At 54.4% G+C, this 115,343-nt stretch carries 98 protein-coding genes, 1 other RNA gene, 2 pseudogenes and 1 other annotated feature (1 of these 102 only partly in view); of the genes and pseudogenes, 21 read left to right on the top strand and 80 right to left on the bottom strand.

Features of this window, described 5'->3' with window-relative positions; translation table 11 throughout:
• The 4 genes from RUM_RS04450 to RUM_RS04435 all read left to right on the top strand — a co-directional run.
• Positions 1-332, top strand: the 3' portion of a protein-coding gene (locus RUM_RS04450; RefSeq protein ID WP_015558004.1) for a hypothetical protein. 166 nt of this gene lie to the left of the window's left edge; 332 of the gene's 498 nt are visible here — the last part of the coding sequence; the start codon falls outside the window, past its left edge; the stop codon is at positions 330-332.
• Between the two features lie 78 nt (positions 333-410).
• Positions 411-1,091: an ABC transporter ATP-binding protein gene (locus tag RUM_RS04445; RefSeq protein WP_041326591.1), complete on the top strand. Its 681-nt coding sequence runs from the start codon at positions 411-413 to the stop codon at positions 1,089-1,091.
• Positions 1,075-2,259 carry an ABC transporter permease family protein gene (locus RUM_RS04440; protein WP_015558002.1) on the top strand — a complete coding sequence of 395 codons (1,185 nt, stop codon included), beginning with the start codon at positions 1,075-1,077 and terminating at the stop codon, positions 2,257-2,259. Before RUM_RS04445 ends, RUM_RS04440 begins: the two co-directional genes overlap by 17 nt.
• Positions 2,260-2,271: 12 nt before the next feature.
• Positions 2,272-3,651: an FtsX-like permease family protein gene (locus tag RUM_RS04435; protein ID WP_015558001.1), complete on the top strand. Its 1,380-nt coding sequence runs from the start codon at positions 2,272-2,274 to the stop codon at positions 3,649-3,651.
• A 322-nt stretch (positions 3,652-3,973) separates the two neighbouring features.
• On the opposite strand, the gene RUM_RS12580 is transcribed toward RUM_RS04435, so the two are convergent.
• Positions 3,974-4,225 carry a hypothetical protein gene (locus RUM_RS12580; protein ID WP_015557999.1) on the bottom strand — a complete coding sequence of 84 codons (252 nt, stop codon included), beginning with the start codon at positions 4,223-4,225 and terminating at the stop codon, positions 3,974-3,976.
• 60 nt (positions 4,226-4,285) lie between these two features.
• On the opposite strand from RUM_RS12580, the gene RUM_RS04425 reads away from it, so the two are divergent.
• Positions 4,286-4,726, top strand: a complete 441-nt coding sequence (locus tag RUM_RS04425; protein ID WP_147645563.1) for a hypothetical protein — start codon at positions 4,286-4,288, stop codon at positions 4,724-4,726.
• Positions 4,727-4,872: 146 nt separating this feature from the next.
• Here the strand turns inward: RUM_RS04425 and RUM_RS04420 are convergent, their stop codons facing one another.
• The 3 genes from RUM_RS04420 to RUM_RS04410 all read right to left on the bottom strand — a co-directional run bounded on the left by RUM_RS04420 (position 4,873) and on the right by RUM_RS04410 (position 8,201).
• Positions 4,873-5,832, bottom strand: coding sequence for a hypothetical protein (locus RUM_RS04420; RefSeq protein ID WP_015557998.1), 960 nt, complete (start codon positions 5,830-5,832; stop codon positions 4,873-4,875).
• 98 nt (positions 5,833-5,930) lie between these two features.
• Positions 5,931-7,808, bottom strand: coding sequence for a heavy metal translocating P-type ATPase (locus RUM_RS04415; protein ID WP_015557997.1), 1,878 nt, complete (start codon positions 7,806-7,808; stop codon positions 5,931-5,933).
• Positions 7,809-7,925: 117 nt separating this feature from the next.
• Positions 7,926-8,201, bottom strand: a complete 276-nt coding sequence (locus tag RUM_RS04410) for a metal-sensing transcriptional repressor (protein ID WP_015557996.1) — start codon at positions 8,199-8,201, stop codon at positions 7,926-7,928.
• A 151-nt stretch (positions 8,202-8,352) separates the two neighbouring features.
• Here RUM_RS04410 and RUM_RS12575 point away from each other — a divergent pair, with 151 nt between their 5' ends.
• From RUM_RS12575 to RUM_RS04390, 6 genes are all read left to right on the top strand, one after another.
• Entirely contained in the window at positions 8,353-9,249 is an 897-nt protein-coding gene (locus RUM_RS12575; protein ID WP_015557995.1) for an HAD-IC family P-type ATPase, read from the top strand.
• A gap of 158 nt (positions 9,250-9,407) precedes the next feature.
• Positions 9,408-10,538: an HAD-IC family P-type ATPase gene (locus RUM_RS12570; protein WP_147645562.1), complete on the top strand. Its 1,131-nt coding sequence runs from the start codon at positions 9,408-9,410 to the stop codon at positions 10,536-10,538.
• Between the two features lie 13 nt (positions 10,539-10,551).
• Positions 10,552-11,331, top strand: coding sequence for a glycosyltransferase family 2 protein (locus tag RUM_RS13065; RefSeq protein WP_015557994.1), 780 nt, complete (start codon positions 10,552-10,554; stop codon positions 11,329-11,331).
• 30 nt (positions 11,332-11,361) lie between these two features.
• Positions 11,362-11,802 carry a hypothetical protein gene (locus RUM_RS13060; RefSeq protein ID WP_207642214.1) on the top strand — a complete coding sequence of 147 codons (441 nt, stop codon included), beginning with the start codon at positions 11,362-11,364 and terminating at the stop codon, positions 11,800-11,802.
• Complete coding sequence (locus tag RUM_RS12000) at positions 11,803-12,429, top strand: zinc dependent phospholipase C family protein (protein ID WP_015557993.1); 627 nt, start codon at positions 11,803-11,805, stop codon at positions 12,427-12,429.
• The gene (locus RUM_RS04390) at positions 12,417-12,959 is read left to right on the top strand and encodes a phosphatase PAP2 family protein (RefSeq protein WP_015557992.1); all 543 of its coding nucleotides are present in this window, start codon (positions 12,417-12,419) and stop codon (positions 12,957-12,959) included. The genes RUM_RS12000 and RUM_RS04390 overlap by 13 nt, the downstream gene beginning before the upstream one ends.
• Positions 12,960-12,999: 40 nt before the next feature.
• On the opposite strand, the gene trpA is transcribed toward RUM_RS04390, so the two are convergent.
• The 7 genes and pseudogenes from trpA to trpE form a co-directional block, all read right to left on the bottom strand.
• Positions 13,000-13,776 carry a tryptophan synthase subunit alpha gene (trpA, locus tag RUM_RS04385; protein ID WP_015557991.1) on the bottom strand — a complete coding sequence of 259 codons (777 nt, stop codon included), beginning with the start codon at positions 13,774-13,776 and terminating at the stop codon, positions 13,000-13,002.
• On the bottom strand, positions 13,769-14,953 hold the full coding sequence (gene trpB, locus RUM_RS04380; protein ID WP_015557990.1) for a tryptophan synthase subunit beta: 1,185 nt from the start codon (positions 14,951-14,953) through the stop codon (positions 13,769-13,771). Before trpB ends, trpA begins: the two co-directional genes overlap by 8 nt.
• Positions 14,954-14,957: 4 nt before the next feature.
• The gene (locus tag RUM_RS04375; protein ID WP_015557989.1) at positions 14,958-15,557 is read right to left on the bottom strand and encodes a phosphoribosylanthranilate isomerase; all 600 of its coding nucleotides are present in this window, start codon (positions 15,555-15,557) and stop codon (positions 14,958-14,960) included.
• Positions 15,554-16,333 carry an indole-3-glycerol phosphate synthase TrpC gene (gene trpC / locus RUM_RS04370; protein WP_015557988.1) on the bottom strand — a complete coding sequence of 260 codons (780 nt, stop codon included), beginning with the start codon at positions 16,331-16,333 and terminating at the stop codon, positions 15,554-15,556. Before trpC ends, RUM_RS04375 begins: the two co-directional genes overlap by 4 nt.
• Before the next feature lie 8 nt (positions 16,334-16,341).
• Positions 16,342-17,358 (bottom strand): anthranilate phosphoribosyltransferase, encoded by a 1,017-nt coding sequence (gene trpD, locus RUM_RS04365; protein ID WP_015557987.1) that lies wholly within the window; start codon positions 17,356-17,358, stop codon positions 16,342-16,344.
• A pseudogene (locus RUM_RS04360) lies at positions 17,351-17,931 on the bottom strand (anthranilate synthase component II). Before RUM_RS04360 ends, trpD begins: the two are co-directional and overlap by 8 nt.
• Positions 17,928-19,394: an anthranilate synthase component I gene (trpE, locus tag RUM_RS04355; protein ID WP_015557984.1), complete on the bottom strand. Its 1,467-nt coding sequence runs from the start codon at positions 19,392-19,394 to the stop codon at positions 17,928-17,930. Before trpE ends, RUM_RS04360 begins: the two are co-directional and overlap by 4 nt.
• A 518-nt stretch (positions 19,395-19,912) precedes the next feature.
• Here trpE and RUM_RS04350 point away from each other — a divergent pair.
• Complete coding sequence (locus RUM_RS04350) at positions 19,913-20,848, top strand: uridine kinase family protein (RefSeq protein ID WP_015557983.1); 936 nt, start codon at positions 19,913-19,915, stop codon at positions 20,846-20,848.
• Positions 20,849-20,871: 23 nt separating this feature from the next.
• On the opposite strand, the gene RUM_RS04345 is transcribed toward RUM_RS04350, so the two are convergent.
• The 19 genes and pseudogenes from RUM_RS04345 to miaB all read right to left on the bottom strand — a co-directional run bounded on the left by RUM_RS04345 (position 20,872) and on the right by miaB (position 40,563).
• Positions 20,872-21,345: a GNAT family N-acetyltransferase gene (locus tag RUM_RS04345; RefSeq protein WP_041326267.1), complete on the bottom strand. Its 474-nt coding sequence runs from the start codon at positions 21,343-21,345 to the stop codon at positions 20,872-20,874.
• A gap of 116 nt (positions 21,346-21,461) precedes the next feature.
• A complete protein-coding gene (locus RUM_RS04340; protein ID WP_147645561.1) occupies positions 21,462-21,758 on the bottom strand; it encodes a hypothetical protein in 297 nt (98 codons plus the stop codon).
• A 50-nt stretch (positions 21,759-21,808) separates the two neighbouring features.
• Positions 21,809-22,762, bottom strand: a complete 954-nt coding sequence (locus tag RUM_RS04335; protein ID WP_015557981.1) for a transketolase family protein — start codon at positions 22,760-22,762, stop codon at positions 21,809-21,811.
• A gap of 3 nt (positions 22,763-22,765) precedes the next feature.
• Complete coding sequence (locus RUM_RS04330) at positions 22,766-23,605, bottom strand: transketolase (RefSeq protein WP_015557980.1); 840 nt, start codon at positions 23,603-23,605, stop codon at positions 22,766-22,768.
• Positions 23,606-23,637: 32 nt separating this feature from the next.
• Positions 23,638-24,453, bottom strand: a complete 816-nt coding sequence (locus tag RUM_RS04325) for a Cof-type HAD-IIB family hydrolase (RefSeq protein WP_015557979.1) — start codon at positions 24,451-24,453, stop codon at positions 23,638-23,640.
• Positions 24,446-25,360 carry an RluA family pseudouridine synthase gene (locus RUM_RS04320; RefSeq protein WP_015557978.1) on the bottom strand — a complete coding sequence of 305 codons (915 nt, stop codon included), beginning with the start codon at positions 25,358-25,360 and terminating at the stop codon, positions 24,446-24,448. The genes RUM_RS04325 and RUM_RS04320 overlap by 8 nt, the downstream gene beginning before the upstream one ends.
• On the bottom strand, positions 25,353-25,844 hold the full coding sequence (lspA, locus tag RUM_RS04315) for a signal peptidase II (protein ID WP_015557977.1): 492 nt from the start codon (positions 25,842-25,844) through the stop codon (positions 25,353-25,355). Before lspA ends, RUM_RS04320 begins: the two co-directional genes overlap by 8 nt.
• Positions 25,845-25,912: 68 nt before the next feature.
• Positions 25,913-28,702, bottom strand: a complete 2,790-nt coding sequence (ileS, locus tag RUM_RS04310) for an isoleucine--tRNA ligase (protein ID WP_015557976.1) — start codon at positions 28,700-28,702, stop codon at positions 25,913-25,915.
• Entirely contained in the window at positions 28,699-29,391 is a 693-nt protein-coding gene (locus RUM_RS04305; protein ID WP_015557975.1) for a DivIVA domain-containing protein, read from the bottom strand. Before RUM_RS04305 ends, ileS begins: the two co-directional genes overlap by 4 nt.
• Positions 29,392-29,443: 52 nt before the next feature.
• The gene (locus tag RUM_RS04300) at positions 29,444-30,190 is read right to left on the bottom strand and encodes a YlmH family RNA-binding protein (RefSeq protein WP_015557974.1); all 747 of its coding nucleotides are present in this window, start codon (positions 30,188-30,190) and stop codon (positions 29,444-29,446) included.
• Positions 30,190-30,681 (bottom strand): cell division protein SepF, encoded by a 492-nt coding sequence (locus RUM_RS04295; protein ID WP_015557973.1) that lies wholly within the window; start codon positions 30,679-30,681, stop codon positions 30,190-30,192. The genes RUM_RS04300 and RUM_RS04295 overlap by 1 nt, the downstream gene beginning before the upstream one ends.
• Before the next feature lie 171 nt (positions 30,682-30,852).
• Positions 30,853-31,542, bottom strand: a complete 690-nt coding sequence (locus tag RUM_RS04290; protein WP_015557972.1) for a YggS family pyridoxal phosphate-dependent enzyme — start codon at positions 31,540-31,542, stop codon at positions 30,853-30,855.
• The gene (locus RUM_RS04285) at positions 31,532-32,785 is read right to left on the bottom strand and encodes a biotin/lipoyl attachment domain-containing protein (RefSeq protein ID WP_041326266.1); all 1,254 of its coding nucleotides are present in this window, start codon (positions 32,783-32,785) and stop codon (positions 31,532-31,534) included. The genes RUM_RS04290 and RUM_RS04285 overlap by 11 nt, the downstream gene beginning before the upstream one ends.
• A gap of 3 nt (positions 32,786-32,788) precedes the next feature.
• The gene (gene hfq / locus RUM_RS04280) at positions 32,789-33,028 is read right to left on the bottom strand and encodes an RNA chaperone Hfq (protein ID WP_015557970.1); all 240 of its coding nucleotides are present in this window, start codon (positions 33,026-33,028) and stop codon (positions 32,789-32,791) included.
• A 77-nt stretch (positions 33,029-33,105) separates the two neighbouring features.
• Positions 33,106-34,053 (bottom strand): tRNA (adenosine(37)-N6)-dimethylallyltransferase MiaA, encoded by a 948-nt coding sequence (gene miaA, locus RUM_RS04275; protein WP_015557969.1) that lies wholly within the window; start codon positions 34,051-34,053, stop codon positions 33,106-33,108.
• Between the two features lie 10 nt (positions 34,054-34,063).
• The gene (gene mutL / locus RUM_RS04270) at positions 34,064-36,037 is read right to left on the bottom strand and encodes a DNA mismatch repair endonuclease MutL (RefSeq protein WP_015557968.1); all 1,974 of its coding nucleotides are present in this window, start codon (positions 36,035-36,037) and stop codon (positions 34,064-34,066) included.
• Positions 36,038-36,056: 19 nt separating this feature from the next.
• Positions 36,057-38,667 (bottom strand): annotated as a pseudogene (gene mutS / locus RUM_RS04265) (DNA mismatch repair protein MutS).
• A gap of 85 nt (positions 38,668-38,752) precedes the next feature.
• The gene (locus RUM_RS04260; RefSeq protein ID WP_015557965.1) at positions 38,753-39,172 is read right to left on the bottom strand and encodes a YlbF/YmcA family competence regulator; all 420 of its coding nucleotides are present in this window, start codon (positions 39,170-39,172) and stop codon (positions 38,753-38,755) included.
• 23 nt (positions 39,173-39,195) lie between these two features.
• Complete coding sequence (miaB, locus tag RUM_RS04255; RefSeq protein ID WP_015557964.1) at positions 39,196-40,563, bottom strand: tRNA (N6-isopentenyl adenosine(37)-C2)-methylthiotransferase MiaB; 1,368 nt, start codon at positions 40,561-40,563, stop codon at positions 39,196-39,198.
• 443 nt (positions 40,564-41,006) lie between these two features.
• Here miaB and RUM_RS04245 point away from each other — a divergent pair, with 443 nt between their 5' ends.
• On the top strand, positions 41,007-43,697 hold the full coding sequence (locus tag RUM_RS04245) for a DUF6055 domain-containing protein (protein WP_015557962.1): 2,691 nt from the start codon (positions 41,007-41,009) through the stop codon (positions 43,695-43,697).
• 71 nt (positions 43,698-43,768) lie between these two features.
• Positions 43,769-43,994 (top strand) — a binding site (T-box leader).
• A gap of 44 nt (positions 43,995-44,038) precedes the next feature.
• Positions 44,039-45,256, top strand: coding sequence for a tyrosine--tRNA ligase (gene tyrS / locus RUM_RS04240; RefSeq protein ID WP_015557961.1), 1,218 nt, complete (start codon positions 44,039-44,041; stop codon positions 45,254-45,256).
• A 115-nt stretch (positions 45,257-45,371) separates the two neighbouring features.
• On the opposite strand, the gene hemW is transcribed toward tyrS, so the two are convergent.
• The 5 genes from hemW to RUM_RS04215 all read right to left on the bottom strand — a co-directional run bounded on the left by hemW (position 45,372) and on the right by RUM_RS04215 (position 50,538).
• The gene (gene hemW, locus RUM_RS04235; protein WP_015557960.1) at positions 45,372-46,469 is read right to left on the bottom strand and encodes a radical SAM family heme chaperone HemW; all 1,098 of its coding nucleotides are present in this window, start codon (positions 46,467-46,469) and stop codon (positions 45,372-45,374) included.
• Positions 46,466-46,786, bottom strand: coding sequence for a hypothetical protein (locus RUM_RS04230; RefSeq protein ID WP_015557959.1), 321 nt, complete (start codon positions 46,784-46,786; stop codon positions 46,466-46,468). The genes hemW and RUM_RS04230 overlap by 4 nt, the downstream gene beginning before the upstream one ends.
• A 19-nt stretch (positions 46,787-46,805) precedes the next feature.
• Positions 46,806-48,608, bottom strand: coding sequence for a translation elongation factor 4 (gene lepA / locus RUM_RS04225; RefSeq protein WP_041326263.1), 1,803 nt, complete (start codon positions 48,606-48,608; stop codon positions 46,806-46,808).
• Positions 48,609-48,628: 20 nt separating this feature from the next.
• Complete coding sequence (locus tag RUM_RS04220; protein ID WP_015557958.1) at positions 48,629-49,561, bottom strand: hypothetical protein; 933 nt, start codon at positions 49,559-49,561, stop codon at positions 48,629-48,631.
• Between the two features lie 716 nt (positions 49,562-50,277).
• Positions 50,278-50,538, bottom strand: coding sequence for a hypothetical protein (locus RUM_RS04215; RefSeq protein ID WP_041326262.1), 261 nt, complete (start codon positions 50,536-50,538; stop codon positions 50,278-50,280).
• 172 nt (positions 50,539-50,710) lie between these two features.
• On the opposite strand from RUM_RS04215, the gene RUM_RS04210 reads away from it, so the two are divergent.
• Positions 50,711-51,064, top strand: a complete 354-nt coding sequence (locus RUM_RS04210; protein ID WP_015557957.1) for a DUF1292 domain-containing protein — start codon at positions 50,711-50,713, stop codon at positions 51,062-51,064.
• A 66-nt stretch (positions 51,065-51,130) separates the two neighbouring features.
• Positions 51,131-51,318, top strand: a non-coding RNA gene (gene ssrS, locus RUM_RS12370) — 6S RNA.
• 110 nt (positions 51,319-51,428) lie between these two features.
• Here ssrS and RUM_RS12565 read toward each other — a convergent pair.
• The 40 genes from RUM_RS12565 to cysK all read right to left on the bottom strand — a co-directional run bounded on the left by RUM_RS12565 (position 51,429) and on the right by cysK (position 103,954).
• A complete protein-coding gene (locus tag RUM_RS12565) occupies positions 51,429-55,898 on the bottom strand; it encodes a leucine-rich repeat domain-containing protein (RefSeq protein WP_015557956.1) in 4,470 nt (1,489 codons plus the stop codon).
• A complete protein-coding gene (locus RUM_RS04200) occupies positions 55,891-64,413 on the bottom strand; it encodes a fibronectin type III domain-containing protein (RefSeq protein ID WP_015557955.1) in 8,523 nt (2,840 codons plus the stop codon). The genes RUM_RS12565 and RUM_RS04200 overlap by 8 nt, the downstream gene beginning before the upstream one ends.
• 252 nt (positions 64,414-64,665) lie before the next feature.
• Complete coding sequence (locus RUM_RS11995) at positions 64,666-67,311, bottom strand: glycoside hydrolase family 9 protein (RefSeq protein WP_015557954.1); 2,646 nt, start codon at positions 67,309-67,311, stop codon at positions 64,666-64,668.
• A gap of 28 nt (positions 67,312-67,339) precedes the next feature.
• A complete protein-coding gene (locus tag RUM_RS04190) occupies positions 67,340-68,551 on the bottom strand; it encodes an AGE family epimerase/isomerase (RefSeq protein WP_242821749.1) in 1,212 nt (403 codons plus the stop codon).
• Positions 68,530-71,271, bottom strand: a complete 2,742-nt coding sequence (secA, locus tag RUM_RS04185) for a preprotein translocase subunit SecA (protein ID WP_015557952.1) — start codon at positions 71,269-71,271, stop codon at positions 68,530-68,532. Before secA ends, RUM_RS04190 begins: the two co-directional genes overlap by 22 nt.
• A 128-nt stretch (positions 71,272-71,399) precedes the next feature.
• On the bottom strand, positions 71,400-72,059 hold the full coding sequence (gene nth, locus RUM_RS04180) for an endonuclease III (protein ID WP_015557951.1): 660 nt from the start codon (positions 72,057-72,059) through the stop codon (positions 71,400-71,402).
• Between the two features lie 252 nt (positions 72,060-72,311).
• Positions 72,312-72,734 (bottom strand): HEAT repeat domain-containing protein, encoded by a 423-nt coding sequence (locus RUM_RS12560; protein ID WP_147645558.1) that lies wholly within the window; start codon positions 72,732-72,734, stop codon positions 72,312-72,314.
• A gap of 82 nt (positions 72,735-72,816) precedes the next feature.
• The gene (gene yihA / locus RUM_RS04175) at positions 72,817-73,407 is read right to left on the bottom strand and encodes a ribosome biogenesis GTP-binding protein YihA/YsxC (protein ID WP_015557949.1); all 591 of its coding nucleotides are present in this window, start codon (positions 73,405-73,407) and stop codon (positions 72,817-72,819) included.
• 10 nt (positions 73,408-73,417) lie between these two features.
• On the bottom strand, positions 73,418-75,844 hold the full coding sequence (gene lon / locus RUM_RS04170) for an endopeptidase La (protein ID WP_015557948.1): 2,427 nt from the start codon (positions 75,842-75,844) through the stop codon (positions 73,418-73,420).
• A 339-nt stretch (positions 75,845-76,183) separates the two neighbouring features.
• Complete coding sequence (clpX, locus tag RUM_RS04165) at positions 76,184-77,449, bottom strand: ATP-dependent Clp protease ATP-binding subunit ClpX (RefSeq protein WP_015557947.1); 1,266 nt, start codon at positions 77,447-77,449, stop codon at positions 76,184-76,186.
• Between the two features lie 5 nt (positions 77,450-77,454).
• Positions 77,455-78,045: an ATP-dependent Clp endopeptidase proteolytic subunit ClpP gene (clpP, locus tag RUM_RS04160; RefSeq protein WP_015557946.1), complete on the bottom strand. Its 591-nt coding sequence runs from the start codon at positions 78,043-78,045 to the stop codon at positions 77,455-77,457.
• Positions 78,046-78,158: 113 nt separating this feature from the next.
• A complete protein-coding gene (tig, locus tag RUM_RS04155; RefSeq protein WP_015557945.1) occupies positions 78,159-79,481 on the bottom strand; it encodes a trigger factor in 1,323 nt (440 codons plus the stop codon).
• A 130-nt stretch (positions 79,482-79,611) separates the two neighbouring features.
• Positions 79,612-80,304, bottom strand: a complete 693-nt coding sequence (locus RUM_RS04150; protein ID WP_015557944.1) for a metallophosphoesterase — start codon at positions 80,302-80,304, stop codon at positions 79,612-79,614.
• A 3-nt stretch (positions 80,305-80,307) separates the two neighbouring features.
• Positions 80,308-81,801 carry a threonine synthase gene (thrC, locus tag RUM_RS04145; protein WP_041326261.1) on the bottom strand — a complete coding sequence of 498 codons (1,494 nt, stop codon included), beginning with the start codon at positions 81,799-81,801 and terminating at the stop codon, positions 80,308-80,310.
• A 35-nt stretch (positions 81,802-81,836) separates the two neighbouring features.
• Positions 81,837-82,217, bottom strand: a complete 381-nt coding sequence (locus tag RUM_RS04140; protein ID WP_015557943.1) for a YraN family protein — start codon at positions 82,215-82,217, stop codon at positions 81,837-81,839.
• Positions 82,214-82,831, bottom strand: a complete 618-nt coding sequence (gene rnhB, locus RUM_RS04135) for a ribonuclease HII (protein WP_015557942.1) — start codon at positions 82,829-82,831, stop codon at positions 82,214-82,216. The genes RUM_RS04140 and rnhB overlap by 4 nt, the downstream gene beginning before the upstream one ends.
• A complete protein-coding gene (ylqF, locus tag RUM_RS04130; protein WP_015557941.1) occupies positions 82,831-83,703 on the bottom strand; it encodes a ribosome biogenesis GTPase YlqF in 873 nt (290 codons plus the stop codon). Before ylqF ends, rnhB begins: the two co-directional genes overlap by 1 nt.
• Before the next feature lie 47 nt (positions 83,704-83,750).
• Complete coding sequence (lepB, locus tag RUM_RS04125; RefSeq protein ID WP_015557940.1) at positions 83,751-84,362, bottom strand: signal peptidase I; 612 nt, start codon at positions 84,360-84,362, stop codon at positions 83,751-83,753.
• Positions 84,363-84,394: 32 nt separating this feature from the next.
• The gene (gene lepB / locus RUM_RS04120; RefSeq protein WP_015557939.1) at positions 84,395-85,099 is read right to left on the bottom strand and encodes a signal peptidase I; all 705 of its coding nucleotides are present in this window, start codon (positions 85,097-85,099) and stop codon (positions 84,395-84,397) included.
• Between the two features lie 139 nt (positions 85,100-85,238).
• Complete coding sequence (gene rplS, locus RUM_RS04115; protein ID WP_015557938.1) at positions 85,239-85,583, bottom strand: 50S ribosomal protein L19; 345 nt, start codon at positions 85,581-85,583, stop codon at positions 85,239-85,241.
• Positions 85,584-85,808: 225 nt separating this feature from the next.
• Positions 85,809-86,462 (bottom strand): TIGR03936 family radical SAM-associated protein, encoded by a 654-nt coding sequence (locus RUM_RS04110; protein WP_041326260.1) that lies wholly within the window; start codon positions 86,460-86,462, stop codon positions 85,809-85,811.
• A complete protein-coding gene (locus RUM_RS04105; protein WP_041326582.1) occupies positions 86,437-88,296 on the bottom strand; it encodes a TIGR03960 family B12-binding radical SAM protein in 1,860 nt (619 codons plus the stop codon). Before RUM_RS04105 ends, RUM_RS04110 begins: the two co-directional genes overlap by 26 nt.
• 37 nt (positions 88,297-88,333) lie before the next feature.
• Positions 88,334-88,903 carry a zinc metalloprotease gene (locus RUM_RS11990; RefSeq protein ID WP_015557936.1) on the bottom strand — a complete coding sequence of 190 codons (570 nt, stop codon included), beginning with the start codon at positions 88,901-88,903 and terminating at the stop codon, positions 88,334-88,336.
• The gene (locus tag RUM_RS04095) at positions 88,896-89,210 is read right to left on the bottom strand and encodes a hypothetical protein (RefSeq protein ID WP_015557935.1); all 315 of its coding nucleotides are present in this window, start codon (positions 89,208-89,210) and stop codon (positions 88,896-88,898) included. Before RUM_RS04095 ends, RUM_RS11990 begins: the two co-directional genes overlap by 8 nt.
• An 84-nt stretch (positions 89,211-89,294) precedes the next feature.
• Positions 89,295-89,387: a stage V sporulation protein SpoVM gene (gene spoVM / locus RUM_RS12555; RefSeq protein WP_015557934.1), complete on the bottom strand. Its 93-nt coding sequence runs from the start codon at positions 89,385-89,387 to the stop codon at positions 89,295-89,297.
• A gap of 48 nt (positions 89,388-89,435) precedes the next feature.
• A complete protein-coding gene (locus tag RUM_RS04090) occupies positions 89,436-90,098 on the bottom strand; it encodes a thiamine diphosphokinase (protein ID WP_015557933.1) in 663 nt (220 codons plus the stop codon).
• Positions 90,077-90,985, bottom strand: a complete 909-nt coding sequence (gene rsgA, locus RUM_RS04085) for a ribosome small subunit-dependent GTPase A (RefSeq protein ID WP_015557932.1) — start codon at positions 90,983-90,985, stop codon at positions 90,077-90,079. Before rsgA ends, RUM_RS04090 begins: the two co-directional genes overlap by 22 nt.
• Positions 90,969-93,179: a Stk1 family PASTA domain-containing Ser/Thr kinase gene (pknB, locus tag RUM_RS04080; RefSeq protein WP_015557931.1), complete on the bottom strand. Its 2,211-nt coding sequence runs from the start codon at positions 93,177-93,179 to the stop codon at positions 90,969-90,971. The genes rsgA and pknB overlap by 17 nt, the downstream gene beginning before the upstream one ends.
• Before the next feature lie 15 nt (positions 93,180-93,194).
• Positions 93,195-93,893: a Stp1/IreP family PP2C-type Ser/Thr phosphatase gene (locus RUM_RS04075; protein ID WP_015557930.1), complete on the bottom strand. Its 699-nt coding sequence runs from the start codon at positions 93,891-93,893 to the stop codon at positions 93,195-93,197.
• The gene (rlmN, locus tag RUM_RS04070; protein ID WP_041326258.1) at positions 93,880-94,965 is read right to left on the bottom strand and encodes a dual-specificity RNA methyltransferase RlmN; all 1,086 of its coding nucleotides are present in this window, start codon (positions 94,963-94,965) and stop codon (positions 93,880-93,882) included. The genes RUM_RS04075 and rlmN overlap by 14 nt, the downstream gene beginning before the upstream one ends.
• A 4-nt stretch (positions 94,966-94,969) precedes the next feature.
• Positions 94,970-96,274 carry a 16S rRNA (cytosine(967)-C(5))-methyltransferase RsmB gene (rsmB, locus tag RUM_RS04065; RefSeq protein WP_015557929.1) on the bottom strand — a complete coding sequence of 435 codons (1,305 nt, stop codon included), beginning with the start codon at positions 96,272-96,274 and terminating at the stop codon, positions 94,970-94,972.
• A complete protein-coding gene (locus tag RUM_RS04060) occupies positions 96,274-96,954 on the bottom strand; it encodes a zinc metallopeptidase (protein WP_015557928.1) in 681 nt (226 codons plus the stop codon). Before RUM_RS04060 ends, rsmB begins: the two co-directional genes overlap by 1 nt.
• A 1-nt stretch (position 96,955) precedes the next feature.
• On the bottom strand, positions 96,956-97,909 hold the full coding sequence (fmt, locus tag RUM_RS04055; RefSeq protein WP_015557927.1) for a methionyl-tRNA formyltransferase: 954 nt from the start codon (positions 97,907-97,909) through the stop codon (positions 96,956-96,958).
• Positions 97,910-97,935: 26 nt separating this feature from the next.
• The gene (gene def, locus RUM_RS04050) at positions 97,936-98,397 is read right to left on the bottom strand and encodes a peptide deformylase (RefSeq protein ID WP_015557926.1); all 462 of its coding nucleotides are present in this window, start codon (positions 98,395-98,397) and stop codon (positions 97,936-97,938) included.
• Positions 98,398-98,411: 14 nt separating this feature from the next.
• The gene (gene priA / locus RUM_RS04045) at positions 98,412-100,874 is read right to left on the bottom strand and encodes a replication restart helicase PriA (protein WP_041326257.1); all 2,463 of its coding nucleotides are present in this window, start codon (positions 100,872-100,874) and stop codon (positions 98,412-98,414) included.
• Positions 100,875-100,877: 3 nt separating this feature from the next.
• Entirely contained in the window at positions 100,878-101,084 is a 207-nt protein-coding gene (rpoZ, locus tag RUM_RS04040; protein WP_015557925.1) for a DNA-directed RNA polymerase subunit omega, read from the bottom strand.
• Positions 101,077-101,682 carry a guanylate kinase gene (gmk, locus tag RUM_RS04035; RefSeq protein WP_015557924.1) on the bottom strand — a complete coding sequence of 202 codons (606 nt, stop codon included), beginning with the start codon at positions 101,680-101,682 and terminating at the stop codon, positions 101,077-101,079. Before gmk ends, rpoZ begins: the two co-directional genes overlap by 8 nt.
• Positions 101,672-101,935 carry an extracellular matrix/biofilm regulator RemA gene (gene remA, locus RUM_RS04030; RefSeq protein WP_015557923.1) on the bottom strand — a complete coding sequence of 88 codons (264 nt, stop codon included), beginning with the start codon at positions 101,933-101,935 and terminating at the stop codon, positions 101,672-101,674. Before remA ends, gmk begins: the two co-directional genes overlap by 11 nt.
• Before the next feature lie 15 nt (positions 101,936-101,950).
• Positions 101,951-102,829, bottom strand: a complete 879-nt coding sequence (locus RUM_RS04025; RefSeq protein WP_041326256.1) for a YicC/YloC family endoribonuclease — start codon at positions 102,827-102,829, stop codon at positions 101,951-101,953.
• Between the two features lie 195 nt (positions 102,830-103,024).
• Positions 103,025-103,954 carry a cysteine synthase A gene (gene cysK / locus RUM_RS04020; protein WP_015557921.1) on the bottom strand — a complete coding sequence of 310 codons (930 nt, stop codon included), beginning with the start codon at positions 103,952-103,954 and terminating at the stop codon, positions 103,025-103,027.
• Between the two features lie 267 nt (positions 103,955-104,221).
• Here cysK and nadA point away from each other — a divergent pair, with 267 nt between their 5' ends.
• Positions 104,222-105,133 carry a quinolinate synthase NadA gene (nadA, locus tag RUM_RS04015; protein WP_172618253.1) on the top strand — a complete coding sequence of 304 codons (912 nt, stop codon included), beginning with the start codon at positions 104,222-104,224 and terminating at the stop codon, positions 105,131-105,133.
• Between the two features lie 169 nt (positions 105,134-105,302).
• On the opposite strand, the gene RUM_RS04010 is transcribed toward nadA, so the two are convergent.
• A complete protein-coding gene (locus RUM_RS04010; RefSeq protein WP_147645556.1) occupies positions 105,303-106,664 on the bottom strand; it encodes an MATE family efflux transporter in 1,362 nt (453 codons plus the stop codon).
• Positions 106,665-106,782: 118 nt separating this feature from the next.
• Here RUM_RS04010 and RUM_RS04005 point away from each other — a divergent pair, with 118 nt between their 5' ends.
• Genes RUM_RS04005 through RUM_RS03995 form a run of 3 tightly spaced genes read left to right on the top strand, consistent with a single transcriptional unit; the run spans position 106,783 to position 108,932 of the window.
• Complete coding sequence (locus RUM_RS04005; protein WP_015557920.1) at positions 106,783-107,661, top strand: LysR family transcriptional regulator; 879 nt, start codon at positions 106,783-106,785, stop codon at positions 107,659-107,661.
• 43 nt (positions 107,662-107,704) lie between these two features.
• Positions 107,705-108,349: a DNA-3-methyladenine glycosylase family protein gene (locus RUM_RS04000; RefSeq protein WP_015557919.1), complete on the top strand. Its 645-nt coding sequence runs from the start codon at positions 107,705-107,707 to the stop codon at positions 108,347-108,349.
• Positions 108,350-108,389: 40 nt separating this feature from the next.
• Positions 108,390-108,932, top strand: coding sequence for a methylated-DNA--[protein]-cysteine S-methyltransferase (locus tag RUM_RS03995; RefSeq protein WP_015557918.1), 543 nt, complete (start codon positions 108,390-108,392; stop codon positions 108,930-108,932).
• 50 nt (positions 108,933-108,982) lie between these two features.
• Here RUM_RS03995 and pdxR read toward each other — a convergent pair whose 3' ends face one another.
• The gene (gene pdxR / locus RUM_RS03990) at positions 108,983-110,074 is read right to left on the bottom strand and encodes a MocR-like pyridoxine biosynthesis transcription factor PdxR (protein ID WP_015557917.1); all 1,092 of its coding nucleotides are present in this window, start codon (positions 110,072-110,074) and stop codon (positions 108,983-108,985) included.
• A gap of 92 nt (positions 110,075-110,166) precedes the next feature.
• Here pdxR and RUM_RS03985 point away from each other — a divergent pair, with 92 nt between their 5' ends.
• Positions 110,167-110,712, top strand: a complete 546-nt coding sequence (locus RUM_RS03985; RefSeq protein WP_015557916.1) for an ECF transporter S component — start codon at positions 110,167-110,169, stop codon at positions 110,710-110,712.
• A 77-nt stretch (positions 110,713-110,789) separates the two neighbouring features.
• Here the strand turns inward: RUM_RS03985 and RUM_RS03980 are convergent, their stop codons facing one another.
• The 3 genes from RUM_RS03980 to RUM_RS03970 all read right to left on the bottom strand — a co-directional run bounded on the left by RUM_RS03980 (position 110,790) and on the right by RUM_RS03970 (position 115,297).
• The gene (locus tag RUM_RS03980) at positions 110,790-112,214 is read right to left on the bottom strand and encodes a glycosyl hydrolase family 8 (RefSeq protein WP_015557915.1); all 1,425 of its coding nucleotides are present in this window, start codon (positions 112,212-112,214) and stop codon (positions 110,790-110,792) included.
• Between the two features lie 104 nt (positions 112,215-112,318).
• Positions 112,319-112,834, bottom strand: coding sequence for a hypothetical protein (locus tag RUM_RS03975; protein ID WP_015557914.1), 516 nt, complete (start codon positions 112,832-112,834; stop codon positions 112,319-112,321).
• Between the two features lie 156 nt (positions 112,835-112,990).
• Positions 112,991-115,297, bottom strand: coding sequence for a hypothetical protein (locus tag RUM_RS03970; protein WP_015557913.1), 2,307 nt, complete (start codon positions 115,295-115,297; stop codon positions 112,991-112,993).
• Between the last annotated feature and the right edge of the window lie 46 nt (positions 115,298-115,343).

Below are 115,343 nucleotides of genomic sequence, written 5' to 3'. Positions count from 1 at the left end.
ACACCTTCCGGATCCAGAATGGAGACTATTCTTATTGTGCACAGATTGCTGCCGGTCGGCGGTTATTTGCCGCTTTGGGCGAGCAGCACAAAGAAGGCTATTCGCTGTCGGATGAAGAAAAAAATAAGATTGTTGAAGAAGCCAACAGTTTTGACTATGCAGCATATGACGAGACTTCAGTGCCGTATTATCTAGAAAGGATGGAGGAACCGGATGTAAATCTGATTGCAGAAAACGAGAACGGGGAACCCATCTGGGGATTGCAGCTTACCTATTACGGGGACGATCGAACCATCGGCTTCGGAGATGGGTACTATGTACTGCAAGAGTAATCAAACATAAAACTGGCAGCATCCTCCGGGGCGTGCTTGGAGGTGCTGCCTTTTTATATGACGGAACAGGAGGACAGTATGCCTTGGATCACATGTAAGGATCTGCAAAAGGAGTATCGCAGCGGTACGCAGAGTCAGATGGCACTGAATCATGTAGATTTTAGCCTGGAGCAGGGAGAGTACGTTGCCATTGTAGGAAAATCCGGCAGCGGCAAGTCCACCCTGATGAATATGCTGGGGCTGATCGATACCCCCACCGGCGGCAGCATGATCTGGAACGGGGAACAGGTGCTTCGTTATCCGGAGCGCAAAAAGACGCAGCTGCGGAACCAGATGATCGGCTATGTATTCCAGGCGTTTTATCTGGAGCCCAGCTATACGGTGTACCAGAATATCGAGATTCCCCTGCTGATTGCCGGATATGGAACGGCGGAACGGCGCAGTCGGATCCTGTCTGCGCTGGAGGAAGTGGGATTATCCGGAAAGGTGCGGCAGCGGGCGGATTCTCTGTCCGGCGGCGAAAAGCAGCGGGTCAGCATTGCAAGAGCGCTGGTGAATCAGCCCAAGCTGCTCCTTGCAGATGAACCCTGCGGAAATCTGGATTCCGAGAATACTGCCATTATCATGGAGCTGTTTGACCGGCTGCATGGGACGGGGAAAACCATTGTTCTGATTACTCACAGCGAAGAGGACGCCAACCGGGCAGAACGGAAACTTACAATGAAGGATGGTCGTGTGCTGCATGAAACGCTGTTGTAAGGTTGGCATCCTCGCCTGGTATGAATTACGCACCCAGTGGAAGGGATTTGTTTTCTTCGGGGTGATCTCCGCCATTTTATTGTCCGCTGTGATCTCCATCTTTACATTGGCAAGGCGTGTGCCCGGGGAGATCACAGAGTATATGCAAGCCACCGGGGAGGGCAACATCGTGATTCAGCGACTGCCCCTGGATCAGCTTTCCGTTGTGGATGCGATGCCGGTGAAGGTGATGGACTATCATATTTCCTTTCTGGAGGCAACGGCCATCGGATTACCCTCCAACTGGAGCCCCCAGAAGGTACTGGAGAATGGCGACGCATGCAGCCTCCCCTTTCAAGGAGGCGTGATCCGCTGGCTGCCGGAGGAGCACTCGTTCCACGCCGTACAGATGGAGCAGCAGTTGATTGCCGGCAGAGCACCGGCACGGCAGGACGATGCAGATGCTGCCATTTGGCTGTCAGAGGATGCAGCGGCACAGCTGGGTGCAGTATGCGGAGATACCGTGTCCTTTTGTGCAGACAGTACGGCGGCGCAGAGCATTTCCTGTCAGATTGCAGGGATCTATCAACAGAACATCTATTTGTATACCTATTATGTCAGCCTGCCCTTGTACCTGCAATCCCTGGATACAGTGGAGAGCATGCAGGTGATCCTTACACCGCTGAATCTGAAGGATTATCAGAATGTTCTGGCGGAACTCCGGGCAAACCGGATCTTTCCGGATGAAGCCCAGGAATTTATGGACAGTGTGATGCTTCTGGTCTACGCTTTATATGTAGTTTGTGTATTTTTGTGCATTTTGGAAGTCGGCATGGTGTTCACCATTTCACGAAGCTATTTTCACAGACGAACTGCTTTTTTCGCCGTGTGCAAAGCACTGGGCATGCAAAACCGGAGCATGCTTCTGACGGTGTGCATGCTCATGCAGGCGCTGCTGAGTGTGGCTTTTCTTGCAGCCATGCTGCTTGCACCCTATCTGAACCGATATGTAGGCAATCTGCTGAATGAACTGTTTACGGATGTGAAAATCTCTGAACGTGTGTGGAATCCCTTTTCCCTGCTGATCCTTCTGATCACCTCCGGATTGCTGTGGCTGACCTGTATTTTCTCTCAAAAGACATACGCTGCGCCGGAGTTGGTGGAATTGATCCGGCAGGAAGACCAATAGGGGGGGGACTGTATGCGTATAACACATTGCGCCAGAATTGCGGCGTATACGATGCTGGGAAAAAAGCGGCATACTCTGCGGGTCTTTATCAATATGCTGCTGATCTCCTGTGCGCTGGTGGTGTGGCTGGTACTGACCACCGCATTGCGCAGTGCACACGATGCATATATTTACGGCACACTTTCCTCCAATTATGAAACGGTAATGTTGAGCCTGGATGCATCCGGTCAGCCAATAGAAAGCCGGGCGTTGCAGCAAGCCGTCCAGTGGGATGAGATCGCCCAGCCGGTGGTTGCTGCCCAGCCGGATCTGGTACAGGTGCTGGGGCGGCAGGAGGAGTGGATCTTTGTAAACAATCGGCTCGTGACCCTGATGCTGGACGGGACAGCCCATCCGGGCATCAATGATTATTCCTACGATTTCTTCGAGGCGGGACGGGAGGCTGAACCGACTACGGTGCCCTTTCGTATATGGGCGGTCTATTCGGAGCAGATTGTTTCTCAAAATGATCTGACAGAGTTCGCATACCGGTATCCGGATGCCCAGTGGCTTTTGTGCGGTACGGCGCAGCTCGGGCAAGGAGATCTCCTCATCAGCGATTATATGTTGGAGAAGTTCGGCCTTACGGGGGATCCGGCACAGTATCTGGGAGCGAAACTCTCCATACTTGTAGATGGAGAGCCCCTGTTGGAATCCTACCGGCTGACAGGAGTCATCAACCGGGATCTGTTCCGGTGTACAGGACTTGCGGAGATGCCCCAGATTTTCGTACAGGGCAACGAGCACACAACCAGGCTGTTTCAGCTGGATTCTGCCGTAGTAAAGCTGCCCATCAAAAGCTACGATCACATTACGGATGTGCTGTCCCGGCTGGAGGATCAGGGCATTTTCATCAACCATTTCTCCTGGCTCCGTGCCAAGTACTATTATAATATCAATGCGATCCATCTGATCATAGAGCGGCTGCTGTCTGTGTTTGGCTGCTTGGTGCTGCTGGCAATTTTGCTGAATCTGTACCGGATTCTTGCGGAGGAGGCGAATCACAAGTGCCGTCAATACGGTATGCTCCGGGCAGTTGGCATGCCCATTCCCGGTCTGCTGCTGGTTTCCTATCTGGAACTGCTGTTTGGCTTGCTGATATCCACCGTTCTATCCTTGTTTGTGTCCTTTGGGGCGCTCGCAGTGATTGACCGCATTACATATGCTTTGATCCATATGCATCTTGCCCTGCCGCTGCGGGGATATCTGCAAATCGGCGGATGGACGCTGGGAGCATTGCTTCTGGTGTTTCTGGCAATGGATACGGTAATCCTGTGGCACTATGTGCGATGCAGACCGATTGCGCTGCTGCGTGGAAGAACAAATGATGCCATGCGTGGAGGATTGCTATAAACAGGATGGCAATACAGGTTACTTAAAATCTAAAAGCATTACAGCTGGTAAAAAAGAAACAACGACCATACAAGAGTAGCAATGCTCCTGTATGGTCGTTTTCTTCTGCTCAAATGCCGAAGCTGCTCCAGCATACAAAGCTCCATGTCCGTCAGATTGATCATTTTAAAATCCTCCTATTAATTATATTTTGATAAAAACTCATCGACAGAATAGTCCCTGGTTATATCAAACTCATGTGCTAGATACCATTCTGCATTCAGATCGTATTTAACATAACCTGTATGATATACCGTGGGTCCCCACTTATAACCATTAGAGCTCAAAAGATAAAATCCTGTGCTCCACCTGTCCGGACTTCCATATATCCCCCTCCTTTCCTTGCCCATATGGCTTCATCTTCGGGAAACTCCCTGAGGACTTCTATCCTATGTCTTCCCAATAGCTCGTGGTCATACAAGAACTGTGCATATTCGACCGCAAATTCCTCCAGATTGTCAACACTACACAATTCCTCCAGCAGAAAAATACGATTGCTTGCGCCGTACTTCCACTGAAACTTGCCGTCTTCCATTTCTGACATCTTGACATCGCAAGCCAACGGGGACACAAAATACTTGTATGAATCGCCGAAGTGCTCTGTCAGGAATTCGTTCGTCAGATCCTCCGCCAGATCCTCCACACTGAAATCGAAAGAGAAAAGAGCAATGACAACAGCCTCGACCTGCAAGTGCGGATTGCCGAAATTGACGCAGAGTTCAGAAAAATGCTTGATCGAGTATCCACAGAAACAGTGGAAGCCTTTGACGAGGAAACTGCAACTCGGCTCATGAACGAAAAAAGCCGTCTGCAACAGCAGCTCGACAACATAGCCGACGCTGAGCAACGGCGTGAAAACACAAAATCCCGACTCGATGATATCTATACTATACTGGACGGCATAAAAAACCATCCGATGGAATACGATGACCAAATCGTCCGCCAACTGCTCGAATGCATAGTGGTCGACTCAAAAGAACAGGTCACCGTAATATTCAAAGGCGGTCTCAAATCGGTGCAGCCGCTGACCGAATGACAGCGACTCACCTCCGCCCTTAACCTTGAAAGTTCAAGATTTTTTGTAAGGGTACAAATACCAACCTAAAAAGGCTAAAAAATCTTTTTTATAGTCCTCTCACATGATACAAAAGCCCCGATCAAATCGGGGCTTTTTATTTTGCCTTAACCAATCTTGATGAGTCCGTTCCGCTCCAGATTATGCAGGAACAAGAACCGTGCCTCATCCCGGCACTCCGGCTTCATGAGATAGTACATATAATTCTCCAGCAAAAACAGCTTGCTGGCGGTACGCCCTTCGATCTTGAACTGATGATACCCCATAGGCAGGTACTTCTCCCGGATGGCATCCGGGCTGATGTGATGGGAGCACTTCATACTGTCAAAAATGTTATTGCCCCTGGAGGGACATTTGATATTCTTCTTCACCGTATCCACTGAATAATCAGACATATTAAAGGGCTTATCCGGATGCTTCTTCATATGCTCGTTGTAGGCGATCTGCTGCAAGCCCACCAGCCGATATTCCTCGCTCCGGAAAGGGCACTTGGGCGCACAGCAGGAATTAATTAACAGCTCGCACTTTTCCTTGTGGGGCAGCTGCTCCAGAATATCAAAGTGATTGTTCAGATCATAATCCAGCACCACCACATGGTAGTCCTTCTCCAACTCCTGGCGCACCAGCTCCGGATCCGTCAGTCGCTTACAGGTGGAACTGGTGATCTTATATTTCGGATACTTTTCCCGAATGTAAGCCTCCAGCAAGGGGGACGCCACAATTACCTCGTTGAGTCCATTATTGGCAAGGCGCATGATCATATTGCAGTATTCGTCCTTCAGATGTTCCTCCTTCAGCACAGGGTTCGTGAAGGTGAACCGCAGTGGCATGCCCAGGTCGTTGAATGCCGCCAGAATATTGCGAATGGTAGCCTCGTCACAGCTGTACCCACCGATGGTTCGGCCGCCGTTCCACACTGCTGGAGAGAATGCATCGTAAAAAGAGGCAATCTCCGCTTCTTCCCGGAAAAACTGCGGCATATTCCGATACATATTGAGGAACACCAGATTGAACTGTGCATTGATCGTGAACCCAGGCATATGGAATCTTGCTCTTTTCTGCTCCATAATGAACGTCCCTTCCTGTGTAAAAATGATAATCATCTTGTTTTTATTTTAGCACAGGCCAATTGAAAAGTCAACCGGATGCATCTGTGGAACGAATATTACTTCCTGCTCCGTTTCAGCAGAAATGCAGAATTTGTGATGACCAGCACAGACCCGGCATTATGCACCAGCGCCCCCACCACCGGATTCAGCGTACCAATCACAGCAAGAGTAATGGCAAGGAAGTTCAGCGTCATGGAAAAGGTCATATTCAGCTTGATGGTTTGCATCATCCGCTTGGACAGAGCGATCAAATGCGGAAGCTCCCGGATCTCATCGTCAACCAGTACGATATCCGCTGCATCCACAGCAATATCGCTGCCCACGCCTCCCATGGCAATGCCTACATCTGCCGCCTTCAGAGCCGGGGCATCGTTGATCCCGTCCCCGATCATGCAGACCTGCCGGTGCTCCTGCTGGTATGCCTTGATATAGTTCAGTTTGTCCTCCGGCAGACAATTGGCATGCACCTCCTGTATATGCAGCTGCTGTGCAATGGCAGCGGCGGCTGTTTCACGGTCTCCGGTCAGAAGAACCGGCTCTGCCCCCAGATCATGCAGGCATCGGATCATCGGAGCGCTCTCCTGCCGCAAAGTATCCGACAAAGCCAGAAAGCCGGCAGGCACCCCGTCCACTGCCACATAAATCACCGTACAGCCCCGGGACAAAAAATACTCCGTCTCCTGAATGATTTCAGCATCCGGCATTGCTCCCTGCTCCCGCAGCAGCTCCAGATTTCCTGCGAGGATGTGCTTTTCATCCACAACGGCACTCACGCCACGCCCGGGAATCATCTGAAATGCCTCAGCATTCGGCAAGTCACCATGCTTCTCCCGGAAGCAAGCAACCACAGCTTTACCCAGCGGATGCTCTGAAAATTGCTCCGCTGCACCGCAAAGGCGGTACAGGTCTGTGTCCGACAGCTGGGGCAGCATGCTTTGTACCCGGACGACTCTGGGTTTTCCGCAGGTGAGAGTTCCGGTTTTGTCAAAGGTGATCCGGGATACGCCGGCAAGTCGCTCCAGGGCATCCCCCTGCCGCACAAGGAATCCGTGCTTGGTGGCATTACCGATGGCAGCCATAATGGCAGTGGGCGTAGCCAGTACCAGGGCGCAAGGGCAAAATACCACCAGGATCGTCACAGCCCGGATGATCTGACCAGTCACCAGCCAGGTCAGGGCTGCCGCAGTCAACGCAATGACCACAATCCATGTTGCCCACCGATCTGCAAGCCCCACAATTTTGGCTTTGCCGGCATCTGCGGACTGCACCAGCCGAATCATTCGCTGAATGGAGCTGTCCTCCCCCACTCTTGCCGTCCGCATCTCAAATCCGCCAAATTGGTTAACCGTACCGGAGGAGACTGCATCTCCCGGTTCCTTATCCACAGGAAGGGATTCTCCCGTCATGACCGCCTGGTTGACGGAGGTCTGCCCGGAAAGGATCACCCCATCCACCGGGATCACCTCGCCGGGCAGTACCCGCAGCAGATCCCCCACCTGCACCTGTTCTGCCGGCACAATGACCTCCGTGCCGTTTTTCAGTATCCTGGCTGTCCGGGGTGTCAAATGCACCAATTTTTCAATGCCGTCTCTGGCACGTGCCACAGTCAGCTCCTCCAGCAAAGCCCCCAGCTGCATGATCACTGCCACCTCTCCGGCGGCAAAGTCCTCTCCGATGCACACCGAAGCGATCAGCGCCAGGGAAACCAGCACATCTGCTTTGATGTCAAAACGGGTCACCAGTCCGATCAGCGCCTCCAGAATGATGGGCACACCGCATAGCACAATGGCGATCCATGCCATATCAAAGGGCAGAGGCTGCACCTTGAGCAGACTGCAAATGACGGCTGCGCCGGAAATCACAAGCAGAATGATATCCTTTTTGATTCCGCCTTTCTCCAGCAGTCCCTCCAGTTTTTCCAATGCATGCTTCATACACAATGCTCCTTTCTATACCTGTAGGGGTATATGTATATTATACATATGGGGGTATAGGTTGTCAAAAGGACAATAAAAAATCAGCCCCACTGGACTGATTTTTTTCGGCAGCACCTACTGCATATTCGCAAAGCGCTCCACCGCTTTGGTAAAGCTTTCAATGGTCTTTTCCGCATCGCCATGCTCGATCCCGTCCCGGACGCAATGCTTGATATGCCCTTCCAGAACCACCTTTCCACAGCCGTTCAGCGCCGACTTTGCAGCATTCAGCTGTGACAGGATCTCCTCACAAGGCACATCCTCATCGATCATACGATCGATCGCCTGCACCTGTCCGATGATTTTTTTCAGTCTTCTGTGCAGGTTATCCCCATCCATACACTGTCTCATGCACACGCCTCCTTACCATTGGGGGTATATGTATTATATCCCATCCGCAGTATTCTGTCAAGACGACCCGGATGGATCTTATCCTTTTCTCCAACCTTTCCACTGATGCAGCGTGTAAGAAAATGAAAAGAAAAGGTCAGGAGAAGTTTTCATGAACAATTCGACAAAAACGATCCCACAGATTCTGCGGGACAATATCTGCACGGTATTCAATCTGCTGAATCTGCTGATTGCAGTTTCCCTGGCTGCGGTCGGTGCGTGGAAAAACATTCTCTTTATTGCGATCATTCTCATCAACACCGTTGTGGGCATCATACAGGAGATCAAAGCCAAGCGGCAGATCGAACGGCTGACCCTGCTGGCACAACCCACTGTCACCATTCTGCAGGAGGGCACGGAACGGAACATCCGGTCGGAGGAGATCCGCAAGGGAGATCTGCTGGTACTGACTGCCGGCAGTGCCATCTGCACCGACTGCATCCTGCAAGAAGGGCAGCTGGAGGTCAACGAGTCCATTCTCACCGGGGAATCAGAGGCGGTGATCAAGCAGACTGGTGACAAGCTGCTTTCCGGCAGCAGCGTCATCGCCGGAAAGTGCCTTGCAGAAGCAATCTGCGGAACAGAGGCATGCTTTACTGCAAAAATGGTGGATCAGGTCAGAAAAACCAAAAGCGGCAGCTCCGAGCTGCTGGCATCCATGAAAAAGGTCACCCGGTTCACAAGTTTTCTCATCGTACCCCTGGGAGTGCTGCTGTTCGTACAGGCATTTTTCTTCCGGGGCGCCGCTGTGGACGCTGCGGTGGTCGCCACATCTGCCGGGCTGTTGGGCATGCTGCCGAAGGGTCTGGTTCTGCTGATCAGCATCGGGCTGGCAGTGGGCGTCATCCGGCTTTCCAAGAAGAATGTTCTGGTGCGGGAGCTGCATTCTTTGGAAAATCTCGCCCACTGTGATGTGGTTTGCCTGGATAAGACCGGCACCCTCACAGAGGGCAGCCTGATGGTGGAAAGCATCCATCCGCAAACGGACAAGGGGAGTTCAAAAAGCTGATTGCCTCCTATCTGGCTGGCACGGATGACAACAATTCCACCTTCCAGGCGCTGAAAAACTACTTTCCCGCCGGGGATGCATATAATGTCAGAAGCACTGTCCCCTTCTCCTCCGAACGCAAATGGTCCTCCGTCACCCTGGAGGACGGACGCACCCAGGTGCTGGGCGCTCCGGAAAAGCTGTGTCCGCAGATTCCCCGGGACATGGAGGAGCAAATGGCGCAGGGCAAGCGGATCCTGTTTGTAGGTCTGTGCAGCGGAACCGTCACCCCCGACCAGATCCAGCCCATGGGCACCATTGTCATTGCGGACAAACTGCGAAAGAATGCTGTCCCCACCATCCGGTATTTCTACAGGCAGGGCGTGGATGTCAAGGTGATTTCCGGCGACAATCCCCTGGCAGTCTCTGCGGTTGCAAAGCGTTCCGGCATCCGGGGCGCAGAACGCTTTGTGGACGCAAGCCGGCTGACGGATGCAGAACTGGAGCATGCCGCAGAACGTTACACCGTCTTCGGCAGAGTCACGCCGGAACAAAAACGTGCCCTGATCGCCGCCCTGCAAAGGCAGGGACATAAGGTAGCCATGACTGGTGATGGAGTCAACGATCTGCTCGCCATGGGGAACGGCAGCGATGCCGCCAAGCAGACGGCACAGCTTGTGTTGCTGGATTCGGACTTTGCCGTGCTGCGGGATGTGATCTCCGAAGGGCGCCGGGTCATCAACAATCTGACGAAATCCGCAGGAGTGTTCTTCATCAAAACCATTTACTCTGTCCTGCTGTGCGTTCTGTGCCTGCTGCTGAATACGGATTTCCCCTTTATCCCCATTCAGATTACCCTCATCGACGCAGTAATCGAAGCCTTTCCGGCATTCTTCATGTCCTTTGAGCGGAATGACCGGAAGGTGGAGGGAACCTTCCTGGGCAGTGCGATCCGTTCCGCCCTGCCAAACAGCATTGCCATTTTCCTCTGCTGCACTGTCATTTTCCTCATTGCTCCCGGCATAGGCATGGATCGGGCACAGGCAAGCCTGCTGATGTATCTGACTGTCGGTTGCATCAGCCTGGCAGGGGTGGTCAAGGCAAGTCTGCCGTTCAACCTGCTGCACGGCATTCTGAGCACTGCGTTCGTACTTGGATTCTTCTGCGCAGTGTTCCTGTTTGCGCCGCTGCTCCAGCTGCCCCATCTGGCAACGGGAGGCGCTATGCTTCTGCCCTTTGTTGCCATTCCCGGCATTCTGATCGCTGTGTTGCTGAAGATCCCTCGCCAGCAAAGGAAAGCTGCACTTTAAAGGAGGCATCACCATGGAAGCCATCAAGATTATTAACTATGTAATTATGGTACTGTTTTTCGCCTGCTACGCCTATCAGTTTCTCTACATACCCATTGCGCTTCTGAAAAAGAAAAAGCCCCTGCCGAAGGGGAAACGGCACCGCTTTGGGGTTCTGATCGCTGCAAGAAATGAGGAATCCGTCCTCGGGGATCTCCTGGACAGCCTGAACACACAGACTTATCCTGCGGAACTGATCGATATTTATGTGGTCGCCGACAACTGCACGGATCGCACCGCCGCAGTGGCAAACGCCCACGGAGCCGCCGTTTTTGAGCGGTTCGACCAGACGCACACAGGCAAGGGCTATGCTCTGGATTTTCTGCTGCGAAAGATACGCAAAAAATATGATGCCTACCTGGTGTTCGATGCGGACAACCTGGTAGCTCCTGATTACATCCAGGAAATCAACAAGACTTTTTCCACCGGGTATGATATTGTGACCAGTTACCGAAACACTAAAAATTACGGAGACAACTGGATCAGTGCCGGGTATGGGCTGTGGTTTCTGCGGGAAGCCCAGTATCTGAACCGTCCCCGTGCTTCCATCGGCGCAAGCTGCGGTGTATCCGGAACCGGATTTCTCTTTTCTGCCCGGATTCTTCAGAAATGCGGCGGCTGGCACTTTTTCTCCCTGACTGAGGACATTGAATTTACCGCCCACAACATCGTAAACGGCGAAAAAATCGGCTATTGCCCCAGTGCCGTCTTTTATGATGAGCAGCCCACCGGCTTCCGGCAGTCCATCCGGTAGAGAACCCGGTGGGTACAGGGATATTTACAGGTGCTGCACCGGTACGGCGGCAAGGTGATCAAGGGCAGTTTCCAGGGGAACTTCTCCTGTTTTGATATGCTGATGAACATTGCGCCGGCGGCGATTCTCGCCTGGGTCAGCATTCTGATTAATCTGACCTTCGCTGTGCTGTGCATGGTCAACGGAATGGACGTTATGACCGTTTTGCTCTCCATCACCCAGAGTCTTGTCAATCTGTGCTGCACCATGTTTGCGCTGGGACTCCTCACCACCATCACGGAATGGAAGCAGATCAATTGCAGCCCCCACAGAAAGCTCCTGTTCACCCTTACCTTCCCGGTATTTATGCTGACCTATCTGCCGGTCACTGTGGCTGCGCTGACATGCAAACCGGACTGGAAACCCATCGCCCACAGCAGACATATATCCATGGGAGAGCTGGCAGACAGCCGGACAGAAAGGAGCGCTTGAATGCAAACGAAAGATCATAGACTGCTGGGCAGCTTTCTGCTCCGACAGCAGGACATTTTCCTGGATCCCATGCGCAAAAGCCTGTTTCTGCTGGGCTGTGTGGAGCCGGATCTGAATCCAGTCACCTATACAAGAGGTTCCCTGCACCATCGGTTTCTGCATGGACACAACGCGGAAAACGCCGGCAAGCACCTTGCCCGGCTGACGCAAAAGCTGCATAAAAGCGATGTGCAGTCGCCGCTGCAATGGTTCCGGTTCGGTGCCGCCCTCCATTATCTGGCGGACAGTTTTACCTTTGTTCACAACAGAATCTTTTCCGGCAATCTGAAGCAGCACCGCAGCTATGAGCATCGGCTCCACCGGGTATTTACCCGATATCTGCAAGCGTGCACACCGAACCGTACAGACGCCATATTCCCGGCAGGAACCCGGGAGCTATCCCGATTCCACCGGCGGTATCTGTCCGAAGTCCCTTCCTGTCAAACGGACTGCCGCTATATCACAGAAGCATGCTTCAGCCTGTGCAGAAGTCTCCGCATACAGGTTGTTTCGTCTGCCCCATCATGCCAAAGCGCACACAGAGCGCATGGGGATAAACCCAGAAAGGAACCATTATGCTGCAACTGATTCAAGAACTGGACTGGACGATCCTCCACGGGATCCGGGATACCCTGCAATGCGACCCGCTGGACGTGCTGATGCCAAAGATCACAATGCTTGGAGATGGCGGAGCTGTCTGGCTTGCCGCATCCTTCGGACTGATGCTCTCAAAGAAATACCGGAAGTACGGATGCATGATGCTGGGAGCACTGGCAGCCGGTGTCCTGGTAGGCAATGTGTGCCTGAAGCTTCTGGTGGCAAGACCCCGCCCCTGCTGGCAGGAGGAGGTCAGCCTGCTGATCCGGAATCCAGCGGATTACTCCTTCCCTTCCGGGCATACCCTTTGCTCCGTGATCGGTGCGTATATGCTGACCGCAGCAAACCGAAAATTCGGTCTGGCAGCCATCCCCCTGGCGGCACTCATCGCCTTTTCACGGCTGTATCTGTATGTGCATTTCCCGTCGGATGTACTGGCTTCCCTGAGCATCGGCATGCTGATCGGCAAGCTGACCACCACTGCTGCCGACTCCATGTCACGGCGTACCCGGCAGGCATAAAACGCAGCCCCTCACGAATCCTGTGAGGGGCTGTTTTCTGTCAGAGATCCATGATCCCCTGCTTCATTTCTTTGACGTATGCGCCCACTACCGGGGCAGCCTGTGTGCCGTGCTGCTGAAGCAGCTTGATGATCGCTGATCCGACAATGACCCCGTCTGCAAGCTCCGCCATCTGTCTTGCCTGCGCCGGAGTGGATATGCCGAAGCCGATGGCGCAGGGTACATCTGTATTTTCCCGCACCACCTGTATGATGGATGCCAGATCCGTTGTGATCTCACTGCGTGTACCCGTCACGCCAAGACTGGATACAATGTACAGAAAGCCCTCCGCCTCCCTGGCGATCATAGCGATCCGCTGGTGAGAGGTGGGAGCGATCAGAGAGATCAGATCCACCCCATACTTCCGGCTTACGGACTGGAATTCATCCTTTTCCTCAAAGGGCAGATCCGGCAGAATGATGCCGTCAATCCCCACCTTTGCGCAGTTGGCAAAAAGGGCGTCCGCCCCGTAGGAAAACACCACGTTGGCGTAGGTCATGAATACCAAAGGGATGGTCACATCCTGCCGCAGGTTCTCCACCAGTGCAAATGCACGATCCGTGGTCATGCCCCCTGCCAGCGCACGAATGTTTGCCCCCTGGATCACCGGGCCCTCTGCGGTGGGATCGGAAAAGGGGATGCCCAGTTCCACCAGATCCGCCCCATTCCGGACAGCCTCTCGGACAACCGCTGCTGTGGTTTCCAGATCCGGATCCCCACAGGTAATAAAGGGAATGAACGCCTTTCCCTTTTCAAATGCCGCTCTAATCTTAGTCATACAGATCCTCCCCTCTGTATCTGGCAATGGCTGCACAATCCTTGTCCCCACGACCGGAAACAGTAATTACAATGATCTGATCCCGGCGCATGGTGGGAGCCAGCTTCATGGCATAGGCAACCGCATGGGCGGATTCAATGGCAGGAATGATACCCTCCGTCCTGGATAAATACTCAAAGGCTTCTACCGCTTCTTCATCCGTCACCGGCACATATTCCGCTCTGCCAATGTCATGCAGGTACGCATGCTCCGGTCCGACGCCCGGGTAATCCAGCCCGGCGGAAATGGAATACACCGGGGCAATCTGACCGTACTGATCCTGACAGAAGTAGGATTTCATCCCGTGGAAAATGCCAAGCTTGCCGGTGTTGATCGTTGCAGCGGTTTCAAAGGTATCGATGCCCCTGCCTGCCGCTTCACAGCCAATGAGCCGCACGGTGGGATCGTCAATGAAATGATAAAAGCTGCCCATGGCATTGGAACCGCCGCCTACACAGGCAATCACTGCATCCGGCAGCCTGCCCTCCTTCTCCAGGAGCTGCGCTTTGGTCTCCCGGGAGATCACCGCCTGGAAATCCCGGACAATGGTAGGAAAGGGATGAGGCCCCATAACGGAACCCAGACAGTAATGGGTGTCATCGATCCGGGATGTCCATTCCCGCATGGCCTCGGAGACCGCATCCTTCAGCGTCGCCGTGCCGCTGGTCACCGGCACCACCTGTGCACCCAGCAGCTTCATTCTGTACACATTCAGCGCCTGCCGCCGGGTATCCTCCTCCCCCATGAATACCACGCACTCCATGTTCATCAGGGCAGCAGCTGTAGCAGTTGCCACACCATGCTGTCCGGCACCGGTCTCGGCGATGAGCCGGGTCTTTCCCATCTTCTTTGCCAGCAGAGCCTGCCCCAGCACATTGTTGATCTTGTGGGAGCCGGTATGGTTCAGATCCTCCCGCTTCAAATAGATCTTTGCGCCACCCAGGGCATTGGTCAGTTGCCCTGCATAGTACAGCCGGGAGGGACGGTTTGCATACTCATTCATCAGCTCCGTCAGTTCCCGGTTGAATGCGGGGTCATCCTTGTAATGCAGATATGCCTGCTCCAGTTCTATGGCAGCGTTCATCAGGGTCTCCGGAATGTACTGTCCGCCGTGAACGCCGAATCTTCCCTTTTTCATATACTCATTCCTTTCGGACAGCTCCTACAAAGACTGTCATTTTTTGTTCATCCTTCACCCCGTCTGTTTCCAGAGCGGAGCTTACATCCACCCCAAAGGGATGCAGCCTGCGGATCGCCTGTGCCACCGTTTCCACAGTCAGTCCCCCTGCAAGAAAGTAGGGCCTTGTAATGCCCTCCAGCAGCCCATGGTCAAATGCTCTGCCGGTGCCGCCTCCGGAATCCAGCAGAATCAGATCCGCCGGAGATCGGTTGGCACGGCGGATATCCGCCAACGTCCGGATGCAGAACGCCTGGATCACCGGACAGTTGGTCAGCTGCCGCAAACGGGCAATGTACGCTGCATCCTCATGGCCGTGCAGCTGTACTGCCCGGATGGTGCCGGCATGCACCAGAGCAGCAATCCGTTCCGGCGCTTCATCCACAAACACGCCCACCGGGGTGATCCGGCTGTCCAGCTGTGCTGCAAGGACTGCCGCCTGCTCCGGGGACAGATACCGGCTGCTCTTTTGCGCAAACACAAAGCCGATGTACTCCGGCAGCAGGGCGTTGGCGTATGCAATATCACAGGGTCGGGTCAGACCGCACAGCTTGATCCGGGTCATGCGCCACGCAGCTCAGAAAGCCGGGCTTTCTTGTCCGGAGCACGCATCAGCGCTTCCCCGATCAGTACTGCATCCGCTCCCGTCTGCTGGAGCTTTTCCACATCCGCCGCTGACTGCACACCGCTTTCCGATACAAACAGAACCTCCTTGGGCACCAGCTTCCGCAACGCGCAGCTATTGTCCGTATGCACGGAAAAATCCTTCAGATTCCGGTTGTTGACCCCGATGATCCTTGCCCCGGCGGTCAGCCCCATGGAAATCTCCGCTGCATCGTGGGCTTCCACCAGTGCGGACAGTCCCAGTTCATCACAGAGCTGAATATACGTCCGAAGCTGCTCCGGGGACAGGATGCTGCAAATCAGCAGCACCGCCTGTGCCCCCAACAGCTTTGCCTCATAGATCTGATAGTCGCTGATGGTGAAATCCTTTCGCAGACAGGGAATGGACACAGCGGCAGCGATTTCTTGCAGATAGGCATCCGACCCCAGGAACCATTTCGGCTCCGTCAGCACAGAAATGCAGTCCGCTCCTGCATCTTCATACGCTCTGGCAATGTACAGATAGGGAAAATCCTCTGCAAGGATCCCCTTGGAGGGGGATGCCTTTTTGCATTCGCAGATAAAGGAAATACCCGGCTTTTGGAGGGCATGCTCAAAGGCAAACCTCCCCTTTGGCAGAGCCAGCGCCTGACGCCTGAGCTCCCTAAGGGACAGCCGCTGCTGTGCGGCGGCAACACGCTCTGCTGCATGCTGCGCCAACTGATCCAGGCTCGTCATACTGCACCTCACTGATTGGATGCGACGATCAGCTTGTCCAGCAATGCCGCCGCCTTGCCGCTGTCAATGGTTTCTGCTGCAAGCCGGATCCCATCCACCATGGAATCCGCCAGCTCCCCGATGTACAGGGCAGCCCCTGCGTTCATCAGCACCGCATTCCGCCGATGCCCCTGCTCCCCTGCCAGAATGGCACGGGTGATGGCTGCATTCTCCGCCGGCGTACCTCCCTGCAGATCCTGCCGGGTACACCGGGCAAAACCGAACTGCTCCGGGGTGATCTCATAGTTCTTGAACCAGCCGTCCCGGAACTCGGAAACCGTGGTTGGGGCACACAGGGAGATCTCGTCCAGTTTGTCCTGTCCGTATACCACCATACCCTTTTCCACTCCCAGCTTCATCAGCACCTGCGCCAGGGGATTCACCAGAGAGGCATCATATACCCCCAGCAGCTGCCGCTTGGGGCTTGCAGGATTGGTCAGCGGGCCGAGAATGTTGAATACGGTGCGGATGCCCAGTTCCTTACGGATGCCCCCCACATACTTCATGGAGGTGTGGTATTTCTGGGCAAAGAAGAAGCAGAAATTCACCTGCTCCAGCAGCTTCAGACAGGTTTCCGGCTCCAGGTTAATGTTGACCCCCAGCGCCTCCAGGCAATCCGCCGTGCCGCAGTCAGAGGATGCAGCCCGGTTGCCGTGTTTTGCGATCTTCTGCCCGGCAGCAGCGCATACCAAAGCGGCAGTGGTGGAAATATTGAAGCTGTGGGCGCCGTCTCCGCCAGTGCCGACAATTTCCGTCAGATCCAGGTTATGATGCAGCCGGGTCGCCTTGTCCCGCATAGCCGCCGCACAGCCGGTGATCTCCTCAATGGTCTCCGCCTTGGTGCTCTTGGTGGACAGGGCGGCAAGAAAGGCTGCATTCTGGGTGGGGGAGGTTTCCCCTCCCATAATCTCACTGATGACTGCATACGCCTCGTCATAGGTCAGATCCTGCTTGTCCACGATTTTTACAATAGCTTCCTTAATCATGATCGTTTCCTCCCTGAATAAAGTTTTTCAGCATCTGTTTGCCGTCCGGGGTCATGATGGACTCCGGATGAAACTGCACCCCGTAAATGGGGTTTCCCTGTGCCGGATCCCCATGATCTCCCCGTCCTCCGTCACTGCTGTGATTGTCAGGCAATCCGGCAGGCTGTCCGGATCCACCGCCAGAGAATGGTACCGTGCCACCGGTGCGGTTTGCGGCAAACCCCGGAACAGAGGACAATCCCCCAGAAACTGCACCATGGACTGCTTTCCGTGCATCAGCTGCTTTGCGTAGGTGATCCTGGCTCCGTATGCGGCACAGATTGCCTGATGCCCCAGGCACACTCCCAAAGTGGGGATGCGCCGGGACAATGTTCCGGCTGCCTCCACAATGACCCCGGCATCCTCCGGCCGCCCGGGACCAGGGGAAAGAATGATCCGATCCGGTGACAGCTCCCGGATCTGGTCAACGGTCAGCGCATCGTTCCGGATCACCCGGATGTCCGGCTCCAATTCTCCCACCAGCTGAAACAGGTTATAGGAAAAGCTGTCGTAGTTATCAATCAGAAGTATCATACATCCGCCTCCTCTGCCGCTTTCAGGGCATTGACCACTGCCGCCGCCTTATTGATGCATTCCTGGTATTCCTTTTCCGGCACGGAATCTGCTACGATGCCTGCGCCGCTGCGGATAAACACCTTGCCGTTTTTCTTGTATGCGATCCGGATGGCAATGCAGGTATCCAGATTCCCGGTAAAATCGATATACCCGATGGCGCCTCCGTAAATGCCCCGCTTATTCTGTTCCAGTCTGGCAATCAGCTGACATGCCCGGATCTTAGGCGCCCCTGACAGGGTGCCTGCGGGTAAAACGGCGCTGACTGCATCCAGTGCGTCGCAGTCCTGCCGGATCTGCCCCCGGATGGTAGAGCCGATGTGCATCACATGGGAGTATCGCTCAATGCTGTGCAGCTTTTCCACCTGCACAGTGCCGAATTGGCTGATCTTCCCCAGGTCATTCCGCCCCAGATCCACCAGCATGTTGTGCTCCGCCAGTTCCTTATCATCCGCCAGCAGCTCCGCCTCCAGCGCCTTGTCTTCCCCTTCGGTCTTTCCCCGGGGACGGGTTCCTGCCAGGGGGAAGGTGTGCAGCACCCCATCCTCCAGCTTCACCAATGTTTCCGGAGAAGCACCGGCGATCTCCACGTCCATGCCGGAAAAGTAAAACATATAGGGGGAGGGATTCAACGTCCGCAGGATCCGGTAGGTGTTCAGCAAGCTGCCTGTATAAGGAGCAGCCAGCCGATTGGACAGAACAATCTGAAAAATATCCCCCTCCCGGATGTGATGCTTTGCCTGCTCCACCATGTCACAGTAGCTTTCCCGGTCAAACAGGGGCGTAAAGTCTCCCAGCAGATGCCCGGGCTGTTCCTGCTTGGGGATGTCGGTTTTCAGCAGCGCCGCCATGCTCTCCAGTTCCATCACTGCCTTGTTGTACCCGGTTTCCGGATCCTCCAAAGACATATTGGCAATGAGGATGATCTTCTGCCGGAAGTGGTCAAAGGCGATCACCTTATCGAACAGCATCAGATCCACGTCCTTGAAATTCTCCGTGTCCCGGGTCTCCAGATCCACGGACGGCTCTGCATACTTCAAAAAGTCGTAGGAGAAGTATCCCACCAATCCGCCGGTAAAGGGCGGCAGCTCCGGCAGTCGGGGGCTTTTATACTCTGCAAGGATCTGTCGCAGCTGCTGTGCCGGATGCTCCGTTTTGATCCGCACATCTCCGATCTTCATGTCCCTGCCGGAACAGGTAATGTCCAGCTTCGGATCAAACCCCAGAAAGGTGTATCTCCCCCACTTCTCCCGCTCTGCCACCGACTCCAGCAGATAGCAATGGGTGGATACCTGCTTGAGCCTGCGCAGGGCCTCAATGGGCGTACACAGATCTGCCAGCAGTTCACAGCTGACCGGCAGGATCTTATATGCGCCGCTTTCCGCATAGGCTTTGATGGTTTCCAGGCTTGGTGAATACTTCATATGGCACCTCCGACAAACAAAAAACGCTTCCCCGATCCTGTCGAAGAAGCGTTTGTGCAGCAAAAAAGCCCCTGACAGAATCCAACGATCTGTCAAGGACGAATACTTTTCTATCCGCGGTGCCACCTTGATTCACGGCATATGCCGTGCGCTTAGCAGGATACCAACATATCCCCGGCAACTGACGTATGCCCACACGTCGCAGAATACTCAACACAGAAATGCTGTATTTTTGACTGCGCCCTCAGCGGTCCATTTGATAATCTGGGGTTTGCCCGGCTTCCACCTGCCCGGACTCTCTGTGAAATCATGATTACCGTTATCTCCGCTTCAACGGTTTGCAACCTATTTAATTTTCTACAGTATAGCACAGCGTCTGCGGCTTGTCAAGAGGTTTTTTCAAACTTCCGTCTGCCATACAAATGCCGCCCAGTGTCTATTGTCATTTTCTCCGGAACATGCTATACTGTAAGATGAACCGATAACGCATGCTACCTGCGTGCAGAAAGGGACATCTTATGAGAAAACTGGAAATTTCCATGCTGAATCAGCAAATGCATACAGACCTGATCTATGCCATTGCCGAATCCGAGCAGCGCTACACCCAGCAGCTGACCCGGATCGCTCTGGATATTCTGAAGCACCGGAAGGAAAAGCCCATTTTGCTGCTGTCCGGTCCATCCGGCTCCGGCAAAACCACCTCCGCCCTGCGGATCGAACAGCTGCTGGAGGGCTGGGGATGCGCTGCTATGGTACTGTCCATGGACAATTACTACCTGCCGGAATCCCAGACTCCTCAAGCACTGAACGAGCACGGAGTCGTCGACTACGAATCCCCCTACCGGCTGGATATCCCCCTGCTGAATGAACATCTGGAAAGGCTCTCCCGATGTGAGCCCATCCATCTGCCGGTATTCAATTTTGCAAAGCAGTGCCGGGAACCAGGCAAGACCATTCAGCGCAGACCCAATGAACTGGTGATCCTGGAAGGGATCCATGCGCTGAATCCGCAGGTCACCGGCAATGCAGGTGCCTTTGCCTCCTGCATTTATGTCAGCGTCCGCACACGGCTCCAGGCAGAAGACGGCGCTCTGCTGCATCCCTCCAAGATCCGGCTCATGCGCCGTCTGATACGGGATCGGTTTTTCCGGGGCAGGGAGCCGGTGGACACCTTCCGGCTGTTTGAAAGCGTCAGCCGGGGAGAGCATCAGTACATCATGCCCTTTAAGCATCGGGCAGCCTATCAGATCGACACCTTTATCGATTACGAGCCAAGCGTATACCGTTCCATCCTCCTGCCGGATCTGCTAAATATCGCAGACACCTACCCGGACTACGCCCAGTATGCGGACATCGCCGCATTTCTCCAGGCGCTGGAGCCGGTGCCCCAGGATCTGGTGCCGGGGATCTCCCTGGTGCGGGAGTTTATCGGCGGAAGTACCTTCCACTATTGATATCTATAGCCCTATAGGAACCATTACAACCTACAGACCATAATATATTCTTCCTCATTTTCATCAACAATTTGAAATCCCACTTTTTTATACATCCTCACTGCATAATTTTGTTTTTGAACGGCTAACGAGGATTGTTTATAACCGCAGTCTCTCAATTCATGCAACATCGTTTTCATTAGTTCTGTGCCAATCCCATAATTACGATACTCTTTCAAAAGAGAGATTGCAAAGGATGGAGTTTCATCATCTATATGCCCGTAATCATTCATAATACGAACCCATACAGCTCCGATTACAATCCCATTCGATTCCGCAACAAAGGCAATATCACCTGCTCTGCTTCCGAAGCCATCAACATACACACGCAATTCCGGCTGGTTGATTATTTCCCTGGGCGGAGCTTCTACTCCTTCCGGAATAAAAATTGCCTCATATAAAAAAGTATCCAACACTTTGGTTTCTTCCTGCTTTATTTTTCTGATTACGTATTCCACAAAACCCTCCCGTTTCAGATCAACGCTTTTCTTAAGACATACAACAATCGCCCGGAACGCATCCTGTCCCGGGTGATTTTTTAGGCAGAATCTCGCAAGATTTGCGGAATGTTGCCCTAATTATGAGGCTCCTCTTTGTCTGAGGATGCCTGCCTGCTCCGGCGTTTGTTCCGAATCGCCTCCCGGATCAGAACAAAGGGCAGCATCCATATGCCGTAATCCAGCAGGCATACTACCGAAAGCCACCGGATCGGCGAAAGAAAAAATGCAAGAAACAGCAGAATACCGCCGATCAGAGGAAATCCGGAGATAAATCTGCCTGTTTTTTTGCTTTGAAACATGGCAATATAGTTCATCGCCACAAAGAACATGCCGATGGTGCCGATGCAGATGCACCAGATCCAGTCTCCCATATGTACCCCCATGCAAAAGGGCAGCATCTTAACGGTGCCGCCCTTTTCTCTTACTTCTGCTTTCTTGTCATGGCTGCCTTGGTAACAGCCACAATGTTGGATGCGCACAAGCCGAATTTCTTCAGCAGTTCCACCGCCGGGCCGCTGTATCCGAACTCGTCATTGACACCGATCCGTACCACCGGTACCGGACAGCAGCCGGTGACTGCCTCTGCCACCGCAGAGCCAAGACCGCCGATGATGCTGTGCTCCTCCACGGTTACCAGCAGACCGGTCTGCTGTGCCGCCTTGCAGATCAACTCCGTATCCAGAGGCTTGATGGTGTGAATGTTGATGACCCCTGCGTCAATTCCTTCATTTGCCAAGGTCGCAGCAGCCTCCAGTGCTTCGGAAACCATCAGTCCCGTGGCAACAATGGTCACGTCCTTGCCCTGCCGGAGGGTGATACCCTTGCCCATTTCAAAGTGATAGGTTGCCGGATCGTTGAAGATGGGAGCAGCCAGTCTGCCGAACCGCAGGTACACCGGGCCTTGATACTTTACCGCAGCCTCCACCGCTGCCCGGGCTTCCACATCGTCCGCCGGGTTGAGGATGGTCATGCCGGGGATGGTGCGCATCAGGGCAATATCCTCGTTGCACTGGTGGGTAGCACCGTCCTCTCCCACGGAAATGCCCGCATGGGTGGCACCGATCTTCACGTTCAGGTGGGGATAGCCGATGGAATTGCGCACGATTTCAAAGGCACGGCCTGCCGCAAACATGGCAAAGGTGCTTGCAAAGGGGATCATGCCGGTGGTGGCCAGACCCGCTGCCACGCCCATCATATTAGCCTCGGCAATGCCGCAGTCAAAAAAACGCTCCGGATACTTCTTCTTGAAAATGCCGGTCTTGGTTGCCGCCGCCAGATCTGCATCCAGAACCACCAGGTTTTCATAGGTTTCGCCCAGTGCTGCCAGCGCCTCGCCGTAGCTTTCTCTGGTCGCCTTCTTTTTTACATCAGCCATTGCTTAACCCTCCAGTCCGGACAGCTGCGTCCGCAATTCAGTCATTGCCTGTTCATACTGCTCCTGATTCGGGGCAGTGCCGTGCCAGCTGCACTGGTTTTCCATAAAGGAAACCCCCTTGCCCTTGACGCTCTTCTGCACGATCACAACGGGCTTGCCGCTGATCTTTTCTGCCTCATCAAAAGCACGCTCTATATCCTGGAAGTCATGTGCATCCATGGTAATTACATGCCAGCCAAATGCAGCAAATTTATCCGGAATGGGCTCCGGAGAGCTGACCTCTGTGATGGGGCCATCGATCTGTAAGCCGTTATTGTCCACGATGGCAGTCAGATTGTCCAGTCCGTAGTGGGCTGCGAACATGGCAGCCTCCCAGACCTGTCCCTCCTCGATCTCACCGTCTCCCAGAACGGTATAGACCCGATAATCCTTCTGGTTATACTTTGCAGACAGTGCCATGCCGCATGCCGCAGAAATACCCTGTCCCAGGGAGCCGCTGGACATATCGATGCCGGGAATGTGGATGCAGGGATGACCCTGAAGCATTGCTCCGATGTGCCGCAGGGATCTCAGTTCAGACTCCGGGAAGAAGCCACGCTGTGCCAGGGTCGCATACAAAGCCGGTGCCGTATGCCCCTTGGACAGCACAAAGCGGTCACGCTCCGGCATGTCCGGATGCTTTGGATCCACATTCAGCTTTACAAAATACAGGTAAGTCAGCAGATCTGCAATGGATAATGATCCGCCGGGATGACCGGATTTTGCGCAGTAGGTGCCCTCGATGATGCCCATCCGCACCTTGCAGGCAGTGGCCTGCAGCCGTTTTTCAATCGTTGCGTCCATGAATATACCTCCATTATTTCCATGAGCCATGCTCAAGTTCGTTCCATCAATTGTTGCATGAGCCTTGGCAGCCCATGCTGGTCACAGGTATCCGGCAGTACAAGATCCGCCGCCGCCTTCACATTGGGCTGGGCGTTGGCAGGTGCGATGCCCACATCCGCATGCTGCAGCATGGTCAGATCATTGTCGTAATCCCCGGCTGCGGCAATCTGGGTGTCCCTGTCCGCCAGCCGATCCCGAAACCGGGCAATGGCTGTACCCTTGGATACCCCTGCCGGCAGGATCTCCAGGAACACATCCGCCGACCGGACATATTCCACTTCCGTATCCTGCCGGGACGCAGCATACGCCGCCAGCCGATCCACCTCCGGCGGCTCCAGGGCAAACAGCACCTTGAGCCACCCGTCCTCCGGTGCATGCGCCAGATCCGTGAACACCGGGGACACGCCGCAGGTGGCAATATGCTGTCGCTCCACCGCATTAAGCCGGATCACATAGATCCCATCCGCCGTCAGGATCTCCGCACCCATGTCCGGGTTCCAGTCCAGCAGCTCCCGGACAATCTGCCGGACAGAGAATGCCAGGGGCAGAGTAGCAATGGGCTGCTTCTTCACCGGGTCAAACAGCATTGCACCGTTGTAGAGAATCACCGGCGCATTGGGCTGCACCTGCTCCAGGTAAACGGACGCTGCCTCATAAGTTCTGCCGGTGGCAATGGTGAACCGTCCTCCCGCAGCCTGAAACTGCCGGATGATCTCCAGATCCTCCGGAGGAATCCGCTTGTCGGAGGGCAGCAGAGTGCCGTCCAGATCCGATATCAGCAGCAAATGCTTCAAATCTTTAAACATGTATATGCTCCACCTTTTTCAGTGCCTGGACAAAGTAATCCGGCAGCGCACTGTCAAACTCCATGTATGCGCCGGAAACCGGATGCACAAACCCGATCTTTTTGGCATGCAGGCACTGTCCCTCCAGACCGGGGACAGCCGTGCCGTACACATCGTCTCCGTAAATGGGATGCCCGATGTAGCGCATATGTACCCGGATCTGATGGGTGCGCCCGGTTTCCAGCCGACACCGGATATGAGCATGCTTTGCAAACTGGGTCAGCACTGCATAATGGGTCACCGCATGCCGGGCATTTTTCTCCGTCACGCACATTTTCTGCCGATCCGCTGTGCTTCTGCCGATGGGAGCATCCACCGTGCCAGAAGGCTCCCGGAACCGTCCGCAGGCAATGGCTTCATATTCCCGGGTAAAGCTGTGGCCTTTGATCTGCTCCGCCAGATGCTGATGGGCAAAATCCGTTTTCGCCACCATCAGCAGACCGCTGGTGTTTTTGTCGATCCGGTGCACGATACCGGGACGGATCACCCCGTTGATGGTGGACAGTCTACCCTGGCAGTGATACAGCAGGGCATTCACCAATGTGCCGTCCGGATGCCCTGCCGCCGGATGCACCACCATGCCCTTGGGCTTGTTCACCACCAGCAGGGCTTCATCCTCGTATACGATCTCCAGCGGCAGGTTCTGGGGCTGTACATCCTCCAGTGGGGCAGGATCCGGGATCTGCACCAACAGGCCGTCCCCTTCCCGGAGCTTCAGATTCTTTGCCGCCGGTTTCCCGTTGCAAAGCACTGCGCCCTGCTCGATCAGATGCTGCACCCCGGAACGACTCAACTCCGGCAACTGCTCTGTAAGCCATTTGTCCAACCGCATGCCGCTGCCGTCAGCCGTCAGCATGACCTCACGCATGGGGTTGCTCCTTGGGGGATTCCTTGCCGCTCTTGTCAAAAAGCATGTACAGCAAGATCAGAAATACCCCGATGCAGATACAGCAGTCGGCAAAGTTAAAAACTGCAAAGTGGAACAGCCGGATATCCAGATAGTCCACCACATCTCCGCCCCGGAAGATCCGGTCGATGAGATTCCCGATCCCCCCAGCCATGACCAATGTCAGATTCCACTTGAGGAACGGACTGTTGCGGCCGTATTTCCACATGGCCCAGACGCAGATGCCCAGCAGAATCACCGGCAGACCGATCAGGATCGCCCGCTGTCCACTCATGCTGCTGAATGCAGCTCCGTTGTTGCGCACATAGGTCAGGTTCATCAGCTCCGTATCGCCGAAATGGAGGAAACGCCTGGATTCTCCCAGGGCAAAGTCCCGAACCACCAGATATTTGATCAGCTGATCCACAGCCACCAGCAGCGCCATGGCTGCAACCGCAAGGATCATGCACATGCCTCCCAACAAAGACAGCCTGCCGCCCTTTGGATCCAGAGTGACAAGCTGTCATCAAGTTCTTATTTTACAACACCTGCACACCGCGCGCACAGGGTCGGATGCTCCGGAACGGTACCCACTGTTTCGGAGTATGCCCAGCAGCGTTCGCACTTGTCGCCCACTGCCTTCTCCACTGTCACCGCAAAGGGTGTATCCGTAGGCAGGCTCTCATCCTTGATTACATGCAGGTCGGACACGATGCAGATATCACGCAGCGCCTCCGGCATGCCGGACAGCATATTGTAATCCTCATCGAACCGGCAGGCAACCGTCAGCTTTGCTTCCAGAGACTTGCCGATCAGCTTCTCGTTGCGCTTTTCCTCCAGTGCCTTGTTGGCAACCAGACGCAGCTCATAGATCCGGCTCCACTTCTGGACAAAATCCGCCGCAAAGGTCAGACCGCTCTTCTGGGGCATATCGTTGAGGAACACGCTTTCCGCCTGGTCAGAGGACGCATGGGGCAGGTAGCTCCAGATCTCCTCTGCGGTAAAGCTCATGATGGGAGCGACCAGTCTTGCCAGACCGGAAAGTACCCGATACATGGTGGTCTGTGCAGCACGGCGCAGCACGGAATCCTCCCCCTCGCAGTACAGGCGATCCTTGATAATATCCAGGTAGAAGCTAGACATATCCACCACGCAGAAGTTGTGGATGGCATGGAATACAATGTGGAAATCAAAGGCATCATAGCCTGCATTTGCCTTGTCGATCAGCTGATCCAGCCGCATCAGTGCCCACCGATCCAGCTCTGTCAGCTGGTCATCGGATACGCTGTCCGCATCCGGGTTGAAGCCCTTGCCGTTGCTCAGGTTGCCCAGAATAAACCGGGCAGTGTTCCGGATTTTCTTGTACGCATCGGACAGCTGCCCCAGAATTTCCTTGGAGATCCGGATGTCGGAGTGATAATCCGAGGAAGCCACCCACAGCCGGAGAATGTCTGCTCCGTACTTGTCGGTGATCTCACTGGGATCAATGCCGTTGCCCAGGGACTTGTGCATGGTTTTGCCCTGACCGTCTACCACCCAGCCGTGGGTGCAGACATTCTTGTAAGGCGCACAGCCCTTGTATACCACGGAGGTCAGTAGACTGGACTGGAACCATCCCCGGTACTGATCCGCACCTTCCAGGTATAGGTCACAGGGCGCATACAGCTCGTCATATTCATCCAGTACGGCAGTGTGGGATACACCGCTGTCGAACCACACGTCCATAATGTCATGTTCTTTTTCAAATTCCTTGCAGCCGCATGCACAGGCAACGGATGCAGGAATGAAATCGCTGAGGGGACGGGTGTACCATGCATCAGAGCCTTCCTTCCGGAACATCTCGGAAATAGCTTCAATGGTTTCGTCCGTGATAATGGGCTTACCGCAGTCCTTGCAGTAGATCACCGGGATGGGCACGCCCCAGGTACGCTGACGGGAAATACACCAGTCGCTCCGGTCACGCACCATGCCCTTGATACGCTCCTCACCCCATGCAGGGATCCAGTTCACGCTTTCAATAGCCTTGATGGCTTCATCCTTAAAGCCATTCACCGAGCAGAACCACTGCTCCGTTGCCCGGTAGATAATGGCGCTGTGGCAACGCCAGCAGTGGGGGTACTGGTGCACGATGTCCGCACTGGCAAACATCGCACCGGTCTCTACCAGCCGTGCCGCAATGGCTTTGTTTGCTTCTGCGGTATCCAGTCCGGCAAATTCACCAGCTTCTGCGGTCTGACGACCCTTGTCGTCCACGCAGACCAGAATGCCGATCTCGTCATAATTCTTGCAGACCTCAAAGTCCTCCACGCCGTAGCCAGGTGCCGTGTGGACGCATCCGGTACCGCTTTCCAGTGTCACATGATCCCCCACGATGACCATGGAATTCCGGTCATACAGCGGGTGCTTGGTCTGCATATATTCCAGCTCGCTGCCCTTGAAGGCGCCGATGGTTTCATATTCCGCAATGCCCGCAGCCTTCATGGTCTCCGCCACAAGCTCCTGCGCCATTACATAATATTCGTTGTTGGCATGCACCAGGGTATAAGTATACTCCGGTCCCACGCAGATCGCCAGGTTGCCCGGGATCGTCCAGGTGGTGGTGGTCCAGATCACGAAATAGATGTCCCCGGTAATGCCGGCTGCCGCAAACACGCCCTTGTCATCCGTAACACGGAACTTCACATAAATAGACTTGCAAGGATCGTTCTCGTACTCGATCTCCGCCTCTGCCAGCGCCGTATTGCAATCCGGGCACCAATATACAGGCTTAAGGCCCTTGTACATGTACCCGTCCTTCGCCATCTTGCCGAACACCTTCACCTGCCGTGCCTCATACTCCGGGCGCAGGGTCAGATAGGGATGATCGTAATCTCCAAGACTGCCCAGACGCTTGAACTGCGCCATCTGGTTGCGCACATGCTTCATGGCATAGTCCGCACAGTGCTTCCGCAGCTCCACCGGTTCAATGGCACCGCTTTCCACGCCGATCGCCTTCATAGCCTTCAGCTCGATGGGCAGACCGTGGGTGTCCCAGCCGGGCACATAGGGGGCGCAGAAGCCGCTCATATTCTTGTACTTAACGATAAAATCCTTGAGCACCTTGTTGAGCGCCGTGCCCAGATGGATCTCGCCGTTGGCATAGGGCGGACCGTCATGCAGCACGTACTTGGGCTTGCCTTCGTTGCGTGCAACCATTTTCCGATAGAGATTTTCTTCCTCCCAGTGCGCCAGGGTCTCCGGCTCACGCTTGGGCAGGTTTCCCCGCATCGGGAAATCGGTTTTGGGCAAATTCAATGTCTGGTTATAATCCTGTGGCACGGTCATTCATCCTTTGCATTGTTATTTTTCTGTCCGAAATGAAGATCTCCGAACCGGGAATCATACTCTCCCCGGATGGTCTTTGCAGAAAACTGAGAGGTAGCAAACGGATCCCGCTTGGGTGTATCCTCCAGAATCGGTTCCTCATCAGTCTGTACAGGCGCCTCCGGCTGCTCCGGCTCACTGGGCGCTTCCGGCTCTGCTGATGCATCGTAATCCGGTTCCGGCATCTGGGAAATCAGTTCCAGATGTGCCTTGTACATATCGAACAGGTTCTTCTTGAAATCAGCGACCTGATTCTGCGCAACAATCAGTGCCTGCTTCTCCCGGTCGATCTCCGCCCGGTTTGCCGCCATTGCCTGCTCATGCTGACGGGTAGCCTCGTCGTTGAGCTGTTCTGCTCTTGCCTGTGCTTCCTGCAGGATCTCTGCCGCCTTTTCGTTGGCTTCGGCGATCACATGCTTGCCCTGCTTCTGCGCACCGAGCAGAGCGTCCTTGAGGGCATCCTCATCCGCACGATACTCCCGAACCTTGTCCGCAAGCAGCTGGATCTTTGCGTTGGCATCCTCCAGGTCATGCTCCATGGCTCTGAAATCCGCCTCGAGCTGCTGCATGTATTCGTCAATTTCCTCTTGCTTATAGCCGAATGCAGCCTTCTCAAATCTCTTGTTCTTAATGTCCTTTGCTGTAATCATAACAAGACCGATCTCCGTGCTGTGACGAAGATCCACTCCTTTCTGAAATTGTCTACTTGAATTTCTCAATGGTTATATGCAGTCTGCCCTTTTTTGTGATGCCGGATACCTGTGCGAGGCGGAATTTTCCGAAACCTCGTGCAGAAAATACCGCATCCTGTCCGATCAGGGCAGAAGGTGTCAGTACCGGCAGTCCGCCCACTGTGACCTGTCCGCCGTGGATGAGAACCGCCGACTTTTCCCGGCTGATCCGGGCTGCCAGACTCACCACTGCATCCAGACGCAGGGAGGGAACCGTCCCTTCGATGGGTTCAAACTCCTGCACAAAGCTGCCTGTGTAGGCGGCAAGCTCTGCCCGAACCCCTACTCTGCCGATTTTGCGCAGCTCATCGCAGACTAGCTGTGCCACCGGCTTATGCAGGAACACCTGGGTCAATCCCTCCTGGGGCAGAATATCCCCAATCGCATCCCGGCGCAGCCGCAGATGCATGAGAGCACCCAGCACATCCCGATGGGTCAGATGATCCGCCCGGCGATAGGTCAGATGTACGCAGGCAATGGGATACGCCTGCTCCTCCGGGGCATACTCCGGTGGATGCACACATAATATGCGCCGCTGTGCCTGTGCATACCCGCCAAAGAACGCAAAGCTTCCGTGCAGGCGCTCCAGAGTCTGCTGCGCCAGTGCGCACTCCCCCTCTGTGAGAAATGCGGTAAACCTGGGCGCATTGCTGCGGTCACAGGCTTTCAGCAGATCCGCTGCCCGGGCAGAGATCAGTTCCCCATCCTCCCGGTTCATCAGATGATAACGCCGTTGTTTTCCAGTTCGCCTACCAGATCCTCACCGATAAAGCCTACGTTATAGGGGGTGATGATATAGGTCAGATTCGCAACCGGCTTCAGACTGCCGCCATTTGCATAGGCAACGCCCACCAGAAAGTCAATGATTCTTCTCTTGTTCTCGGCAGAAGCCGTTTCCAGATTCAGAACCACGGTCTTCTTTGCAATCAGATGGTCTGCGATCTGCTTTGCGTCGGTAAATACCTCCGGCTTCACCAGAACCACCTGCAGCTGTGCAGTGGCAGAAATATTCACAACCTTATTTCTCTTTTCCTCCGGATCCTCATCGTAATCCCGACCCCGGTCACGGCTGTGCTCCCGGTCTCTGTCCCGGTCGTGGTCATACTCCCGCTCACGGCGTACAGGCTTCTCTCTGACAGTCTCTCCCTCGTCATAGCCTTCATCCTCTGGCGGAAGGAAAAAATTCTTAATGTCATCTAACAGCTTCATAAGTATCACCATTGCTCCTTTTCTCCGCATGAATTCTTGCGGCAACAACGTGCCATATTCTGTACGATATTGCCTTGAGACACGCTCCTGCATCCCGTGTACCGGAACGCCAAGCCCGTCTCTCTCCGGCTGCCTGATGCTCAGCGGAAACGGCAGCACGGAACCATACATCTATCCTCTTGCACCGAACAGCGCACTGCCGATCCGTACCAGTGTGGAACCATACTTGATTGCTTCGACATAATCCCCCGACATTCCCATGGATAGTACATGCATATCTATATTATCCATGTTTTCTGCCGAAATGTCAATAAAAAGTTTCTGCATCCGGAAAAAATATTTTTCAACGTCGGTTTTGGGCGGAATGGTCATCAGTCCGCACACATGCAGATGGGGCTTCCGGGCAGCCTCCTCCAGCAGACCATGCAGCTCCTCCGCCGGAATGCCTCCCTTGCTTTCCTCCCCGCCGATGTTGACCTCCAGCAGAATATCCTGCACCTTGTCTGCCCGGGCGGCGATCCGCTCCACCTCGTTTGCCAGATGCAGGGAATCCACAGACTGGATCATGGAGATCTCCGGAATCAGGTACTTGACCTTGTTGGTCTGCAGTTGTCCGATGAACTGAACCTGTGCCCTGGGGTCATACTGTGCCTTTTTGGATTCATATTCCTGCACCCGGTTTTCCCCCAGCAGACGCACGCCGCATTCCACTGCCACGTTTACCAGCGCCGGATCCACAGTCTTGGTCACTGCCATCAGCTGAACCTGTTCCTCCGGCTTCCGGTACTTTGCCATCGCCTCACCGATCCGGTCCGTAATGCGTTTGTAATTCTCCCGCACCTGCTCTGCACTACGTTCCATCTGCGCTCACTCCATTCACAATAATATCATCATACAGGGACACATAGCCCTCGCCTGCGTTCAGACTCGTAAGCAGATAATCACTGCCCTCATAGATCACGTCCAGCCGGCGGAAGGCAGGCTGTTCACCCAGCAGGATATACACACCCCGAGCCTCCACTGTCTGGGTCTGCTCCTCACCGGTTTCCGGATCCTTTACGGTTTCCTCCACCTGTGCAAACCGGACAGCCTCCCGGTTGACCTTGATGCCTTCGTACTGCCCCTTGATCATTTCCACCCGCTCCGTCCGGTGCTGCACCAGGTCATGGGTCAACTGGTCGCAGCGCACTGCAACGATGCTTTCGTTGGGGTTGTCCGTAGCACGGATGGAATCGATCACGCCGGTAACGGTTTCCGCTGTGGATTCAAACTTGAAGGTGACCTTCATATCTGTTTCAAACAGGGACTTGGCGTTGTCGATCACACCGACAATGTACCACTCGTACCCGTCAATCAGCTTGCCGATGACCCGGTTGTCCGACTGACTGGTATCGTCCGTCACCGCCCGGATTTCCTCCACCGTCAGATCGTCAATGGATTCCTTGGTGAGGGTATCCTCATACCCATCCACATAGCTGACGAAATAGGCGGAACGGTCGGAATAGATCGTATCCATCGGTGCCTTCTGGCTTGCCTGCAAAGCGGTTAGCTGGGCGTTGATGGTATTGATCCGGGGGGTAAAATCCATTCCCACATTGGTAATCAGCTGGTAGGTACTCATCAGGATCAGCATCTGTTCCTTTTCGGATTCCAGCGCCGTCAGCTGATTCCGTTCCCGGTGGAGAATCAAACTCTTGTAATGCTCCTGGATCAGTCCGGACAGATTGGCAGGCTGCGCCGACTCGCTGGTGCCCGGGTTCTGGATCTTTTCCAGAAGCGCCAGTTCATTCTGCAGTGCGCTGATCTGCTGCAGCAGGTCGATCTGGGATTCGTCCCCATAGATATGGGCGATCACGGAGTCCACGCCCAGCTTTCCCCCATCGGAAACCTGGTAACAGACCGCCCCCTGACCGGAATAGGTGCAGGGTGTTTCATCCCGCACATACACCCCCTGGAACGCCACGGACTCATCCGCCGTGGCATAGATGGCGGTTTCGGTCTCGTACTGCTGGTTGTATAAATGGTACACCACACTGAACACACAGACAATGGACATTACGGCAAGGAGCCAGCGCACAATGCGCAACATCCACGAACTGCTCATGGTTTAGTTTTCCTTTTCCGCAGCATCCAGAATGGAAATGGGCTTCATAGGAATGATGGTGGAAATGGCGTGCTTGTATACAAGCTGCTGCTTGCCGTCGCTGTCCAAAATCACGGTAAAACCGTCAAAGCCCTTGATGACCCCCTTGAACTGAAATCCGTTTGTCAGATAAAAGGTCACAACCATACGCTCTTTCCGTGCCTGATTGAGAAAAACGTCCTGTAAATTCAACGATTTGTTCATTTCGCTTATCCCTTCTCCGCTCTTGCGGCTTGGTTTTGGCTGCAAAGAATTGTCCTAAGCTACCACACTAAATTATATCACAAAAAAGCCGCCTTGGCTATCTTTTTCTTGCAGATAGCCAAAATTTCTTCTGCTTCGTCAAATTCCGTGCGTGAAATCCACTGAATTTGCTCATTTTTCCTAAACCAGGTCATCTGCCGCTTGGCATAGCGCCTGGTCTCCTGCTTGATCCGGGCAATGCAGTCCTCCAGAGTGCCCTGCCCCTCCAGGTAAGGGATCAGCTCCTTATAGCCAATGGCTGCCGCCGCTGTGCCCATGCCCCCTGCCGCATAAGCCGCTGCCGCCTCCTGCACCAAGCCCTGCTGCACCATCTGATCCACTCGCCGGTCGATCCTGTCATACAGCTGCTGCCGATCCGGATAGCACAGTCCCAGCCACAGGGTACGGTAGGGGGAAGGCTCCAGCCGACTCTCCGCTTTGAATGCGGACAGAGGCTTTCCCGTCAGCCGGTACACCTCCATGGCACGCACCAGCCGGGGCACGTTGTTGGGGTGGATGCAAGCGGCACTGTCCGGATCCACCTGGCACAGCTGGGCATACAGCCCCGCCGTACCCTCCTGCGCCGCCTGTGCCTGTAAGGCTGCCCGGACTGCGTCATCCCGAGGGATCTGAGCAAACTGCACATGCTCCAAGAGGGAGGTCACATACAGTCCCGTGCCCCCCACCACCACCGGCAGCTTTCCACGGCTGTAGATGTCCCCGATGACCCGACGGGCAGCGTCCACATAATCCGCCACGCTGAAGGACTGCTCCGGGGGCAGAAAGCCGATCAGATGGTGGGGCACCGCTGCAAGCTCCTCCGGGGTCGGCTTGGCAGTGGCAATGTCCATACCCCGATAGATCTGCATGGAGTCGGCGGACACGATCTCTCCGCCGTATGCCTGTGCCAGGGCGATGCCCAAGGCTGTTTTGCCGGATGCGGTAGGGCCAACCACCGCCAGAACTGGTATTTTTTCCTGCTCCATGGACGCCTCCCTACACCCGTTTGAATTGCTTTTCGATCTCGTGCCGGGTCAGTTCAAACAACACCGGTCTGCCGTGGGGACAATGCCGGATCCGCTCGTTCCCGAACACTTCCTCCGCCAGAGCCTGCAGCTCTGACAGATCATTTTTATCCCCTGCCCGGATCGCCGCCTTGCATGCCATAGTGTGCAGGGCATCCTCCAGCTGGGTGGACGCCAGATCCTGCTTGCCCAGTACCAGATTCTCCGCCAGCTCCAGCACCAGTTCGTCCAGATTCAGAGAAGCGCATACCACCGGCACGGCGCATACCGCCACATAGGGTGGATTGGAGAAGTCAAAGGCAAAGCCCCGCTGCTTCAACGCCTCCTGATTGGCCTGCAAAGCGTCAAACTCCGCCACGGACAACAGCAGCTCACTGCTGTTGAGGATCATCTGGCTGTCCGGGGTGCGGCTTGCATCCCGGAACTGTTCAAACAGCACCCGTTCGTGGGCGGCATGCTTGTCGATGATGTACAGGCTGTCCCCTGCCTGGGCAAGAATGTAGTTGGTGAACGCCTCCCCGATCACCCGGATCTTCGGCTGCTCCTCCGGTGCCGGAACCGGAGCCTGCACCGGCTCCTCCTGCTTTGCCGCAGCGGTATCCTGCAACAGATCAAATCCGGCAAAGACAGTCGATGTCTCCGGTAGGGGTTCAGGTTCCCGGATCGGCTCCGGAGCAGCGGGCGCCGCCCCATACTCCAGCTTGGGAGAGTGCATATACAGAGCTTCCTCCGGCTCGGGAGCGTGCACTGTCACCTGCACATTTCCCACCGGCATGGGCTTGACAGCCGCCACCGGAACGGGAGCCTCCTGGTGCGCAGGCATCGGGGCAGGCTTTGCCGGCTGTACCGACTCCAGGGGAGGCACCGGAGGCAGGGGCGCATCCGCAAAGCCCGGCTCCTGCTCCTTGGGAGCATGCTGCCAGTCGGCAGTGGGGCGCATCTGAAATTCATAGATCAGCCCATTCTGCATCAGTGCATTCTTTACCCCAAAGAACACGGCGGAAGATACCCGCTTTTCATCCGTAAACCGCACCGCCGCCTTTGCCGGATGTACATTCACGTCCACAGTTTCCGGGGGCACGGTCAGCATCAGCACACAAGCCGGAAATTTTCCTGTCATTACCAATGTCCGGTATGCCTCCTCCAACGCCACCGAGCAGGTCACGGATTTCACATATCTGCCGTTGATGAAAAAGGTCTGGAGGGACCGGTTGTTCTTTGCGTACAGGGGCTTGATCACATAGCCCTCCAGGCTGATGCCGTTTTCACTATAGGATACAGGCAGAAGATCCTGGGCAAAGCTCCTGCCGTATACCGCATAAATGGCGGAATACAGGGTACCGTCCCCGGCGGCATGGAATTCCCGGCGGTGATCCCGGATCAGAGTAAAGGCGATCTCCGGATGGGACAGGGCAATCTTCTGCACAATGGCGCTGACCGCATTGCTTTCCGTCACGTCCTTTTTCAGAAATTTCTGCCGGGCAGGCACATTGAAGAACAGATCCCGGATTACGATGGTGGTACCCTCCGGGCATCCGGTGCGCTCCATGCCGCACTCTGTGCCCCCTTCGATCTGATACCGCACGCCGTATTCCGCCCCTGCCTGCTTGGTGAGCATCTCCACCCTGCCCACAGCCGCCACAGATGCCAATGCCTCGCCCCGGAAGCCCAGGGTGTGGATGTTGTCCAGATCCGCCTTCTCCAGGATCTTGCTGGTGGCATGCCGCAAAAAGGCGGTGGGCACCTCCTCCGGTGCAATGCCGCAGCCGTCATCGGTGATGCGCATATACACAGAGCCGCCGTTCCGGATCTCCACAGTGATCCGGCTGGCGCCTGCGTCTATGGAGTTTTCCACCAGTTCCTTGATAACGGAGGCAGGCCGCTCGATGACCTCTCCTGCGGCGATCAGCTCTGATAATTCCTTGGGTAAAACCGTAATCGACATGCTTGTTCCTTTCTCTGCATTACGCCTGTGCCAGCTGCACCAGATCCTCCAGCAGTTCCCGGCATTCCCGGTCGCTAAGCTCATCCAGATGGGTCTTGCGGAGCCGGTCGGCAATCTGATCCCGGCTGACGACAGCAAAGCTGATCTGCCCGTCCTGGGGCAGCTGCTCCTGCCGGACAGGCGCCTGGCTTTCCAGTTCCTTGAGCAGCTCCTTGGCACGGGTCACCACCCTGGGCGGCAGCCCTGCCAGCTTCGCCACATCAATGCCGTAGCTGTCATCCACGCCGCCTGGCACGATCTTCCGCAAAAAGCGGATGCTGTCCCCATGCTTCTTCACGGCAATGCTCAGATTCCGCACACCCTCCACGCTGTGCTCCAGGGCAATCAGCTCATGGTAGTGGGTGGCAAACAAGGTCTTACAGCCAATGAGCCGGCTGTTGGCGATATACTCCGCCACAGCACGGGCAATGCTGACCCCGTCAAAGGTGGAGGTACCCCGTCCCACTTCATCCAGAATCACCAGACTGTGCTTGGTGGCATACTTGAGAATGGCGGAAACCTCGCTCATTTCCACCATAAAGGTACTCTGACCTGCTGCCAGGTCGTCCGATGCGCCTACCCGGGTAAAGATCTGATCCACCACCGAGATCTTGGCGTACCTGGCAGGCACAAAGCTGCCGATCTGCGCCATCAGCGTAATCAGCGCCACCTGCCGCATGTAGGTGGACTTACCGGACATATTGGGGCCGGTAATGATCGCCATGCGGCTGCCCTTCTGATCCAGGTACACGTCATTGGGCACAAACACTTCCTCTTGCAGCACCTGCTCCACCACCGGATGCCTGCCGTCCTTGATGTCGATGACCCCGTCAATGGCAATCTCCGGCTTGGTGTAGTTGTTCTCCTGGGCAACCTTTGCAAAGGAGCAAAGCACATCCACCGCCGCCACGGATACGGCGGTTTCCTGCACCTGGGCAAGCTGTCCCGCCAGGAAATCCCGCACCTGGGCAAACAGCTCCGCCTCCATCCGCAGCGCCTTTTCCTTGGCGCCCAGAATGGTGTTTTCCGCATTCTTCAGCTCCTCGGTGATGAAACGTTCACAGTTTGCCAGGGTCTGCTTGCGTATGTAGTGGGCGGGCACCAGATCGTAGTAGGATTTCGTGACCTCCAGATAATAGCCGAACACACGATTGAAGCCGATCTTCAGCCCCTTGATGCCGGTGGATTCCCGCTCCCGCTGCTCAATCTGGGCAATCAGATCCGAACCGCCGCCCATCAGGCTCCGCAGCTGATCCAGATCCGGATGGAACCCGTCCTTGATGACCCCTCCGTCCTTCACGGTAATGGGCGGCTCCTCGACGATCGCCTTTTCCACCAGGTCGGATACCGCCTCCAGGGTGGAAATGTGGTTGTTGAGCCGTGCCAGCAGCTTGGAATCCGACACCAGCTCCAGCTGTGCCTTCAGCGCCGGCAGCTGCAATGCGGTCACCGACAGGGATTTCAGATCCCTGGGGGTAGCGGTTTTATACATGACCCGGGTCATGAGCCGTTCCAGGTCGTACACCTGCCGGAGGATCTCGCTCAGCTCCATCTGCACGGCGCTTTTCTTGCAAAGCTGCTCCACAGCGTCCAGCCGCTCCATGATCCGGGCAGGGCTGATGAGGGGCTGCTCCAGCCACCCTTTCAGCAGACGCTTGCCCATGGAGGTACCGGTGCGATCCAGCACCCACAACAGGCTGCCCCGGCGTTCTCCGCTGCGCAGGGTCTCCGTCAGCTCCAGATTCCGCCGGGCGGTAAGATCCAGCCCCATCGCCGCATTCTGCCCCTGGATGCGGATATCCGTAAATCTGCCTACCAGGGATTTCTGGGTGTCCGCAATGTAATCGAACAAGCCGCAGGCACAGGCGCAGTCCTGCCCATCCTCCGACAGACCCAGCACCGCCGGATCCTCCACGGAAAACTGGGTGCAGAGGATCTGCCGCTTCTGCACCGGATCAAAGCAGCTATCCTGCCGGAGGGTCAGCATGCAGTGAAGCCGGTTCTTCACAAATTCCCCGCAGCCTCCCAGCTGCACAAAGGCTTCGTTGCACAGCAGCTCCGCCGGGGTATACCGGGACAGAAGGTTGATGACATCCCCCTCCAGCTGCTTGCCCTCCAGGGTGTGCATGGACACCTCTCCGGTAGAAAATGTCCGCAAAGCAAAGGGTAACGCTGTCCCCGGTTCTGTATGCAGCCCCCAGAAAGTTATTGGAGGCATCGTCCAGCATACTGCTTTCGATGAGGGTACCCGGCGTCACCAACCGGATCACGTCCCGTTCCACCAATCCCTTGGCAAGGGCAGGATCCTCCATCTGCTCACAGATCGCCACCTTATACCCCAGTCCGATCAGCCGTTTGATATAGATCTCGCTGCTGTGGAAGGGCACGCCGCACATGGGGGCACGCTCCTCCAGACCGCAGTCCCTGCCGGTGAGGGTCAGCTCCAGCAGCTTGGATACCAGCACAGCGTCATCGAAGAACATTTCGTAGAAATCTCCCAGACGGAAGAACAGAATGGCGTCGCCGTATTTCTTCTTGACCGCCATATACTGCTGCATCATAGGGGATAATTTTGTGGTGTCGATCTCCATGTCAGAAAGCCCTTTCATAATTGGATTCGGCGGTCATAAGAATATGACCGCCGCTTGGGTGTATTGCCGTTATACGGCGCCGTCCTTAGTGGCAGCCGCCGCAGCTGCTGCAGTTTCCGCCGCAGCTATGCTCCACGGAGCAGGTTGCCGGATCCTCGCCGTTGGCGCTCATGGTAATAATCATATTGATCTGGGACAGCAGCTCATCCATGGCATTCTTTACGTTGTTGAATACCGCCATGTTTTTGTTTGCCATGATCTGACCGTACAGCTCCTTGATCTTGCCGTCCAGAGCGGTCAGCTTGTCCCGGTCCTTGTCCGGCTTGGACATTTCCGAGTTCAGCTCCATGCGCTTGAGGTTGAATTCCCCGATCAGCTTCTGCAGATCCTCGTCCTGGTCATTTGCCTGCTTTGCCAGGTGATATGCGGTGTACCGGTCATCCTGCTGGAGCATAGCTCCCAGCTTTCTGGTCATTGCAATAATATCCATCTGTTCGTTTTCCATTTCAAAGACTCCTTATCTTCGGGTCAGTCCAGGATCGTTCCCAGCACTGCCCAATTTTTCGTTTCCTCTATGTGAACGTCCGCAAAGGTTCCGATCCGGGAGGGATCCCCCTTTGCTTCCACGATCACGCCTTCTGTGCTTTTCCCGGTGAGCCAGGGTTCGCCTTTGCGGCTGACCCCTTCAAACAACACCTGCATCGTCCTGCCCAGAAACCGCCGGTACAGCCTTGTGGAGGTTTCACGCTGCTGCGCCAGCAGCTGCTGCATCCGGACAGTTTTCACCTGCGCCGGGGTGTGATCCGCAATCTGTGCCGCCTTGGTGCCGCTGCGGGGTGAGTAGATAAAGGAATATACATTATCAAACCCCACCTGTTCCAGCAAACCCAGAGTCGCAGAAAATTCCTCATCTGTTTCGTTGGGGAATCCCACGATAATATCCGTGGTCAGCGCAAAATCCGGCACACGGGAACGGGCATACCGTACCGTTTCCAGATACTTCTTCACCGTGTAGCACCGGTTCATGGCATGCAGGATCGAGTCACTGCCGCTCTGTACCGGCAGATGCAGATGCTTTTCCACATGCCGGCTGTTACAGATCACGTCGATCAGCTCCGGCGTGGCATCCTTGGGATGGGAGGACATGAATCGGATCCAATACTCCCCCTCAATGGCATCCAGCCGACGCAGCAACTCCGGAAAGCGGATGCCATCCGGCAGATCCTTCCCGTAGGAATTTACATTCTGCCCCAGCAGGAAGATCTCTTTACAGCCCTGGGATACCAGTTCCCGTACCTGCCGCTCAATAATCTTCGGATCCCGGCTCCGCTCCCTGCCCCGCACATAGGGCACGATGCAGTAGGTGCAGAAATTGTTGCAGCCGTACATAATGGGCACGGACGCCTTGAAGGAGCAGCTGCGCACCTGGGACAGCTCCTCGGAGGGGGCGGACTGGACGGTAGCGTCCACACTGTGCTTTTTTCCCCCCAGGATCTCCAGCAGCATCGCAGGCAGGCGCTCCAGCGCCCCGGTACCCACCACCAGATTTACATAGGGGTAGGATGCCTTCAGCTTTTCCCGAACAGGCTCCTCCGCCGTCATGCATCCGCAAAGTCCAATAATAAGCCCTGGTTTTTTCTGCTTATAGGGCTTTAACTGTCCCAGGTGTCCGAACACCCGATCCTCCGCATGCTCCCGCACTGCACAGGTATTCAGCAGGATCAGATCCGCCTGCTCCGGTTCCTCTGTCAAGCCATAGCCCATGGACAGCAACAACCACTTGAGCTTCTCTCCGTCCGTCATATTCAGCTGACAGCCAAAGCTCTGCACCATGGCAAGGGGCTGTTCATCGGATGCGGCAAGCCGTTCCCGGACTGTCTGGATTTCCTGTTCCATACCTGTGTTCCTTTCCTTCGGGTCTGCATAAGTAGGTATTGTATACAAACACCTACACAAGATATAGCATACCACATCTGCGTCTTTTTTTCAAGCCCCTGTTTTTCATATATTTATAAAACAGCGCCACATAGTCTTTGTGCGGCGTTTCATGAAAATATCACAATAAATCATGAACTGTGTTATAAATAATCATTGACATTGTATGAATGATCAGTTACAATAAAGTGCGTGTATTCTTCGCAGCGTACAATGCAGTGTACGAGCCGGGGCAGCACCACGCAAAGTTTACGAAGTGCTGCCCGAATACCATTCTGCGCTGGGCAGGCTTGCCTGCTTGTGCCTGCAGTATCATCCGCAACGCAGCGGACCACAAAGGCAGCATTGCGCATAATCACAGAGCAAGCGCCATGCTGTCCGCATGAAACAGGGGGAGAAAGGTTATGAAAACCAAAGCAACAGCAATTGTGACCAGCGGCATTCTGGCAGCATCCATGCTCCAGCTGATGCCCACAAGCGTATTTGCCGCGGACGAAGCGTATCTGATCCGTGACAAATGGGGCTACTGTACCACCGCAAATTATGTGGAATCCGAGCATTTCGTTATTTTCTACGGAAACAACGACACCACCGGTCAGGTCAATGACGCATTTTTACAGCGGAATCTGGCGGATTACGAAAAGCTCTGGCAGTGCTACACCCAGTACCTGAGTATGGAGAACCTGAATGTGGATATGTACGGGAACAGCACCCAAAAGTATAAAACCAACGTATACCTGACCTATACAGGTCTGGATCAGTACCCGGACGGCTGGGCGTTCATGAGTGCGGAGGACGGCTACGGGATCGAGATCATCAGCCCCAACGCCATGCTGGACGAACTGACCATCGCCCATGAATTCGGTCATGTAGTGACCCTTCACCAGAAGGCGTGGGTAGATCAGGACATTACCGGTGCCTGGTGGGAGCCGCTGGCAAACTGGTTCCGGGAAATGTATCTGGGCAGCGAATACTACGACGGCACCACCCAGACCTGCTGGTTTGAGCCATACATCCGCAATCTGAGCCTGACCCTGCCCCACGGACGGAATTACTATGAGGTATGGCCATTCCTGGTGTATATGTCCTACAACCCGGACAATCTGAGCGGATTGGGTATCGACTCGGTCAAGCGCCTGATTTCCGAGGCGCAGCCCGGTGAATACCCCTTTGACACCATCACACGCCTGTTCGGCACGGACGCACAGGACGTACTGGGGCATTACGCAAAGCGCATGGCGACTTTTAATTTCGGTGCCAAAGACGCATACCGCAGTCAGTTCCAAAGCAAACTCAGTCAATCCCCCTTCTTCTGGAATCTGTTCTACACTGTGCTGGAGGACAACGGGGACGGCTGGCTTCAGTCTCCCCAGGAGGAGGCTCCCATGCAGTCCGGTATCAACATTATGCCTCTGACCATCACCGGAGATACCATTTCCGTGGACTTGAAGGGCCTTTCCAATGACAGCAACGCCGGCTGGCGGGCATGCATCGTCACGGTCGATCAAGCGGGCAACGAGCATTACTCTGATCTGTTCGACAGCGGTGAACGCATGACCGTATCCGCCAACGGAGCAGTTTCCGCATACCTGACTGTCACCGGTACCCCCAAGGATCTGTATGATATCAACGCATTCCATAAGGACAATGTTTCTTCTTATAAAACCGGCACGGAGCGGCAGCGCTATCCCTACGCAGTGAAGCTCACCGGCGCACAGGTGCAGCAGTCCGGCGGCTACAGCAAGGGTAGTGGACATATACATGCCAACGGCGGCGGCTGGGTGGCTGACAGTGCTTCTGTTGCCGATTCTGTCTATGTTGGCCCGGACGCTATGGTATTGGGCAACGCCACGCTTACCGGCAACGTGCGGGTGGAGGATCATGCCATTGTGGCAAACAGCGTCACCGCATCGGATCAGGTCATCATCAGCGGTCACGCAGTGGTAGACGGCGGCGGCATGATCTATGACAACGGCTGGGTATTCGGCAGCGTGGCCCTCAGCGGCAATGTCCTCATCGGCGACAGTGCGGTAGTCTCCAACTCCTGTAAAGTGTCCGGCAACGCCAAGATCCTGCAAAAGGCGTTTCTGGCGGAGGCAGTGACCGTCAGCGACAATGCGGTTATCAAGGGCAATGCCTACCTGTACGGCAAGGGCAGCTACTCCGGTCAGGCAATCGTTGACGGCGACTACTCCAATGAACAAACCAAAAACAGCGGTGTAGGCTTTGGCTGGCTGGATGATTACGGCTGGCACGACACGGAGGACGGAATCCTGGCGGGCTACACCTTTACAGAGAAGACCGACACCTGGGCACAGGATACCTATGCGGCAACAAACGCTTTGCAGCAGGGCGCCCAGTGGGAAAGCCAGCGCACCTCCGCCAACGGCGTGCTGTCCTTTGACGGAGCGGACGACTATGTGATGCTGGACGATACGGTGATCCGTTCCAAGGATCTGCAGATCAGCCTGGCAGCGCTGTGGAAGGGCGGCACCGCCAAGCAGAATCTGTTCTGGTTCGGTGATGAAACCGCATACATGGCATTCACCCCCTGCAATGAAAACGGCGTGGCAGAGCTGACCATCACTGACGGGCAGACCACGGAGCATCTTACCGCTTCTGCGCCGCTTGTCAAGGGAGAATGGAGCAAGATCACCATCCGCATTATAGACGGCAAGGGCACCCTGCTGATCAACGGCAGTCAGGCTGACAGCAACAGACTCTCGCTGACGCCTCTGGCTGTTATGAGCGCAGCCCAGGACGATTACGCATTCCTTGGGAAAGGCATGACGGACCGGAACTTCAAGGGCGCTGTGGATTACATGAACTTCTATTTCAAGGAAGTGGAAGAGCCCCAGATCACCTATTCCGGCAGTGAAGCAGCGGACGATACGGATCCGGGCGTATCCGGCATCCGGGGCGACGTAAACGCAGACGGACAGTTTAGTATTGCGGATCTGGTTATGATGCAGAAGTATCTGATCCGGGGCGGCACGCTGACCGACTGGCAGCAGGGAGACCTGTACGAGGACGGCGTGATCGATGCAAAGGATCTGGTGCTGATGCGCCGGATGCTCAGCGAACAGCGAGCATAAACCCGTCCGGCAATCCTGCGTAAAACCAGCCGCATGGCTTGACAATCTGAAAAATATGTGGTATGATACTTGAAAACGCTTTGACGAGAAGAAGTAGCGGATTCCCATCCGGTCAGAGAGTCTCCGTTTGGTGCGAGGAGATGCGGATGCCCCGTGAATACACCTCTGAGCGGATGTCCTGAAGGCTGCACCCGGTCGGGTAGGGGCATACGGTTCACAGCCGTTATCCTGTCCGAGGTTCTGCATGCTTTATGCAGAATAAACTGAGGTGGTACCACGAGTCAATTCGTCCTCTGTCGCTGCGGCGGCAGGGGACGTTTATTATGTAAAGGAGCGATCATATGACGTTATTTGAAGAACTGAAACGCAGAGGGCTGTTGGCACAGCTCACCGATGAAAAGGAGATCAAGGAACTGATCAACGCCGGCAAAGCAACCTTCTACATCGGCTTTGACCCCACCGCAGATTCCCTGCATGTAGGCCACTTTATGGCGCTGTGCCTGATGAAGCGACTCCAGATGGCGGGCAACAAGCCCATCGTTCTGTTGGGAGGCGGCACCGGCATGATCGGAGATCCGTCCGGCAAGACCGATATGCGGAAGATGATGACCCGGGAAACCATTGAGCACAATGTCGAATGCTTCAAGAAGCAGATGTCCCGGTTCATTGATTTTTCCGAGGGCAAGGCGCTGGCGGTAAACAATGCAGACTGGCTGCTGGATCTCAACTATGTGGACGTGCTCCGGGACGTGGGCGCATGCTTCTCCGTCAACAAGATGCTGACCTTTGAATGCTATAAGCAGAGAATGGAGCGGGGGCTCACATTCCTGGAATTCAACTACATGATTATGCAGTCCTACGACTTCTACCGCCTGTTCCAGGATTACGGCTGTAATATGCAGTTTGGCGGAGATGACCAGTGGGCAAATATGCTGGGAGGTACGGAGCTGATCCGCAAGAAGCTGGGCAAGGACGCTTATGCCATGACCATTACCCTGCTGCTCAATTCCGAGGGGAAGAAAATGGGTAAGACGGAAAAAGGCGCTGTATGGCTGGATCCTGCTAAGACTTCCCCCTATGAGTTCTACCAGTACTGGAGAAATGTCAACGACGCAGACGTGATCAAGTGCCTGAAGATGCTGACCTTTGTGCCGGTGGAGGAAATCGAGGATATGGAACAGCATATGGAAGGTGCCCAGTTCAACAAGGCAAAGGAGCTGCTGGCATACGAGCTGACCAAGCTGGTGCACGGCGAGGAGGAAGCCAATAAGGCGGATACTGCGGCAAAGGCGGTATTCAGCGGCGGAAACAGTGCAGATATGCCCACTACCACCCTGTCTGGGGAGGATATACCTGAAGGCGGCATTGGCATTCTCACTCTGCTGGTGAAGTGCGGTCTGGCAGCGTCCAACGGCGAGGGCCGCAGACTGGTGCAGCAGGGGGGCATCAGCGTCAATGACGCAAAAATCACCGATCCCCAGACCATGCTCCAGCCGGAGGGGGAACTCATCATCCGCAAGGGCAAAAAGGTATTCCACAAGGTGGTTATGGAAGGCTGATTTCTGCTGTCACAGCAAACAGGGCAGGTGTCCGAAAGGATACCTGCCCTGTTCTTTTAGGCAACACCACACAGGGGATGTATGGCAGATATTGCGCAAAGCCATCCAGCCAGCTTTACTCCACCAAACTGCAAATCACGCTGTTGGATACTAAAAAGCCCTGCCGGGTCAGCCGGATCCGATCCGGCTCTATCCACAGCATGCCCGCCCTTTGCAAAGGCTCTGCCCGGCGCAGCAGTCCTGCCCAGCAGCTTTCTGAAAAGTCCTGCTGCCGGATGCCCTCCGCCAGCCGCAGACCCAGCATGACCCGCTCCTCCGGGGTATAGGGTTCCTCGTCCGTCAGGATCTCCTGCTGACGGGGTGCTTGCAAAAAACCGTCCAGATCCGAGGGCACCGCATACCGTCTGCCGTTGAAGCAGGAATGCGCCGCCGGGCCAATGCCGATGTAATCCACGCACTGCCAGTATTTCAGATTATGCCGGCTTTCAAAGCCGGGACGGGCAAAGTTGGAGATCTCATATTGCCGGAACCCATGCTGCTCCAGGCATTCCGCCATCTGTACATACAGCAACGCCGCTGCATCCCCATCGGGTACCTGGCTGCGCATTGCCTCCGTGTCAAAGGGGGTGCCCGGCTCGATACTCAGCAGATAGGCGGAAACATGGGCAATGGGCAACTGGGCATACACCGCAAGGGACTGTGCAAGACTCTCTCCGGTTTGCCCCGGCGTGCCCAGCATCAGGTCACAGGAGATATTCTGAAAGCCCGCTGCCGCCGCACGATCCACTGCGGCAATCCCCTGGGCGGCGGTATGCCGTCTGCCAAGCCGGTGCAGCTCCGCATCCACAGCGGACTGCATACCAAAGGACAGCCGGTTGACGCCAAGTCCCCTCCAGGCATCCAGGGCGGCAGGGGTGGCGGTCAGTGGGTTCACCTCCAGAGTGATCTCCGTGTCCGCAGCAAGAGAAAACCGCCGGCGGGCAGCATGCAGCATCTGACCCAGCAGCGGCGGCGGCAAAATGGAGGGAGTCCCCCCTCCGAAATACACCGTATCCACCGACAGCTCCGCCGGGTATGCGGCAAGGTTCTCCGCAACCCGGGCAGCATAGGCTTCCGCCCGCTCCCGCCGGTATGGATTGGAGTAAAAGTCACAGTATGGGCACTTCACTGCGCAAAAGGGCACATGCACATACAGTCCAGCCGGGGTACTCATGCGTCCCGGCGCACCGCTTTGATCAGCGGAAAGAAAAATGCATTGACCAGTCCGGTCAGCAGAACATACAGCAGCACTGCCCCCAGAATGCACAGCATGGCAGTCACAGTGCTTTCGATCCACAGAATACACGCCAGCACCGCCGCACCCATCAGCAGGGACAGGATCATACGGATCACAGCTGAGGCTTGTCCGTTGACGCACTTTCCGCCGCATGCCTTGCAGGCTCTCCCCTTGGAATTCATAGGCCCTGCCAACGCCTTGGTCAAAGGGTTAAAGGTCTTTTCCCCACAGTGGGGGCAATCGTAAATACTCATGGTCACACCTCTTACAGCATCATTCATCCAGCTTCAGCACGCTCATAAATGCCTTCTGAGGCACGGAAACGGAGCCAAGCTGACGCATACGCTTCTTGCCTTCCTTCTGCTTCTCCAGCAGCTTCTTCTTCCGGGTAATATCGCCCCCATAGCACTTGGCAAGTACGTCCTTCCGCAGTGCCTTGACGGTTTCTCTGGCGATGATCTTGCCGCCGATGGCAGCCTGGATGGGAACCTCAAACAGCTGACGGGGAATGTTTTCCTTCAGCTTCTCCACAATCTTTCTGCCCCGGTTGTATGCGGCATCCGCAAAGACAATAAAGGACAGGGCATCCACCACTTCCCCGTTCAGCAGGATGTCCAGCTTCACCAGACGGGACTGGGCATACCCCAGCAGCTCGTAATCAAAGGAAGCATAGCCCTTGGTGCGGGATTTGAGGGCATCAAAGAAGTCGTAGACGATTTCATTCAGAGGCAGCTCATAGTGGAGATCCACCCGGCTGTCGTCCAGGTATTCCATATTCTTAAAAGTACCCCGCCGCTCCTGGCAAAGCTCCATAATGTTACCCACATAGTCCGAAGGAGCCAGAATATCCGCCTTCACCATAGGCTCCTCCGCAGAAGCGATCAGCGCCGGATCGGGGAAATTGCAGGGATTGTCCACCATAACAGTCTGACCGTCCGTCAGATTCACCTTGTATACAACGGAGGGAGCAGTGGTAATCAGATCCAGATTGTATTCCCGTTCCAGCCGTTCCTGGATGATCTCCATGTGCAGCAATCCCAGAAAACCGCAGCGGAAGCCAAAGCCCAGGGCAGTGGAGGTTTCCGGTTCAAAGCTCAGGGACGCATCGTTCAGCTGGAGCTTTTCCAGAGCATCCCGCAAATCCCCGTACTTGGCGCCGTCCGCCGGATAAATACCCGAGAACACCATGGGGTTCACCTTCCGGTAACCGGGCAAAGGCTCCCCACAGGGATTCTCCGCATTGGTCACTGTATCCCCCACCTGGGTGTCCCCGATGCTCTTGATGGATGCGGCAATGTAGCCAACCTCGCCAGCCTCCAGCACCCCGGTGTTGATGTGATTGGTGGCATTCATATAACCGGTTTCCACCACCGTAAATTCCGCCCCGGTAGCCATCAGCCGGATCTTGTCCCCGATGCGCACCGTGCCCTCCTTCACCCGGATGTAGATGATAACGCCCTTGTATGCGTCATAATAACTGTCAAAAATCAGTGCCTGGAGGGGAGCAGCCGGATCCCCCTCGGGTGCCGGAATGTCCGTGACGATCCGCTCCAGCACTTCTTCAATGTTGATGCCCATTTTCGCAGAGATCCGGGGTGCGTCCATGGCAGGAATGCCAATGACCTTCTCCACCTCTGCACTCACCCGTTCCGGATCTGCCGAGGGCAGGTCAATTTTGTTGATGACCGGCACCAGTTCCAGGTCATGCTCCAGTGCCAGGTAGGTATTGGCAAGGGTCTGGGCTTCAATACCCTGGGATGCGTCCACCACAAGAATCGCACCCTCGCATGCTGCCAGGGAACGGGATACCTCGTAGTTGAAATCCACATGACCCGGTGTGTCGATCAGATTGAAGCAGTACTCCTGCCCATCCTTTGCCCGGTAATTGAGCCGCACCGCCCGTGCCTTGATGGTGATGCCACGCTCCCGCTCGATGTCCATATTGTCCAGCAGCTGCTCCTCCATATCCCGGGCAGCAACCGTATAGGTTTTCTCCAGGATCCGGTCTGCCAGCGTGGACTTACCGTGGTCGATGTGTGCGATGATGCAAAAATTGCGAATGTTCTGGTTTGCCAAGGTGTTACCTCCATGCCTGCTTATTTAGACAGGTCGCTGATGACCTGTTCCAGTACGGGGAAAGCCTGATCGTAGCTTGCCTGCATTTTCTCTTCCGTGGCAAACATCAGCTTCTGCACCTTGCGAATGCCCAGATACAGGTCATCCAGTTCTCCCTCATACCCGATCTTCTTTAAAAAGTCCGTCTTGGTCAGATCAAAGCTGTAGCCGCTGACCAGCGGATTGTCTGAAAACTGCTGGGACAGATCCTGAAATGTCTGCTCCGGCATAATGGTGTCCTTGCATGCGCTGTCCGCCAGCACCAGCATAGCAGAGCTGGATTGCATTTCCACCACCAGCTTGGAGCTGTCCCCGTTGTAGTAGTTGGTACTGTTGTTGGGATCATTCGTAACCGGAATGCAGTATACAGCCACCTTGACCTGTCCGTCCCCGTTCAGATCCGGCACAAACTGCTCAAAATACTGCGCCGTACCCTCCGTGCGCAGTGCCAGCTCCGAATCCGCCGACAATTGCAGGATAATCATGTCCGGCTCCACCGTGGTCACATCGTCGTAGATCAGCACGCCGATGACAACGGCGAAAAAGGCGGCGATTCCCAGCCACCACTTATTGTGGTAAAAGAAATTCCCGATCCGCTGCCGGAGGGTGTAATGCCTTTTCTCCTGCTTTTCTTCAAAGATGGTATCGCTGTCTGAAGCAATCCCCTGCTTCAGGCGGATCAATTCCCGCTTATCCGCTTCCAGCTGTTCCCCGTACTTTTCCCGTTCCTTATAGTCCGCCTCAGCCTGTTGCTTCTGGTGCTCCCGCTCCGCAAGCTCCTGCTTCCGGCGTTCCGCCTGTTCCAGCTCCCGGGCGGTTTCAAACAGACTTTTCCCCTTTTTCTTCTCCCCGCCGGCCTGCTTTTCCGGTTCATGCCCGGTGATTTCTTCTGCTTTCTTGTCCTGCTCTGCCATTGGGATTCTCCTTAAAAAAAGAGGGCACAACGTGTTCTGCCATGCTCCTCTGCTCGTTTATTTGCCTTTTCAGCATTGTTTATTATACCATACGCAAATTATTTTTTCAATAGCCTTAGCGTATTTTTCACAGAAATTGCGCCAGAATACAAAAAGGGAGGATACGAAATCCTCCCTCTGTTTTTAATCCAAATGTTTAAGCGACTTTCATCACTTAGCGAAATTACCCTTTGGACTCACCCCTTTACGTTTGCTTCCCTGCGTCAGGTCGATGCTGCATGAATTTCATTCTGCATCACTCCTTGTACGTATTCTATCAACGTAACTGGATATTCAAAACGTTAATTTTCCATTGGCCTCCACCGATATCCTTCCTGTGAGATCAGCGCCTTGCGCTTAGAAGAATCAGTAATCGTACATTGGTACCACCTTTTTCATCAGCATTGGTGCTTGTGCGAAAACTCAGTGTCTCATTGGAACCACCTTTTCATAATTGATCTAGCAATCTATGTCAAAGACCCAAGGTCTGTAAACCGGAGCATCCGCTCCAAAGGCCCCATCATTTGACGTTGCTAGTTTTGGCTAATCATTGAAGAATTAGCGTTTGTGTCCGTTTTAGCATACAGTCATAGGCTGTGAACCGGAATCTATTCTTTCAATACTATGGAAGATTCACTGAATATTTATGTGTGCTTCCCTCTTGGTCATCCGGCGTCTCAGCGCTGTGCACCTGAGCCATCAATGATAGCCAATAACTGCTGCTCTGCCTGATCCATCGGGCTCAACTCCTTTGTCATCTGATTGTTTCCGAAACGGAGCAGTTGCTCCGAACCCTGACGGAAACGGATGTGAAGAAAAATCACGGTAAACTTTTGTACATTGAAAGGATTGATCTTTTCTTTGTCGTTGGCAGCTTTGACACTGCGCTTACTTGGTTGATCTACCGTCTTTCTCTTTCCTTGAGTATATAATACCACAGCTTTTAGCGTTTGTCAATAGAAATTTGAAATTTTTTTCGGATTTTTTGTTTAATATCACGTTAACAATTTGATGCTTGACTTTTTCATATTGGCGTAGTAAAATGAAAATGTACGAGGGCTTTTAAGCCATCCATACAAACCGTCGGAGTTCCGACAGAAGGAGTTTAGAATGTCTGAAGAAATGAATGAATACACCCCGGATCTGTACACACTGGTGGACGAAGACGGCAACGAGCAGACCTTTGAAATGCTGGACGTAATGGAAGTGGATGACCAGCGGTATTTCGCATTGATCCCCTACCAGGCTGATCCGGAATCCATGATCGAGGATGACGGAGAGCTGGTGATCCTCAAGTCCGATATGGTGGACGGAGAGGAAATGTTGGTTTCCATTGAGGACGATGATGAGTTCGACCGGATCGGCGAGCTGTTCCTCAAGCGTCTGGATGAGATCTACGATGACTGCGACTGTGAGGATGACGGCTGCGATTGCGGCTGCTGCGGTCACGATCACCAGGATTAATCCACAAAATTTACACTTGCATTTTTGACCCCACTGTGGTATACTATCCTTAACGAAAAGGTTCCAACCTTTCTGCCTTGTTCGAATCAGAGTCGCTTTTATAATCCAACACTTTTTAAAAGGGAATTCAGCTCCGGCTGGGGACTGCAGACCTCCCACCATTCGGTGGACGAAGGGAGCGAGAGACTTCCGGGCGGATACCCACCTGCTTCGTGCGGGTTTTATACACGACACGACGGCAAGGCGGTCTTTAAAAGAAATCAGGTCAGCTGCATCTGCGGCTGACCTGTTTTTTATCTCTCAAAGCGAAACGGATCCGATATCAACTGGTATCGGATCCGTTTTCAGTATAAACCGGTTGAGCTTATGCATCTGTCTCCGGCTCTTCCTTTGTAAGGATTTCAAAGGTATAGCCGTTGTCCTTGGCATAGCCTTGCGCATAGGAGCCATCCTCGCCCCGGAACAGCTCAATGGTGCAGTCAAAGAACGCATATTCATCGATCAGTGCAAGATCCGTACCGCAGGTGAACCGCTTCAGACCGGTGCAGCCGCTGAATGCAGCATTGCCCACGCATGTCACCGTATCTGGCAGCTCCACGCTTGCAAGACTCTGACAATACAGGAACGCACCGTCTCCGATCTCAGTCAAGCCTTCGTGCAGGATGACCTTCTGCAGGTTTGTCTGATAAGCGAATACCCCTTCGCCGATCACCTTGACAGTATCCGGCACCGTGATCTCCTGAGCCTTGCCGTTGTACTGATACAGCACCCCATCACCCAGTATTACAAACTCCCTGGACTTCCAGTTGGAAGACAGCTTGGTGTTGTAAAAGGCATTGCTGCCGATCCGGGTAACGGTTGCGGGAATGTTGCAGCCGGAAAGACTGGTGCAGTTCATGAACGCATAATCCTCGATGCTGGTCAAGGTATTGGGCAGGGTGATGCTTGTCACGCTGGACAAGCCCTTCAGCGCCCGTGTGCCGATCGCAGATACAGGCATTCCTTCAATGCGGGCTGGAATCGTGATCCCCGTACTTTTTACAGAAATCTGATCGATCCGCACAGTCTGATCCTCCAGCACCGTGTATTTCACACCGTCCGTAGGCATCAGGATAAAGGCTTCCTTGGGGGCAACATAATTCTGCACATTGCTGTTGAAGGGCACATGGAAGGTAACGCCCGGAACCTGCTTCACGGTACCGGATGTACCATCGTCATAAAATCCGATGCTGTTGTAATACAGAGCGGAATCACCGCTGATGGTAATGTCCAGCAGCTTGGTGCAGTTGCCAAAGCTGTAATAATCAAAGTAGCAATACTTTGTGGGGAAGGTCACGTCGCTCAAAGAGGAGCAGTTGTAGAAGCAGTTGTCATCAAAGGTGATGCTGTTGTCCGGGAAGGTCAACTCCTCCAGAGCAGTACAGTGCTGGAACGCACTCATGCCTACATACTCCAGCGTTTTCGGGAAGGACACTGTCGTCAGGGCAGTACAGCTGTTGAATGTGTAGGAGGGAATCCGTGTGATCGTCAGCAGAGACAAGTCCGCACTGGTCAGACTGGTGCACTGTGCGAACACACGACTGCCAAGATTGGTGACGCTTGCAGGCAGCTGGATCTCCTTGAGCCGCCCACAGCCGTAGAACGCCTCATCCGCAATCGTTGTCACCGTATCCGGAATCACAACGGACTCCAGCGCACAATCCCGGAACGCATATTTCTCAATGGCGACCACCGGTACATCTTCCACAGTGGCAGGGATCTCAAGGTTGATGGCTTCCGGATCGCAGTCGGTAATGTGAGCCCCGTCATCCTGAATGTAGTATCCAACCGGGCACTTGGAGTAATCCCGGTCAGTCACCAGCTTAAAGTTGATCTCATTGTTCTGTGCATAAATGTGTGCAGTGGAATTGGGGGCACACAGAACGGTCAGATCCATGGTTTCCCCTTCCTTTGCACTGTAACCCAGAACATGCTCTCCCATTGTTGTGACAGTGCGGGGAATGGTGATCTCATGCAAAGAGGAACAGCCGAAGAAGGCATAGGAACTGATACTGGTCACAGTTTCCGGAATGGTGATCTCCGAAAGACTTGAACAATTATAGAACATGTAAGCGGAAATGTCAGTCAAGCCTGCCGGCAGCTTCACAGTTTCCAGTCCGGTACAGCTCTGGAACATAAAATTTCCAATTGATGTAACGGAATCCGGCAGTTCCAGATTGGTCAACGCTTTGCAGTTGCCGAATGCGCCATACTCAATCGTTTTCACCCCATCCGGCAGCTGCAGCTCTGTCAGTGAGAAACAGTTGTAGAACGCCTGGTTTCCAATGTACGTCAAAGAATCCGGCAAGGTGACCTGTTTCAGATTACTGCAGGACTGCAGAAGATACGGTGAAAGGCTTGTAATCTTAGTGGCACCCAGATCCAGCTGTTCCAATCCCGTATCCATGAACGCATAGGATCCAATCTCCGTAATGTTCTCCGACAGCTTGATATCTGTCAAAGCGGAACAGCCCTCAAATGCATCATTGCCAATGGAAGTAATACTATCCGGCAGCTGAATGGTTTTCAAAGCAGAGCAGTTATAAAATGCACCAATGCTGATTGCAGTAATATTCGATGGCAGATCAACCTGCGTCAGCGCCTTGCAATCCGAGAACAGCATATTGGGAAGACTGGTTATTCCCTCCGGCAGGGTAATGCTCTGGATGCCGGTTGCGCCAAACGCTCTGTATCCCAAAGTGGTCAGCCCCTCCGGCAGCTCTAAACTGGTCAAGGAGGAGCAGCCATAAAAGGCGTTTTCATCAATCTTAGTTACAGTGTCCGGCAGGGTGATGCTCTTCAAGGAGCTGCAGCCTTCAAACATTCTGTAAGGAATCGTTTCTGTTTTGGCCGGCAGCTGCACATTGGTCAGACTGGTACAGCCCAAAAACAGCTGTTTATCCATGGACACCACCGAATCCGGGATCACAACCTCTTTCAGACTGGTACAGTTGCTGAACGCACCATACCCGATGCTTGTAACCGTGTCCGGGATCTGGATCTCCTTCAGGCTGCTCATGTTGGAGAACATGTAATTGGGAATCTCGGTCATGGATTTGGGGATTGTCAGAACCTCCAACTTGGTTTCTGAAAAGGCATCGTTGCCAAGATCCTGTATATCATCCGGCAGATTCAGCTGCGTCAGATTGACACAGCGGCTAAAGCTTCTAATGCCTATGGTCTTTACGGAATCCGGAAGTGCAACCTCTGTAAGCCCCTGGCAGTTGTAAAATGCCTCCTGGCCGATGGTCTCTAAGCTTGCCGGCATCTGTATGGATGTCAGAGCGACACAGTGTGCAAAGGCACCGATGCCGATGCTCTTGACGGAATCCGGAATCACGACACTTTCCAGCTTGATACAATAGTAGAACATGTTATCGCTGATTACAGTCAGCTTGGAGGGCAGGGTAACAGACTTCAGAGCAAGGCAGTTATCAAATACGGAACTGCCCATTTCGGTAATGGAATCCGGCAGTTCCACAGACTCCAGCTTGTAGCATTCCTCAAAGGCGGACGCCCGGATTGTGGTCACACTGCCCGGAATTGTCAGACTTGTCAAGCCGGTACAATGGTAAAATGCAGAAGTTCCGATGATGGTCAATGCCTCCGGCATCTGTACATCCGTCAAAGACGTACAGTATGCAAATGTTGTCTGAGGCAATTCGGTCAAGGTATCCGGCAGCTTCACAGAGGTCAGATTTTCACATCCATAGAAATTCCCATTCCCCATTTCTGTGATACCGTCACCAATGGTTGCTGTTGTCAGTCCATCACATTCATAGAAGCAGCCGCCTGCAAGGGCAGCACCCGCCGGAACCTCTACCTGGGTCAAAGCAGTGCAATAGCTATATGCGTCCCTGCCGATGCTTTTCAGATTTGCGGAAAATTCAACCTTTTCCAGTGCATTACACCGTTCAAATGCTTTATCTCCGATCACAGCGACGGATTTGGGCAGCACAGCGGTCTTGAGCTTATTGCAGCTTGAAAACGCGCCTTCGGAAATCTCTGTCAGTTCCGTTGGGAATACCACGGATTCCAGAGAGCCATTGGAATAAAACGCATAGGTGCCGATGGTGCCTTGTTCCCCGTTAAACAGCACCTGCCGCAGATTTTCACACTGGGAGAAAGCGTATCTGCCCAGTTGAATACCCTCCGGCAGCTCCAGCTGCTCCAGACCGCCGCATTCATAAAATGCAAAGTCTCCTACGGATACACCTGCCGGCAGGCTGACACGGGTCAGACCGGAGCACTTGTTAAAGGCGTTGCGACCGATGGTAGTCACAGACTTAGGTACCGTTACACTCAGCAGGGATGAACACCCATTAAATGCATAGTCCGGAATAATCGTCAAGGTATCCGGCAGCTTCAGATTCACCAGCTTATTGCAGCTATCAAACGCATAACTGCCGATTGTAACCAGTCCTTTGCCCAGATCTATATCAACCAGCTGACTGCATGCATAAAATGCATACTCCCCGATGGATGTAACCGTATCCGGCATTGCCACACCGGTCAGCTCCGTATGTCTGTAAAAAGCTCTGGCACCGATGGCACTGATGGGCTTACCATCAATGGTTTCCGGCAAAATCAGCACTGCATCTGTGCCGGTATAGCCGGTAATGGTAACTGTATCGTCCTCATTCACAGTATAGGTATACTGCTCAGCGGTGAGGGTTTCTGCGGTGATATGCATCACCGCAGTTTTTACAAGGTTGGTACACTCAGGGTTCATCTGTGCGCCCACAATACTCAGCGCAACAGCCATTGCCATAGAGCGTCTGATATACTTATTCATTGTTTCCTCCTGCATTCTTGAGAAAATCCGCAAACGTAAGCTCCGGATCTACCAGCTTTTCCGCACAGTAATTGAGAATCAGAATGGCATCCGTCAGCGTGATGGAACCGTCTTCGTTTACGTCTCCACGACTCCGCTGTGCTTCGTCCAGGGTTGTGGTTCCCACTGCACGGGCTGCACACTCATCCAGGAGCATAACGGCGTCATTGACGGTAATTTCCCCATCCCCGTTTACATCCCCGATGGTTACGGTGGGAAGGCTTCCGCTCAGATAAACAGCAACCAGCTCCTCGTTATCGGATTCATCATACTCCGCTTCATCCGCAGTCAGCTTGACCATCACATACCGGTTGTCCTCAGAGATGATGGAATCGTCCACATCCACTGTGTATACGGTACTCTGACCAGGCTGCAGCTCCTCTACGATCAGGGAAAGAACCGGATCCTGGGATTCATCATAGTGATACAGATCCAGAATACCGCCGGTGGGAATCTGACTTTCATTGGTCACGCAAATCTGCAGCTTTGTGCCCTGTGCGGTAATCAACTGATCGGTTGTCAAGGAAAGCTCCGTATAGCCGATGCTGAACGCTGCTGCATTGTCTGCTTCGTTTACATCCGTTGTATCCGGAACGGATACAATCACCTGATACTCCGTGGTGCTCATATCCTCCGGAACCTGGAAGGAAGCGGCGAGTACCTGTGCCGTACCGGACAGGAGTGTGGTTTCCACGTCCTGTGTGCTGATCAGCGTGCCGTCCTTGGTGTATACCCCGATGGTCACGCTGTTGACTGTGCTGTTCCCGTGATTGGTGACAGTCACATCCAGAGGCAGCTGACTGCCGGGCTGGATCTGCGTAAAGTCGTAGTCCACCTTGTCAACGGAAAGGTCGCTGAAGGTGCTGCGGAGCAGTGCGCACAATGTGCTTTCTACCTGCACATCATCCTCTGTAATGGTGACGTTCTGCCGGAGCATGGTCATCAGCAGCTGATCGCCGCAAACTGCAGCCCCTGCGCCGTTGATATAGCCCTCTGTATCAGTCAGCTGAACCGGTGCGCCCCATGCCTGCTGTGCCGCATCGTAACGGATCAGGAACAGATCGCTGCCGTCCTTGCCAGCGCTGGTATATACGACTCCGTCCGGCAGCAGGGTGTATGCGTCGGTCAGACCGCTGATGCCCTGTGCAAAGAGCTGTGCAATTTCCTTGCCGTCCGCCGTGCAGCTGAGGTTATAGGTATCGTACCAGATCAGCAGCGGAGATTCAGACCATGCAGGCTGTGCAAAGACAGGTGCGGATACACAGCCGGTCACTACCTGCTGCTGTGTGCCGTCTGCTGCAATCAGAGTCAAGGTACGGTCATCCGCAGTGATCAAAACATTATCCCCGTCGGTGATGCATGCAACGGACACGCCGCTTTCCAGCTTGCCGATCTGCAATCCGGTCACTGCCGTCAGGTCAGAAGCCAGTGCAGCCGGTTCACTCCAGGTGCCCTCTGTGCAGATGCTGTAGAAAATGGTGTTTGCACCCTCTGTGCCGAAATAATCGCCCTTTGCGTTGGATACCCAGGCTGCATATACCAGTCCGCCGTCTTCAAAGACAGTGGGAATGGAATTGCAGCTGTTTTCCGGAACAGTCATGGTGGTTACAGCCCCGAAGCTCTGCTGCTCAGCGTCAAAGACTGCACAGGTTACCCCCAGGGATGCTGCATAGGCATCCACCGTCAGCTCGCTGTCCGCACCGAATGCCTGGTTTGCTTCCTGGTAAGCCAGGTAAATGCCGTCTGCATTGCCGAACAGAGCGGGCTGATAATCGCCGGTCTCGTTTTCATCCACCGGCTTCGGATCACTCCAGGTACCGGTTTCAGCGGTGTATACAGCGTACATCAGTCTGGATGCGTCGTATATGCTCCGTGCCGGATCCTTTTCCAGATATACCAGCACATAGTTGGTGCCATCGGTTGCAAGCTGCGGATCCGCCCCATTGTTGGCATTGGTCAGCAGAGTCTGCACCTTGTCCGGCTCCAGCTTGCTGCCTCCCAGCCACTTGGAAACCTCCTGGGTCTCCTCGCTTACGCTGTAGGCTGCGGTGTCATACAGGGGTGCCAGATAGCTGGGTGCTGCATCCTGTTCGGAGTTTGCAAGCTCCGGATTGGTGTACAGATGCCATGTCTGGCTCGCCCAGGCTTTCTTATACTCAAAGGGTCCCACATATGCCCGGAAGCCCAACTCGCCGGTGAGATCCAGGGTATTGATCCGGGGACCGGAATCATCGGAGGTATCGTACAGCTGCATATCCAGATCCAGCTCTGCGCCGCCGTACACGCCAATGGCTGCAATGCTGGAGAAGCCTACACCGCCGAATACTTCCACCCCGAAGGTGCCCTGTGCGGTGACCTTGGCATCCAGCTGCCATGCATGATCGAAGTCGTAGGTGAATTTAATGGTGGTGCCTGCTACGATTTTACCGGTCAGGCCAAGCTCTGCGGTTACCGGAATTACCCATACCACAGTCTGATAATCAAAGTTTACGCCGGCTTCAATGCCGATATAGAGGTAGCCGTTCAGGATCGCCTTCCCGCTCTCGGAGAAGTCACCCTCCACATAGCCGCCGCCAAGCACCTTGACCTCAGCCTTGCCCAGGCTGATCTTTCCGGTGTTGATGGACTTATCGTGCAGCAGATCCGAAGGAGAACGCTTTAAATTGGTCTTCAGCTTTTCAAAATCCTCTACGAATTTATCCAATGCCGCCTTGTCCTCCTTATCCGTTGACACAATCGGAAGATCCACATTGATACCGATCCGGATCTTGTTTTCATCCATGCAGATATTCAGATGCTCCAGGATGGGAGGATACGGGATCTTCACGGAAGAACCGCCGAAGAAGGGGATGGAATCGCTGATGCCAAAGGTAAATGCGTCGCCGGAGAACTCAAAGCTGGGCTCTACCACGGTGGGATCCGGCAGAATGGTCAGATTGATCTTGCTGTCGTAGTATGCGCCGTTGGGCTGGTATACCCGGACAGTCAGCGTCTCTCCATCTCCCATTTCCTCGAAATCCTTGACATTCAAGCCGGTAAAGCTAAACTTGCTGCCGCTGGGCTTCACTTCCTGAATGATCTTACCGTTCTGGAGCAGCTGGCAGCTTTCGGCGTCCTTTGCAGCCACAGCGCACTCAATGGCAAAATCCAGAACCTTGTTGCCCATATTCAGGCGCTTATAGCCGGTCAGCAGGTTCCAGGAACCAGCCTTTTTATACATTGCTTTGGTCAGGGCATAATCACTGCTGGATTCTCCGTTGAGCATCACAGTATCCGTGCCCCGGTACTTCAGATAATAATCACTGTCTTCATGGGTCTTATAGGTATCGGCGGAAACCCGGATGCCCACTGTTTCAGAGCCGCCTGCCGGCCGATCGAATCTGACCCGTCCCAAGGAATCCGCAGAAAAGGTCTTGGTGGTCTTGTCCGGATAGGTTACTTCAATCGTTGCACTGGGTACCCAGTTTCCTGCTGCATTGACCACTGCGATCACATATTCCTTGGACAAGTCCACATCCTTGTCCACACGGACATTGGAGGTAATGCCGTCATAGTCGCCGTCTTCCAACAGCTTGATACTGTCCACCCAGCGCAGGGATACAGGGAAATTGCTGTCGGAAAGAGAACGGATGGTGGCATCCACCAGGCGCACCGTAGAACGAGCAAACAATGTACCCGGTACGATATTACGGATTGAGTACACAACGCTGAGGGTGTAACCCGGGCGCAGCTCCTCAATGGATTCCGTCAGATCGATCAGTTCCATTTCGCCCTGCGGAGAAATGATCCGAGCCTGTAAAGGCTTGCCCTCCAGGGTGTACTTTTCATGCTCCATGATCTGTGCAACAATGGTACCCACGGAAGCACCCACGTTGTATACGGAGCTGTCCGTGTTGTTCTTCATCTGCACATCGAAATAGGTCTTGTTGTTTCTGGAAGCTCTGGGCACATTGATGGTGATCCCTACAGCGGTTTCGCCATAAACCTTGATCGCTTCCTCGCTGACAAATGTAGTCTCGATCTTCTCGTTGAACTGATCCAGGGTGCCGCTGAAATCTGCGGACAGGTAATACTCACCCTTGTGATCGCCCCGGAGAATCCAGGACAGCGTCTTCTGGCTCTTGCCGGGAATGCTGGGGATGTTCACAATGCGGCTGTCGCAGCTTGCGGCAGACTCCATCAGCGTCAGCCCCTTGGGCACATTCAGGCTCACGGTGCTGTCGGAAATATTGAACTGCTCATCTGCGTTGTTGATGATATGCAGCTGCACATCGAAGAATTCCTTCAGATAGCTTACATTCACCGGCACACTCAGCATTGCAACGGTGCTGACCTCTCCGGTCTTCTCATTATACCGTACAAACACCGGTTCGTAATGGACACTGGTGTCTCCCTTGGTGGTATGGGAGGAAATGATGGTTTTGGTCCGGTTGTTTACGTAGAGCGCCATGGACTGGGTCTTCTTGCCGCTGTCCGTGGTGATCTCATAGGTCAGATCCACATTGATCTGTACGATCTGCTGGTTTTCCGGCTGGGTAATATCGATGCCTGCGGCAATGATCTCATCCAGGGTCATACGCTTGATCTCAAACTCCGCAGAAACGATGTACTGCTCCACCACTGCAAAGGAGAAGGCATTCTCCTCTCCGGCAGTCACGACGCAGTTCTTCACCTGGGGCAGATAGCCGTCCCCGTATACGCCGATATCGTGGGCGCCGGCAGGTGCCTGGAAGGTCACGATGCCCCGGCTGTCTGCCACATACTTGGTCTGGGCATCGGTGCCGAAGTCCATGTATACGCCAATGTTGGAAGCTGCCTTGCCGTCAGTGGTCTTGACCTGAACGGTGACAGTCCCCAGCAGCTGACGCTCCACTACCTGAACGGAACGGGTCAGAACGCTGACCAGTCCGAACTCATTGGTACAGGTCAGTTTCACCTGGTACACGCCGGTTTCCTGGTAAGTATGCTCAAACTTTGCAGTTTCCGGAGAAGTCGCCTTTTCCACTGCGCCGTCCCCGTATTCGATCACCAGAGCGTTGAGCAGTCCCTGATCCTTACTGCCGCTGGCGTCAAACACATATGCAACGCCCTGCTCCATAGCAGTGTCACAGTTCAGTGCCGGAACCGGCTTGGTATGTACGGATACAGAACCGCTGACACGGGAGGAGGTGTTGCCGTTGTAGTTGACGGAAACAATTTTATATGTATAGCTTCCGGCAGTGCGCAGATCCTCATCGGCAAATGCATAGCTGCCGTCTCCGTTCTTTTCCACTGCACGGGTTGCGATCAGATCATAGCTGCCGGAGCCGATCTTCCGGAAGATCCGATAGCCGCTGGTCTGCTCGGATTCATTCGCCGTCCACTTGACGGTATTGGCAGTTTCCGTCTGCTCCACAGTCACTTTGGTCACCGCAGTCACTGCATTGTTGACCTTGTATGCGGAATATGCATACTCGCTCACATTGCCGCTCCGGTCCGTGGCCTGGGCACGGATATAAATGGTGGTACCATCCACCATCAGCAGGTTGGGGATCTCCACCGTTGCAAACAGATAGTAGTCCGTCAGATCTGTGAAGCTCTTGAGGGTCTGATAGGTTTCTGCGTCCGGATCTGTCTTATACTCCACTGTCAGACTGGACAGCAGCAGGTTGTCCGATGCCAGAATGCCGATGGAATGGTCATTCAGGCTCAGTTCACTGCCGGTTTCCGGGCTGATGCTCTGGATCTCCGGCGCGGTGGTATCCTCCTGCAGGGTTGCAGTTACCACATTGGAGGGTTCACTTTCGTTGCCGGCAATGTCCACCGCAGTCACCTGATACCGGTACTGCACATCCGTGGTCACCTGCCGGTCAAAATGATTCAGATACCGGATTCTGTCGTAGAGCAGCCGGAATTCTCCGTCCTCCCCGTCTGCCCGGTACAGCCGGTAGTAATTCACATCTGTATCTGCTTCTTCCCACAGCAGCTCGATGCAGGAATCGTTCTCCACTGCCCGCAGAGTATCCATAGCGGCAGGGGCAGTCCGATCCACCATATACTCATATACAGCAGCATTCTCTACCGTACCCTTGTTCCCTGCCAGATCCTCTGCGTAGGCACGCACATAGAGCGTCCCCTCCGGATAGCCGGTCACATCCAGGGTGTAGGATGCATTGAAGTAATTTTTCGTGGGTTCGGGATTTTCAATGACAGCAATCTGCTTCCAGGTCTTCTGATCCGTGGAAGCCTCCACCGTTACGGACGCTACAGAGAAGTCATCCTTTGCGTTTACCTGCAGCGGAATGGACTTTGCAAAATAGCTGGGGGTCGGATAGATCGAAGCGATCACCGGCGCTGTGGTGTCCTCCGGGGTGGTGAAGATCAGAGGCTCGGAGAATTCGCCCTGGTTGCCGTATGTATCCACTGCGGCAACCACTACGGTATAGCTCTCTCCGGGCTTGAGTCCGCTCAGGTTAATGCCCAGGGTGCGGTAGATATTCTCCGTTTTGTAACCGCTGCTTCCCGTCACACCGTATCTGACCACAAAGTGGTGCAGATCCTGGTCGGGCACATCCTCCCAGGCAACGGTAGCTGTGGTTGCGCCGGATGCCTTCAGATTTACGCCGGTCACCTGCTCCGGTCCCTTGTTGTCAATGGCGTAAATATTGATGTTGGCGCCGCTGCTTTCATTGCCGGCGTAGTCATAGGCAACTGCCTTGATCTGTACGGAAGCCTCATCATAGGCGCTTGTGTCAAACCGATAGCTTACGCTGTCCCCGTTGGCGGTAAACAGTTCCTTCCAGGTCTCGCCCTCATCGTCGGACAGGAAGCAGGTAATCTTCGCTACGCCGATGTTGTCCTGTGCCTTGACATTCAGCGTCACCACCGAGTAAAGCACGGTACCGCTGCCCGGCAGGAACAGGGTGATCTCCGGCATGGTCTGATCCACATGCGCAGATCCGCTGACCTCCGCAGAGAAGGTTCCCTCCATGCCGTACTTGTCAACGGCTGCAATGATATAGAAGTATTCCAGACCGGTTTCCACGTCCTTGTCCACATACTTCAGCGTGGAACGTCCTTCCACATAAGCAAGCTCGCTGTAGTTGCTGGTGGCAGTCCGGCGATAGATCCGATAGCCCACAACCTTCAGCTCCGCTGCAATGCCCCAGGTCAGCTCGTTCTGCTCATCCCCGGGAATGACGGTAAAGCCGAACACCTCCCCCGGCGGTGTGTTATCCACCTGTGCAGTGGTCTCCGCAGAAACTTCAGCACCGTCCACATCCGTCAGAGTCAGTCCCAGCGTATACGTGCCGGTTTTCAGCTCGGACAGCTGCCATCTGACCTGTAGCTCAGAAAAGCTCTGGTCCTCTCCTTCGCTGATGACGGTACGGTTGCCCTCCTCATCCGTGCAGTACAGGGTGTAGGTCTTTGCCCGTACCCCATGCTCCATCAGACAGGTCACAAGGGTGGATGCTCCGCCCACCGCATTTTTTCCGTCCGGCAGACTGATGGACTGGATCACCGGTGCAGTGGGAGTCACTGTAATGGTGCGGGAAGGGGCGGACAGATAGTCCGTGCCGTATGCCTGCACGCTATACAGATAGCTCTTGCCGGTTTCCAGATCCTTATCATCAAAGAACAGATCCTCTGTACGGCCGATCTCCTCTCCGTCCCGGCTGATGATATAGCCGGTCACCTTGTCCCCGTCAAAGGGCATACTCCAGCTCAACTGCAGGGACTTGGAGTTCAGCTCCGAAGCCCGCAGATAAACCGGCTTGGTTTCCATATCCACGGTCACGCCGCCGGTGGTAGCCTGGTATGCATACTCCTGGTAAGCGCTGTTGAAGAAATCTGCACCCACTACGGAAACGCCGTAATCCCCGTAAGCCTCCGGCGGAAGTGTAACCGTAATGGTCGCCAGGGTACCCCGGTATGCGGGAGAGCCGCTGTACATGCCGTACAGCTTCAGTGTGCTGCCGTCCAGCTTATACTGCACATCTCCGTTGCAGGACACCTCCTCCACGGTCAGTGCATTGTCCAGAGACAGCCGCATTTCGTAGGCGGCAACGTCCATTTCCCAGTCCGCCAGGCTGATCGCAAAGGTTGCCTTTTCCCCGGCGTATCCGGTTGTGGAGCTGATGTTCAGATCAACCTGCTCTGAAACATTCGCCTCCTCCGGCACATAGGCCTTTATCCCATTGATGGCATCCTTCACTGCCATCAGATCCCGCACGTCGATGACTGCATCGCCGTACACGTTCAATGCCGCATTGTCTGCTGTGACCGAAGCGGTTCCGGTCGTGCTGCCGATCGCTTCCAGGATCAGCGCACAATCCTTCTCGTCAACCTTCTTGTCTCCGTTGACATCCGCCGAGCCGATGGTTACGGTGGATTCCAGATCCTCCGCAAAGACCGCCAGGCTGTCGAATGGAGCCGCCATGGTCAGCATGGTGGCTGCCAGCAGTGCAGACATGCTTCGTTTGAAGAACATGCTCATATTCTGCCTCATTTCCTTAAAATACTATAAAACTACATGCATTTTTAGCAACACTGCACAAAGTTTATAGACTTCATTTGTGCAAAGTTACTTTAATACGCTCATAGCTTTACATTTTGATTATACCACGCAATCATCGGTGCGTCAATGATGAAAGCATCCAGAATCTATATTTTTTTGCGCCTGCATATTTCCCATTTCAACAAAAAAACGGTACAGAAGTCTCTGTACCGTTTGATTTTGCGTATTTGATTAAGATGCCTTTCCAAGCTGGGATGCTTCAATCAAGTGTGCCAGATACCGTGCAATGGCTGTAATGTCCTCCATATCCACAGTGCCGTCCTTCACACAGTCCGCATTCAGCAGTCCCTGTGCAGTGACCGCCTTTGCATCCTTGTCCTGTGCCACATACCGGGACAGCAGCACAACATCTGCGATTTCCACAGTGCCATTGCAGTCCACATCTCCGTACAGGGTTTCATCCTCCTGCGCATCCGCAGGCGCCTTGCCCCATACATGCTCTCCATCCACGTACATGGTGATCAGATCGTATTCGGTCAGCGCCTCCGCCAGCGTCACACCCAGTTCATCACAGGTAGACAGACCGGAACGGCTGTAGTCATTGGTGGGATCCCAGATGAAGGTATACTCCTCATTCTGCACCTGTGCCATCAGGGCGAACTGGAACTGCATGGTTCCGTAGAATTCATATCCCGTCCAGGTCAGCTCAATGTAGCAGTCCCCCTTGTCGTTGTACTGCACCACATTGTAGGTGACTTCATGCTTGCCGTCCGTATTGGACTTCATTGCGTCATAGTCCATCCGGACAGTCAGATCGTCCAGAGTCTGTCCGTTCTTCAGAAGCTCTGCAATGCTGAAGTAGTAGCGCACCTTGGTTTCCTTCAGATAATGGGGCGGCAGGAAGCTGGAGTTATCGATCTCCACCAGTACCTGCGTTGCCATGTTGTCTTCCTGACCGATGGAAGCCTTCAGCTTGTATTCCACAATGTCCCCCTTCATGGAAGCCTCGGAGGGCGGGAAATTGGACTGGGGCTTCATATCCTCCGTGCCGCAGAAGTTATACAGACCGGCACATGCCCCAACGAATGCTGCGTTATAGTCCACAGCAACCTCATTATAAATGTAGTCCTTGGTAATATCACGGTGCCAGTCGCTGGCATCCGGCCCGCCTACCAGTGCGCCCCAGAGTACATGGGTCTGGGTCTGGGGATCGTCCATGTTCAGAGTCTTGGAACCGTGTGCAGCCCGGTGATGGGGATGGCTTGCTGCCGTAGGAGAATAGCCAACAATGTAGGGGCGGTTCATGGGGTTTTTGCCCATGATGTACTCCATCTGTCCCTCTGCCCAGTCTACAAAGGTGTTATCCCCGGTTTCCTTGGCGTATACGCATGCGCAAAGCTGTGCGGCAGCGTCATACCGGGCGGAGCCGTATTCGTTCAGCATGGAGAAGCCAGCCGGCGTCTTTGCCAGGAATGCGCCATCCTTGGTGGGCAGATCCGCAATTTCCTCCGCCGTGATCTTGGTGTTCCAGATCTGATCGTCCAGACCGAAGTCCTTATGAGAAGTCACCGCAGGCACGCTTGCCGCCATGGTAACGTTGTTTTTCTCTGCTTTGGTAGGTGCAGCCGCAGCATCCTGCTCGTTCATGCCGGACCAGTACTCCAGATTCCACCGGAAAATGTACCAGTCACGGGAGATGTTGGTGATGGGCGCCAGCTTTGCAAATACACCGCCCCATACCGTATCCCAGCAGTGTACCCAGATGTTCTGCCAGCAGTTTCCGGTGTCGGCGATGATCCGCTTCAGATAACCGGTGTAGGGATGTGCCCCCATGTCCCCGGTTACGGTTTCATCCACATGAATGATGTCGTCAATATAGTCCCACTCGCCGGTGCATTCATACAGCCACACAGCTGCCCACGCCAGTTCGTCGTAGTCATAGCTGGAGGTGTAGAAGCCCCCGTCATAGCCCAGACTGGTGACCTTCAAGCCCTCCGTCTCGGTATGGGTCTTGACTGCAAAGTCATACAGGGCGATTGCCTTTTGCAGGCTCTCGGCTGCATACTCCGGCTCCGTGTCCTTGAAGTTCAGGTAGTTGATGGCCAGGGAAGCCGCCGTGCCGGCACACATGTCGGAGGCAGGGGTTTCTGTTGTGGCAAAGTATGCGGGACGGGCAAAGTCCAGCAGATTTTCGTTTTGCAGCTCCGGTGCGATCCAGTAATTGTGGTCGATATTGCCCTCGCCCACCTGGTAGCAGTATGCCACCACTTCACCGTTTTCGTCCAGATATGTGCTCTTCATGTAAAAATCGTTGAACCAGTGCAGGATGTCCTCCACATGCTCCTGCGTGCCGGTTTTCACATAAGCGTCCCGGAATTCATAGTAGCCCCAGCCTACGGTGGATGCGGCATAACTGCCAGGGAGACAGAATTTTACATGATCTCCCGCATCGTGCATACCGCCGGAGCAGTCGATGAGTCCGTCCCCATCCGGATCCAGCAGATCCTTATGCTCGTCGATGAATTCCTGGGACAGGTTCGTGCCCTTGAAATCCTCTCCCATGGGCTTGAGAGGAATGGTAGCATCCTCCACATGACAGTCTCCCCGCCATTCCAGATTGCCTCCGGTGATGCCGGGGCCACACTTGTTCGCATCGTAAAAATACAGGGAATACTGCAAAGCCTTCGCAAAATTGATCTCTACGTCATCATAACTGAAACTGTCCGGATCCGGGAACACCCGTTCCTCTTCTGTGACCTCCGGCGGTTTCTCCCCTGCGTCCGCAAAAACGGGCATTACAGTGGTGGCCGCCATAGCTGCCGCAGTGCAAAGACTGCATGCCGCAACGAGAACCTGCTTGCTGAGTTTGACCTTCATGCTGTTCTTTCCCTCCTGTTTCGTTGCATCAACCCTGCGTCATAGCCCGGATCCTCTGCATCGTTTCCAGGCACATCCGGCTGTTGTGATAGGGGCACTTCCAAGGCCCAGCCATGTCAAACACCTGCATGGGCACGTTGTCAAACGCCACCTCCGCATGCCACTCGCCGCCCTCTCTGCGGTCGATCTGGTATGTACGGATGTACCGCCACAGCTGCTGAGCCGTCCGGAAAAATGCAGGATCACCACTGAGCTGATACGCATTGAGAAATCCCACAACACCCTCAGCTTCCACCCACCAGACACGCTTTTTGTTGATGTTTCCTGCCGCATATTCATCATTCAGCGCACCCTGCTCCAGGGCGCAGGACTGAATTTTTCCGGCGATCCGGACGGCAATCTCCGCAAACGCCGCTGTATATGTTTCATCCTCCAGCACGTCACAGGCACGGGTCAGAAGCCAGCTTGCCTCAATGTCGTGACCGTAGGAATAAACATCCCCGATTTCATTCCACTGTCCGTCAAAGAACACCCGCAGTGCGCACCGCTCCGGATCATAAATCCGGTTCCGGGTCAGATCCAGCAGCCACCGCAGCCGCTGTGCCACCTGCTCCCGTCGGGTCACACGGTAAAGCTCCGTATAAGCCTCCACCAGATGCAGCACCGTGTTCATGGTCTTCACCGCAGACAATCCGTTTTCGGAAAGCGCCTCATTGTCCGCCGGCTGCCAGTCCCGGGTAAATGCCTCCCCGTAGCCGTAGGCATCCGGTGTTTTCTTCTCAATGGTGTCGAACAGCTTTTCTGCAAGCTCCAGGGCGGTCACATCCCCGCTCGCCCGGTAATAGGCGCACAGCCCATATATGCAGAACGCTTGATTGTATGTATGCTTGATGGTGTCGCAGGGCTCCCCCTGTGCCGTGACTGACCAGAACATGCCCCCATATGCTTTGTCGTAGCAGCATGTCCGGAGAAACCGGTAGGCATGTGCTGCATGCTCCAGCAGAGCCGGATCCTGCAATGCAAGATAGGCGCTGGAGTATGCCCAGAGGATCCGGGCATGGAGAATCACACCCTTGGGGGCGTCCGGATACAGCTTCAGCGCCGCATCCATCCTGCCGTAAAATCCCCCTCTTGGGTCAGAAAGCTGATTCCAGAAGGGCAGGATATGCTCTGTCAGCTCCCGCCGGCAGTCCGCAGCCAGCGCCCTTCCCTGTTCGATCATTTCTTCATTCCGCAGCATAATTTATACTTCTTTCCGCTGCCGCAAGGGCAGGGCTCATTGGGGCCGATCTTCTTCTTTGCCGGTGCATTGGAAAAGCTGCCGTCACCGGCGCCTGCATTGGGTGCATCGGGCTTTGCTACCTGCTCACGCTCCGGCACCTGGTTCTGCTGCAGCTGAACGGTCAGCAGCAGGCGAACAGTATCCTCCCGGATGGAGTCGATCATTGCATCGAACATATCCATACCTTCAAACCGATACTCTACAACCGGGTTCTTGTTGCCCATTGCCCGCAGACCGATGCCCCGCTTCAGCTCGTCCATGTCGTCAATGTGCGCCATCCACTTGGTATCCACTACCTTCAGCAGGATCACACGCTCCAGCTCACGAAGCGTCTCTGCACCGTAGTGGGCTTCCCGGTCCGCATATGCCTTCAAGGTGCGCTCCGTCAGGAACTTCTTGATTTCATCCTTGGTGATGGACTCATACTCCTCACCCTCGTATTCCAGATCCCCGTCCACGGTGATCCAGCCCATGAAGTGGTCACGAAGCCCAACCAGGTTCCAGTCTTCCTTGTTGTCGTCGTCGATCAGATACTGATCCACTGTAGAGTCGATCAGCTCCTCCATCATCTTGAGAATATACTCGTGGATATCGTCTCCGTTCAGCACGGTTGCACGCTGCTCGTAGATGATCTCACGCTGCTTGTTCATAACGTCGTCGTAGTTGAGGACATTCTTCCGAATCGCAAAGTTTCTGCCCTCCACCTTCTTCTGGGAGGATTCGATGATCTTGGTGAGCATCCGGCTCTCGATGGGCATGTTCTCCTCTACGTTCAGAGTACGCATCATGTTTTCCAGACGCTCCCCGGCAAATATCCGCATCAGGTCATCCTCTACGGACAGGAAGAAGCAGCTTTCGCCCTCGTCACCCTGACGACCGGAACGTCCGCGAAGCTGATTATCGATCCGGCGGGATTCATGCCGCTCTGTACCCAGAATGTACAATCCCCCTGCTTTCTTGACCTCCACTGCCTTTTCCTTGACCTCGGCACTGAACTTGTCATACAGTTCCTTGTAAACAGCTCTTGCCGCCAGGATCTGCTCATTCTCCGTATCCGCATAGCCCACAGCCTCGTTGATGATATCATCCTCGTAGCCCTGCTTGCGCATTTCTGCCTTTGCCAGAAATTCAGCGTTACCGCCCAACATAATATCCGTACCACGGCCCGCCATGTTGGTTGCAATGGTCACTGCACCCAGCTTGCCTGCCTGTGCCACGATCTCTGCCTCACGGGCATGCTGCTTTGCATTCAGCACATTGTGCTTGATGCCCTTCCGGGTCAGCATCCGGGACAGCAGCTCGGACTTTTCAATGGAAATGGTACCAACCAGCACCGGCTGCCCCTTGGCATGACACTCGCAGACCTGGTCGATGATGGCTTCAAACTTGCCCTTTTCGGTTCTGTAGATCCGATCCTCGTGGTCGATACGCTGTACCGGCTTATTGGTGGGGATGGCAATCACGTCCAGCTTGTAGATTTCCTTGAACTCGTCTTCCTCGGTCATTGCCGTACCGGTCATACCGGACAGCTTGTTGTACAGACGGAAGTAATTCTGGAATGTAATGGTAGCCAGAGTCTTGCTCTCGTTGGCAATCTTCACGCCTTCCTTTGCTTCGATGGCCTGGTGCAGACCGTCATTGAAGCGTCTGCCCAGCATCAGACGGCCGGTGAATTCATCCACGATGATGACTTCTCCGTCCTTGACCACATAGTCGATGTCTGCGTGCATGATGCCGTTTGCCTTCAGTGCCTGGTTGATGTGATGCAGCAGAGTCATATTGTCCGGATCCATCAGATTTTCCACGTTGAAGTACTTCTCTGCCTTCCGGACGCCCCGGCGTGTGATGGTAGCAGTCTTTGCCTTCTCGTCGATGATGTAATCCGCCTCTTCGTTGGCTTCATCCTGATCCAGCTTATCGTCCATTTCCACCACGGTGGTGGCAGTCAGAGTCTTGGCGAATTTGTCCACAACCGTATACAGCTCTGTGGACTTATCCCCTCTGCCGGAAATGATCAGCGGGGTTCTTGCCTCATCGATCAGGATGGAGTCCACCTCATCCACGATGGCAAAATTGTGTCCGCGCTGTACCTTGTCCTTTTTATAAATGACCATGTTATCACGCAGGTAATCAAAGCCCAGCTCATTGTTGGTGCCGTATGTAACGTCGCAGTTGTATGCTTCCCGGCGCTGGTCATTGTTCAGCCCGTGCAGGATGCAGCCAACGGTCAGCCCCATAAAACGATGCACCTTGCCCATTTCCTCGGACTGGGTCTTTGCCAGATAGTCATTGACTGTAATGACATGAACGCCCTCGCCGGACAGCGCATTCAGATAAGATGCAACGCATGCCACCAGGGTCTTACCTTCACCGGTCTTCATCTCGGCGATTCTGCCCTGATGCAGTACGGTGGCACCGATCAGCTGTACAGGGAACGGACGCTTGCCAAGCACACGGTCAGCCGCCTCCCGGACTGCTGCAAATGCCTCCGGAAGAATATCATCCAGGGTCTCGCCGTTGCTCAACCGCTCCCGGAACTTTACAGTCTGTTCCTTCAGCGTTGCATCGGACATGGACTTATATTCATCCTCCAGATCCAGCACCTTGTTCTTGATCGGTTCGATCCGAGCCAGCTCCTTCTTGCTGTAGGAGCCGAAAATGCGTTCAAAAATACCCATTCAATTTTCCGCCTTTACTGTTATATACTTTGGACAGCACGCACTGAATCTGCCGTGCAGACCCCATGCGGTGCTGCCTTAGTTTTCTTTTTTCCGAGTCACAAACACATAACATAAGTTTACAATGCTTACGCCTGTTTGTCAAGCCTTTTTGGGAATTTATCATGAAAATCCGGACACAGATCCTGCAAAGGGCAGCCCTCACATCTGGGATGCCGGGCACGGCAGATTTCTCTGCCGAACAGCACGATCCGGTGGCAGAAATCCGAAGCACGCTCCGGCTCCAATACCTTCCACAGATCCGCCTCCACCTTTGCCGGTTCCTTATGTCGGGTCAGACCAAGCCGTCCGCAAATGCGGATGCAGTGGGTATCCGTCACCACCGCAGGCTTGCCGTACACATCCCCCATCAGCAGATTCGCCGTCTTCCTGCCGATACCCGGCAGGGTCAGCAGATCCTCCATGGTATGGGGCAGCTCGCCGCCGTACACCTCCAGAATCCGCCGGCACATGCCGATGATGCTCTGGGCCTTGGTGTGGTAAAAGCCGCAGGGCCGGATATCCTGCTCCAGCTCCGTCAATTCTGCATTGGCAAACGACTCCAGGGTGGGATACTTTTCAAAGAGGGTTCTTGTGACAATGTTCACCCTGGCATCCGTACACTGGGCAGACAGCCGTGCAGCAATCATCAGCTCGTAGGGCTTCTGATAATGCAGTGCGCAGACAGCATCCGGGTAGACCTGCTCCAGCCGGTCGCATACTGCCCGGGCACACTGTGTTCCGGTCATTTCCTTTCCTCCTTCGATCCAGACAGTACCGCAGAATGTATGCAGTACATTATTAGTATATCACATTTCCGCCTGTCCCGCAAGCCTATTGTGACAATCCTACACAAAGCATTGTAGCGCTATCATGCATATTAGGCAACGCCGTCCAAGCCCTGCACGGTGTTGCATGAATGCGCCGAAGTCGCTGTCACAGTTGAAGATGGATCGGTTAACGCAGGATACGTTGCATGCGTAACAAATCTGATTTGTTAGTTATTCTGATTGAAGCCTACGTTCCGCTGCCTTACGAACATCTTCATGATCATCATGAAGCAGTTCATATATCTTTGATAACGGTGTATTTTGATTTGAAATAGCTGCTTCTCTGACTTGAAAATCTTTATCTCGCAGTAATGTTTCAAGAGTTTCCGTCGATGTGTGTACATTTGCTGCTACACTTTCCCGAACTTCGATATATGGAGAATGGGATAGCCTGTTTAATAAATTGACGTTTGTTAAATGATCCGCAGCATACCAAAGTCTTGCTCTTGTCTTTAATTCTCTGTGAGAGATAGTTTCTCCGAATATTTTTGCAGTATTTGCAATCAATTCTTCTCTGTTATAGTTATCATGTTCATGTCTTACATGATCAAATGAAGATTGCAAGAAATACATCATAAATCGCCCCGTTATCATATCACTTTCCCTCCAAAAAAGCCGCCATCCCAGGTACTTCACACAGCAAAGCGACCTGCTTTTATGAAAAGCAGGTCGCTTCTTAGTCACCTTCTTCTGCAAGCTCGGTGATGATCTGCCGCACCTGCTCCACACCCTCAAAGGTCTGGGAGGAAAACGGAATCACGGTCAGCTCCGAAAAATACGGGATCTCCTGTGCAAACGCCTCCATCCGAGCCTGACGTGCCATCTTTTTCAGCTTGTCCGCCTTGGTGAGGATCACCACAAAGGGCAGCTCCGCCTCCACCAGGTAGTCGATCATGTGCAGATCGTCCGCTGAAGGAGCATGCCGCATATCGATCAGCAGAAAGATCAGCCGGATATCCCGCTCCGAATTCAGATATCCCTCGATCAATCCCGCCCAGCGTTCCTTCTCGGACTTTGCCACCTTTGCATAGCCATAACCGGGCAAATCCACAAAATATACATGCTCCAGCTGATAAAAGTTGATGGTAGCGGTCTTTCCTGGCACGGCACTGACCCGTGCCAGATTTTTTCGATTGAAGATCTTGTTAATGAGTGTGGACTTTCCCACATTGGATCTGCCTGCAAAGGCGATCTCCATCCGGCTGCACGCCGGAATCTGGGAGAAGGATCCGTATGCCGCAGCAAATTCCGCCTTGTTAAACTGCATGCTTGCCTCCTCAGGAATGCACCGGCATCTGACCCGGCTGCTTTCCCTGCTCTGTCTGATTATACACCGTAGATGCCGCCAGATCCGCCGGAACGGATTCCAGAGCTACGGACAGCACGTCCGACATGGTTTCCGCATACACAAAGGTGATGGCATCCCGCACCACCGGATCCACCTCTGTGATATCCGGCTGATTCGCCTTGGGCACGATCACCGTGCGAATGCCTGCCTTGTATGCCGCCATGGTCTTTTCCCGGAGTCCCCCGATGGGCAGCACCTTGCCGTGCAGGGTGATCTCCCCGGTCATTGCCACATCGCTCCGCACCGGAATACCGGACAGTGCAGAAATGACCGCTGTCAGCATGGTAACCCCGGCAGAGGGGCCATCCTTGGGCACTGCCCCCTCCGGTGCATGAATGTGCAGATCCTTTGTCTTGTAGAAATTCGGGTCAATGCCGAACTGTCCAGCCACCAGCCGGGCATAGCTGACAGCCAGCTTGCCGCTTTCCTTCATCACATCTCCCAGAGAACCGGTCAGCTCCACGCTGCCCTTGCCATCCAGCACCAGCACCTCGATCGGCATCAGCACGCCTCCCACGGAAGTCCATGCAAGGCCGTTGACCACGCCCACCTCGTTCCGGTCGCTGTGTACATCCGGCAGGAACTTGTGTACCCCCAGATATTCCTCCAGGTTGTCTGCGGAGAAGATGATCCGCTTTGCAGATCCCTCCACGATCACCTTGGCAGTTTTCCGGCAAAGGGTTGCCACCTGACGCTCCAGATTCCGGACACCGGCTTCCCGGGTGTAGAAATCGATCAGATCATAGAACGCAGAATCCTCCATCTTCATCTGGTTCTGCCGCAGACCATGCTTTTTCAACTGCTTGGGGTAGAGATGCTCCTTGGCAATGTGGAACTGCTCCTCCCGGGTGTAGCTGCTCAGCTCAATGACCTCCATACGATCCAGCAGGGGTGCCGGAATGGTATCGGTGGTATTGGCAGTGGTCACGAACAGCACATGGCTCAGATCAAAGGGCAGCTCAATAAAGTGATCCCGGAAGGTCTTGTTCTGCTCGCTGTCCAGCACCTCCAGCATGGCGGAGGAGGGATCCCCCTTAAAGTCATTGCTCATTTTGTCAATTTCGTCCAGGAGTATCAGGGGATTATTGGTGCCCGCCTGTTTCATGGCATTGATGATCCGGCCGGGCATTGCCCCCACATAGGTCTTACGATGGCCCCGGATATCGGACTCATCCTTAATACCCCCCAGGGATACCCGCACATATTCCCTGCCCAACGCCTTAGCGATGGAACGGCCGATGGAGGTTTTGCCCACACCGGGAGGTCCCACCAGGCACAGAATCTGCCCGGTCACCTCCGGCACAAGGGCGTGTACGGAAATGCTCTCCAGAATACGCTCCTTCACCTTTTTCATGCCGTAGTGATCCTTATCCAGCACTTTAGCCGCCTTTTCGATGTTCAGCTTGGTCTTGGTACTGTGATTCCAGGGCAATTCCAGGCAAGTATCCAGATAATTCCGGATCACAAAGGATTCCTGGGTGTAAGGGGGCATCTTGGTGAGACGCTCCGCCTCCCGCATCAGCTTATTGCGGCATTCCTCGGACAGCTCCAGGGCTTCGATTCGCTCCATGTAGTCATAGGCATCATCCTGCCCGGTTTCGTCCTCCCCCAGCTGGGAGGAGATCACCTTCATCTGCTCCCGCAGGTAGTAATCCCGCTGGCTTTTGTCCACATTTTCCTTGACTTCCTCCTGGATCTGGCGCTCCAGATTCAGAATATCCACTTCCCTGTTCAGGAATCCGTACAGCATGCCCAGCCGGACAAGAATATTGTTCTCCTCCAGCAGCTGCTGTCTGGCAGCAAAGTCCAGATTCATATTATGCGCCACATTGTCAAAGATCTCGTAGGGGTCATCCTGGCACAGCACAGATGCCACCAATTCCTTAGGCATCCGGGGCACCAGCTGGCAGTACTGCTCAAATGCTTCCTTCACGGATCGTGCCAAGGCAGTCAGCTCGGTTTCGTCCACCCTGGCTCTGCCGTAATCCGGCACCTTCCGCACTTGTGCCTGCAAATACTTCCCTTCTGTATCCAGAGTCAGCAGCTTTGCCTTGTCCACACCCTCAATCAGTACCCGCAGCACATTGTCCGGGGTCTTCAGAGTCTGGCGCACCTCGGCGATCACGCCTACTTTATATACATCCTTGGGGCCGGGTTCTTCCGTAAACACATCCCGCTGCGCCACCAGGAACACACGGCGATCCCCATGCAGAGCAGCGTCAATTGCCTTGACGGAAGGATCCCTTGCAATATCAAAATGCATGACCATACCGGGGAATGCCACCAGCCCACGCATTGCGATGGTGGGCAGCCATTCTGTTTTCGGTCTGATCGTCAGCTTTTCATCCGGTTTCATATCTCTATCCAATCTACCGCTGCACCGGTCCAGTCGCCGTTTCCGCACCTGTGCAGGATGTGCGGAAAGTTCCGATCCCTTTGGAATCTACACCTATTATACAGGATTTCGGGGAATAATGCAAGTGAATTGCAGAGGAAAACCGTGTGAAAATTGTGCGAAAATTCCCTCATTCCGACAAAAATCCAATATGGCAAACCAAAATCGGCAGGCTCCGCAGTCTGGCTATGCAACGGGTTTTTGAGCGTCGGGCGACAGCAGTAAAAAAGAATGGCAGGGAGGACCCCCGCCATTCCTTTGGCATTATACACATCAAAATGATACAACGCATTTCACATGTTATGCGGACTCGCCCACAGGCGCACCATCCTGGTTCAGCATCAAAGGCTGCTTATGCTCCTGTACGCAGGCTGCATTCACAATTACCTTGGCGATGCCGCTTTCTGAAGGAGCATCAAACATGCACTGCATCAGGATATCCTCCAGAATCGCACGAAGTCCCCGGGCACCGGTTTTTTGCTCCAGAGCACGCTTGGCAATCGCCTCCAGCGCTTCCGGCTCAATGACCAGTTCAATGTTGTCATAGCCGAACAGCTTGCAGTACTGCTTCACCAGGGCATTTTTCGGCTCGGTAAGGATCCGCACCAGGGACGCCTCATCCAGCTCATCCAGGGCAGTGATGATGGGCAGTCTGCCCACAAGCTCCGGCACCATGCCGAATTTCACCAGATCCTGGGGAATTGCCTTGCGGAAAATGTTTTTGATCTTCGCCTTTTTGGAGATCACATCCGCCCCGAAGCCCAGGGAGGAGGATTGAAGCCGCTTGGAAATGGCACGCTCCAGCCCATCGAAAGCACCGCCGCAGATAAAGAGAATATTCTTGGTATTGATGTGGATAAACTCCTGGTTGGGATGCTTTCTGCCGCCCTGAGGAGGTACGTTGGACACGGTGCCCTCAATGATTTTCAGCAAAGCCTGCTGTACGCCCTCGCCGCTGACATCCCGGGTCAGAGAGGTGTTCTCGGACTTGCGGGCGATCTTGTCGATCTCGTCAATGTAGATGATGCCACGCTCCGCCGCCTCCACATCGTAGTTCGCCGCCTGGATCAGACGCAGCAGTACATTCTCTACATCGTCCCCCACATAGCCGGCTTCGGTGATGGTGGTAGCGTCCGCAATGGCAAAGGGCACGTCCAGGGTTCGTGCCAGGGTCTGTGCCAGGAAGGTTTTGCCCACGCCGGTAGGCCCCAGCAACAGCACGTTGCTCTTTTGCAGCTCCACGTCTTCGCCGTCATCCTGGCTGAAGATCCGCTTGTAGTGGTTGTATACAGAAACGGACAGTGCGACCTTGGCAGCGTCCTGACCAACAACATACTCATCCAGGACTTTTTTGATCTCTGCCGGCTTCAGCAGCTTCATTTCCTTTTCAGCCGACTTTTTCCGGGACTTGCCCTTGCCCTTTGGCCGTGCATCCGCCCCATACAGCAGCTCATAGCAATAGCAGACGCATTCGTCACAGATATTTACATCTCCTGCGGAAAACATGCTCTGTACCTTGTTTTCGCCCTTACCGCAGAAATTGCACTTCTTAAAATTTTCTGGCATTCCGATTACCTCTTTGCAATAACCTTGTCGATGAGTCCATACTCCATCGCCTCGTTGGCGGTCATGAAGTTGTCACGATCCGTATCCCGGCGGATGTCCTCAATGGACTTGCCGGTGTTCTCAGACAGGATCCGGTTCAGGTTTTCCTTGGTGCGCAGCAGGTTCTCTGTGCGGATCTGGATATCGGTTGCCTGGCCGGATAAACCACCGCCGCCGATCAGAGGCTGGTGAATCATGATCTCACTGTTGGGCAGAGCAAAGCGCTTGCCCTTGGCACCGGAGGAAAGCAGGAATGCGCCCATGGACGCGGCAAGACCGATGCAGATGGTAGAAACATCGCACTTGATATACTGCATGGTATCGTAGATGGCAAAGCCCGCACTGACAGAACCGCCGGGACTGTTGATATACAGACTGATATCCTTGTCCGGATCCTGGCTCTCCAGGTACAGCAGCTGTGCCACCACCAGGCTTGCGGTGGTATCGTTTACATCCTCGCTGAGCATAATGATCCGGTCGTTCAGCAGCCGGGAGAAAATATCATAGGAACGCTCTCCCCGGCTGGTTTGTTCTACTACATATGGTACTAAGCTCATTGTTTCTGTCGATGCGCACGGCTGCACGCATCTCTCCTTTCCCGATATTCTGACAAATGATCTATTACCACAATATCCACCCCGATCAATACGAGGTGGATATATGCTTCCGATTATTCAGCAGCTTCTTCTGCCGGCTTTTCTTCTTCGATGGTGTTGTCAACCACAGCGGCTTCCTTCACCAGGTCAGCAGCCTTGCCAACCTTCAGATCCACGATGTAGTCCTCCATGGGGATGCGGCTCTTGATGGCTTCCAGCTCCAGACCGCTCTGTGCAACCAGGGGTGCCAGACCTTCGTTGATCTCCTCCTCGGTCACCTGGATGTTCTCCATCTCTGCGATCTTCTCCAGTGCCAGGCGGAGCTTTACTTCGTTCTGCGCCCGCTCCTCAAAGGTATCCCGGAATGCGTCCATGGTCATGCCGGTGTACTGCAGGTAGATGTCCAGGGACATACCCTGCTGCTGGAGGGACTGCTCGAAGTTCTGGATCAGGGTGTCGATCCGATGCTCGAACATAACATTGGGGATCACAGCCTCGGTGTTCTTGATAAGGGTATCGAACACATAGTTCTCAAATGCGGAAGCCGCAGACTTTTCTGCGTTCTCCTCCATGTGCTTCTTCATATCTGCACGGAATTCCTCAGCAGTATCGAAATCGGAGGTATCCTTTGCAAAATCATCGTCGAACGCAGGCAGCTCCTTGACGCTGATGCTGTTGATCTTGATCTTGAAGGTTGCAGGCTTGCCAGCCAGATCCGGCATCTGATACTCTTCCGGGAAGGTCACATTGATCTCGAATTCCTCGCCGATGCTGTGACCAACCAGCTGATCCTCAAAGCCCGGAATGAACTGACCGCTGCCGATGGTCAGCGGGAAGCCTTCGCCCTTGCCGCCGTCAAATGCTACACCATCGATGAAGCCCTCAAAGTCCATGTTGACCTCGTCACCGTTCTGAACCGGACGGTCATCCACGGAAACGATTCTCGCATTTCTCTGACGCAGCACATCGATCTGTGCGTTGATCTCATCGTCAGTAACATCCTTGACCTTTTTCGGAGCCTTTATGCCCTTATACTCCGGAACGGTAACCTCCGGCTTGGTAATGCAGGTTGCCTTGATGACAATGCCGTTTTCCTTGCTGATGGATGTTACCTCAACCTTGGGTCTGTCCACCAGAACCAGCTTGGTTTCCTCGATGGCATTGCCCAGCTCAGGGCCCAGCAGGCTGTTGATGGCATCCTCATAGAACACGCCCTCGCCGTAGATCTTCTCTACCATTTTCCGGGGAGCCTTGCCCTTCCGGAAGCCCTGCAGAGTAATATTCTTCTTCTGCTTCTGGTAGGTCTTCTCCACTGCGTCCTCAAACACGTCAGCGGAAATCTCAAAGGTAAGTTCCTGTGTATTTACGTCAATTTTCTCGGATGATTTCAAACTCATTCTTTTCGTCCTCCAATTTTTCATGTATCCGTATGCGCAGGGCAATACGGCTAAATCGCACTTTTATATTATAACATATCTGCCCGCCCTTTGGCTAGTAAAAAACAAGAGTTCTACATATTGCACAAATTTAAAAGATAAATTCCGGTCGAAATCCCAAATAATCGCTGGACACCATATGAAAATCGATGCCGTCCCGCTCTCCGGTAATGGCATACCGGTGACTATAACCGTGAATATGCCCGTAGTAGCACCGGGTAATGTGGTGTCGGTACAGCACATCCAGAATGTCATAGTTGCAGTTGCTGCCAAACATGGGGGGATAGTGCAGGAACACCACCGGCTCCAGTCCAGCTTGTTCCGCAGAGCAAATGGAAACCTCCAGCCGCTGCACCTCCCGTGCCAGTACCTTGGCACTCTGCTCCTGTTCGTTGCCGATATTCACCCACCCCCGGGAGCCGCAGATGCCGTACTTGCCATAGGGGTAGTGGTTGTTGTGGAGAATGTGCAGGGTATCCAGACCGTTTGCCTCCAGGAATTCCTCCATTTTCTTCATGGAGTTCCACCAGTAGTCGTGGTTCCCCTTCAGCAGGATCTTCTGCCCGGGCAGATCCTGTATAAACTGAAAATCCGCCAGTGCCTCCGGCAGGGTCATGCCCCAGGAGGTATCCCCGGGCAGCACCACCGTATCCTCCGGCGAGATCAGCTCCCGCCAGTTCTGCTCCAGCAGCTCCATATGGTTTTCCCAGCCGCTGAATACATTCATAGGCTTGCTGGGCACCCCCAGGGACAAATGCAGATCCCCGATGGTAAACAGGCTCATGGATCAAAGGCCCAGCTGCCGCAGCACGTAATCCTTCATATCCGTGCGGGCAATGGAATCGGTAAACCGCTCCGACTTGTTTTTCAGCTGTGCCAGAGCTGCCGGGATCTCCAGCTTGGAGCGCTCCGCCAGGGTATCGATCATGGCATACTCATCCAGTGTGGAGGGCGCACCCTCCAGAGCCTCCAGCACGCTGGCGCTGAATTTGTAGGGGCTTGCAGTGGAAGCGATCAGAGTCTTGGTGGTATCCCCGGTCTTTTCCTTGTATTCCTTGTACACCTTCACTGCCACTGCGGTATGGGTATCGCAGGTGTAGGAATACTTCTCGTAGATCTCGTGAATGGTCTTCTTGGTGTCCGCATCGTCGCAGAAGCCGGCGCAGAAATCCGCCTGGAGTGCCTGCTTGACTGCATCCGTTACCGTATAGGTGCCCTCCTTTGCCAGCGCACCGAACCACTCCCGGATCTGGGTGTCGTCCTCTCCGGCGAGCAGGTACAGCAGCCGCTCCAGATTGCTGGAAATGAGAATATCCATGGAGGGAGAGCAGGTTGCAAAGAATTCCCGGTTCCGGTTGTACACGCCGGTGTTTATGAAGTCGGTCAGCACCTTGTTGATGTTGGAAGCGCAAATCAGCTTCTTTATCGGCAGACCCATCTTCTTCGCATAGTAAGCGGCCAGGATATTGCCGAAGTTGCCGGTGGGCACCACCACGTTGATGGGATCCCCGAAGTTGATCTCCCCGTCCGCTGCCAGGGTTGCATATGCGGAAATATAGTATACGATCTGAGGCAGGAGCCGTCCCCAGTTGATGGAGTTGGCACTGGAGAACATCAGGCCAGCCTGATCCAACTGCTGCTTGACTTGTGGATCCGTAAAAATCGCCTTGACCCCGTTCTGGCAATCGTCAAAGTTGCCCTTGATGGCGCATACACCCACGTTGCCGCCCTCCTGGGTGCGCATCTGCCGCTTCTGCATGGGGCTGACGCCCTCCTCCGGGTAAAACACCAGGATCTCGGTGCCGGGCACATCCTTGAAACCGTCCAGTGCAGCCTTCCCCGTATCACCGGAGGTTGCCACCAGGATTACGATCTTCTTGTTCAGCGCCTTCTTCTTTACAGCAGTGGTCAGGAAATAGGGCAGCACCTGCAGCGCCATATCCTTGAAGGCACAGGTGGGGCCATGCCACAGCTCCAGCATATAGGTGCCGTCAAACAGGTGACTGATCTCGGCAATGGCATCGGTTTCAAATGCCTTGGTGTTATATGCGCTGTCGGTGCAGTGGTGGATCTCCGCCTCAGTAAAATCCGTCAGATACTTTGCAAAAATGTACGCTGCTCTGTCCGCATACCGCATTGTGGACAGCTGCCTGATCTCGTCCATGGTAATGGACGGGATCTCGGAGGGGACAAACAAACCGCCGTCAGCGGAAATACCCTGGGAAATGGCGGTTGCACTGTCTACTGCCAGTGCGCTGTTTCTGGTACTTTTATAAAACATGATGATCTCGTGACGCCGAAGCGCCACCTCTCCTTTCAAAAAGAATCCGTTGGTTGATCCGTTGCGTCAAATGCATTCTCCAGATAATCCAGATCCAGCACCTGACTGCCCCGGAGGGTCACTGCCGCAATATCAAACCGGGGCTGAAGCCCGGAGGGATACTGATATAAATAAGCCTGGGCAGTCCGAAGCAGGCGCTTCTGCTTGACAGGCGTCACCGCCTCAAAGCCGCTTACCATGCTGCCCGGCCGCCGTGCCTTGACCTCTACAAAGGCGATGTATTCGCCGTTTTCTGCGATAATGTCGATCTCGCCGCCCCGGATGCAGTAATTCCGCCGCAGGATCCGATAGCCCTTTGCCGTCAGATATGCTGCCACAGCCTGCTCCCCCAGAGCGCCCTGCTGCCGGGTGGTCATGTGAGATTTTTCAGGAAGGATCGCCGATGCACCGGACTGATGCCGTGGGCAGCCAGCGCCTCGTAATGGGCTTTGGTGCCATAGCCCTTATGCTTGCAAAAGCCGTATTCCGGATACTGCTGATCCAGCGCCAGCATGTACCGATCCCGGGCAACCTTCGCCAGCACGGAGGCTGCTGCAATGCTTGCGGAGGTGGCGTCCCCATGGATCACCGCCTGCATGGGCAAATTCATCCGGGGCAGCCGGTTTCCGTCAATCAGTACGCACTGCACCGGGATGTCCAGTCCGGACACCGCCCGGGTCATGGCAAGCATGGCAGCCTGTAAAATATTCAACTGCTCGATCTCCTCCACGGTAGCGGCAGCAATACAGCAGGCAGACGCCTTGGCGATGATCTCATCGTACAGAGCCTCCCGGCGCTTTTCCGTCAGCTTCTTGCTGTCGTCCAGTCCGGGGATCACCACATCCGGCGGCAGCACCACCGCCGCAGCATACACATCCCCGGCAAGTGGCCCTCTGCCGGCTTCATCCACCCCGCAGAACACCGGGTAACTGTTCCGGACAGCCTCGTCATATTCAAACAATTGGGTTTTTACCGCAAGTGCTTTTGCCATCATGCGCCCTCATTCTCCGGAACCTCCAGGGTGATCCGCCCCAGCTTGCCGCTCCGGAATTCATCCAGCAGCGTGATCGCTGCCCGTTCCGTATTGACTTCGCCCCCGGACACCAGCATGCCCCGTTTCCTGCCCAGCTCCTCCAGAAGGATTCTGCCTTCCGTGCCTTCCGGCAGATTGATCTTATACCGGGCGGTCAGCGCCTGGGGATATGCTTCGTGCAAATACTCCAGCAACAGCATGGCAAGGGCTTCAATATCCAGCACGTCATCGTTGATGGCACCGGTAAATGCCAGCCGCTGCGCTGCTTGCTGATCGTCAAATTTCGGCCAGAGCACACCGGGGGTATCCAGCATTTCTACCCCGTCCCCCAGCTTGACCCACTGCTTGGTACGGGTCACGCCGGGACGATCCTCCACCTTGGCACGCTTGCCGCCTGCCATTTTATTGATAAAGGAGGACTTGCCCACGTTGGGGATCCCCACCACCATCACATGAATTGGTCGGTTCACCAATCCCTTGGCACGCCACTGGGCAATCTGCTCCTTGAGCAGTTCCCGGAGTGCCGGATGGAACTGCTTGACGCCCTTGCCGGATTTGCAGTCCATTGCAACGGCGGCACAGCCGGATCTCCGCAGCCGATGCAGCCACTGCTGGGTGGTACGCTCGTCCGCCATATCGCTTTTGTTCAGGATCAGCAGCCGTGGCTTGCCGCCGGTAAGCCTGTCCATTTCCGGGTTCCGGCTGCTCACCGGGATCCGGGCGTCCAGGATCTCCACCACAGCGTCCACCAGGGACAGATTGGCGGTGATCATCCGCCGGGTCTTGGTCATATGTCCCGGGAACCACTGAATCGAACGTATTTCTGCCATGAAAACTCCTTTATACAGCGCTCCCTGAGGAGCATGTTTCATTGGGCTCAGCCAACCTTCCCGAATTTGTCCAGGGGGAACACACGCAGCAGCGCCTTGCCCATGATTTCCGATTCCGACACGAAGCCCACATTGGGATGCCGGCTGTCCTTGGAAATATCTCGGTTATCTCCCAGCACGAACACATACCCCTCCGGCACGACCACCGGAAACTGCATGCCGCCCTCGTCCCGGGTGGTCAGGGTATTGATGTAGGCTTCCTGCAATACCTGATCGTCCACCGTCACCGTTCCGGTATTGAAATCGATATCCACCTTCTGCCCGCCCAGCGCAATGATCCGCTTGACGATCAGCTTGTTCAGACCCTCCGACTCCACCACCTGCTGTGCGGAATCCAGCTGATAGCTTTTCCTTGCATTGATGATGACCACATCTCCTTGCTGAGGGGTATAGCCCAGCTCTGAGATGATGAGTCGATCTCCATTTACCAGGGTGGGAACCATGGAAGCCCCCTCCACTGTGGCAATGCGGAACAGGAACGTAAACACCAGGAACACCAGGAACACCGAACAAAGGATGGATTCGATCAGATCCAGAAGATCTCCCAGAATGCTCCGTTCAACATCCTCTCGGTTCTGCTCCGGTTGCTGTTCAGCCATTGCCGGCACTCCTTTCTTCAGGCGCATCCGCCTTAGTCAATCACACTGAACTGCTCCGCCCAGGTGCTGCGCAGCTTTTCGTCCCGTGCAAACCGATAGACTGCATGCCCGATTACGGCATCCTCCGGCACAAGACCCACCAGGGTGCTGCGGCTGTCGGTGGAAGCATTGCGGTTGTCCCCCATCACGAAGATGTACCCCTCCGGTACGGTCAGGGGATATGTAAACGCCCCGTCATTCCGGGTGGTCAGCATATTGATGTAATCCTCCTTCTGCACCACCCCGTTCAGGGTCACAGTACCGGCGGTAAAGTCGATATCCAGTTGATCCCCTGCTACAGCGATCACACGCTTGATCAGATTGATGCCGATACCCTTCTTTTCAACGACCTGGGTCTGTTCCGGATCCGAAAACAGATGTGCCTCGGTGCCGTCCACGATGACCACATCGCCCCGCTGCGGATGATAGAACAGCTCCACCATCAGCACCCGATCCTTATCATATAAGGTAGGGTTCATGGAACTGCCGTCCACCGTCACCGGCCGCAGGATGAATGCAAACACCAGCACCACCACAAACACGGAAACAATGACGGATTCTGCAATGTCCAGAAGGTCATTGACCAGGGATTTGACCGGGGATTTCCAATCCTCCTGCTTTCCGGATTCCTCCGGCGCAGCAGGCTGCTGTACTTCTTTTGTTTCTTCCTTGCTTGTATCCAGAGATTCGTTCTCCATGCTGCAACCGATCCTTTCTGAAAGCCGTTCCCGGCAATATCCTGATAGCAAAAAAGGGACGTAACGTCCCCCTTCTTCCGCATTCGATGCAAGTGACATGCGAAGCAGGAACCTGCTCCGCACATGCACAAACCATCTCTTAGCGAATCTGCTCTTTTACCTTTGCAGCCTTGCCGACACGATCACGCAGATAGTACAGCTTCGCTCTGCGAACCTTACCGCTGCGAACCAGTTCAACCTTTTCTACAACAGGTGAGTGAAGCGGGAATACACGCTCAATACCGCAGCCGTGTGCTACCCGGCGAACAGTAAAGGTCTCGCTGATTCCACCGTGCTTCTTTGCAATCACAGTACCCTCAAATACCTGAATACGGCTCTTGTCGCCTTCCTTGATCCGAACGTGTACCTTTACGGTATCACCGATGTGCAGTTCCGGCGCATCCGCCTTGATGCTGTCATTGCTGATGAGTTTCAGTGCATCCATGGTTTTTCCTCCTGTTTTTTCCGAATGTTCTTGCCTGTCCTTGACGTGGGAGCATTCTGCTCCGGAAACGCCTGCCGCATGGGCAGTACGGGCAGAAACCTGCCAGGCAGCGGACCATCCGACTTAATGTCATTTGTATGGCACTAACTCTCACTGCGGAAACCCGCAGCGGACTTCAAATGCTTTACTATTATATCACAGCTCTGCAAAAAGTGCAAGGGGTTTTCAGAAAAAATCTGTGCCGTCATGGCAAATTATTTTTTCCCGCAGTACCCGGTTCACGGAAAAGTCCGTTCCCGGCTCCAGTTCCTGCATGGCATCCAGCACCGCCGTAGGGTTCAGATTGGTTTGCGCCCCTGCCGGCAGCCGCAGCCCCAGCTGCACCTGTGTCCCATCCTGCTGACAGGACAGGCACTGAATCTGGGGGCGGATCTCCGTCTGCACCAACTGCTTGCGCTTATTGGTACGCTGGATCAGAATGGATTCCCGGGCAAGAAACCCGTCCCAAGTTGCCGAAAATCCCTCCCCGGCTTCCAGCTCCAGCAAATAGTCTGCAAAGCCGATTTCCGTATGCTTTTTCACCGGTTCTGCCGCATGCCGGATCCGCAGTCCTTCCGGCAGCACAGCGTTCAGCCGATCCTGCAGTTCCGCAAAGGGCACCGGCTCCCGCAGGTTGAAATCCATAATCTCGCACATGCTTTCAAAACCCAGGGACAGTGCCAGTGGAAACATGAGATATAGCCGTGGATTGAACCCCTCCGAATACCAGATGGGAAGCTTCGCCCGGCGGAAGGCACGCTGCATGCACCGGTTCAGATCCAGGTGGGAGATATACTTCGCCCGGTCACGTTTTTCATACACCGTCCGGATCTTCAGCAAAGCAAGCACCTCCTACCTTTTGATTTACACCGCAGCCGGCACATTGCAGCCGGCAGTTGGGCGTAGTCAGAGACTGATGGGCACGTTGATTCTCCCGGATGAAAAAATCCTTGGACACATAATAATCCAGGTGATCCCAGGGGAACACCTCATCATAAGACCGGGTACGATTGGCGTAAAACGCCGGATCCAGCTCTGCCTCCCGGAATGCCTCCTGCCAGCGGCTGTAGTCGAACCGCTCTCCCCAGCTGTCAAAGGTGCTGCCCTTCTTCCATGCCCGGTACAGCACTTCACTGAGCCGCCGGTCTCCCCGGGCAAGTGCCGCCTCCAGCAGACTGGCATCGGACTGATGCAGGGCGGCACGGATCTTTTTGCTCTGGATGGCGTCCCGCAGCACCTGCTGCTTATGCTCGATCTGGGCATGGGTGGCTTGTGGCTCGAACTCAAAGGGGGTAAAGGGCTTTGGCACAAAGGTGGCGGTACTGATGGACACCTGTACATTCTTTCCCTTGGGTCGGTGGGGATTTTCATAGAACAGATCCACCACCTTTTGGGCAAGCTGGGCAATACCCACAATATCCGCATCGGTTTCCGTAGGCAGTCCCATCATGAAATACAGCTTCACCGTATCGTAGCCCCCCTCGAATGCGATCCGGCAGGTTTTCATGACCTCCTCCTCGGTCACATTCTTGTTGATTACGTCCCGCATCCGCTGGGTACCTGCCTCCGGCGCAAAGGTCAGTCCGCTTTTGCGCACCCGTTTGATCTGGTTCATCAACCCCTCCGAGAAGTTGTCAATCCGCAGCGAGGGCAGGGACAGATTGATTTTTTCTTCCTCCGTATAGGTCAGCAGCTTTCGCAGCATGGGGTCGATCTGGGAGTGATCGCTGGTGCTCAGGGAGGACAAGGACACCTCGTCATAGCCCGTATTCTCGCACAGAGCCTTACTTTCCCCATACACGGTTTCCGCCGACTTTTCCCGGAATGGACGATACAGGAACCCTGCCTGGCAGAACCGGCAGCCCCGGATGCAGCCCCGTAGCACCTCCACGGACACCCGATCCTGGACGATCTCCGTAAAGGGCACCACAAAATTATCCGGGTAGAACACCTTGTCAAAATCCCGGATGATCCGCTTCTTCACCGTTGCCGGCGCCCCATCCTTTGGAGTCACTGCCTGGATGGTTCCGTCCGGGTGATAGGTCACTTCGTACAGAGAGGGCACATAGATCCCCTCTATCCTGGCAGCCGCCCGGAGGAACGCCTGTCGATCCGCCCCTTCCTGCCGCATCCGGTGATACAGATCCATCAGCTCCAGGTTGACTTCCTCCCCCTCTCCCAGAATGAACAGGTCGAAGAAATCCGCCAAAGGCTCCGGATTGCAGGCACAGGGGCCTCCTGCCACCACCAGTGGAGCAATTGCTGTGCCCCGATCCTTTGCGTACACCGGTACACCTGCCAGATCCAGCATATTTAAAATATTGGTGTAGGACAGCTCGTACTGGAGGGTAAAGCCGATGAAATCAAAGTCCCGGATGGGCTCCAGGCTTTCCAGCCCATACAGGGGAATGTCATGCTCCCGCATGATCTGTTCAAAATCCGGCCAGGGGGCGAACACCCGTTCACACCAGTAATTTTCTCTCTGATTGGTCAGAGAGTAGAGGATCTTCATCCCCAGATGGCTCATGCCGATGTCATAGCAGTCCGGAAAGCAGAACGCAAACCGCACATCCACCTTAGATTTGTCTTTATAAATGCTCCCGGCTTCGCCGCCGATATACCGGGCAGGCTTCTGCACGGACAACAGGTATTTTTCAATCTTTTCTTTTAGCATGGAATGCTCCTCAATATGGTTTGATACATCCATTGTACTATATTCTTTCCGTTTGTGCAAGGGGCAGTTCCCACAGGAACAGATAGCCCAGCATCGCATACAGCTGCACATTCCGCACCCCGGCTGCCAAGCATGCACCAGCCAGAACAAACGTACTTGCACACACCAGCCAGGTCATCAGCATCTGTGCCCGGATGCCGGGGAACAGGCATCGGAGCACGGCACCCCCGTCCAGGTTCCGGTAGGGCAGCAAATTCCACAGTCCCAGCGCCATGTGGAGCCAGGCAAGGGAGGAGCCGGTCAGCCACAGCACCCATCCCACAGCCAGGTTCACCCCGGGACCGCTCAAAAGAATCAAGATCTCCTGCCGCCAGGTCAGCATTCTGCTGCGGCGTGGGATCATGAGAATGCCTCCGCCCCAGAACCGCAGCACTGCCAGCTTCTGACCGCAGGCACACATGGCGGCAGCATGTCCCAGCTCGTGTATCAAGGATGCCAGCAGTAAGGGCAGTGCCAGCTCCGCCCGGATCAGACAGAACAGCGCCCACACAGCAGCAAAACCAAAGCAGATGATGACCCGGACTCCACGCAGCCGGAAGCTAAGCATACACCGGCAGATCCAGCCGCAGGAATGGCTCCAGTAATTCCGGCCTCCACAGCTGGTGCAGCTGTTCCCGGCAGTAAGCAAGCCAGTGCAGCGCAGCCTCCGGAGCAAAATAATTCCAGATCAGCACCCCCAGGCACAGCCCCACACAGAGCATGCACTGGGTCACGATGATATCACTGTAAGGTGCCTCCGCCTTTCGCTGCTGCTTTTCCAGAGCCTGGGCAAACAGGGCATCCTCCTGCTGTCTTGCCTGTTCCAATGCATCCTCCGGACAGTCCTCCGCCCGCTCCCATTGGGTTTCCTTCATACAGATCCCTCCCGTCTGTATGAGCATATGCGCATCCCACACTGGGTATGCAAAAGCGCCTGTGCAGCTGCACAGGCGCCTGGTTTACACTTCCTCCACCGGTTCCCGCTTGATGTGGAAGATGGCGCAGAGAATGCCGGACAAAAACCGGGGACTCTTGACTACAACAATTTTCATGCTGATCCCTCCTATGTAATCCGGAGCGGCAGCTCCTTATGCTGTAGCTTATGCCCTGCCGCCGGATTGGTGCCTGTCCCGTGAGAATACCAGCAGAATCATCCCCTCTGCAAGGGTCACTGCCGCCTGCTCCCCGGTAATATGATTGCTGACCCCCAGGGGAAAATCCGCAGTCAATTCCGCATCCTGCAAGGGATACTCCACCCCCTCCAGGCACACGCCTTTACAGGCGGTCGTCAAGGCGAACACGGAAAAATAGCTGTCAGGGCGTGCCGGATAGACCCGTCTGCCGGGCGGATGCAGCATGGCTTCGTTCCGTTCCCCAATCAGAACGCCTTCCGCCCCTCTGGCATACAGGAACAAAAGCGTCTGGACATTGGCAATGGTATGATCCAGCCGTCCCCCGATGGCACCGTACAGCACGAACCGCCGGAAGCCCAGGGACAATCCAAGCTTCACCGCCAGCATGGTGTCCGTGTCATCCTTTTGTATCGGATGCCGCCGGATCTGACAGTCCTGGGGGATCTCCCTCTCCGGCAGGGTATCAAAATCCCCTACCAGATAATCCGGCTTTAGCCCCAGCACCTTTGCGTATCGGTATCCTCCATCGGCGCAGAGGATCAGATCTCCCGGCTCCGGGGAAACGAGGGGCAGGAACTCCATAGGTGCCCCGGCGAAAATATAACAGGTCAATTCTTTTTCAATTCCCATTCCTTCAGTCCCTTTGCCTCCTCAAACATACGGCAATAGCTTTCATACCGGCTCCGGGGAATCTCCCCATCCTCCACGGCCTGCCGCAGGGCACAGTTCCGCTCTGCTGTATGGCAGCAATCCTGAAACCGGCACTGTCCCAGATAGGGTGCAAATTCCCGGAAGCAGCCGGCAAGCTCCTCCTTGCGGATAATATCGTACTGGTTGGTTTCAAAGGTGGAAAAGCCCGGCGTATCCGCCACATAGCCCCCGCCCTGCACCGGGTACAGTTGGGCATGCCGGGTGGTATGCCGTCCCCGTCCCAGCTTTTCGCTGATGCTGCCGGTTTCCAGCTGCAAGGATGCGTCAATGGCGTTCAGCAGAGTGGATTTCCCTGCGCCGGAATTGCCCGTAAAGGCGCTGACCTTTCCACGCAGACATGCGGCAACCGCATCCACCGTGCGGGGGATTGCATACTCCACCACATATACCGGGATTCCTGCCTTCTGATAGATCTCCACCAAAGGAGCCGGATCCTCCAGATCCGCCTTGGTCACCACCAGAATAGGGGTGATCTGCTTGTACTCCGCAATGGCGATAAACTTATCCAGCAGCAGCAGATTCGGTGCCGGCTTGTACATGGATACCACAAACAGCAGCTGATCCAGATTTGCAAGGGGCGGCCGGATCAAGTTGTTTTTCCGGGGCAGCAGCTGATCGATGACCCCGTTTTTCACCTGAACCCGATCCCCCACCATGGGGGACTGCCCCCGGTTCCGGAAGATGCCCCGGGCACGAAAGTCAAAAACGCCGGAGGGGGACTCTACAGTATAGAGTCCCCCGATTGCTTTGATAATCGTTCCGGTCAGTACGGATCCTGTCTGCATGGGATCAATCCTGGTCTGCATTCGGATCCCCCACCGGTTCTGTTTCCTGAGCAGGCTCCGTAGGCTGGGGCGGTTCTGCCGTGGTATGGGTCGGTGCCGGCTTAGTGGTATGCTGTACCGGCGGATGTGTAGTCACAACCGGCGGCTCGGTCTGTGCTGCAATGGCACCGATACTCTTGAATGCCGCATGCACGTTCACATCGCTCTTTGCGCTTGCCGTCTTCTTGTCAAAATCCACCAGATAGGTGCCTACCCGGGCAGTTTCCTTGTTGGAGGAATTGGTCACAGAAACGATCAGTTCCTTCTTGCCGGAGCCCTCCAGGGGAACGCTTGCAGAGCCGGACGTGTATTCTGCGTTAATCACAGGGCTTGTGAAGAACACGGAGCCCCCGTCATAGAAGGTGAAATAGAAGGAGCCGTGTACGTTCTCCGGCAGTGCAAATGTGACATTGCAGGTATTCACCGGTGCAACACCGTTGCTGACCTTGACCTCGATCACGGTACCGGTCACAACCTGCTCTCCTGCATTGATGCTCTGGAAAATGATCTGCCCCTTGGGTTCGCTGGAATCCACCTCTGTTACCTGAAGCTCAAGCTTCATGACCTCAGCGTCCAGCTTTGCTTCCTCCAGGGTTTTGCTTGTAAAGTTGGGAACCTCCACCGTAGAAGCGTTGGGGCCCATACTGATATAAACCAGAATCTTGGAATTGGGCGCAATGGCCTCCCCGGCGGCAGGCACGGTCTCACAAACCAGTCCCTTTTCCACTGTATCGCTGGCCGCCTTCTTGACCTCCACCGTCAATCCCTGGTTGGACAGGGTCTTTGTGGCAAGCGTTTCCGTCCAGCCGATCACATCCGGCACGTCGATGGTGTTATTGCCAAGGCTCACCTTGATCTCCACAACGCTGTTCAGGGCAATGGGATCATTTTCCGGAATGCTCTGGTAGAAGATCACGTCCTTGTCGTACTCGGAGTATTCGCTGGCGGTCACCTTCAGATCCAGCTTGCCCTTCCAGGCATCCACTGCCTCCTGGTAGTTGGTGCCCACCAGATTCGGCATTGCAAATTCCTTTTTGTCTCCCTGATTGTCGCCGTTGAGCCAGCCTACGATCAGGTAGGTGACCAAAATCACCGCAGCCACGATCACTGCAATGGTAACGCCGGTGAGAATGGGCACAAACAGGGAGCGGCGCTCCTCTTCTTCCTCATCCTCATCGTCGTATTCGTCCTCATCGGACTCCTCGTAATCCTCCTGGTCGTCTCTGCCCTCCCGCATAGCCGGAATTTCCGCCGTTGCCGGGGTCACAGCCTGGAAGAACCGGGTAGGAGAATCCGAGGTCTGGGCATCCTCCTCGTCATCGTCATCATGATAGCCGAACACAATGTCCGGGTTTTCCTTGAACTGCTCGATATCCCGGATCATTTCCTGGGCAGTCTGATACCGGTGCGCCGGATCCTTCACCATGGCATGCAGGATGATCTCCTCCAGACCGATGGGAATGTCCGGATTGATGTTCCGGGGACGCTCTGCCTTTGCCTGCATATGCATCACCGCAATGGTCACCGGATTGTCCGTATCAAAAGGCTTTTTCCCGGTCAGCATCTCATAGAGCATCACGCCCACAGAGTATACATCGCTCTTGGCATCGGTCACGTCGCCGCGAGCCTGCTCCGGGCTGATATAATGCACTGTCCCGATGGCCTGATCCGTTGCGGTCTTGCCCTGCTCCCGGGCGAACTTGGCAATGCCGAAGTCCATGACCTTAATGGTGCCGTCCGGGAACATCATAATATTCTGAGGCTTGATATCCCGGTGTACGATCCCTCTGCTGTGAGCATGCTGCAGTGCCCGGAGGATCTGCAGAACAAAGTGTACGGAATCCTTCCAGCTGAGCACCTTTTCGTTCTCCATGTACTCCTTCAGGGTGATCCCGTCAATGTACTCCATTACAATGTACTGGATCTTGTCAGAGAATCCCACATCGTAGATCTTGACGATATTCGGATGGGACAGCACTGCAATGGCTTTGGATTCGTTCCGGAACCTGCGGAGGAATTCCTCGTTCTCTGCAAATTCCTTTTTGAGGATCTTGACCGCTACGGTTTTGTGATCCACCACGTCAGTGGCCTTGTACACGTCCGCCATGCCGCCGACGCCGATCAGCTCCGTAATTTCATACCGGCCGTCCAGCTTCTTACCAATGTTCTTATCCATCTACTTCTCTCCTACTCAATCTGAGATGATTGCCAGGGTGATGTTGTCCCGTCCACCCTTTTGGTTTGCCATATCTACAAGGTGTCCGCAAACCGTCTCAAAGGACTGCTCACGGAGCGCCTGTGTGATTTCATCCTTGCTGCAATAGCTGGACAGACCGTCCGAGCAAAGCAGCACCAGAAACCGGGAATCGTGGGTCTGTTCAAAGTAATCCGGCTTCACTGTGCGTTCCACGCCAATGGCACGGGTCAGCATATTCCGCTGGGGGTGGGATTTCATTTCCTCCCGGGTGATCTTGCCCTGTGCCAGAAGCATCTGCACCACGGTGTGATCCACCGTCAGCTGCTCCAGGGGTGCAAGTCCCTGCAGAAGATATGCCCGGGAATCCCCTACATTTGCCACATGCAGCATGGTATCATCCACATACGCCATGACGCATGTGGTGCCCATGCCGAAGTTCTTGTAATCCAGCTTTGATTTTGTATATACAACGGAATTGGCTGCGGATATGGAGGCACAGAGCAGCTGCTTGATCTCCGAGCCGTTCATGCCGGCGTGATAGCCCTCCTTGAAATGGGAAACAGCTTCGCCTATGGCAAGCCGGCTTGCCTCTCCGCCGGAGCGTTCGCCGCCCATGCCGTCACAGACAACCGCCAGCACCCCGTCCTCCAGTTGGAGGGTTTCTACCCGATCCTGGTTTTCATCCCGAACCATTCCTACATCCGTTGCTGTCTGAATCCGCAATATCCTCACCCCGTTCCCTTTGTGCCTCCCGGCGCAGCTGTCCGCAGGCGGCGTTGATGTCGCTGCCCAAAGTCCGCCGCACTGTGGCGTTGAGTCCCTCCTGTTCCAGCATCTGCTGAAAGCTGTAGACCGTATCCCGTTTTGTGTGATAATTCCGCTCCCGGACGGGATTGACCGGGATCAGGTTGATATGACAGGGCAGCCCCTCCAGCTGTTTCGCCAGCAGCCTGGCTTGTTCCCTGGTGCCGTTGACCCCATCAATCACTGCATACTCAAAGGTGATCCGTCTGCCGGTGGTGGCAAAATACCGACGACAGGCACCCAGCAGCTCCGCAATGGAATATTTCCGGTTCACCGGCATGATCCGGCTCCGGCTGGCATCGTCCGCCGCATGCAGAGACACTGACAGGGTCAGTCCAAGTCCCTCCTCCGCAAGCCGGTCGATCATAGGAACCAGACCGCAGGTGGAAAGGGTCACATGCCGCAGGCTCATGCCCCGCCCCTGGGGGGCAGAAAGTAGCCGCAGAAATTTCAGCACATTGTCGTAATTGTCCAAAGGCTCTCCGATGCCCATCAGCACCAGACTGGATACCGTCCTGCCGCTGTCCCGCTCCGCTTCGTAGATCTGTCCCAGCATTTCGCCGGGGGTCAGATTCCGCACAAAGCCTGCAATGGTGGAGGCGCAAAAGTTACACCCCATCTTGCAGCCCACCTGGGTGGATACGCAAAGACTGTCCCCGTGCTTGTATGCCATCAGCACGGATTCGATCAGGGATCCGTCAGAAAGCCCATACAGATATTTTACCGTATTATCAATAGCGGATTCAAGCCTTTTTACGACAATTAGTCGATTTATACAAAAAGAATCAGATAATTTTGTGCGAAGCGACAGTGACAAATCCGTCATTTCTGAAAAATCCGTTGCCTTTCGGCTGTGAAGCCAGGTAAAAATCTGCTTTGCCCGGAATTTCGGTTCGCCGGCTTCTGCCAGCCAGTCCGACAATTCCCCGAAGGACAGGGATAAAATATCCGTTTTGGTCACTGTATCACCTCGCTCGCTTCAGCTTTGCCATGAAAAACCCGTCACTGCCAAGGCAGCCCGGATGCAGCGTCACCTTCCAATTGCCAAAGGGCTCCCCCAGTGTTTCCAGAAAGGAGACTCCCTCAAATTCCGGATGCTGCTGCAAAAATCCGTCCACCACCCCATCGTTCTCCGCCCGGGACAGGGTACAGGTGGAATACACCAGATACCCACCTGGCTTTACATAGTGAGCAGCGTTTTCCAGAATCTTCGCCTGCACCGGAGGAAGTCCGGTAAAGGCCGCCGGATCCTTATACTTGATCTCCGGCTTTCGACGGATCACCCCAAGCCCGGAACAGGGCACATCGCACAGCACCCGATCCGCCTGGGGCAGCTCCGGGTTATGTAGGGATGCATCCCCCGTCCGGGCATGCACGCACTGCAAATGCAGCCGTTGTGCCCCCTGGGCGATCAGCTTCACCCGGTTGGTATGCAGATCAAAGGCATACAGCTGCCCCCGATCCTCCATCAACTCCGCCAGGGTAAAACTCTTTCCTCCAGGTGCTGCGCAAAGATCCAGCACCGTATCACCAAGCTGGGGATCCAGCGCCAGACAGCATAGCTGGGATGCCAGATCCTGCACATGAAACATGCCCTGGGCAAAGGCATCCGTCCGGGTCACATCGCCCCCCTGCACCCTGTAGCAGTCCGGCAGAAGAGGATGCTTCTCCACAGAGATCTCCCCCATGGCACGGAGGAAGGCAGACGCATCCCCTGCCAGAGGGTTCCGCCGCAGGGTCACCGGGGGACGCCCCAGTGCATCCGTCAGCAGAGCGTCCATCACCGATTCCCCGTATTCAGAGGAAAGCTGTTTTATGAGCCAATCCGGCGCACAGTACTGCACCTGACGACGGAGCGCAGGATCCTTTGGCACCGGAATCTGCTTTCCGTCCCGGACAAAGCCCCGGAGCACCGCATTTACAAAGCCGGATGCGCTGGTATACCGAAGCTTTTTGCATGCGTTTACACACTCATTCACTGCCGCATTGTCCGGGATCCGCATATGCGCCAACTGATAAACACCGCAGCGCAGCAGATTCCGCACGGTGGGATCTAGCTTTTCCGGGGGCTTTTTGCTGTACCGGGACAGCACATAGTCTAACTCCGGCAGCCGCTCGATCACTCCGTAATACAGGGCAGACACCCGGCTTTTCTGCTGGGGGTTCAGATCCGAATCCCGCAGTGCCCGATCCAGGGCAATGTTGGAATAGCCCTGTGCTCCGAAGGTCTTGTCCAGAAGCCGAACGCAGAATACAAGTTCAGCGCCCATCAGTCACGATTCCCCCGGATGGCGATCAAACGCAGCAGGTTCAGCAGTGCGGTTGCCAGGGCTGCCACATAAGTCAGCGCCGCCGCAGTCAGCACCTTGCCGGACTGTGATACCTCATTGCTGTCCAGAATATGACTGGATCCCAGGGTGTTCAGGGCACGGCGGCTTGCGTTGAATTCCACCGGCAGAGTCACCAGTTGGAACAGTACCACCAGAGAGAACAGCAGGATACCCAGATCTATCAATGGAAGTGCCTGAAAAATCACACCCAGCACCACCAGAGGATAGGACAGGGTAGAGCCGATCTGGGTGGCAGGAATGATGGCAGCACGGAGTCGCATGGGTGCATACTCCTGGGCATACTGGATGGCATGTCCCACCTCATGGGCGGCAACCCCCACCGCTGCAACGGAGGTGTTGTTATACACCCCATCCGACAGGCGCACCACATTGGTTCGAGGGTCAAAATGATCCGTCAGTTCGCCGCTGACCGATTCGATGCGGACGTGATACAATCCGTTCTGATCCAGGATCTGCCGGGCAGCCATAGCCCCGGTGATCCCCCGGGAATTGTGGATCTTCTTATACTTACTATAAGTGGATTTCACATTCCACTGTGCAAGCAGCGCAATGAGAAAACCAATCAGCACAAAGCCGTATCCATAATACATAAAGGGCATATCAAAGAACCTCCGTTTCGAATTTCATCCCATTTTCGATGGAATTCCCCCGCAAAAAATCCTCTGTCTTCAGCCGCTTGCCCCCCTCGGCCTGCAGCTCCAGGATCCGGATGCAATGTCCGTCTCCGCATGCGATGGTCAGATCTTTGGCGTCTACAATGGTGCCTGCCAGCGCCGGATCTACTGTCCGCTCGGACAAGGCTGACCGTAATAGTTTATGCCGCTTGCCCCCAAGAAATGCAAAACCGGTAATACCCCGGATCAGATTGTGAATCTCCCGGGCAGACTTTGTAAAATCGATCCGGCTCATATCCTTGCGGATCATGGAAGCGTAGCAGGACAAAGCGTCATCCTGGGGCACCGGCGTCAGAGTTCCCTGACAGATGCCTGCTACTGTTTCCAGCAGCACCTTTGCCCCAAGCTCCGACAGCCGGTCATGGAGCTGACCGCTGGTTTCCTCCTCCCCGATGGACAGGGATTCCGCCAGCAGCATGTCCCCCGTATCCAGCCCCTGCGCCATCTGCATGGAGGTAACGCCGGTTTCCGTTTCTCCGTTGAGGATACACCACTGAATGGGGGCGGCTCCCCGATATTTCGGAAGCAGAGATGCATGGATATTCACACAGCCAAACGCCGGAAGCTCCAGCACCTCCACCGGCAGGATCTGCCCGTAAGCCACCACCACGATCAGATCCGGTTGCAGTGCCTGTAACGTCTCCAGCGCCCGTGCCGCATCCTCCCCCTTCCGCAGGGACAGGGGTTGGTACACGGGAATGCCGTACGCCTGGGCAGCTGCCTTCACCGGGGTGGGAATCAGCTTATAGCCCCGCCCCTTGGGCTTGTCCGGCTGGGTGAATACCGCCTGTACCCGGTGTCCGCTTTTTGCCAGAGCATGCAGGCAGGGCACGGAAAAATCCGGCGTTCCCATAAACACAATATTCAGCTTGTCCCTCATTCCGGTTCCTCCTGTCACGTTCTGATTTATGCGTCTTCCATCTGTACGAATTCATCCACCAGACGGGTAAACAACAATCCGTCCAGATGATCCGTTTCGTGGCATGCACACCGGCACCCCAGCTCCTTCAGATCCATGGTAAATTCCTTCCCATGCCGGTCATAGGCACGGAGCCTGCACTTGTTGGGTCTTGTTACATATCCCCACTGGTTGGGGCAGGACAGACAGCCCTCCACGTCCCGCTGCTTGCCGCTTTCCTTCAGGATCACCGGGTTCACAGCCTCTACCCTGCCGTCTCCCACGTCCATTACGAATACACGCTTGAGGATGCCCACCTGGGGCGCAGCCAGTCCCAGACCCTTTGCCTTTTCCAGGGTCTCGAACATATCATCGATCAGCTGTCCCAGCTTGTCGTCAAATTCCTCCACCGTGCGGCAGGGCTTGCTTAAAATCGGATCCTCACTTGTTACAATGTTGCGAATAGCCATTACGTTCTCCTTCCTTATACGCCGATGTCTCCGTTCATATCGGCGAATACCCGGACACGGGCAAATTCCTTATAAGAGCCGGTGCTGCACAGCAGCTGCCGGATGAACTGCCGGAATGCGGCGTTGTTCTTGCATTTTAAAATGATCCGGTACCGGTATTTGCCGTTCAGCTTTCCATAGGTACACCGGACAGGCCCCAGCACCCGCAGGGGCATGGAAATATGTTCGGCGGCGATCTTGTCCCGCATCATCCGGAGCATGGTATCCGCCGCAAGCTGCACCTGCTTTTCCAACTCGGAGGACAGACCAATCACGCAGATATCACAGATGGGCGGAAACATCAACGCCTTCCGCAGGGCGATCTCCTCCCGGTAGAATGCCCCGTAATCCTGCTTTGCCGCCAGATTCAATACATAATGATCCGGCAGAAAGCTTTGCAGAATGGCTCTCCCCTGCTTGCCGCCCCGCCCGCCTCTGCCCACCACCTGGGTGATGAGGGAGAAGGTACGCTCATAGCTGCGGAAATCCCCGGCAAACAGTGCCTTGTCAATGGACAGCACCCCGACCAGAGTCACGTTGGGGAAATCCAGTCCCTTGCCGATCATCTGGGTGCCCACCATGATATCGTACTCCCCCCTGCCGAAGGCACGGAATTTCTCCTCGTATGCCATCCGGGAAAAGGTGGTGTCCGCATCCATCCGCAGGATCCGGGCACCGGGCACGATCTCCCCCAGGGCTTCCTCCAGCTTCTGGGTGCCAAAGCCCATCTGCTTCAGATGGGTACTTTTGCAGTTGGGACATTCCTGCACCGGAGGGGCGCAATAGCCGCAGTAGTGACACATAAGGCTGTCGTTTGCCCGGTGATAGGTCAGAGGCACGCTGCAATTGGGGCATTCCACCGGAGTATTGCAGTCGCAGCATGCAATGATGGTGTGATACCCACGCCGATTCAGCAACAGCAGGCTCTGCTCCCCGGCAGCCAGATTCTGCTGTAACTGCTGGGTGAGCAGATTGCTGAATTCACTGCCGTTGCCCTGTGCCCGTTCCTGGTTCATGTCCACAATGTCCACCGTGGGCAGCACTGCATTGCCGTATCGCTCCGGCATTTCCAGCAGCTGATACAGCCCCCGCTGGGCGTAATAGTAGCTTTCCAGGGAAGGGGTGGCGGACGCCAGCAACACGGATGCCCCATGGGTTCTGCACCGATGCTTTGCCACATCCGCTGCATGATACCGGGGGGCATTGTCGGATTTGTAGGAGCGCTCCCCTTCCTCATCCAGGATAATCAGCCCCATATCCGACAAAGGGGCGAATACGGCGCTCCGGGTACCGATCACGATCCGTGCCTCCCCCCGACGGATCCGCTTGTATTCGTCCATCCGCTGCCCCAGGGACAGATTGCTGTGGATCACTGCCACCCCATCCCCGAACAACTGCTGGAACCGGGACACGATCTGGGGCGTCAAAGCTATCTCCGGGATCAGTAGCATAGCCTGCCGCCCCAGGGACAGGGTGTGGGCAATGAGGGCTTCAAACACAGAGGTCTTGCCACTGCCGGTGACCCCATGCAGCAGGAATACCTTGGGGATCCTGCTGTGGATCTGGGCTGCCACCGTATCATACACCTTTTGTTGCTGGTCACTGAGCCGGATCTGGGACGGATCCCGCCGCTGCTCCGATCCACTTTGCACCGGACGGAGCTGCTCCATATCGTACTGCTCCACCAGTCCATGCTTCAGCAGGGTCTTCACCACTGCCGGAGTCACACCGCACAGATAGCATGCCTCCCGGACGGCAACCGGGCCGTTTTCCTCCAGCAGTGCCAGCACCTGCCGCTGCTTGGGGGTGGGCTGATGCCGGTTCTGCCCTGTAAGGTATGCGTCCGACAGGCGGATCATCTGGATGTACTTATCCCCCACCGCCTGGGCTAGCCGATCGGTTTGCTGAATACAGCCCTTTTGCAAAAGACTGTGGATCAGCTCCTGCTTATCCGGATTGACGGACACATCCAGCATGGCATCCAGCTCCCGCCGGGATTTTGCCATCCGCAGGAACCGGAGCAGATGCGCTTCCTCCTCCGTCAGGGGCACATCCGGCACCTGATCGGACAGGGAGAAATGCTCCTCCACCCGCAGGTTCATGCCGGAGGGCAGCAGACACCGGACTGCGTCATAATAGGTACAGAAGGTCTGCTCGTGCAGCCAGTCGGAAAGCTCCAGCATTTCCCCGTTCAGCACCGGCTCCGGATCCGGCACAGCCAGCAGGGGCTTGAGCTTGGGATCTGCCGGAATCTCATGCCGCACCAGGATCATGCCGATCCGCTTCCGGTTGCCTCTGCCGAAGGGCACCAGCACCCGGCAGCCCGGCTGTGCGGACTGTTCCAGGTAAGCAGGAACCAGATAGTCAAACAGCCGGTCAAAGGAAAAGGCGGTGCCGCTGACCGCAACCGCAGCCGCCTGCACCAAGGGCTGTTCCACGCCCTATTCCTCCAGGGACTCCGGCTCTACGATCTTGTACTTGCCGCTGGCGATCTCCTCCACTGCGGTCTTGACGGGCTTTTCCTCCAGGGTCATGCCCTGCTCGTACAGTTCGTCTGCAATGGCTCTTGCACGCTTCGCAACCCCGATCACCAGGGAGTATGCGCTTTCGTTTTTGGTAATAATCTGTGAAATTGCCGGTCTAAGCATGATTCAACACCTCATCTATCTTGTTTCCGTTTTTCGTTCTCAGTTTTTCTGCCCGTACCACCGTGCGGAAGTCCTGGATGGCTTTTTCCAGTTCCCCGTTGACAATGATATAATCGTACCGGTCTGCATAGGAAAGCTCCCGGGCTGCCTGTGACACCCGTTCCTCGATCACTTCCGCTGCCTCCGTACCCCGCTTGTTGAGCCGGCGGCGCAGTTCCTCCACCGAGGGGGGCGCAATGAACAGGAACACCGCATCCGGACAAAGGGCCCGCACCTTCATAGCGCCCTCTACCTCGATCTCCAGGATCACGTCCCTGCCGGCATCCCGCATCTGCTCCACCTCTTTTTTCGGTGTGCCGTAGTAGTTACCGCAGTACTGGGCGTATTCCAGCATGCCTCCCTGGGCGATACGCTGTTCAAATTCTTCTTTTGTGATGAAATGGTAGTTCACTCCGTCCTGCTCTCCCTCACGGGGTGCCCGTGTGGTGGCGGAAATGGAGTAGTAGAAGCTGTCATCCTTCAGGATTTCCCCGAGAATGGTACCCTTGCCGCATCCCGAAGGTGCGGACACTACCAGCAGCAGTCCCTTATTCTTCATCCTGTGCCTGTTCCTCCTCATTATCATTGAGCCGTGCCGCAACGGTTTCCGGCTGCACAGCGGACAGGATCACATGGTCGCTGTCCATGACGATCACCGCCCGGGTTCTTCTGCCGTAGGTGGCATCGATCAGCCTGCCCTGCTCCCGGGCATCCTGTACGATCCGCTTGATGGGGGCGGACTCCGGGCTGACAATGGCGATCAGCCGTGCGCTGGAAACCATGTTGCCAAAGCCGATGTTGATCAGCTGCATTGTATCCGCTCCTGTCTATTCAATATTCTGGATCTGTTCCCGGATCTTCTCGATCTCGGATTTCAGATTCACCACCGTCTGGGTGATGGTCAGCTCCTGCGCCTTGGAACCGATGGTATTGACCTCCCGGTTCATTTCCTGGATCAGAAAGTCCAGCTTTCTGCCAACAGGCTCCTCATCCTCCAGCAAGGCATGGAACTGCTGGATATGACTGCGGAGCCGGACAGTTTCCTCGTCCACTGCAACCTTTTCGGAAAAGACCGCAGCCTCCGTCAGAATGCGCTGCTGGTCAAAGCCATTGCTGCCCAGCAGCTCCTCCAGCTTGGCATACAGCCGGTTCCGGTATTGCTCCGTCATCCGGGGGGAGGCTTCCTCCACTACAGCTACCATGCCGCTGATGGCGTCCAGCTTGCTCTTGATGTCCGCTTTCAGTCGTGCGCCCTCTGCTTCCCGCATGGTAACAAAGCGATCCAGAGCGGCGGATGCCACCTGCCTGATTTCCTCCCAGACCGCTTCCTCATTCTCTACTGCCTTCTGTACAATAAAAATCTCCGGGAACCGGATCAGATCCGTCAGCTTCAGATCATCCTGCAGATGCAATGTTTCGTTTGCATCCCGCAGCGCCTGCAAATAGCCCTGAGCGGTGCCCATGTTCACCTGGATTTTGGCATCGCTGCCGTCGATCCGGTTGATGGTCACGCAGACCTCCGTCTTGCCTCGGGCGACCCTGCCCTGCAGCAGGGACTTGAGCTTTTCGTCCAGATACATATATGCACGGGGCACCCGGGACGAGAATTCAAAATACCGGTGATTCACCGCCCGGATCTCCACCAGGATCTCCTTTCCGTCCAGGATCTGCTGCGCCCTGCCGTAGCCTGTCATACTCCTGAGCATGTCGTTCCTCCCATCGGTCAGTGTCGGAGCATCCACCCTCAAAAGGGCGCACTCCGCCTATCTTATAAATTATACCACGCTCGCCGGGGAAAAGCAAGTCATATCCGAAATAAATGGCACTTATACACAAAAACAGCGGACCGACCGGAGCATTCTCCGGCAGGATCCGCTGCTGTGCGTAGTAACTGGGAATCATTAATCTGCAAACATGGGTGTAGACAGATACCGCTCACCGGTATCCGGCAGCAGGGCAACGATCACCTTGCCCTTGTTTTCCGGCCGCTGTGCCAGCTGGGTAGCGGCAAATACCGCTGCGCCGGAGGAAATGCCCACCAGAATGCCGTCCTCATGGGCAATGGCTCTGCCAGTGGCAAATGCGTCCTCATTCTCCACGGGGATGATCTCATCGTAGATCTTGGTGTTCAGCGTCTCCGGCACGAAGCCTGCGCCGATGCCCTGGATCTTGTGGGGGCCTGCTGTGCCCTTGGACAGCACCGGAGAACCTGCCGGCTCCACCGCAACCACCTTTACATCGGGGTTCTGGGACTTCAGGTAAGCGCCCACGCCGCTGAGGGTGCCACCGGTGCCAACGCCGGCTACAAAAATATCCACTTTCCCGTCGGTGTCATTCCAGATCTCTGGGCCGGTTGTGGCAAGATGGGCTGCCGGATTTGCCGGATTGGTAAACTGACTGGGAATAAAGCTGTTGGGTGTCTGGGCAGCCAGTTCCTGCGCCTTTTCAATGGCGCCCTTCATGCCCTTTGCCCCATCCGTCAGCACCAGCTGTGCCCCGTATGCCTTCAGCAGGTTCCGGCGCTCCACGCTCATGGTTTCCGGCATGGTAAGAATGGTCTTGTAGCCTCTGGAGGCTGCCACGGAGGCAAGCCCGATGCCCGTATTGCCGCTGGTAGGCTCGATGATGACGGAATCCGGTTTCAGCAGTCCCTTTGCCTCTGCGTCATCCAGCATGGCCTTGGCAATTCTGTCCTTGACGCTGCCTGCGGGGTTGAAGAATTCCACCTTTGCCAACACGGTAGCCTCCAGCTTCCGGTTGGCGGAATAATTCTTCAGCTTTACCAGGGGGGTGGAACCGATCAGATCTGTGATTTGCTCATACACTTTCATAATAGATACTCCCTTTCAGATTTGTGCAGGCTTTTTCTCATAAACCATATAAACATACCTGCTTTATGGGTATATTATAGCACGGTGGTTCCGCCTTGTCAATCCCTTTTGAAAAAAATTTTCCGGATCCATTCTGCTGCATGTTTTCACTGGACGTCTCACATACTGAATGCGCATACCTTGACAATTCCACGACGCTCTGCTATAATATAGTAAACCTATTAGAATGATAGGATTCAGCCCAACCGGGCACGGGAGTGAAGAACATTGACAATACACCAGATGCAGGAGGAGATCCTGCGGCTCAAACAGGAACAGGACGTATGCATTCTTGCCCACAGCTACCAGGCACGGGAGATTTTAGAGATCGCCGACTTTACCGGAGATTCCTTTCAGCTAAGCCTGAAAGCAGCAAGCGCCCCCCAGTCCAGAATGCTGCTGTGCGGCGTCCGGTTTATGGCGGAAACGGTAAAGATCCTGTCCCCGAAAAAGCAGGTGCTGCTTGCCAACGGAGCGGCGGGATGTCCCATGGCGGAGCAGATGGACAAGGCACTGATCCGGCAGGTCAAGGAACGGTATCCGGATTACACCGTAGTGGCATACATCAACACCACAGCGGAGCTGAAAACCCTCTGCGATGTGTGCGTCACCTCCTCCTCGGCGGTGGATATCTGCCGGAAGCTGCCGGACAAGCGCATCCTCTTTATCCCGGACTGCAACCTGGGAGACTATGTGGCAAAGCAGGTGCCGGACAAGGAATTCAAGCTGCTCAGCGGCGGCTGTCCCATTCACGCCAGGGTGAATGCAGCGGATGTGCAGCGTGCCCGCAGGGAGCATCCGGGTGCAGCCGTACTGGTGCATCCGGAATGCATACCGGAGGTGCTGGAGCAGGCGGACTTTATCGGCTCCACCTCCGCCATCATGCAGCATGCAGCCCAGTCGGCAGAATCCTCCTTCATCATCGGCACGGAGGTCAGCATCGTGGAGCATCTGTCCTATCAGTGTCCGGACAAGCGGTTCTACCCCCTGTCCAAGAATCTGATCTGCCCCAATATGAAGCTGACCAGTCTGCCGGATGTATACCAGGCGTTACAGGGCGGCGGGGAGGAGATCCATCTGGACAAGGAGACCCTCTGTAAAGCTCGTGCGTGCATCGACCGGATGCTGGAGCTTGGATAAACAAACACCCCTGGATGATAGGCAGATACGCATAAAGAAATTCCCCAAGAACTGTTATGAAAGACCTATACAGCGGGCTATGAAAAATAACAGGCAGAACCTCTATCATGGCGTTCTGCCTGTTCTTTCATTATGATATTTCTTCATATGACGAGGAGTACTGCTTGGCTTATTTATCACCTATCCAATTTGCTCTTTTTCTCTTTCCCAGATAAGCAATGATCGCACCACCCATATTGACCAGCAGAATTGTTGCAACCCACGAAAGCGGAAATGCGTGGTACAGCATCGGAAGCGATGGATACGCCCGGAACGCTGTGCAGATCCAGAGGGTACGAAATGCACAGGTACCGATCATCGTGCTGACAGCCGGGCAGATGGCATGTCCACTGCCGCGCAGGACACCTGCCGGAATTTCGTACAGATTACAAATTGGCTCAAACAGCAAAATACACAGGATCCGTATCCCGGCAGTTTCGATTACTGCCGCATCCGTTGAAAAGAAACCGGAAACAGTGTTACGGAACAGGACTATGGAGAAAATCGGAATAGAACTGCAAACGGCGGACAGCAGCAGGCTGCACCAAAGAATGGTTCTGCACCGTGCATATTGTTTCGCTGCATAGTTCTGGCTGGTAAAGGTGGTCGCCGTCTGACCAAACGCCGTGATAATGTAGTAAGTAACGTATTCAAAATTCATAGCGATGGTGCTTCCGGCAATCGCCGTTGCCCCAAAGCGGTTCACCGATGCCTGCACAAAAATGTTTGCCAGACAGAATACTGCCCCCTGCACAGCCAACGGAATCCCCGTTTTTAAAATTTCACCTATAAAGTGAAGTAAACCATGCGACTTCTGGAAACGCAAGTGGAACTGTCCATCTTTTTTCAAACGAATCAGCACAAGGAATGCCGAAAGACCATTGGAAACGTCCGTCGCCAAAGCAACGCCGGATACCCCCATATGAAACACGATCACAAAAAACAGATTCAATCCTATATTGGCAGCACCGGACACCACAAGAGCCAGAAAGGGATAGCGACTGTCTCCCCGTGCCCGCAGAATGGCAGAACCAAAGTCGTAAAGCAGTAAAAAGGGGTATCCCAGCAGATAAATACGCAAATAAAGCTTGGCAGAATGGAAAATGTGCTCCGGCGTCCGGATCAGACGCAGCAGCGGCGCTGCAACTGCCTGTCCGAAAAACAATCCTGCGAGCCAGAACAGGATCGACAGAAGCACCGCCGTCTGGACAGCCATCGGGATATGCTGCGACTCCTTGCACCCGATCAGATTGGCGATCAGGACATTCACCCCGATGGACAGGCCGGAGGAAACCGTAACGATCAGCGCAATGGTTTCTGTATTCGTCCCCACTGCGGCCAGGGCATTGGCATTGCTGAAATGCCCGACAACGGCTGTATCTGCTGCATTAAATAACTGCTGCACAATGCTGCTCAGTGCAATCGGCAGCGTAAAGAGCAGCAGCTTCTTTAACAACTTGCCGTACAGCATATCCACATCTGTAGTTCTCAACTTCTCTCAACTTCATCCTCTTTCCTCCCAAAAGGTTCTTGAAATATTATACAGGATGCGGTACAATATACAAAGCGAATATTATCGATACTATAAATCGGGAAATGGGATAGATGATATGGAGAACCCTCTGCTGAAATACCTTGCTTTTGTCAAGACTGTAGAAAAAGGAAGTTTTACCCGTGCTGCCCACGAACTTGATTATGTCCAGTCTTCCATCAGTAAAATGGTTGCCGATCTGGAAAAAGAATGGGGCATGACTTTGCTGGAGCGTGGCAAAAACAGTGTATGCCTGACCTCCGCCGGAAAACAGGTCATGCCGTTTTTACGGAATCTTCTGAACGACTATTGCGAGCTGGAAGGTCAAATCTGCCGGATGAATGGGATAGAGACCGGTGTTGTCCGCATCGGGACTTTTTCCAGTGTGTCCATCAACTGGCTGCCTAATATTTTTGCCAGGCTGCAAAAAGACTTTCCCGGTATCGAATACGAAATACTGCTGGGCGATTATGACGAGGTGGAAAGATGGATTCAAGAAGGCCGGGTGGACTGCGGCTTCTTGCGGCTTCCCACCCATTCAAAATTCAATACGGTTTTGCTGAAACAAGACGAATATAAAGTTGTTCTGCCGGCAGGACACACACTCGCAGAAAAGGAAACCATCCGGGCAGAAGATTTGAATGGTCTGCCCTTTCTCCTGCTGGAACACAGCGGAAAGACCGAGGTTTCCGATTTACTGGAGAGTTATCATATCCAGCCGGACATCCGCTTTACAACCTGGGAGGACTTTGCCATCATGGCGATGGTGGAGAAAGGACTTGGCATCAGCGTCCTACCGGATATGATCCTACAGCGAATCCCCTACAAAATTGAAGTCCGTTCTATGCAGGAACCGTATTATCGGTGCATTGGACTGGCAATGAAGGATCGAAAGCATATTACACCCGCTGTTCAAAAATTTCTGGAATACTTGCGGTTTCGGGAATGTACGCAATAAATGATACTATAACCTTACACAGAATCAACGGGAGGTGCATCACATGTATTTTGCATACGGTGAAAGAGAGATTTCCTACCTGCGGCAAAAGGATCGGCGGCTTTGCGAGGTCATTGACCGGATCGGGCATATTGATCGGGAGGTCGATACGGATCTGTTCTCCTCTGTGATCCACCACATAATTGGACAGCAGATCTCCACAAAGGCCCAGGCGACCATCTGGCTGCGGATGCAGGAAGCGCTGGGCAAGGTGAATGCGGAAACCATTCTCTCTGCCGGTGCTCCAAAGCTGCAATCCTTGGGCATGACGTTCCGCAAGGCAGAGTATATCACGGATTTTGCTCAAAAAGTTTGCAGCGGTGCCTGCAACCTGGAGGCTGTGTGGCACATGACGGATGCGGACGCAATCCGGGCGCTGTGTACCCTCAAGGGCATTGGCGTCTGGACGGCGGAGATGATCCTGCTGTTTTGCATGCAGCGCCCTGATATTTTCAGCTTCGATGACCTGGCAATCCAGCGCGGATTGCGCATGGTTTATCACCACAGAAACATTGACCGGAAGCTGTTTGAAAAATACCGTCGCCGATTCACGCCCTATTGCAGTGTCGCAAGCTTATATTTATGGGCAGCAGCAGGCGGTGCTATCCCGGAACTGCGGGATTACAAGCCAAAAAATAAAGGCGCATAGCCCATGCAGAAAAAGAATTCCGACCTTTTGGAGGGAAACAATGACTTTTATTCAACCATATGATTCACCACTGGGCGACATTTTGCTGGCAGCGGACGAAACAGGACTGACCGGTCTGTGGTTTGAGGGCGAAAAATATTTTGCCAACAATTTGCCCCAGAAACATATCCGGCAGGAAACACCAATCCTTTCGGAAACCAAACGCTGGCTGGATATTTACTTCACCGGCAAAGAACCCGATTTCATGCCGCCCCTGCATCCCATCGGTTCCTCCTTCCGGCAGGCTGTTTGGAGCATTCTTTTGCAAATTCCCTATGGGCAAACCGTGACCTATGGCGAAATCGCTCAGCAGCTTGCAAGGCAACAGGGAATAGCCCGCATGTCCGCCCAGGCAGTGGGCGGCGCTGTGGGACACAATGAGATCTCCATTCTCATCCCCTGCCACCGGGTAGTAGGAACCAACGGCAGTCTGACCGGATACGCCGGGGGCATCCATAAGAAAATCCGGCTGCTGGAACTGGAGCATACGGACACGAGCCGCTTTTTTGTTCCGAAAAGGGAACGGCGCTGTGATGGCATCTAAGAGCGGGATGCAGGTGATCCGGCGCAAAGCCTATGAGGCATTACCAGGGATCATGTTTCATGCTCCAGCTCCCTGCGCTTTGCCCGTCTTACCCGGTTGATATGCCGTTCAAAGTCCCCATTGTTGATCAGCTCCGTCAGAACTAGCTGGTCAAATGTGGGCACCGTACAGGAATAAAAACCCAGTCTATCCTGGAACTGATTAACAAGCTGTTTTGGGAGCACCATATACCCGATTCGCATGGAGGGAGAGATGGTTCGGGAAAAGGTGTTCAGATAAATCACGTTGTCAAAATCGGACAACACAAATAAGGTTTCCATGGGTTGGGAGGATACAGAAAACTCCGAGCCATAATCCGACTCGACAATGAATCTTTCCCCATATCCGGACCAGCGTATGTACTCATACCGCTTAGAGGCGGTGGCAGTCACGCCAGTGGGAAAGCTCCGATAAGGCGTGGTATGCAGCACATCCGCCCGGGTGGCAGCCAGAGCGCCGCTGTCAATGCCATCCGCAGAAAGGGGCAGCAGCTCATAGTCCACATCCGCCGCCCGGTAGATCTGCTCGATCTTGTCATAGGAGGGGGATTCGATACCGTATACCCGGCTTCTGCCCAGCAGCTCCACGATCAGACGGTACAGATATTCTGCACCGGAACCAATGACAATTTGCCCGATTTCCACCTGAATGCCCCGATTCCGTGCCAGATACTGCCGGATGGCACTGCGTAGCTGTATGCCTCCGGCGTTGGGTGACTTCTCCAGAATCGTTTCTCCGTAATCTGTCAGAACCTTCCGCATGGTTTTGCTCAATATGGATATAGAAAAGGTCGGATAAGAAGATGTATCCAGTTTTTTATGGAAAACTGGTACAGGCTCCGCAGTGGATCCGGCAAAGCCATCCGAAGGCTGAAAGATCACGAAATAGCCGCTCCGTTCCCGTGCCTCCGCATACCCTTCATCGCACAACAGTCCGTATGCATGCTCAATGGTAATGGTGCTGATACCCAGTTCCTCCGCCAGCATCCGCTTGGAGGGCAGTCGGCTGTTGTATGGGTACACCTGGTTTATGATATCGTTCCGGATCAGCTTATACAGCTGTAAGTACACCGGTCGGTTCTCTTTTTGAATCACATATTTCATCTGGCTATATTATTTTCTCCGTTTCTGACTATTGTATATCATCAGAAATCATTATACACTAGTAACATCAAATTTGCAAGGAGGAATTTCAAATGCAAGCAACATCCACAAAAAAGAGAACCGCCTTATGGCTATGTGTAACTGCCCTGTTCATGGCGCTGAACGTGGTGATGAGTTCCTTTGGCGTACCCGTTCCCGGAGGCCATCTGTATATGAATGACATCATCATCTGCACTGCCGCCATGCTTCTGGATCCGCTGGCAGCATTCATGGTGGGAGGCGTAGGCGCCTTTCTGGGGGATCTGTTCTTCTACCCCACTCCCATGTTCGTTTCGCTGGCAACCCATGGGCTTCAAGCCATTGTCATTTCCGTATGCTCCCACTACATACTGAAAAAGCACCCGGTACTGGCATCCGGCATCGGTGTCACCATCGGTGCAGTGATCATGGTGGTGGGCTACTCCCTGGGTCGTGCCTTTATTTACAGCACACCGGAATACGCTCTGCTGAAGCTGCCCTATCAGATTTTACAGGCTGTGGTGGGCGCTGTGGTCGGCATGATCCTGTACTGGAAGTGCGGCATCCGGAAGCTCTGGAGCTCCAAGCTGATGCCCCAGAAAACCTGTCCGGAGCGATAACCTGACAATCTCTCATACTTTCTTTCATAAAACCAGCTCCACCGGAGGATCCGATGGAGCTGGTTTCTGTCATATGATCAAGCAAGATTCAAAAGTTCCCGTTTTAACAGGCAAAGATCCATTGCATTCAGCTTGCCATCCGGGCACAGATCCCCTGCCTTCCAGTCAGCGAGGGAAGCATCCGGCGTGTGCAGCAGCCATTTCTGCAATGCGATTACATCTGCTACTGTGCATGCACCATCCTGGTTCACATCCCCCCGAACGGGTTGGTCAGCACCAGCGGGTACGATCCAGGCGTTGTCGTCTACGATCAGACAAAGCATGGTGATGGTGTCGCCAAAGTACACATCCTCCCCGTAATCCAGGATCATACTGCGGAGGCTGTCATGCCAAGTATCATACCCGCCGCAGGCTGCTGCCACCAGGAAGGGAGCATCAAAGCAAAGGTCATTCCAGTCGGAAACCGCCTCCCCTGCCGGAGTATAGCCTGCCATGATCTGCGCCGGATCGCCGCCGGTTTTCCGGGTAATAAATCCATTGAGGGCATTGGCGAACTTCAGCGCATCCGCATTTCCATTCACCAGATAATCCATGCTGATCCGCCAGGGCGTCCGGCATGCATTGTAATAAAAATTGCCGTCATGCTCGCTTTCCAGCAAATTTGCTGAAGCCGGCACAAATTTTCCGTTGCTGTCCTTGACAATGAAATCCGGCAAAATGCCCGTACCGTAGGTGTCCACCATCTGGTTGATGATCCGGTAGGTGCTCTCATACAGGGTTGTCCAGCGCGTATCCCCGGAAGCCTCCGCAAACACCGGCATGTACTGAACGATAAAATCCGAGGAACGGGTGGCTGCGTAGTAGGTATCCCCTTCCCTGGTGTTGTGCGCCCAGTCTCCCAGCTGTAACACCCAGTCGGTCTGATTTACCTCATAGGTCATAATGTCGTTCATCACAGCCAGCGCCGCCTGCTTGTAGTTGATGGCGCCGTCACTGCCCCACACCGTATCCGCCATCAGCAGCGCATAGGCAATATCCAGATCCCCGTCCGTTGCGGAATCCGCACCGGCGCTGTTTTGAATGGCGGATCCGTTGTCCGTCTGCTGCCACGCCATCAGATTCGGGCCGATGCCGCTGGGATGCGCCTTGTAATAACGGTACATGCCGTCGAAAATATCCTTCGCCTGGCCGTCATGCTCCGCCATGGACGCAGCAATGAGCATGCCATAGCCGTGGGCTTCGGAAACGGTCACCGCCACCTCTGCGCCGGCTTCTGCGTAGGTTTTCTCCCCGTAGAATACATAATACTGGGGATCTCCCGTCACATAGGGATCCTGCGCCAGATATTTTTCCTTCCAGTATGAATAAAATTGAACCGTTTCCTCTGAAAGTGCTCCCGTTTGCATTTCTTTCACCTCTGCCGCCGTCAAAACTGGTGCAGCATTTGCCATCATAACGGCTCCCGCAGCCATAACAACCGCAGTCTTTCTGCGAAGTTTCATAAAATCCCTCCACTCTATCCTGCTGGATTTGTTGCATTATACCATAATTCTAACGGGCTGTCAAGAAGCAAAGCAACACTGCACAGAGATTGTGCGGTGTTGTCTTAGGAAAGCTCCAAACTAATCCATTCAACCTCCTTGGAACATTTTTTACAACAAACATTTATGGCTATCCAGTCAAAAGCGTCAACATAATCATCTGGAGAAAACTTATCAGGATATTCATTCACACATTCTTCAATGAATTGTTCCTTATCTTCTATTTCAATATTAAGAGAAATTGAAAAAATAGTTGAACCGCACTTATGGCAAATATAATCTGTAAGGTCACTGTCCAGTGCTGTTTTCAAGTCACCGCATACCAGTCCATTGTATCCTTGTGTTGCTTCATCAAATATCAGGTGTTTCTTACGGCAGTTATTACATATAGCTACAACCTTTAGACCATCTTGTTCACTATAACTCATTGATGGATCATATTGGCGGTTTTCATTGTGCAAGATTGTAAAATATTCGCAGCCGCAATCACAGACAATACTTCCACTCAAATTGGTTGCGTTTGTTTCATGTTCGTTCACTCGAAAAATCGTTTTTAAGTGTGTTGGAATAGGATCATTCATATGATTCCTCCTGCATCTATATGACACAAGCAAGCCGAACGCTCACTCTCACTTTTGCATTATACCACAGCGCCCTGAAAAATGCAATTTTGTACTGTGTAGTGCAAAACATACATAAAGCAACACTGCACAGAGATTGTGCGGTGTTGTCTTAAATTATGAAAGCTCGGCTTCCGCAACCGGGGGCTCCGGCGTGATCTCGCCCAGGGACATCTCATAATCCAGCGCTGCCCGATGGAACAGATACATAGCCTGCACCAGATGCTTCAATTCCGGGTCTGTGTTTTCAGCCCCCAGCACGGAACGCAGGTAATACAGAGGACTGTAGCTGAGAGACCATTTCGATCCGGACGACTGCTGGAATCCTGTTTGCTCAGTCACTGACACGCTTACCGGAATCCGGAACCTGTTCACCGAGATCCCGGCGGTATCTATATAATAATAGTTCCCCTTACTGCCGGTAAATGCATACTGGCTCACATCAAACCCCGGCTCCACCCGGAAATAGTGCCGCAGCACCGTGTTGGATTCCAGCAGCAGTGTAGTGCCGTAATAGGTGATCCCTTCCGGCAGAGTACCGGAAGAACCGGGCATCAGCTCCGACAGGGTATCCGCTGTGACAACCTCCATGGCTGCGGTGGGTGCCAGTGCCGTACCCTCAAAGTATGCCTTTGCGTAAGCACCATATTGCAGCATGGCCTCCGCCAGTGCCGCCGCTTCAGTGGAATATTCCGCCGAATTGTTGCAGATATACTTGGCGTAATCCTGCACGGTAAAGCTGTACACCGGCCCCTGCAAAGTATCGGTACATATCTGGGCAGTGATCTCGGAGGTCATCTCCTTTGCCGCCACCCGGCAGGTGAATACATAATAAGTACCCTCATCCACCTGATCGGTTTTCGCATCCAAAACGGGGATCTGCTGTGTCTGCCCATTGGGCAGGGTGAAGCGCATGTACGCATGTTCATTCGCAAGAAGCCTGCTGTCCAGCTCCATATAGAAATGCACGCCGATGTCTCCGTCCAGGGTCAGGGAATGACCAGCCAGATGGACACCCACCTGGTTTTTGTACGCACCGCACACCTTGCACCGACCGTATGCGTAGGTGTGTGCCGGAATCACGTCCGCTTCCTTCGTATTGCTATAGACCAGGGTAGGCGTGTCCCCTGCGTCGCATCTGGAGTAGATCTTATTTTCATAAACCTTCACGCCCCCGAGTGCGGGGTTTTCCTGGCCGTTTTCCAGATCCTGTCCCCAGGCCTCCCCCAACAGGTATGCCACCTCACCGCTGACGAATGCGGCAGTGTTCCTGCCTTCGACGGTTTCCCGGTCTGCCTCTCCCGCAGCGAAGGCATTTCCGCCAAAAACATCGCTGTTGTACCAACAGTGACTTATAGAGCCGTGTGGGGTTACACACACGCCTCCAGAAAAAAGAAGAGCAGCTCCCTCTGCGTTCAGTTTGCCAATATTATACCCATACTCCAATGTGGCACCCGAAGTATTTGTTCCACACAAACCACCCAAATACACGCGATCTGAATCGTGACTCAGGGTACCCGAGTTAAACACATTCCGGATTGTTCCTTCATTTCGACCACATACACCACCGCATGAATCTCCTGTGCAGTATGTGCCGGCGACAACAGAACCGGTATTGTAGCTATTGGTAATCGTGCCGGTATTTTCACCGCACACGCCGCCGCAAGTCCTATATTCTGTTGCGTTTACCGTGCCGGTAGTATAGCTATTGGTAATCGTGCCGGTATTTTCACCGCATACACCGCCCATACCTCCGGAAGCCGCTATTCCGTTCACCAGACCCATGTTATAGCTGTTGGTAATCGTGCCGGAATTTTCGCCGCATATACCGCCGGCACTACCAACTTCCGTTTTAATCGTTCCGCTGAAATAACAATGTGTGATCGTTCCCGCATTTTCCCCGCATATACCGCCATTGCGTTCGTAACCCCTGAACCAGGAATCCACAATGCCAAGGTTCTTGACTGTGCCGCTCCCCGATAGTTCCCCGACAAATCCGACGTACGACCTGCCTACATCATCATACAAGCCGCTAATAGTATGACCGTCTCCGTCAAAGGTGCCACTGAATGCACAAGTGTAACCAAGTGTTGCTTCTAAATTTCCGATGGGTGTCCAGCTTCGGTAAGACCCGCTGTTGAGATTCCCAACGCTATTCACCAGATTTTCATTGACCACAATGTCATCGGTCAGTTTTGCGTGGGCGGATGTGTCCGCATGCTCTGCAAACCAGTACAGCTGATCCGCATTGCTGATCTGATAGGGACTCTCCGCTGTGCCCTCTCCCTCCGGTTCGGCGGAGACTTCCTCCGCTGATGCCAGCCAGCTGCCCAGACGGTGATCCTCCGGCAGATACAGCAGCATGGAGCAAAGCATGGCTGCTGATGCGGCAATGGACAATACTTTTCGGAATCGCTGTGTCATATGCATTCCCTCCTTGTTTTTGCACAGGCAGTTTCTTAGGGCAACA

The sequence above is a fragment of the Ruminococcus champanellensis 18P13 = JCM 17042 genome, assembly GCF_000210095.1.
Lineage (GTDB): Bacteria > Bacillota > Clostridia > Oscillospirales > Ruminococcaceae > Ruminococcus_F > Ruminococcus_F champanellensis.
Note: the sequence above shows the minus strand (reverse complement) of the source record. Positions and strands in the feature narration are given on the sequence as shown.

Bases quoted from the DNA above. Each gene is read 5' to 3' on its own strand.
- RUM_RS12000 (WP_015557993.1), top strand. From the start codon at position 11,803: ATGCAAACGAAAGATCATAGACTGCTGGGCAGCTTTCTGCTCCGACAG.
- RUM_RS03980 (WP_015557915.1), bottom strand. From the start codon at position 112,214: ATGAAACTTCGCAGAAAGACTGCGGTTGTTATGGCTGCGGGAGCCGTT.
- RUM_RS04290 (WP_015557972.1), bottom strand. From the start codon at position 31,542: ATGGAACGTAGTGCAGAGCAGGTGCGGGAGAATTACAAACGCATTACG.
- rsmB (WP_015557929.1), bottom strand. From the start codon at position 96,274: ATGGGCGCTGAACTTGTATTCTGCGTTCGGCTTCTGGACAAGACCTTC.
- pdxR (WP_015557917.1), bottom strand. From the start codon at position 110,074: ATGAAATATGTGATTCAAAAAGAGAACCGACCGGTGTACTTACAGCTG.
- RUM_RS12580 (WP_015557999.1), bottom strand. From the start codon at position 4,225: ATGGAAGACGGCAAGTTTCAGTGGAAGTACGGCGCAAGCAATCGTATT.
- secA (WP_015557952.1), bottom strand. From the start codon at position 71,271: ATGGGTATTTTTGAACGCATTTTCGGCTCCTACAGCAAGAAGGAGCTG.
- RUM_RS04325 (WP_015557979.1), bottom strand. From the start codon at position 24,453: ATGTTTAAAGATTTGAAGCATTTGCTGCTGATATCGGATCTGGACGGC.
- tyrS (WP_015557961.1), top strand. From the start codon at position 44,039: ATGACGTTATTTGAAGAACTGAAACGCAGAGGGCTGTTGGCACAGCTC.
- trpD (WP_015557987.1), bottom strand. From the start codon at position 17,358: ATGATTAAGGAAGCTATTGTAAAAATCGTGGACAAGCAGGATCTGACC.
- lspA (WP_015557977.1), bottom strand. From the start codon at position 25,844: ATGATCCTTGCGGTTGCAGCCATGGCGCTGCTGGTGGCTGTGGATCAG.
- RUM_RS04245 (WP_015557962.1), top strand. From the start codon at position 41,007: ATGAAAACCAAAGCAACAGCAATTGTGACCAGCGGCATTCTGGCAGCA.
- fmt (WP_015557927.1), bottom strand. From the start codon at position 97,909: ATGAGGGACAAGCTGAATATTGTGTTTATGGGAACGCCGGATTTTTCC.
- RUM_RS04200 (WP_015557955.1), bottom strand. From the start codon at position 64,413: ATGAGCATGTTCTTCAAACGAAGCATGTCTGCACTGCTGGCAGCCACC.
- cysK (WP_015557921.1), bottom strand. From the start codon at position 103,954: ATGAAAGTGTATGAGCAAATCACAGATCTGATCGGTTCCACCCCCCTG.
- tig (WP_015557945.1), bottom strand. From the start codon at position 79,481: ATGAGTTTGAAATCATCCGAGAAAATTGACGTAAATACACAGGAACTT.
- clpP (WP_015557946.1), bottom strand. From the start codon at position 78,045: ATGAGCTTAGTACCATATGTAGTAGAACAAACCAGCCGGGGAGAGCGT.
- RUM_RS04285 (WP_041326266.1), bottom strand. From the start codon at position 32,785: ATGAGCAGTTCGTGGATGTTGCGCATTGTGCGCTGGCTCCTTGCCGTA.
- RUM_RS04000 (WP_015557919.1), top strand. From the start codon at position 107,705: ATGTATTTTGCATACGGTGAAAGAGAGATTTCCTACCTGCGGCAAAAG.
- RUM_RS11990 (WP_015557936.1), bottom strand. From the start codon at position 88,903: ATGCTTAGCTTCCGGCTGCGTGGAGTCCGGGTCATCATCTGCTTTGGT.
- lepB (WP_015557939.1), bottom strand. From the start codon at position 85,099: ATGGAGAACGAATCTCTGGATACAAGCAAGGAAGAAACAAAAGAAGTA.
- RUM_RS04375 (WP_015557989.1), bottom strand. From the start codon at position 15,557: ATGACCCGGATCAAGCTGTGCGGTCTGACCCGACCCTGTGATATTGCA.
- spoVM (WP_015557934.1), bottom strand. From the start codon at position 89,387: ATGAAAATTGTTGTAGTCAAGAGTCCCCGGTTTTTGTCCGGCATTCTC.
- trpA (WP_015557991.1), bottom strand. From the start codon at position 13,776: ATGACTAAGATTAGAGCGGCATTTGAAAAGGGAAAGGCGTTCATTCCC.
- RUM_RS11995 (WP_015557954.1), bottom strand. From the start codon at position 67,311: ATGAAGGTCAAACTCAGCAAGCAGGTTCTCGTTGCGGCATGCAGTCTT.
- RUM_RS03985 (WP_015557916.1), top strand. From the start codon at position 110,167: ATGCAAGCAACATCCACAAAAAAGAGAACCGCCTTATGGCTATGTGTA.
- nth (WP_015557951.1), bottom strand. From the start codon at position 72,059: ATGACCGGAACACAGTGTGCCCGGGCAGTATGCGACCGGCTGGAGCAG.
- RUM_RS04340 (WP_147645561.1), bottom strand. From the start codon at position 21,758: ATGGGAGACTGGATCTGGTGCATCTGCATCGGCACCATCGGCATGTTC.
- ylqF (WP_015557941.1), bottom strand. From the start codon at position 83,703: ATGGCAGAAATACGTTCGATTCAGTGGTTCCCGGGACATATGACCAAG.
- def (WP_015557926.1), bottom strand. From the start codon at position 98,397: ATGGCTATTCGCAACATTGTAACAAGTGAGGATCCGATTTTAAGCAAG.
- ileS (WP_015557976.1), bottom strand. From the start codon at position 28,702: ATGACCGTGCCACAGGATTATAACCAGACATTGAATTTGCCCAAAACC.
- pknB (WP_015557931.1), bottom strand. From the start codon at position 93,179: ATGGATAAGAACATTGGTAAGAAGCTGGACGGCCGGTATGAAATTACG.
- RUM_RS12575 (WP_015557995.1), top strand. From the start codon at position 8,353: ATGAACAATTCGACAAAAACGATCCCACAGATTCTGCGGGACAATATC.
- trpE (WP_015557984.1), bottom strand. From the start codon at position 19,394: ATGAAGTATTCACCAAGCCTGGAAACCATCAAAGCCTATGCGGAAAGC.
- RUM_RS04330 (WP_015557980.1), bottom strand. From the start codon at position 23,605: ATGGACGCAACGATTGAAAAACGGCTGCAGGCCACTGCCTGCAAGGTG.
- RUM_RS04095 (WP_015557935.1), bottom strand. From the start codon at position 89,210: ATGAAGGAAACCCAATGGGAGCGGGCGGAGGACTGTCCGGAGGATGCA.
- RUM_RS04440 (WP_015558002.1), top strand. From the start codon at position 1,075: ATGAAACGCTGTTGTAAGGTTGGCATCCTCGCCTGGTATGAATTACGC.
- yihA (WP_015557949.1), bottom strand. From the start codon at position 73,407: ATGCAGTTTAACAAGGCGGAATTTGCTGCGGCATACGGATCCTTCTCC.
- rpoZ (WP_015557925.1), bottom strand. From the start codon at position 101,084: ATGCTTAGACCGGCAATTTCACAGATTATTACCAAAAACGAAAGCGCA.
- rnhB (WP_015557942.1), bottom strand. From the start codon at position 82,831: ATGGCAAAAGCACTTGCGGTAAAAACCCAATTGTTTGAATATGACGAG.
- RUM_RS04300 (WP_015557974.1), bottom strand. From the start codon at position 30,190: ATGAACCGGGAGGATGGGGAACTGATCTCTGCCCGGGCAGCGGATCTG.
- remA (WP_015557923.1), bottom strand. From the start codon at position 101,935: ATGCAGCTGATCAACATCGGCTTTGGCAACATGGTTTCCAGCGCACGG.
- RUM_RS04410 (WP_015557996.1), bottom strand. From the start codon at position 8,201: ATGAGACAGTGTATGGATGGGGATAACCTGCACAGAAGACTGAAAAAA.
- RUM_RS04415 (WP_015557997.1), bottom strand. From the start codon at position 7,808: ATGAAGCATGCATTGGAAAAACTGGAGGGACTGCTGGAGAAAGGCGGA.
- rplS (WP_015557938.1), bottom strand. From the start codon at position 85,583: ATGGATGCACTGAAACTCATCAGCAATGACAGCATCAAGGCGGATGCG.
- RUM_RS04295 (WP_015557973.1), bottom strand. From the start codon at position 30,681: ATGAAGCTGTTAGATGACATTAAGAATTTTTTCCTTCCGCCAGAGGAT.
- RUM_RS12565 (WP_015557956.1), bottom strand. From the start codon at position 55,898: ATGAATAAGTATATCAGACGCTCTATGGCAATGGCTGTTGCGCTGAGT.
- RUM_RS13065 (WP_015557994.1), top strand. From the start codon at position 10,552: ATGGAAGCCATCAAGATTATTAACTATGTAATTATGGTACTGTTTTTC.
- miaA (WP_015557969.1), bottom strand. From the start codon at position 34,053: ATGGAGCAGGAAAAAATACCAGTTCTGGCGGTGGTTGGCCCTACCGCA.
- RUM_RS04220 (WP_015557958.1), bottom strand. From the start codon at position 49,561: ATGGCAGAGCAGGACAAGAAAGCAGAAGAAATCACCGGGCATGAACCG.
- RUM_RS04335 (WP_015557981.1), bottom strand. From the start codon at position 22,762: ATGGCTGATGTAAAAAAGAAGGCGACCAGAGAAAGCTACGGCGAGGCG.
- RUM_RS04320 (WP_015557978.1), bottom strand. From the start codon at position 25,360: ATGCGTGAGGTCATGCTGACGGCTGACGGCAGCGGCATGCGGTTGGAC.
- lepB (WP_015557940.1), bottom strand. From the start codon at position 84,362: ATGGCTGAACAGCAACCGGAGCAGAACCGAGAGGATGTTGAACGGAGC.
- mutL (WP_015557968.1), bottom strand. From the start codon at position 36,037: ATGTCGATTACGGTTTTACCCAAGGAATTATCAGAGCTGATCGCCGCA.
- RUM_RS04390 (WP_015557992.1), top strand. From the start codon at position 12,417: ATGCTGCAACTGATTCAAGAACTGGACTGGACGATCCTCCACGGGATC.
- RUM_RS03970 (WP_015557913.1), bottom strand. From the start codon at position 115,297: ATGACACAGCGATTCCGAAAAGTATTGTCCATTGCCGCATCAGCAGCC.
- RUM_RS03975 (WP_015557914.1), bottom strand. From the start codon at position 112,834: ATGAATGATCCTATTCCAACACACTTAAAAACGATTTTTCGAGTGAAC.
- RUM_RS04435 (WP_015558001.1), top strand. From the start codon at position 2,272: ATGCGTATAACACATTGCGCCAGAATTGCGGCGTATACGATGCTGGGA.
- RUM_RS04305 (WP_015557975.1), bottom strand. From the start codon at position 29,391: ATGATTACAGCAAAGGACATTAAGAACAAGAGATTTGAGAAGGCTGCA.
- RUM_RS04075 (WP_015557930.1), bottom strand. From the start codon at position 93,893: ATGGTTCGGGATGAAAACCAGGATCGGGTAGAAACCCTCCAACTGGAG.
- RUM_RS04105 (WP_041326582.1), bottom strand. From the start codon at position 88,296: ATGCTAAAAGAAAAGATTGAAAAATACCTGTTGTCCGTGCAGAAGCCT.
- RUM_RS04210 (WP_015557957.1), top strand. From the start codon at position 50,711: ATGTCTGAAGAAATGAATGAATACACCCCGGATCTGTACACACTGGTG.
- RUM_RS04445 (WP_041326591.1), top strand. From the start codon at position 411: ATGCCTTGGATCACATGTAAGGATCTGCAAAAGGAGTATCGCAGCGGT.
- gmk (WP_015557924.1), bottom strand. From the start codon at position 101,682: ATGAAGAATAAGGGACTGCTGCTGGTAGTGTCCGCACCTTCGGGATGC.
- rsgA (WP_015557932.1), bottom strand. From the start codon at position 90,985: ATGCAGACCAGGATTGATCCCATGCAGACAGGATCCGTACTGACCGGA.
- RUM_RS04090 (WP_015557933.1), bottom strand. From the start codon at position 90,098: ATGGGAATTGAAAAAGAATTGACCTGTTATATTTTCGCCGGGGCACCT.
- RUM_RS04420 (WP_015557998.1), bottom strand. From the start codon at position 5,832: ATGGAGCAGAAAAGAGCAAGATTCCATATGCCTGGGTTCACGATCAAT.
- hemW (WP_015557960.1), bottom strand. From the start codon at position 46,469: ATGAGTACCCCGGCTGGACTGTATGTGCATGTGCCCTTTTGCGCAGTG.
- RUM_RS03995 (WP_015557918.1), top strand. From the start codon at position 108,390: ATGACTTTTATTCAACCATATGATTCACCACTGGGCGACATTTTGCTG.
- RUM_RS04025 (WP_041326256.1), bottom strand. From the start codon at position 102,829: ATGCTCAGGAGTATGACAGGCTACGGCAGGGCGCAGCAGATCCTGGAC.
- lon (WP_015557948.1), bottom strand. From the start codon at position 75,844: ATGAAACCGGATGAAAAGCTGACGATCAGACCGAAAACAGAATGGCTG.
- RUM_RS12560 (WP_147645558.1), bottom strand. From the start codon at position 72,734: ATGATAACGGGGCGATTTATGATGTATTTCTTGCAATCTTCATTTGAT.
- RUM_RS04140 (WP_015557943.1), bottom strand. From the start codon at position 82,217: ATGACCACCCGGCAGCAGGGCGCTCTGGGGGAGCAGGCTGTGGCAGCA.
- RUM_RS04005 (WP_015557920.1), top strand. From the start codon at position 106,783: ATGGAGAACCCTCTGCTGAAATACCTTGCTTTTGTCAAGACTGTAGAA.
- RUM_RS04260 (WP_015557965.1), bottom strand. From the start codon at position 39,172: ATGGAAAACGAACAGATGGATATTATTGCAATGACCAGAAAGCTGGGA.
- miaB (WP_015557964.1), bottom strand. From the start codon at position 40,563: ATGGAACAGGAAATCCAGACAGTCCGGGAACGGCTTGCCGCATCCGAT.
- RUM_RS04350 (WP_015557983.1), top strand. From the start codon at position 19,913: ATGAGAAAACTGGAAATTTCCATGCTGAATCAGCAAATGCATACAGAC.
- RUM_RS04060 (WP_015557928.1), bottom strand. From the start codon at position 96,954: ATGCCCTTTATGTATTATGGATACGGCTTTGTGCTGATTGGTTTTCTC.
- RUM_RS04230 (WP_015557959.1), bottom strand. From the start codon at position 46,786: ATGAGTATTTACGATTGCCCCCACTGTGGGGAAAAGACCTTTAACCCT.
- clpX (WP_015557947.1), bottom strand. From the start codon at position 77,449: ATGCCAGAAAATTTTAAGAAGTGCAATTTCTGCGGTAAGGGCGAAAAC.
- trpB (WP_015557990.1), bottom strand. From the start codon at position 14,953: ATGAAAAAGGGAAGATTCGGCGTTCACGGCGGACAGTACATTCCGGAG.
- thrC (WP_041326261.1), bottom strand. From the start codon at position 81,801: ATGTTTTATAAAAGTACCAGAAACAGCGCACTGGCAGTAGACAGTGCA.
- trpC (WP_015557988.1), bottom strand. From the start codon at position 16,333: ATGACGAGCCTGGATCAGTTGGCGCAGCATGCAGCAGAGCGTGTTGCC.
- RUM_RS04150 (WP_015557944.1), bottom strand. From the start codon at position 80,304: ATGAGCCTGTTTACCATCGGGGATCTGCATTTGTCCCTGGGGGTGCCC.
- hfq (WP_015557970.1), bottom strand. From the start codon at position 33,028: ATGAACAAATCGTTGAATTTACAGGACGTTTTTCTCAATCAGGCACGG.
- RUM_RS04190 (WP_242821749.1), bottom strand. From the start codon at position 68,551: ATGCTGCGGAATGAAGAAATGATCGAACAGGGAAGGGCGCTGGCTGCG.